The following is a 115,343-nucleotide window of genomic DNA, read 5'->3' on the forward strand; positions in this document are numbered from 1 at the left end:
CCGCCGTCGCGTACCCCTCGGCCGACGGGTGGTAGTTGTCCGGGCCGAACAGTTCGCGCGGGTTCGCCTCGAACTCCGGCCCCAGCAGGTCGCCCAGCGACACCGTGCGCCCGCCCTGCTCCACCGAACCGATCGTCTGGGCGGCGGCCAGTTGGCGGCTCGCCCGCCGGGCCAGCCAGCGCAACGGCTGGTAGACCGGCTCGATCGTGCCGAGATCGGGGCACGTGCCGACAACGACCTCCGCGCCAGTCGTGCGCAGCCTGCGCACGGCGGTGGTCAGGCACCGCACCGAATGGGTGGCGGGCATCCGGTGCGTCACATCGTTCGCCCCGATCATGATCACGCAGACGTCGGGCGTACGGGACGTGTCGGCCAGCAGCACCGACACCTGCCGCTCCAGATCGTCCGACCGGGCCCCCGGCTGCGCGACATTCCGCAGATCCACCGGACGCTCGGAGACCGCCGCGAGACCCGAGGCGAGCAGCGCCCCGGGGGTCTGGCCGGCCCTGCGCACGCCCTGACCGGCCGCGGTGGAGTCGCCGAGCAGGCCGAGCAGCAAAGGCTCCGCCGGACCGGTGAAGGCCACCCCGTACCGCCCGTCGGCACTCGGCGGGACGGGCGCGACACCGCCACCCACCTGCCGCTTCGCCAGCTGGACCTCCGCCAGCACCACGCCCACCGCCGCCGCACCGAGCAGTCCGATACTGCCGCCGCCGTAGGCGGCCCCTGCCGCGATCCGCCGTGCCACCCTTGCTCTTGACACAGTCCGGTCCACCTCCTCGTCGCCGTACCGCCGTACATAGAGCTAACTGCCCCGTAACGACCGTCGCCCAATCGCTTCGCCCAATCTCATCCCCGTACGCATACGCTGGCCGCACCATCTCGGAGACCCCGGAGTAACACGGTGCAATTTCACGATTCGATGATCAGTCTCGTTGGCAATACCCCGCTGGTGAGGCTGCGCAGTGTGACGGCCGGCATCGAGGCGACGGTGCTGGCCAAGGTCGAGTACTTCAACCCCGGCGGTTCGGTCAAGGACCGCATCGCCCTCCGCATGATCGAGGCGGCCGAGGAGAGCGGCGCGCTGCAGCCCGGCGGCACGATTGTCGAGCCGACGAGCGGCAACACGGGCGTCGGCCTGGCGATCGTCGCGCAGCAGAAGGGCTACAAGTGCATCTTCGTCTGCCCGGACAAGGTGTCCACGGACAAGATCAATGTGCTGCGCGCGTACGGTGCCGAGGTCGTCGTCTGCCCGACGGCCGTCGACCCCGAGCACCCGGACTCGTACTACAACGTGTCCGACCGGCTGGTCCGTGAGACGCCGGGCGCCTGGAAGCCCGACCAGTACTCGAACCCGAACAACCCGCGCTCGCACTACGAGACCACCGGTCCCGAACTGTGGGAGCAGACGGACGGGAAGATCACCCACTTCGTGGCGGGCGTGGGCACCGGTGGCACGATCACCGGCACCGGCCGCTATCTGAAGGAGGTCAGCGGCGGCTCGGTCAAGATCGTCGGCGCGGACCCGGAGGGCTCGGTCTACTCCGGCGGCTCCGGACGCCCCTATCTGGTCGAGGGCGTCGGCGAGGACTTCTGGCCGAGCGCGTACGACAGCACGGTCACGGACGAGATCGTCGCGGTGTCCGACAAGGACTCCTTCCAGATGACCCGCCGGCTCGCCAAGGAGGAGGGCCTGCTCGTCGGCGGTTCCTGCGGCATGGCGGTCGTGGCGGCCCTGGAGGTCGCGCAGCGCCTCGGCCCGGACGACGTGGTCGTCGTACTCCTGCCGGACAGCGGCCGCGGCTACCTGAGCAAGATCTTCAACGACGAGTGGATGGCCGACTACGGCTTCCTGGAGGACACCGGCCCGTCGGCGCGTGTCGGGGACGTACTCGCCCACAAGGAAGGCGCGATCCCGACGCTCGTCCACATGCACCCGGAGGAGACCGTCGGCGAGGCGATCGACGTCCTGCGCGAGTACGGAGTCTCACAGATGCCGATCGTGAAGCCGGGCGCCGGGCACCCGGACGTGATGGCCGCAGAGGTCATCGGTTCGGTGGTGGAGCGGGAGCTGCTGAACGCGCTGTTCGCGCAGCGCGCCTCGCTCACCGACCCGCTGGAGAAGCACATGTCGCCGCCGCTGCCGCAGGTCGGCTCGGGCGAACCGGTCGAGGACCTGATGTCGGTGCTCAGCGGTGCGGACGCCGCGGACGCGGCGATCGTCCTGGTGGAGGGCAAGCCGAAGGGTGTCGTGAGCAGGCAGGACCTGCTGTCGTTCCTGGCGAAGGACGCCGGTCCGAAGCAGTAGAACGGGAATCGGGGCTTCGTGAAAACGGTACGAGCACGACACGTACCCGCAGCACCGGCTTAACACGGCTCCGGCAGATTAGTGGGTGTCGGCAGGGAAACCCGCCGACACCCGAGACGGCGACACGGACTACGGAGCGGCTCCCGGACCTCCACTGTCGCCAGGACGCGATCAGCCGGCCCTGACCCGGACCCGCGTCCCTCGCGGGGACCGCCGTCGTCCCGCCCCCTGGGAAACCGGGGGTGCGGCGGTCCCTGCGACATACCTCCAGGCGCGTCCATCAGCGGCCGAGGGCCGCTCATCCGGCGGGCGCGGCCGCCCAGCTCGCCAGGAGCGCGATCCGCTCAGCAGTCGCGGTGTCCGGCTCCGGCGTATAGACGACCAGTGACTGGTCGGGGTCACCGGGCAGCGCCAGCGTCTCGTACGGAAGCGTCAGTTCGCCTGCCACGGGATGCTGGATGCGCTTGACCCCGTACGTCTTCGCCTTGACCTGATGGTCCGCCCACAGCCGCCGGAAGTCCTCACTCCGCAACGACAGCTCGCCGACCAGCGTGGCGAGCTGTCTGTCCGTCGGGTGCAGCCCGGCATCCAGCCGCAGATGCGAGACCGTCTCCGCCGCCACTGCCGCCCACTCCGGGTACAGCTCGCGCGCCGCCGGTTCCAGGAACACCTGGCGCGGCATGTTGCGCGCGGCGGCGGGCATCCGGGAGAAACCGACGACGGCGTCGCCCAGGGTGTTCCAGGCCAGCACGTCCATGCGGCGGCCCAGGATGAACGCGGGGGCCCGGTCGATGGTGTCCAGCAACAGCCGCAGGCCGGGCCGTACCCGCTGCGCGGCAGCCGGCCGCTCGCCGCGTGCCTTCGTGCTCGGCCGGGCCACGGTGTGCAGATACGCCAGCTCCGTCTCGTCCAGCCGCAGAACCCGGGCGACCGCGTCGAGCACCGCGTCCGAGACGCTCGGTCCGCGCCCCTGTTCCAGCCGGATGTAGTAGTCGACGCTCACCCCCGCGAGCTGTGCGACCTCCTCGCGGCGCAGCCCCGGGACCCGGCGTCGGCCGTATGCCTGCAGGCCTACGTCCTCGGGCTGAATCCGTGCGCGTCGCGAGCGGAGAAAGTCTCCGAGATCCCCATCCATGCGTTCGATCCTAGGAGACGGGCCGGAGCGGAGCCTGGTACTGCCGGACCCAGGAAAGACGCATCCCTGGGTAACGGGTGCCGGGCGGCGAAGAGTGGAGCCTGCCACCGGGGGGAAGCCCGGCGGACACCACGGAGCGCAAGGAGCACGCCATGTCGTACGAGACCCTCGCCGGCCGCACCGCTGTCGTCACCGGAGCCGCCAGCGGTATGGGCGCCGCCATCGCCCTCCTGCTCGCCGCCCGGGGAGCCAGGGTGGCGTTGCTGGCCCGGCGGGCGGACCGGTTGGAAGAAGTGGCCGCCAAGGTCACCGCGGAGGGCGGCGAAGCCCTCGTCGTGGCGGCGGACGTCACCGACCAGACATCCGTCGACGCGGCCGCCGAGCGTGTCCACAACGCCTACGGCGAGGTCGACCTGGTGGTCAACGCGGCCGGAGTGATGCTGCCGAACCCGGTGGACGAGGGCCGCACGGACGAGTGGCAGCGGATGCTCGACACCAATGTGGCGGGCGCGCTGCGGATCATCCGTGCCTTCACCCCCGACCTGGTGGCGGCCGCCGCCGAGGGCCGCACCGCCGACCTGGTGAACATCTCGTCGATCGGCGCGCACATCGCGTTCCCCAACTACGCCGTGTACGGGGCGACGAAGGCGGCACTCAGCTACCTGTCGGCATCCCTGCGCACGGAGCTCGGCCCGCGCGACGTCCGCGTCACGAACATCGAGCCGGGCCTCACCGACACGGAGCTGGGGAGCCACATCGACAACGCGGAGCTGTCCGGCCAGCTGGACGGCATGTTCGACGCGCTGGGCTCCCTGTCCGGGGACGACATCGCCGACCTGGTCGCCTACACCACCAGTCGCCCGCGCCACGTCAACCTGCGCCAGCTGATCGTGCTCCCCACACGCCAGGCGTGACCGGCGGCCGCTCAGTCCTCCCAGTCGGACTTCGCGCGTTCCTCCGAGCGCCGGAACAGCGGCCGACTGCGGACCACCTGGGCGACATTCACCCCGACGATCCCGAGCCAGGCCACGACGAGCCCCTCGATACCGGCGTTCGCGACCCCGATCGCGGACAGCGGGATGGCCAGGACCAGCGAGACGATCCCGAACCCGAACCGTTCACCGAAGTTCGCCAGCGGCTCCTGGGGCGCCCGGGCCCCTCGGGCGATCGTGATCTGCTGCTCGGCGAGATGACGCCGGACGCGACGGTCGAGCGTCTCGTCGAGACGCCGGTCGACCTTCTCCAGGAACGAGTCGATGAGCGCTGACTCGTACTCGGGCCCCAGCTCGCTGCGGGCCTGCAGGGTGGCATTGAGCTCTTTCTCGAGCTCGGAGTCACGGGCTTCCATGGCCCAACGGTACGGAGCGAAGGAGTCCGGCGCAGTGGGGCTAGCCCCCCCCCTGTCGGGGGTCGGGGCGTACCGGGGAAGGCCCTCGGTGGCGATGGTCCGCTCGCCGATGGTGACGTCCTCGCTCCTGACGCCGTGGGCGACCGCGCCGGGGCCCACCGGGTCGTGGATGGCCGCGACCCGGTGGGGACCGGGTTCAGCCGGCCGGAACCCGGTCCGGCGAGGTGATCGTGGCCGTCGGGATGTGTGCTGTGTCGCGCCGGGCGAGCAGCCAGTACAGCAGGGCCGGTACGAGCAGGCCGATCACCCAGGAGATGTCCGCGCCGCCCAGCGGCTCCACCAGCGGGCCGGTGTAGAAGGTCGTCGCCAGGAAGGGGAGCTGGGCGACGATGCCCACCGCGTACACCGACAGTGCGTCCCAGCGCCAGGCGCCGTAGCGGCCGTTGGGGTCGGACAGGGCCGGGATGTCGTACCGCTCGCGCGAAATCAGGTAGTAGTCGACGAGGTTGATCGCCGACCACGGGGTGAAGAAGGTCAGCAGGAACAGCAGGAAGTCCTTGAACGAGGTGAGGAAGGTGTCCTTGCCCAGCAGGGCGACCGCCGTGCCCGCGATCATGATGACGGCGATGTACGCCGAGCGGCCGCGCTGCGAGAGCGCCCGCTGCCCGCGGAAGCCGCTGATGCCGGTCACCATCGACATGAACCCGCCGTAGGTGTTCAGCACGTTGATGGTCAGCTTGCCGAGCGCGATCACGAAGTAGAGCAGTGAGGCGATCAGTCCGGTGCCGCCCAGCGAGACCACGTAGCTGACCTGGTCGTCGAGGAACGCCTCGCCCGCGGACGCCGCGACCAGCACGCCGAAGGCCATGGACCACTGGGAGCCGAGCGTCGTGCCGGCCAGCGTCCACCAGAAGGTGGCGCGGGCGCTCGTGTGGCGCGGCAGGTAGCGCGAGTAGTCCGCGACGTAGGGCCCGAACGCCAGTTGCCAGGACGCCGCGATCGACACCGCGAGCAGGAACATCGGCAGGTCGAAGGCGCGGTCGGCAAGGGCGGCGCCGAGATCGATCCGGTCCAGCAGCCGGATACCGAGATAGACGAAGGCCAGTGCACAGACCACGCTGGCGACCCGGCCGAGGACGTGCACGACCCGGTAGCCGATCGCCGCCATCAGCGCGGTGACCACGGCGAAGACGAGGATGCCGGGGGTCTGCCCGAGGTGGGTGAGCTCGCCGACCGCCTGGCCGGCCAGCACGCTGCCGCTGGCGAAGAAGCCGACGTACATCACGACGACGAGGAGCAGCGGCACGACCGCGCCCCGCACCCCGAACTGTGCCCGGCTGGAGATCATCTGGGGCAGGCCCAGCCGGGGGCCCTGCGCCGAGTGCAGCGACATCACCGCTCCGCCGAGCACATTGCCCGCCAGCAGGCCGATCAGGGACCAGAAGGCGCCGCCGCCGAAGATGACCGCGAGCGCGCCGCTGACCACTGCGGTGATCTGGAGGTTCGCGCCGAGCCAGAGGGTGAACTGGGAGAACGCTTTGCCGTGCCGTTCGTCGTCCGGTACGACGTCGATCGAGCGGCGCTCCACGAGAGAGTCGGCCATGGGGGTGCTCCTTTTCGCTTACTTCTGTATCAGGCCGTGCGCCGCGGCCCAGTCGTGCGCCACGTCCTCCGGGTCCTTCTTGTCCTTGTCCACCAGGCGGTTCAGCTCCGTGAGGTCCTTCGTCGTGAGCGTGGCGCCCAGACGGGCCAGTGCCTTGCGGACCGTGGAGTCCGCCGCGCGGTCCGCGATCAGGGGGACCACGTGCTGGCCGGGGATCAGGTTCTTGGGGTCGGTGAGGACCACCCAGCCCTCGGCGGCGATGTCCGTGTCGGTGGTGAAGAGGTTGGCGACGTCGACGTCGCCCTTCTTCAGGGCCCCCTTGACCAGCGGTCCGGAGGAGTCGAGCGACTTGAACTCCTTGAACTCGACTCCGTACACGTCCTTCAGGCCGACCGCCCCGACCGTCCGCTTCTTCACCTCGGGGGCCGCGCCGATGACGAGCTTTCCGTTCTGCTTCGCCAGGTCGGCGAGGGAGGACAGGCCGTATTTCCTGGCGGTCCTCGGGGTGACCACGAAGGCGTCCGAGTCCTCGGCCATGCCGTACGGCAGAATCTGGAGGCCCTTGGGGAGGGCGATGGCCAGGGCGTTCTGCATCTCGCCCTCCTCGGTCGCCTTCGCCTTCGGGTCGAGGTAGTGCAGGAGGGCGCCCTGGTACTCGGGGAGGAGATCGATGTCCCCGCCCTCGAGGGCGGGGATGAGGATCTCGCGGGTACCCAGGTTGGCGCGGACCTTTGTCTTGACTCCGGCGGCCTGCAGGGCTTCGGCGTACAGGTAGCCGAGCACCTGGTTCTCGGTGAAGTTGGCCGTGCCGATGGTGATGCCGCCGGCGCTGGAGCCGGCGCCGCTGCTGCTGCCTCCGCCCTGGCCGTCGAGCGAGGTGATGCCGCTGCTGCAGGCCGCGAGTGCGGGTACGGCGGCCGCGGCGAGGAGGCCGCCCAGCAGGGAGCGGCGGGTGGTGCTGTGGGGCTGGTGGGTCATGAGTGGTCTCCTCAGGCGGTGCGGTGGCGGAAGAGGATGCGCTGCAGTCCGGACAGGGCCAGGTCCAGGGCGACGGCCACGACCGCCACCAGGACCGCGCCGCCCAGTACCTGGACGAGGTCGCGCTGGGCCAGGCCGTCGAAGACGTACCGGCCGAGGCCGCCGAAGCTGACGTACGCGGCGACCGTGGCGGTGGCGACGACCTGGATCAGGGCGAGGCGCAGGCCCGTCATGATCAGAGGGAGGGCGAGGGGGAGTTCCACCTGCCACAGGATCTGGTGGCCACGCATGCCCTGGCCGCGGGCGGCGTCCTTCACCTCCGGGTCGACAGCGGTCATCCCGGCGTAGGTGTTGGTGACGATCGACGGGACGGCGAGGGCGACCAGCGCCACGTACACCGGGGTCATCGACAGGCCGCTGGCCAGGAAGACCAGCACCACCAGGCCGACCGTGGGGAGCGCCCGGCCGAACGACGAGAGGTTGATGGCGAGGAACGCGCCGCGCCCCGTGTGGCCGATGAGCAGGCCGATCGGGAGCGCGATCACCGTCGCGATCAAGGTGGCGAGGAGCGAGTACTGGAGGTGCTCGGCAAGGCGGTGTGCGATGCCGTCCGGGCCCTGCCACTGTTCGGCGTCGGTCAGCCAGGTGCCGAGGTTCGCGAAGAGTTCGTACATCGGTCAGGCCCTCTGCTTCCGCTTCCAGGGGGTGAGCACGTATTGCACGGCCACCAGCGCCGCGTCCGCGACCAGCGCGAGCAGCAGGGTCAGGGCGATGCCGACGACCACCGGGGTCGGGAAGTTGCGCTGGAACCCGTCGGTGAAGAGCTGGCCGAGGCCGCCGTCGCCGATGTATGTGGCCACGCTGACCAGCGAGATCGACATGACCGTGGCGATCCGTACGCCCGCCATGATCACGGGGAGGGCGAGGGGGAGTTCGACGGTGAGCAGGATGCGCAAGGGGCGGGTGCCCATCGCTTTGGCGGCCTCCCTGGTGCGCGCCGGGACCGAGTCCAGGCCCTCGACCGTGTTGCGGAGGAGTACGACCAGTGTGTAGACGGTCAGGCCGATCACCGTGGTGGTGCGGGTGAGGCCCGACACCGGCAGGAGAAGGACGAAGACCGCGATGGACGGGATCGTGAAGAGGATGTTCGACAAGCCCAGGAGGAAGCCGCGCAGGGGCCGTACCCGGTGGGCCAGGACGGCCAGCGGGAGCGAGATCAGCAGGCCGAGGAGCACGGCGGTCAGGGCGGCCTGGAGGTGGGAGACGGTGAGGGTGACGAGGTCGCTCGCGTGGTCGGATATCCACGACCAGTCGATGGTCATGCGCTGCCCTTTCCGGCCGGAGCCGTCATGGGCCGAGGGGCCGCGACCGCTGTGGTGTGGGCGTCCCCCGCCCGTGCGTGGACGGCCTCGCGCGCGGTGACCCCGGTCAGTACGCCCGTGTCGTCGACCCGGGCTATCAGGCCGGCCGGGGAGGCGACCGACTCGTTCAGCGCGGAGAGCAGCGAGTCGGTGTCGCGCAGCGGCCGTACGGGGAGGAGCGGGGCGTCGCCCGCCGGGCCCGACGGAGCGGCTGCCGGGTCCAGCCAGCCGAGGGGTTCGCCCTTGGCGGAGACGACCAGCTGCCAGTCGGCGCGCCCGGCGGGGGCGGGTTCGTCGGCCCGTACCGTCGTCGCCGGCTGTCGGGGGAGATCCGCGAGAGTGCTCAACGAGAGCAGCTTCAGGCCGCGTTCGGCGCCGAGGAAGTCGGCGACGAAGTCGTCGGCCGGGCGCGCGAGGAGTTCGGCGGGCGGTGCGCACTGCACGAGATGACCGCCGGTACGGAAGACGGCGATCCGGTCGCCGAGCCGCACCGCCTCGTCGATGTCATGGGTGACGAAGACGATGGTCTTGTTCAGCTCCTGCTGGAGGCGGAGCAGCTCGTCCTGGAGCTGGGTCCGGACGACGGGGTCGACCGCGCCGAACGGCTCGTCCATCAGCAGCACCGGCGGATCGGCGGCGAGCGCACGCGCGACACCGACGCGCTGCTGCTGGCCGCCGGAGAGCTGGTGCGGGTAGCGCTTGGCGGCGTCTGCCGGAAGTCCGACCGTCTCCAGCAGCTCGGCCGCGCGGGCCCGGGCGCGCTTGCGTCCGTGGCCCAGCAGCAGCGGGACCGTGGCGATGTTGTCGAGGATCGTGCGGTGCGGAAAGAGCCCGGCCTGCTGGATGACGTATCCGATGCCCCGGCGGAGCTCGGCGGCGTCCGCTTCGAGGATGTTCCGGCCGCCGAGCGTGATCGTGCCGGAGCTCGGATCGACCATACGGTTGATCATGCGGAGAGTGGTGGTCTTGCCGCAGCCGGACGAACCGACCAGGACGGTGATGCCGCCCTCCGGCATGGTGAGGCTGAGCTCATGAACTGCTGTCGTGCCGTTCGGGAAACGCTTGTTCACTGCGTCGAATTTGATCATCGGTCGTCCCTTGCCCCGGCTGCATATAGTCATGCAGAGTTCTCGTTGACTGAATAGGTTGTCAATGCCTCGGGGTAAAACACTGGTTACAGAAGCCCGAGCGGCGAGATGCAGTGTCTGAATGAGGAGGGTTCGCGCATGATGTCGTCCCACATGATGGACTCCTCGCCCTTCGGTGGGTGGGCCGCGGACCAAGCCGTCTCCGTCGTCGAGCTCGACGGCCAGACCCTTCCCGTCGCCGACGTCGTCCGGATCGCCCGTGGTACCGCCCGGCCCGTGCCCGGCGTCGAGGCGATGAAGCGTGTCGACCGGTCCTGGTCCGCAGCCCGGGAGCTCGCCGCGACCGGGCGAGTGTACGGGCGCTCCACCGGGGTCGGCGCCAATCGCAACGAGGGTGTCCCCACCGAGGCCGCCGCCGATCACGGGCTGCGCCTGCTGCGCAGCCACGCCGGGGCCATCGGTGACCCGCTGCCCGCCCGCGAGGTCCGTGCCATGCTCGCCGTGCGCGCCAATCAGCTGCTTGCGGGCGGCGCCGGACTGCGGCCCGGCGTCGTCGTCGGTCTCTGTGAGGCGCTGGAGGCCGGCGCGCACCCGGTGGTCAACGAGTTCGGTTCGGTCGGTACCGGGGACATCGCCGCCCTCGCCCAGGTCGGCCTCGCGCTCGCCGGGGAGCACCCCTGGCAGGGGCCCGGCGCCGCGCCCGGGCCCCAGTCACTCGACAACAACGACGCCCTTGCCCTGATCAGCAGCAATGCCCTCACCCTCGGCCAGGCCGCTCTCGGGCTCGACGAGCTGCGCCGGCTCGTCACCGCCACCGAAGCGGTCGCCGCGCTCTCGCTGCTCGCGGTCGACGGTTCGTACGAGGCGTACGCCGAACCGGTCCACGCCGCCCGTCCGCACCCCGGCTCGTACCAGGTCGCGGCGCGGATGCGGCAGTTGCTCGGCGCGCCCGACCGTCCGGGGCCGCCGCTCGGCCGGATCCAGGACCCGTACGGCTTCCGCTGTCTGCCGCAGATCCACGGCCCGGCGCAGGACGCCGCCGACGCACTCGAGCGTGTCCTCGCCGTCGAGATCAACGCCGCTGCCGAGAACCCGCTGATCTGCCCGGACGCCGGTCTCAACGACAGCCCCGCCGCCTACCACCACGGCGGCTTCTACATGGCCCAACTCGCCCTGGCTCTAGACCACTTCAGGCTTGCGGTCACCCAGGTCGCCCGGCTCTCCACCTCCCGGCTCTCGGCTCTCAACGAGCCGTCCTTCACCCGGCTGCGGCCGTTCCTCGCGGACGGCGAGCCCGCCGCCTCGGGCGTGATGATTCTGGAGTACGCGGCCGGGGCCGCCCTCGGAGATCTGCGGGCGTTCTCCGCGCCCGCCTCGCTCGGGCATGCCGTGCTCTCCCGCGGCGTCGAGGAGCAGGCCAGCTTCGCCTCGCTGGCCGCCCGTCAGACACTGCGTGCCTGCAACGCCTACCGGCAGGTCGTCGCCTGCGAACTCGTTTCCGCCGTACGGGCGTTGCGCCTGCGTGACCTGCGGCCCGATCCTGATCTGCCGGTCGGGCGGGCGTTCGCGCTGGCAGATTCGTTGCTCGACGCCGAGCTCGCGGACCGGCCGCTCACCGATGATGTGAAGGCGGCGGCAGGGGAACTGCTCGACCGCTGCACGGATCTGTGGAACACCGGACTCACCGGAACGAGCCGGGACACCGGACTCGCCAGTACAAGGGGGACAGCATGAGCAGCCCGGCCGCGCGGTTGCAGCAGCTCTTCGAGGGGCACCGGCTCACGCCCACCCAGCGGCGGATCGCGCACTCCATGGTCCGGCGGGCCGCCGATGTGCCGTTCCTGTCCAGCGTGGAACTGGCCGAGCTGGCCGGGGTCAGCCAGCCGTCCGTCACCCGCTTCGCCGTCGCGCTCGGCTTCGACGGGTATCCGGCGCTGCGCAAGCACCTGCGGGAGGTCGCGCCCGGATCCGGTGAGGCGGCGGGCGCCGTCGACGACACGTACAACGAATACCAGCAGGCCGTCCACGCCGAGATCGAGAACCTGCAGCACCTCGCCGAGCTGCTCGCCGACCCCACTCCCGTCGAGCGGGCGGGACGGCTGCTCGCCGCGTCACGGCCGCTGCCCGTGCTCGGGCTGCGCGCCGCCTCCTCGCAAGCGCGTGGCTTCGGCTACTTCGCGGCCAAGGTCCACCCGGATGTGCGGGTGCTCGACGAGGGCGGCAGCATGCTGCGCGACCGCATCGACGCCGCGCGGCGGGCGGGAGCGAGCGCGCTGGTCTGCTTCGCGCTGCCGCGCCACCCGAAGGAGGTCGTGGACGCGCTCGCGTACGCCCAGGAACAGGGGCTGACCGTGGTGTCGGTGGCCGATTCGGCGTTCGCCCCGGTGGCCAAACACAGCGATCTGCTGATTCCGGCGGCCGTCGGCACCGGGCTCGCCTTCGACACGGCGTGTGCGCCGATGCTGCTGGGGCGGGTGCTGCTGGAGGCGATGTGCGACGACCTGCCCGACGCGCAGGCGCGGCTGGAGGAGTTCGACGCACGGGCGGCGGCGCGCGGTCTGTTCGCCGAGTGAGCGCGGGGCCGGGGCCACTGCCGGGGAGGGGAGTGGTCCTGCCGGGCGGGGACGGCACGGCGGACGCCCGGTACTGACGGACGCTCGGCCGGGAACCCAGGAATCACTGCGGATTTTCAGAAAATGCTCAGACACGACCACTAATCTGCGCCCACGGAAACAGCACCGATGGCTGTCGAGAGGGGTACGGACGTGGGGCGCGGAGCGCAGTCGCTGGCAAGGGTGGCCGTGATCGTACGGGCCGGAGCCGTACCGCTGTGGTGGCCGGGGCTGCTAGCCGCCGCTGTCGGCGCGCTCGTTCCGGGGCTCACCGGCCGGCGGATCGGACTGCTCGCGGGAGCCGCGCTGTTCCTGGTCACCGCAGTGGTGGTGGCGCTCGCCCGCGGAGGCAGGTACGCGGAACTGGCCCGGGCCGCCACCCGTGCCGGGCGGACCGACTTCCTCCAGGACCGGGCCGTGACCGTACGCAACTGGCGTCGCGGGCACCGGTGGTGGCTGCTGGGCGGGTTCCTCGTGGCGATCGCCAGTGGGTTCCTGCTGCCCGGCGCCGGTGGGCTGGTGCTCGCGGGTGCCGGGGCCGGGCTCTGGCTCAAGGCGGTGCGGATCGGACAGCGGGAGCGCAGGGACGACGTCCTGTACTGGGTGCGGACCGACTGGGTGGAGAAGGGGCGGCCGACGGGCAAGCGGGTCGCGGCGTACCGGACGACCGGGCCGGTGGCGGGCGACGCCGCGCCCGGTGGGGCGCGGCGTCGCTGAGGGAGTGCTGCGGAGGTCAGACCTCCAGTTCGGCCTCGATCCGCTTCAGCTGGTGGCGGGCCATCGCCAGGTTGGCGCGGGCGGCGTCCAGCACCAGGTAGAGGAAGAGACCGTTGGTGCCGCGCGCCTTGAGCAGCCGGATCAGGTGGTACTGGGCGCCGAGGGTGATCAGGATGTCCTCGATCTCGTCCTTGATGCCGAGGTGTTCCATCGTGCGGAGTTTGGCACGTACGACATCGGTGTTGCCCGCGGCCGCGACATCCAGGTTGAAGTCCTTGCCGCCGCCGAGGGTGCCCAGCGCCATGCCGCTGGTGTAGTCGACGAGTGCGACACCGAGGGTGCCCTCGATGGAGGTCATTGCTTCCTTGAGTGACGCTTCGGTGTTGGCCATGAGTGCTCGTTTCCTTTCCTTGCCGGCCGAGGTGACCGGCTCCGTCATCTGGCGTTGCTGGTGCGGATGTGACTGGTATTACGTGCGGTGCGGGAGGGGACCGCTGGGGGGCGGGGTGCGTGGGCGCGGGGCGTGCGACGCGGGCGCGGGCTGTGCGGTGCGTTGCAGTGCGGCGTCGACCAGTTCGCCGATCCGGGTGCTCGCCCGGCGGCCTTCCAGGTGGAGCCGGCCGACGTTGATCCGGTCCTCGGCCAGGAGCGTGAGGACGGCGGAGGAGCCCGCCGCGTACGTGGCGATGTAGCCGGTCTCGCCTCGTACGAGCAGTTCGCGGAAGCCGCCCCGGCCGGTTGCCTCCGCCATCCGGAGCGCGACGCCGAGCGAGGCCGCGGTGAGTGCGGCGACGCCCTCCGCCTCCACTCCCGGGGTGTCCTGGGCCAGGACCAGTCCGTCGGTGCTGGCCGCCAGCGCGCCCGCGAGGAGCGGAACCCGGGCGCGCAGCCGCTGGAGTTCGGCCAGGACGTCCTGGACTTCGGCCTCGGGAACCATCAGTTGTCTCCTCCCGGCACGCTGTCTGAGCGCGCGTATCACAGGGCCTCCAATGCGTCTCTGAGCCGGCGCAGCAGGGCGACGTCGGGGTCGGCCGTGACCTCGGGAAGCGTGATCCGGCCGGGCGCGGAGGCGGACGGGGCCGCCGTCTGCCTGACCGCTTCGACCAGTCCGGCGGCCGTGAGCCGCCGCAGGTCGACGAGGATGTGGAACGCCGAGCGGCCCAGGTGCTGTGCGATGTCGGATGCCGTACGCACTCCGTCCACCAGGTCGAGTACGCGTCGCCGACGCGACGGGACGGGGGCGTCGACGGGATGGGCCGCCCGGACGAGCGGGGCGGTGTCGGTCATCGCGTCGGGCCAGATCCGGTCGAGCAGTTCCCGGCGCCGGAGCGTCTCGCGCTGCACGGCATCGACGGGGACGGGGTGCACGGGACCGATCCAGTGCGAGACCCCGTAACGGAACCGGGCCGGGGTCCGGGTGGGGGCGAGGGCGAAGAAGGCGGCGTCGTACAACGCCCCTAAGTGGCAGAGCTCCAGTGCGCCGCCGGGTATCCGTCCGCTGTCCACCAGGTAGCGGCCGACCCGCTGCCCGGCGCCCGCCTGGGCGACCGCGTCCCACCAGCCGTCGCGGTGCAGGGTGCCGCTCGCGGTGAGCAGGATGTCGATGCCGGGTGTCGCGGGACTCTCGGCGTGCACCACCTGGCCGTCGGCGAGGTAGAGCGTGCCGCGGTCGCGCATCAGCGCGCCGGTGGCGCGCTCGGAGGCGAGGCGCTGGAGCATGGGGGAGAGGGCGGAGGCTGCTCTCACGGGGGAGGTTCTCTCGGGTGAGGTTCGCTCGGAGGCAGTGGTGTCCGAGGAGGTTCTGTCGGGGGGTGTTCTCTCGGGCGCGGTGGTTCTCATGCCAGGACCAACCGCTCCGCCATCTCGCTCAGCCGTATCCGGGCGAGCGCCAGGTTGCCGTCGGAACGGTCGAGCCACAGATGCAGGAAGACGCTGCTGTCGAAGGCCGTCTCGACGAATCGGAGGATGTGGTAGCCGGCGCGGGTGGTGACGATGACGTCCTCCACCGGAGGCGCCGCGCCCGTCCCCGTAACGGCGTTCTCGCCCGGGCCCGGTGAGGGTTCCGGGATGGAGAGGGCGAACGCGGGCTGCTCCGCCGCCATGCGTGCCACCTCGGCCGTCTCGGCGGCGGTCGCCTCGTGATCGCCGTTGGGCGATTCGCCGATGGTGCCCAGGGCGAGACCGCTCGTCCAGTCGACCACCGCGGCGCCGCGGGCACCCGGCAGCCTCATGACTTCGAGCAGGCACTCGTCGATTCCGGGCACGCGGACTCCCTCCCCCGACCGGACACGCGTCTGTGACTCTGAGGCTACGCAACGTGCTCGCCCGGGGTGGGAGTTCTGGCATTTTCCATTGGTACATGCGAAAGACGGTCGGAAACGGTCGCACCCGTTGACGCCCCTGTCACGTTCTGTCCGTCTTCGGTGCCGCTCTCCGGCTTCCGGACAGGTCTTTCGGGCGCGGCCTGTTGACTACAAGTATTCAGAGCGACAGGATGTGAATAGAAGCATCACAGACGCGAGGAGGCATTGCCATGTCAGGACCCCGCCCCGTACGGGCACCGCGCGGTACGGAACTGAGCGCCCTGGGATGGCAGCAGGAAGCCGCCCTCCGCATGCTGCAGAACAACCTCGACCCCGAGGTCGCCGAGCACCCCGACAAGCTCGTCGTCTACGGCGGCACGGGCAAGGCGGCCCGCGACTGGCGCTCGTTCGACGCGATGGTGCGCACGCTGCAGACGCTCAAGCAGGACGAGACGATGCTCGTCCAGTCCGGGCGGCCGGTCGGCGTCATGCAGACCCACGAGTGGGCGCCGCGCGTCCTGATCGCCAACTCCAACCTGGTCGGCGACTGGGCGAACTGGGAGGAGTTCCGCCGCCTGGAGGCGCTCGGGCTCACCATGTACGGCCAGATGACCGCCGGGTCGTGGATCTACATCGGCACGCAGGGCATCCTGCAGGGCACGTACGAGACGTTCGCCGCCGTCGCCGCGAAGAAGTTCAACGGGACGCTTGCCGGGACGATCACCCTGACCGCCGGACTCGGCGGCATGGGCGGCGCCCAGCCGCTCGCGGTCACCATGAACGACGGCGTCGCGATCTGTATCGACTGCGACCCGCGCGCCATCGAGCGCCGCATCGAGCACCGCTACCTGGATGTGCGCGCCGACTCCCTCGAGCACGCGCTCCAGCTCGCCGTCGAGGCGCGCGACGCGCGCAAGCCGCTCTCCATCGGGCTGCTCGGCAACGCGGCGGAGCTGCTGCCCCGGATGCTCGCCGAGGGCGCCCCGATCGACATCGTCACCGACCAGACCAGCGCGCACGACCCGCTCGCGTACCTCCCGATCGGCGTCGACTTCGACGACATGGCCTCGTACGCCGCAGAGAAGCCCGCCGACTTCACGCAGCGGGCCCGCGAGGCGATGGCCAAGCACGTCGAGGCGATGGTCGGCTTCATGGACGCCGGGGCCGAGGTCTTCGACTACGGCAACTCGATCCGCGGCGAGGCCCAGCTGGCGGGCTACGACCGGGCATTCGACTTCCCCGGGTTCGTCCCCGCGTACATCCGGCCGCTGTTCTGCGAGGGCAAGGGCCCGTTCCGCTGGGCCGCGCTGTCCGGCGAGGCGTCGGACATCCACAAGACCGACAAGGCGATGCTCGAACTCTTCCCCGAGAACGAGTCGCTGCACCGGTGGATCAAGATGGCCGGCGAACGCGTCCACTTCCAGGGGCTGCCCGCCCGGATCTGCTGGCTCGGCTACGGCGAGCGCGACCGTGCCGGCGAGCGGTTCAACGACATGGTGGCCAGCGGTGAGCTGGCCGCGCCACTGGCGATCGGCCGCGACCACCTGGACTGCGGGTCGGTGGCGTCCCCGTACCGCGAGACCGAGGCGATGCTCGACGGGTCCGACGCGATTGCGGACTGGCCGCTGCTGAACGCCATGGTCAACGTGGCGTCCGGCGCCTCCTGGGTCTCCATCCACCACGGTGGCGGCGTCGGGATGGGGCGCTCCATCCACGCGGGGCAGGTGACCGTGGCCGACGGCACGAAGCTGGCGGGCGAGAAGATCCGCCGGGTGCTGACGAACGACCCGGGCATGGGCGTCATCCGGCACGTCGATGCCGGGTACGACATCGCGGAGTCCGTTGCCGCGGACAAGGGCGTGCGGGTACCGATGACCGAGGGCGGGCAGTGACGGTGCCCGGCGCGGCCGGCTCGGTGGGGGGTTCGCTGTCGGGCGCGGGTTCACCTGCGCCCACCCTCCGCCGTGGCTCTGAAGGCGGGGGAGACACCTCCCCCGCCCCGCGGAACGAAGGCCCGCAAGTCTCCTTCCAGAGCATGTGGAAGGAGCTCGCTCCCATCGGGCGGCATCCCGGGAGCGGCGGCTACCGCCGCTACGCCTGGACCGCCGCCGACGGTGACTGCCGTGCCTGGTTCCGGGCGCAGGCCGAAGCCCGTGGGCTCGTGTACGAGGTCGACCGGAACGGGAACCAGTGGGCCTGGCTCGGGGATCCGCTCGGTGACGACGCCGTCGTCACCGGGTCGCACCTCGACTCCGTGCCCGACGGCGGCGCCTTCGACGGGCCGCTCGGTGTGGTCTCCTCCTTCGCCGCGTTCGATGAACTCCGCCGCAGGGGAGCGGAGTTCACCCGTCCGTTCGCCATCACCAACTTCGGTGACGAGGAAGGGGCCCGGTTCGGGCTCGCGTGTGTCGGGTCCCGGCTCGCAGCCGGGCAGCTGACCGTCGAGAAGGCGCATCAGCTTCGCGACGGCGACGGCATCACACTGCCGCAGGCCATGGAGGCCGCCGGCTACGACCCCGAGGCCATCGGCCCGGACCCCGAACGGCTGGCTCGTATCGGTGCGTTCGTCGAGCTCCACGTCGAACAGGGGCGCTCCCTCGACCTCACCGGCGACCCGGTCGGTATCGCCTCCGCCATCTGGCCGCACGGCCGCTGGCGGTTCGACTTCCGGGGCGAGGCCAACCACGCGGGCACCACCCGGCTCGTGGACCGGCGCGACCCGATGCTCACCTACGCCGAGACCGTGCTGGCCGCCCGTCGCGAGGCGCAGCTCACCGGCGCCCTCGCCACTTTCGGCAAGATCGCCGTGGAGCCGAACGGGGTCAACGCCATCCCCTCCCTCGTCCGGGGCTGGCTCGACTCGCGAGCCGCCGACCAGGACACCCTCGACGCCGTCGTCACCGGCATCGAGCGGGCCGCCCGGGAACACGCCGAGCGCGCGGGCATCGATCTCGATGTCGTACGGGAGTCCTTCACGCCCGTCGTGGAGTTCCAGCACGCCCTGCGCGACGAACTCGGCAAGATCCTGACGGGCAGGGGCGCGGACGACGCGGGCCGCGCCGTACCCGTCCTCGGCACCGGCGCCGGGCACGATGCGGGTATTTTGTCCGCTTCGGTCCCTACCGCCATGCTGTTCGTACGGAACCCCACCGGGATTTCGCACTCGCCGGCCGAACACGCCGCCGAGGACGACTGCGTGGCCGGGGTGATCGCACTCGCCGATGTACTGGAAGGTCTCGCGTGCAGCTGACAACGACACCGACGGGAAAGCACGACACCGCGACGTTCTGGCTGTCCCACGCCTGGCTCGGCACCCATGTCGAGCCGGGCGTCACCCTGGACGTCGCCGACGGGCGGATCGCCGGGGTCCGTACCGGCGTCGACGCCCCGCCGCCGGGCGCCACCGTGCTGCGGGGGCTCACTCTTCCCGGTCTCGCCAACGCCCACTCGCACGCCTTCCACCGCGCCCTGCGCTCCACCGTCCAGGTCGGCTCCGGCACCTTCTGGACCTGGCGCGAGCTCATGTACCAGGTGTCGTCCCGGCTCACCCCCGAGACGTATTACGACCTCGCCCGCGCCGTGTACGCCGAGATGGCGCTGGCCGGCATCACCGCCGTCGGTGAGTTCCACTATCTGCACCACGCGCCGGGCGGAGTCCCGTACAACAACCCGAACGCGATGGGCGAGGCCCTGATCGCCGCCGCCGACGCGGCCGGTATCCGGATCACACTGCTGGACACCGCCTACCTCGCCGCCGGGTTCGGGCAGCGGGCCGGCCAGTACCAGCAGCCCAACCAGCACCAGCTGCGGTTCTCCGACACCACAGCCGAGGCCTGGGCCGAACGTGCTTCCCTCCTCAAGGACACCGACCACGCCCTGATCGGCGCGGCCGTCCACTCCGTGCGCGCCGTGCCCGCCGGGCAGCTCGCCACCGTGGCCGCATGGGCCGAGGGACGGCAGGCCCCCCTCCATGTCCACCTCTCCGAACAGGTTGCGGAGAACGAGGCCTGCCAGGCCGCCCACGGCTGTTCCCCCACCCGGCTCCTCGCCGACCACGGGGTCCTCGGCCCGCGGACCACCGGCATCCACAACACCCACCCCAGCGGCGAGGACATCACGCTGCTCGGCTCCTCGGCCACCGGCACCTGCATGTGCCCCACCACCGAACGCGACCTGGCCGACGGCATCGGCCCCGCCGTAGCGCTCCAGCGCGCGGGCTCGCCGCTCTCCCTGGGCAGCGACAGCCACGCCGTGATCGACCTCTTCGAAGAGGCCCGCGCGATGGAGCTCAACGAGCGCCTGCGCACCCAGGCCCGCGGCCACTGGACCGCGGCCGCATTGCTGCGCGCCGCCACCGCCGACGGACACGCCGCACTCGGCCGTCCCGACGCGGGCACCCTCGAACCGGGCTCCCTCGCCGACTTCACCACCGTTGCCCTGGACTCCGTCAGAACAGCGGGACCGGCGCCCCGACTGGCAGCCGAAGCAGCCGTATTCGCCGCCTCCGCCGCCGATGTGCGGCATACGGTCGTGGCAGGCCGGCACATCGTCCGCGACGGGCAGCACGCACTCGTCGAGGACGTACCCGCAGCACTCGCCTCGGCCATCGCCGTCCTGCACGGCTGACGCCGGACCCTCGCAAGGAGAGCAGCCCACCGATGACGACGACCGCCATCACCAACATCGCCAGTCTGGTCACCAACGACCCCTCCCTCGGTGACGATTCCCCCCTGGGCCTGATCCTGGACGCGGCCGTCGTCATCGAGGGCGACCGCGTCGTCTGGACCGGTGAGTCGAGCAAAGCACCCGCCACTGACAACGCCGTCGACGCGGGCGGCCGCGCGGTGATCCCGGGGTTCGTCGACTCCCACTCGCATCTCCTCTTCGCGGGCGACCGCACCCAGGAGTTCAACGCCCGGATGTCCGGCCGCCCTTACACCGCGGGCGGCATCAGGACCACCGTCGCCGCCACCCGCGCCGCCACCGACGACGAGCTCTCGGCCAACGTCGTGCGCTATCTGACGGAGGCACTCCGCCAGGGCACCACCACGTTCGAGACCAAGTCCGGCTACGGGCTCACCGTCGAGGACGAGGCCCGCGCCCTGCGTATCGCAGCCCGCCACACCGACGAGGTCACCTACCTCGGCGCCCACGTCGTGTCCCCCGACTACGCCGACGATCCTGCCGGGTACGTCGACCTGGTGACCGGACCGATGCTCGACGCCTGTGCCCCGTACGCCCGTTGGGTCGACGTCTTCTGCGAGAAGGGCGCGTTCGACGGCGACCAGGCCCGTGCGATCCTCACCGCCGGCATGGCCAAGGGCCTCCACCCCCGCGTCCACGCCAACCAGCTCAGCTATGGCCCCGGTGTCCAGCTCGCCGTCGAGCTCGACGCCGCGTCCGCCGACCACTGCACCCACCTGACCGACGCGGATGTCGACGCCCTCGCCCAGGGCAACACCGTTGCCACGCTCCTCCCCGGCGCCGAGTTCTCCACCCGCGCCGACTGGCCCGACGCCCGCCGCATCCTGGACGCGGGCGCCACCGTCGCGCTCTCCACGGACTGCAACCCGGGCTCGTCGTTCACCTCCTCCATGCCGTTCTGCATTGCCCTCGCCGTACGCGACATGGGCATGACTCCGGACGAGGCCCTCTGGTCCGCCACCGCGGGCGGCGCCGCGGCCCTGCGCCGCACGGACATCGGCCGCATCGCCCCCGGCGCCCGCGCCGACCTGGTCCTCCTCGACGCCCCCAGTCATGTCCACCTCGCCTACCGGCCGGGTGTCCCGCTGGTCCAGGCGGTCTGGCAGCGCGGCGAACGCACGCTCTGACCGCGTCGGCCACGCGCCGACACCACGTCAGTCATGCGGAAGGACCTGCCCGTTGACGGGTCAGGTCCTTCCGCATGATGAGGTCGCGCAACGGCGCGGAACGTGCCGGGGAATCACTCCTCCAGCGTCAGGCCCCTCCTGAGCTTGACCAGCGTCCGGGAGAGCAGCCGCGAGACATGCATCTGGGAGATGCCGAGCTCCTCACCGATCTCCGACTGCGTCATATTGGCGACGAAGCGGAGCGAGAGGATCTTCCGGTCACGGCCGGGCAGCGAGGCGATCAGCGGCTTCAGGGACTCGACGTACTCAACGCCTGCGAGTCCGTGGTCCTCGTAGCCGATCCGGTCGGCCAGCGCACCCTCGGTGTCGTCCTCCATGGGCTTGGCGTCGAGTGAGCTCGCGGTGTACGCGTTGCTCGCGGCCATGCCCTCGACGACCTCGTCGTCGCTGAGTCCGAGGCGGTCGGCGAGTTCGCCGACGGTGGGCGCCCGGTCCAGGCGCTGGGCGAGCTCGTCGCCCGCCTTGGCCAGGTCGATCCGCAACTCCTGCAGTCGTCTCGGGACGCGCACGGACCAACTGGTGTCGCGGAAGAAACGCTTGATCTCGCCGATGATGGTGGGCATTGCGAAGGTGGGGAACTCGACGCCCCGGCTGAGCTCGAACCGGTCGATCGCCTTGATCAGGCCGATGGTGCCGACCTGGACGATGTCCTCCATCGGTTCGCTGCGGGAGCGGAACCGGGAGGCGGCGAACTTGACCAGGGCCAGGTTGAGTTCGACGAGCGTGTTGCGTACGTACGCATGCTCGTGGGTGCCCTCTTCGAGGGATTCGAGCCGCGCGAAGAGCGTCTTCGAAAGCGCTCTGGCGTCCAGCGGACCCACTTCGGAGTACGGCGGGATCTCGGGAAGGTCTTCGAGACCGTCGCCGATGCTGCTGGTCGTGCTGGTGTTGCGGGTACTGCTGGTGTTGCTGCTGCGCGGGCCGGGTACGGCAACCGTTGCAGGGGAGTCTGATTCGGTCAGTCCCTGAGGACATGCTGACGTTGCGTTGTGGGTACGCGTTCCGTCGAGCCGGGGCGACATGGTCTCCTCCATCGTTCTCGGCATATGGCTGCCGATGCCCTTACGTGTTCCTGCGGTGAAGCGGCGCCTCCAAAGCCGGTCGTGTTTTCGGTGTCCTCCTACCCTTACCCGGTCCGGACGGCGAGTTACAACTGCCAATTGATGCTAAATGTCCGGTTTGTTGGGTTCCTCGGCTACCGCGTGGCGTACGGAACGCGTACTGTTTTACGAAAGCCAGCGACAGCTGCACACGCAACCGCATGCACAGTGGCAGTCGGTGACGCGTGAGCGGTGACGCAGGCAGTGACGTTGGCAATGACGAACGGCGAAGAGGGACGGGCATGGACCGCCAGACGGTCGGCAGTGCGAACCGGGGTCGACTTCAGGTCGAGGTCCGGACCGAGGGGCGCAGCGAGGTCGTGACGCCGGTGGGTGAGCTGGATCACCACACCGTCGACCTGCTCCGCGAACCTTTGGAGAGCGCGGTCGAGCAAGGGCGTGTGCGCCTGGTGGTCGACTGTTCGCGACTCGAATTCTGTGACTCCACCGGGCTCAACGTGCTGCTCGGTGCCCGCCTCAAGGCGGAGGCGGCCGGGGGAGGGGTCCATTTGGCCGGAATGCTGCCGGTGGTGGCGAGGGTCTTCGAGATCACTGGGGCCGAGGCGGTCTTCACCGTCCACGACTCCCTCGAAGAGGCTCTGGACACCTGATCGTGACGCGGTTCATGGCGTCGGGCGCCGGGAGTGTTGCCCGGGTCACGCGATCCGCGTAGGCGAAGTGGGTGTTGTCACGATTCGGCCGGGCAGGAGAGACCCCGCGAGCCCGGGGCGTCCTGCACACTCTGTAGCTGGTCGGTACCTGTACAGAACCTGTGCCGGTTTCCGAATCTGTATCTGTATCTGTTCGATGGCGACATGGTGAATCGGTGAGGTGAAGCGCTGATGAGCACCACCCGGCAGCATCAGCCGGGCGACCTCGGCCGCGAGCCGGAGGGCGCGGGCGACGGCGCCGGCACACCCTCCGCCGAGCCGGTCGAGCTACAGTGGCGCACGCTGCCGTTGCGGCAGGCCAGCGGCATCGTGCCGGCAGCCCGCGATTTCGCCCGCCAGGCCCTCCGCGACTGGGGCTGGCTCCCCGCGTCGAGCGCCGACCGCCGCGCGGCTGCCGAAGACGTCCTGCTGGTCGTCTCCGAGCTGGTCACCAACGCCTGCCTGCACGCGGAGGGGCCCGAGGAGCTGCGCATCGGCTGCACCTCGAAGGTGCTGCGGGTGGAGGTTCTCGACGGCGGAGCGGGACAGCCCGCACCCCGCACCCCGCACCGTGCCGGCCGGCCCGGCGGGCACGGCATGTTCATCGTCCAGCGGCTCTGTCTGGACTGGGGGGTTCTGCGGGTGCCGGGTGAACCCGGCAAGACCGTCTGGGCGGAGCTGGCCGCCCCTGCGTAGTCACGGGCCCGCCCCCGACTCCGTACCCCTGACTTTGCATCCCCGAAGAGCGCGCCGGATCGGCGCGCTCTTTGTCTTCCCTCCATAAGGCCTCAGGCGTACCTTGAGCGCCCAATCTGATGTGTCGTCAGTAACTTGCGTCGATGTGATGCGGCGTGCGGCGACCACCGGCATGAGGGGAACTCGAGGTGTCGTACCCGAAGCGAACAGCTCTCGCCCTGGCGTCCGCGCTGGCCGGCTCGGTGGTGCTGCTGGCCGCGCCCGCCGCACACGCCACGGTCGTGGACGTCGACTACCAGTGCAAGACCCCGATCGGGGACAAGAGTGCCGTATCGCCCATCGACATCAAGGGCGTGAAGAGCGGCAACGGCTACACGCTCACGATGTCCTTCCAGAAGGGCGTTTCGTCCAGCCCCGTCGAACTGGGCAAGGGCGCCATGAAGCCCAGCGCGGTGATCCGGCTGGGCGGCGCCGAATCGGGCCAGGTGCAGGTCTCGGGACCGGCGAACGCCGCGGCGATTCCGGCCAACACCCCCATCAAGATCAGTGACTTGACGGGTACGTACACCCCGAAGAAGAGCGGCAAGGTCAGTTTCACCGCCGGGGTGCTCACCATCAAGGCTCTCGGTACGACCACGACCTGCACCCCGGGCAACAGCCTCAAGCCGTCGCTGGAGCTCGATGTGACGGCGGCGGGCGGCGCGCAGAACACGTCGGACAACGGCGGTCAGCTGCCGAAGACCGGTCCGCTGGACTCCGCGATGGCGTTCGGGACGCTCGGCGGCACGGTGCTGCTGACCGGTGCGGCCGGAGTGCTGTGGCTGACCCGGCGCGGGCAGCGGGCCATCGGCTGAGCCACGAACCGCGCCACCGCAACACCCCATGGCCGCTACAGCCACAGTCCCCGTCCGCGCACCGTACGCACATGCCAGCTCGGTACGCACCAGCTCTGTACGCACCAGGGAGCCCCGCCCATGCCGCCGTTGACCGGTCACGCCGCCCGAGCCGTTCTCGCCGTCCTGCTGTGCGCCTTCGCCGTGACCCCGGCGACGGCCGCCGACCGGGCGGACAGTGCCACGGACTGGACGGCTCGGCCCGCCACGAGCGGCCTCGGGACCCGGACCGGCGACGACGGCGGCAGACCGTACTTCTACCTGGAGGGCGTGCCCGGCACCGTGCTGCAGGACCGGCTCGCCGTCACCAACCCGGGCCGCACCCCGGTCACCGTGCGGCTGCGCGGGGCCGACGCGTACAACGCCGAGGACGGTGAATTCGCGGTACGCGGCTCGAAGGGCTCCACCGGGACCGGCGCCTGGCTGCGGCTCGCCGCGGACCGGGTGACAGTGCCCGCCCGTACCCGTGCCGAAGTGCCGTTCTCCGTCACCGTGCCGACGAGTGCGCCGCCGGGCGACCACCCCGGCGCGATCGTCGCCGAGAGCGGCGGCCGTTCGGTCGGGGTACGCGTCCATCTGCGGGTGGGCGGGCCGACCCTGGCCGCGCTGACCGTCGAGGACGTCACCGTGTCCGGCCGGACCATTCACTACACCCTCGTCAACCGTGGCAATGCGGCCCTCGCCCTGCGCCTTGCCGTCGGTGCGGACGGGGTGTTCGGCACGCTGCTGCGGCGTGAGGCCCGGACCCTGCCGGTGGAACTGCTGCCCGGACAGCGGGTGAAGCTCACCGAACCGTGGCGGGACGCCCCCGCCCTCGACTCCGTCACCGTCCGGCTGCGGGTCACTGCCGCGGGCGGCGCGCACAGCGAGGCGACGGGCTCGGTGGTCCTCGTCCCCTGGGCGCCGGTGACCGTCGGCGTACTGCTGTTCCTGACCGCGGCCGCGGCGGCCGCGTGCGCGTACCGGCTGCGGCGCAGACAGCGGCGGCCGCCGGACGGCGCCGGCCCGGTATCTCGACCCACGTCGGACGAAAGGCACTTGGTGAAGGCGGGAGCGGACAGGTGAGACGACAGACCGGACACAGGGGTCGACGGACCGGACCGGCATCCCCCCGGCGCGGCAGCCACCGATGGGCCACCGCGCTGCTCGTGGCCCTGGTGCCCGCCCTGCTGCTCCTGCCCGCACCAGGTGCCCGCGCGGCGGACGGACAGCCCGCGGTCACTCTCTCGAAGCAGCAGGCCGGCAAGGGCGGTGAGATCACCGTCAGAGGCAGCGGCTGGCGGCCCGACACCTTGCTGATGATGCTGATCTGCGGGCAGTCCGCGCCCGGCAGGGGCGTCATCGGTGGCACCAACTCCTGCTCCAACGCCGACGGACGCGCCGTCACCACCGATGCCAAGGGCGCCTTCAGCAAGAAGGTGCCCGTCGCCGAGCCGCCCGAGCCGTGCCCGTGCGTGGTACATGTCGCGACGGTCACCGGGGAACAGGCCACCGCCGATGCCGTGTTCGTCGTCGCGGGCCACCCGGTCGCCCCGTTGCCGAAGCAGACCGACGGCGGGAAGCTCGCCGTGCTCGCCACGACCCGGCTGGAGGGCGACAGCGGGATCCTCACCTGGTTCGGTGCCCCGCCCGCACGGAGGTTCGTCCTCACCGTCGGCAACCTCGGCACGGCACCCGTCAAGGACCCGGTCTTCCAGGTCGGTACGGCGCACGGCGTCTTCGCCCCGCAGTGGGAGGAACAGCAGTGGCGCGGCACCATCGCGCCCGGCCGCAAGGCGCAGATCAAACTCCCGGTCGAACTGACGGCGGGCGCGCACGGCGACTACCAGATCTCCCTGCGGTACGGGACGAAGGTGCTGGCCGAACAGCCGTGGGGGGTGGGCCGACCGTGGGGTGTCACCCTCTTCTGGATCCTGCTCTGCGTCGTCGTACCGGCCGCCGTGTTCCGGATCGGCATGGCGATCGTCGACAAGGTCCGGCCCCGTGCCCCGCATGGCTCGGTCCGGGCCGGACGTCGCCGCCACCCACAGCTCACCGACGTGACCGCGAAGCTCCCGAAGCTGCGCCGGGCACCGGGCACCACCCCTGTGAACCCCGCGACAGAGGACCGGGCAGGGCGCACCGGGTCCGCTGCGGGCGCGGCGACCACGACCGCGCTGCCGTGGTTCACACCGGAATCCGCACCGTCAGAGAACAGACCCACGACGAAGGGACATTCGTGAGCACCCAACGGAGGATGAGCGCGGCCGGAGTCGCGCTGATGCTCGGCGGCGCGGGGATCCTGCTGGCCGCGAGCCCGGCCCAGGCCGCCGACGTCTCGTACAAGACGGAGTGCATTCCGCCGTCCATCTCCGGGCTGCCGCCCGTGCAGGGCACCACCAAGGTGCAGCTGACCGCGCCCGCCGAGGCGAAGGTCGGGGACACCGTCGAGGTGGTGTGGAAGACGGTCGCGGCCGCTTCCAACAACCCCGACGTCCTCGACCTGGAGAAGGACACGGTCAAGCCGACCGGCACGATCAAGGTGGGCGGCGCGGCCGTCGGCGACCTGCCGATGGAGGGGCCCCGGCAGAACCCGCCGATCCCCAAGAACAGCCCCATGGTGCTGCCCGACATGAAGGGCACGCTGAAGCTGGAGAAGGCCGGTGAGATCACGCTGACGCCGGACGCGTACAACATCAACGTCTCCAAGCCGATCTCCACCGACACCAAGTGCTCCCCGAAGGAGACCGTGCAGCCGGGCGCGACGATCAAGGTCACAGCGGGCGGCGGTACGACAGCCGGCGGCACGACCACCGGCACGACGGCGGGTGGCACGATCACCGGTACGACAGTGGGTGGCACGATCTCCGGCACGACTACTGGCACGACCACTGGCACCACCACCGGTTCCACGACCGCGGGCGGCACCACGGCCGACGGCGGGACCACGGCGGGCACGACGGCCGGCGGTACGGACACCGGAGGCACGGACTCCGGCGGCACCACCGCCGGGTCGAGCGGTGGCGGCGGCGGTCAGACCGACTTCGAGGGCAAGGAGGTGTCCGTCGCGTACGCCTGCAAGACGCCGATCGGTGACAAGAACGCCACCTCTCCGGTGAAGATCAACGCGAAGAAGAACGGCGGCAGCTTCGACCTCACGGTGAAGTTCAGCAAGTCGGTCATGGACAGTCCCGCCGACATCCCGGCCGATTCGGTGAAGCCCTCCATGGAGGTCAAGCTCGGCGGGGCCGACAAGGGCACGGTCCATGTCGAGGGCCCCACCAACAAGGAGCCCATCAAGTCCGGCGATCCGATCGAGATCCCCGATCTCACGGGTACGTACAAGCCGGGCGCAAGCGGCAAGTCCACCCTCAGCCCGGGCGTACTGACCGTGATGGCGCTCGGCACGACGACGACCTGCACCCCGCCCGCCGATGTCGCGGTCTCCCTGGAGCTGGACACCTCGTCCCAGCCCGGTGGGGCCGCCGGCGGCTCGGACACGGGCGGCGCCACGAGCGGCGGCGGTACGGACTCCGGCGGCGGACTGGCCGCCACCGGCGCCGAGGACAACGGCACCCTGCGCGCGCTCGGCCTGGTCGCCGGTACGGCGATCCTGCTGGGCGGCGCCGTGTTCACGTTCACCCCCTGGCGCCGGCTGCGCGGCACCCGGTGAGCTGAACTCCGTACCAGGGCAATGCGAAGGGCCGTCGCACCGGTCAACCGGTGCGACGGCCCTTCGTACGAGCGGTCAGCGCATCAACGCATCAGCGATCGGTGCGTCAGTGCACGTCGCCCATGAGCTTCTTGACCTTGCCGCGGTACATGAAGATCGCGGCACCCGCAGCCACCGCGAGGGCGGCTTGCAGAGCGACAATGCTGGTGCCGTTGAGGTCGACACCCGCGATGGAGAGCAGACCCGTGGTGCAGTCACCGGCGGTGACAGCCAGGAACCAGACACCCATCATCTGGCTGGCGTACTTGGCCGGAGCCATCTTCGTGGTGACGGACAGACCCACCGGGGACAGCGTCAGCTCGGCGATCGTCTGGACGAAGTAGATCGCGACCAGCCACATCGCGGCGGCCTTGTGTCCGTCCGTGGCGATCACCAGCGGTGCCAGGAAGAGGAAGAACGACGCACCGACCAGCACCAGACCGGAGCTGAACTTCACGATGGTGCTCGGCTCCTTGCCACGGCGGTTCAGCGCCAGCCAGAAGGCGGCGAAGACCGGGGCCAGCGCCATGATCAGGACCGGGTTGACCGACTGGTACCAGGAGACCGGGAACTCCCAGCCGAAGACGGTGTTGTCGGCCGAGGAGTCGGCGAAGATCGCGAGCGTCGAACCACCCTGGTCGTAGATCATCCAGAAGATGGCGGCGGCGACGAAGAACCAGATGTAGCCGGACATCTTCGACTGCTCGGCGGCGCTGAGCTCCTTGTCGCGCTTGATGCGCGCCAGGACCACGATGGGAATGATCAGACCCGCGACGGTGATCGGGACGAGGATCCAGTTGAGCGTGTAGACGCCGGTGACGACCGTGATGATGTAGAAGACCGCGGCGACGGCCATCCAGATCATGCCCTTGCGCAGCGTGCTCGTGCGCTCGGCGGCGGACAGCGGCTTCGGGACGACGAGGCTGCGCTCGTTCAGGTGGCGGGTGCCCAGCAGGAACTGGACGAGACCCAGCGCCATGCCGGCCGCGGCGAGCGCGAAGCCCAGGTGCCAGTTCACGCTCTCACCGACGGTGCCGATGACCAGCGGCGCGGCGAAGGCACCGACGTTGATGCCCATGTAGAAGATGGTGAAGCCACCGTCACGGCGCGGGTCGTCCGGGCCGTCGTAGAGCTGGCCGACCATCGTCGAGATGTTGGACTTCAGCAGACCGGAGCCTATGGCCACCAGGCCGAGACCCACGAAGAACGTGCCCTGCGTCGGCAGCGCCAGCGCCAGGTGGCCGATCATGATGACCACACCGGCGACGGCGACGGTCTTGCGGGGACCCCAGACGCGGTCACCGAACCAGCCACCGGGCATCGCGAGCAGGTACACCAGCGACACGTAGACCGAGTAGATCGCCGTGGCCGTGGCCGGGTTCATGTGAAGCCCGTTGGGGGCGATCAGGTAGAGGGGGAGCAGGGCCCTCATGCCGTAGTAGCTGAAGCGCTCCCACATCTCGGTCATGAAGAGAGTGGCCAGGCCGCGGGGGTGGCCGAAGAAGGTCTTCTCGGAGCCAGACGTGCTGGCTGAGTCCTTCGTCAGGCTGGACGCCATGGTCGATCCTTGCTTGCTCGGGACGCGACGCCTTGTGAGCGTTGAGCGCCCGGTGGGGGGAGGCCGGCACCGACGAGGCTGCGCCCACCCCTCACGCCTGAGAGGGGATTCGCTCCGGACCCCGTACCTGGGTACGGAGTCGATGTCGGAGTCGGGGACGGACCGCATCGGGATCCACGCCCGGAGTACTTCTGCGCTCCGGGCCCGGCCACAGGTCATTCACTGAACCAAAGGCTGGCGAATACCAGCCCGCATACAAAAGAGACCTTCGGCGCTTAAAGCTGCCCAAAGGTCCTTGAGTAGTGCAACAGGCGTCGAGCCACCATACGACACGACAGTGCAGGATATGGAAGGACTTGAGAGATGGATCACAGGGATGAATGCAACCAGGCTCGCACATTCGAAGGTGTGCCTCGGTTCAGGCCGTGAACCCGCAGGCCTTGTCGATCACCTCACGACAGCCGCCCCATGCGGACTACCATCACCCCATGACCCGTGTACTGCTCGCCGAGGACGACGCATCCATCTCGGAGCCGCTGGCTCGCGCCCTGCGTCGGGAGGGTTACGAGGTCGAAGTCCGCGAAGACGGTCCGACCGCTCTCGACGCCGGCCTCCAGGGCGGCATCGACCTGGTCGTGCTCGACCTGGGCCTGCCCGGGATGGACGGCCTCGAAGTAGCCCGAAGGCTCCGCGCAGACGGCCACACCGTGCCGATTTTGGTGCTCACCGCTCGTGCCGACGAGGTGGACACCGTCGTCGGCCTGGACGCCGGGGCCGACGACTACGTCACCAAGCCGTTCCGCCTGGCCGAGCTCCTCGCCCGGGTCCGGGCGCTGCTCCGGCGCGGCGCCACGGAGCCCTCGCCGCAGCCCGCCACGCACGGCGTGCGGATCGACGTCGAGTCGCACCGGGCCTGGATGGGCGACGAGGAACTCCAGCTCACCGCGAAGGAGTTCGACCTGCTGCGGGTCCTGGTCCGGGACGCGGGCCGGGTCGTCACCCGCGACCAGTTGATGCGCGAGGTCTGGGACACCACCTGGTGGTCGTCGACGAAGACCCTCGACATGCACATCTCCTGGCTCCGCAAGAAGCTCGGCGACGATGCCGCCAACCCCCGTTACATCGCGACCGTCCGGGGCGTCGGCTTCCGCTTCGAGAAGAGCTGACGTACAGAAACAGTCATGCGCCGCCGACTGATCAACTCCACCCTCGCCGTTGTGCTCGTGGTGATCGCCGTCTTCGGCGTCTCCCTCGTCATCGTCGAGACCCGCACCATCAGCAACAGCGCCCAGGAGAGCGTCGACTCCGAGGCGCTGCGGCTGATCAGCGTCGTCGAGAGCCGACTTCTCGGGGCCGAGCGGATCAACCCCTCGGTGCTGGCCGAACAGGTCGACGAGAACCGGTACGCGCTCGTCAGGATCCCCGGCCGTGCCCCCCTCGAGGTGGGCACGCGCCCCACCGGCAGAGTGATCAGCAGTACGGCGTCGGGGGAGCAGGGCGAGAGGGTCACCGTCGAGGAGTCCAGCTCGGCCGTCACCCGCGAGGTCGGACGCACCTTGATGATCATCGGCGCGGTGGCGCTCCTCGCGATCGTCTCCGCGGTGCTCCTCGCGGTACGCCAGGCCAACAAACTGGCCTCGCCGCTCACCGACCTCGCCGAGACGGCGGAACGCCTGGGCTCCGGCGACCCGCGACCGCGCCACAAGCGGTACGGGGTGCCGGAGCTGGACCGGGTCGCCGACGTCCTCGACTCCTCCGCCGAGCGGATCGCGCGGATGCTGACCGCGGAACGCCGGCTCGCCGCCGACGCCTCCCACCAGCTCCGCACCCCGCTGACCGCGCTCTCCATGCGGATCGAGGAGATCTCCGTCACCGACGACCCGGACACGGTGAAGGAAGAGGCGAACATCGCCCTCACCCAGGTCGAGCGCCTCACCAACGTGGTGGAACGGCTGCTGACCAACGCCCGCGACCCGCGTACCGGCTCCGCGGTCGTCTTCGACCTCGACGAGGTCGTCAAGCAGCAGATCGAGGAGTGGCGCCCGGCCTACCGCGGCGAGGGGCGCGCCATCGTCCGCTCCGGCAAGCAGGGCCTGCGGGCCGTCGGCACCCCGGGTGCGGTCGCCCAGGTGCTGGCCGCACTGATCGAGAACTCACTGATGCACGGTGGCGGCACGGTGGCGCTGCGCACCCGGGTCACCGGCAACCAGGCGGTCATCGAGGTGACGGACGAGGGCCCCGGGGTCCCGCCCGACCTGGGCGCCCGGATCTTCGAGCGGACGATCAGCGGCCGCAACTCCACGGGGATCGGCCTGGCGGTGGCCCGCGACCTGGCCGAGGCGGACGGCGGCCGCCTGGAACTGCTCCAGCAGCAGCCGGCGGTCTTCGCCCTGTTCCTGAGCCGGGTGCCCCTCCCCCGCCAGGAACCGGAGCGCCCGGTGCGCTGATTCGAGCGAGGTCCGGCCTGCACACACGCAGGACGGCATCAGCCGAAATCGAGCCCGTCGAGGGGGTCCCCCATGCCCTTGAGGCTCTGGGAGAGGCTGAGGACGATACGGCCACCGGGGCGACCCCGGTGCTTCAACGCCGTACCGCTTCCGCCGGGGCCGCCGGAGTCCGCCCCTGCGCCACCACGCCTACACCGTCTTTGGCAGGCAGCGCCTTGAACACCCAGCTCCGGTAGGACCAGAAGCGGAACAGCGTCGCGATCCCGATTCCCAGGATCTTGAACACGTTGCTCTGGACCGGGCTGTTCCAGCCGAATCCGTACGTCGCCGCGTACAGCACACCGTTCTCGATCACCGCGCCCACCGCGCTGAACAGCAGGAACAGCATCAGCTCCCGGGTGCGGCCGGTCTTGTCACGGTCCCGGTACGTCCAGTAGCGGAAGCCCACGTAGTTGAAGAGGATGGCGATGAACGTCGCCAGCAGACTGGCCCGCACCACCTGAAGGTCCGTGGTGTGCCGCAGCAGGTTGAAGACCGCGATATTGACCAGCAGACCCAGCGCGCCGACGGCGCCGAACTTGGCGACCTCCCGGGCCAGCCGATCCAGCCGGGTTCGCAGTGCGCCCCGTTCGCTCATGGTGATCGCTCAGCCCCGTCCGTGGATTCGGTCAACCCGGTCATGCTAACCAGCACCCCTGTGGGATGCCTGTGGGCCGAAGCAGAACCCGGCGACGTGGAACGTCACAGGACCGCCCGCCGGGGCATCGTCCAGTGGTTCCCGGGACGCCGGATACCCTGGAGGAGTGACGTTCCCGGTAGTCGGTATGGTCGGCGGCGGTCAGCTCGCCCGTATGACCCACGAGGCGGGTATCCCCCTCGGCATCAGATTCAAGCTCCTCAGTGACACCCCTCAGGACTCGGCGGCCCAGGTGGTGAGCGAGGTCGTCGTCGGCGACTATCGCGACCTGGACACGCTGCGTGCCTTCGCGCACGGCTGTGACGTGATCACCTTCGATCACGAGCATGTCCCGACCGAGCACCTGCGGGCCCTGGAGGCAGAGGGCATCCCCGTGCGCCCCGGTCCCGACGCGCTGGTGCACGCTCAGGACAAGGGGGTGATGCGCGCGAAGCTCTCGGAGATCGGCGTGCCCTGTCCCCGCCACCGCATCGTGACGGACCCGGCCGACGCCGCGGCGTTCGCGGCCGAGGTCGGCGGCTTCCCCGTCATCCTGAAGACGGTCCGCGGCGGCTACGACGGCAAGGGTGTCTGGGTGGTCCGCTCCGAGGCGGACGCGGCCGAACCGTTCCGGGCCGGTGTCCCGGTCCTCGCCGAGGAGAAGGTCGACTTCGTACGGGAGCTGGCGGCCAACGTCGTCCGCTCGCCGCACGGCCAGGCCGTCGCCTACCCGGTCGTCGAGTCGATCCAGGTCGACGGGGTCTGCGACACGGTCATCGCCCCGGCCCCCGAGCTGAGCGAGAAGCTCGCCGGCGAGGCCCAGCAGATGGCCCTGCGGATCGCCGCCGAGCTCGGCGTCGTCGGGCACCTCGCCGTCGAACTCTTCGAGACGAGCGACGGCCGCATCCTCGTCAACGAGCTCGCGATGCGCCCGCACAACTCCGGGCACTGGACCCAGGACGGCGCGATCACCTCGCAGTTCGCCAACCACGTGCGGGCCGTCCTCGACCTGCCGCTCGGCGACCCGCGCCCGCGCGCCACCTGGTCGGTCATGTCCAACGTCCTCGGCGGCGACTATCCGGACATGTACCAGGCGTATCTGCACTGCATGGCCCGCGACCCGCAGCTCAAGATCCACATGTACGGCAAGGACGTGAAGCCCGGCCGCAAGGTCGGACACGTCAACACCTACGGCGACGACCTGGCGGACGTGCGGGAGCGCGCCCGGCACGCGGCCGACTACCTGCGAGGAACGATCACCGAATGACTTCCCCCGCCTCCGCCGCGCCCCTCGTCGGCATCGTCATGGGCTCGGACTCCGACTGGCCCATCATGGAAGCAGCGGCCAAGGCCCTCGACGAGTTCGAGATCCCCTACGAGGTCGACGTCGTCTCCGCCCACCGGATGCCGCGCGAAATGATCGCGTACGGGGAGAACGCGGCGGACCGCGGCCTCAAGGCGATCATCGCGGGCGCCGGCGGCGCCGCCCACCTGCCCGGCATGCTCGCCTCTGTCACCCCGCTGCCCGTCATCGGCGTCCCGGTCCCGCTGAAGTACCTGGACGGCATGGACAGCCTGCTCTCCATCGTGCAGATGCCGGCCGGTGTCCCGGTCGCGACCGTCTCGGTCGGCGGCGCACGCAACGCGGGCCTGCTCGCCGCGCGCATCCTCGCCGCCCACGACAGCGAGCTGCTGGCCCGGATGCGGGAGTTCCAGCAGGAGCTGAACGACCAGGCGACGGAGAAGGGCAAGCGGCTGCGCAACAAGGTCGAGGGCAGCGACTCCTTCGGCTTCGGCAAGTAGCGGCAGAGGGGGAGGGCGACCATGGATCACAGCGCCGGCAACATCGCGGGCCACACCGCCGACCGCACCGCTGAGCGGCTCACCCGGGCCGGGGAACTCCTCGCCGAGTACCCCGTCGTCGACGGCCACAACGACCTGCCCTGGGCACTGCGTGAACAGGTCGGCTACGACCTGGACGCCCGGGACATCGCCACCGACCAGTCCGCCCACCTCCACACCGACATCCGACGGCTGCGCGCCGGCGGCGTCGGCGCCCAGTTCTGGTCCGTCTACGTGCGGTCCGACATGGCCGGTGACGCCGCCGTCAGCGCCACCCTCGAACAGATCGACGTGGTCGCCGAGCTGCTGGACCGCCACCCCGCCGACCTGCGGCGTGCCCTGACCGCCGATGACATGGAGGCGGCCCGCACCGAGGGCTGTATCGCCTCCCTGATGGGCGCCGAGGGCGGCCACTCCATCAACAACTCGCTGGGCACCCTGCGCGCCCTGCACACCCTCGGCGTCCGCTACATGACGCTGACCCACAACGACAACATCGCGTGGGCGGACTCGGCGACCGACGAACCGGGCGTCGGCGGACTCTCCCCGTTCGGCCACGAGGTCGTACGGGAGATGAACCGCACCGGCATGCTCGTCGACCTCTCGCACGTGGCGGCCACCACGATGCGCGACGCGCTCGCCACCTCCACCGCGCCGGTGATGTTCTCGCACTCCTCGGCCCGGGCGGTCTGCGACCACCCGCGCAACGTCCCCGACGACGTCCTCGCGCAGCTCCCGGCCAACGGCGGCATCGCCATGGCGACCTTCGTGCCGAAGTTCGTCCTGCCGGCCGCCGTCGCCTGGACCCGGGCCGCGGACGAGAACATGCGGGCCCACGGCCTGCACCATCTCGACACCACCCCGCAGGCGATGAAGATCCACGCCGCGTTCGAGGCGGCCAACCCTCGCCCGATGGCCACAGTGGCGACGATCGCCGACCACCTCGACCACATGCGTGAGGTCGCCGGGATCGACCACATCGGTATCGGCGGCGACTACGACGGCACCGCGTTCCTCCCCACCGGTCTGGAGGACGTCTCGGGCTACCCGAACCTGATCGCGGAACTCCTGGGCCGCGGCTGGTCCGCCACCGACCTCGCCAAGCTCACCTGGCGCAACGCGGTACGGGTGCTGCGCGACGCGGAGGACGTCGCCCGTGACCTGCGTACGCGGCGCGGCCCGTCCCACGCCACGATCGACGAACTCGACGCCCCCAAGGCCTGACGACGGCCCGAGAACGGCCCGAGCGCTCCAGGGGGGCGGCTCGGGCCCTCAACGGCTTGCGGATCGGCCTCTCGGCGGCCGGCCCATGAACCAGCGGCTCAGGCCCGGGGCCGGCCCATCGCCCGGTACGTCCAGCCCGCCTCGCGCCACACCGCACTGTCCAGCGCGTTACGGCCGTCCAGGATGATCCGGTGCGCCGCGGCCTCGCCCAGCGCCACCGCGTCCAGCTCACGGAACTCGTGCCACTCCGTCAGGTGCAGCACCACATCAGCGCCGCGCACGGCGTCCAGCGCAGACTCCGCGTACCCGAGCGTCGGGAAGAGCCGCCGGGCGTTGTCCATGCCCTTCGGGTCGTACACGGTGACCTGGCCGCCCTGGAGGTGGATCTGCCCGGCCACGTTCAGCGCCGGCGAGTCGCGTACGTCGTCCGAGTCCGGCTTGAACGTCGCACCCAGCACGCCCACCCGCTTGCCGAGGAACGAGTCGCCGCCCACGGCCTCCCGGGCCAGCTCCACCATGTGGCCGCGGCGCCGCATATTGATCGAGTCGACCTCGCGGAGGAACGTCAGCGCCTGGTCGGCGCCCAGCTCACCGGCGCGCGCCATGAACGCTCGGATGTCCTTGGGCAGACAGCCGCCGCCGAAGCCGATCCCGGCCCGCAGGAACTTGTTGCCGATCCGCTCGTCGTGGCCGATCGCCTCGGCGAGCTTCTTCACATCGCCGTCGGCTGCCTCGCAGACCTCCGCCATGGCGTTGATGAACGAGATCTTGGTCGCCAGGAACGAATTCGCGGCGGTCTTCACCAGCTCGGCGGTCGGGAAGTCCGTCACCACGAAGGGCGACCCCTCCGCGAGGGGAACCGCGTACACCTCGCGCAGCAGCTTCTCGGCCCGCTCGCTCTCCACACCGACGACGATCCGGTCGGGGTGCAGGGTGTCCTTCACGGCGAAGCCCTCGCGCAGGAACTCCGGGTTCCAGGCCAGCTCCGCGTCTCTGCCCACGGGTGCCAGCTCGGTCAGCCGCGCCGCGAGCCGGGCCGCGGAGCCCACCGGCACGGTCGACTTCCCGATGACCAGGGCGGGCCGGGTCAGCTGCGCCGCCAGCGACTCGAAGGCGCTGTCCACGTAGGACATGTCGCAGGCGTACTCGCCGTGCTTCTGAGGGGTGTTCACGCAGACGAAGTGCACATCGCCGAAGGCACCCACCTCTTCCCACGAGGTGGTGAACCGCAGCCGGCCGGTGGATCCCTCGATGCCCGCGACGTGCTTGCGGAGCAGCTCCTCCAGACCCGGCTCGTACATCGGGACCTTGCCGGCGCTCAGCATCTCGATCTTCTCGGGCACGACATCGAGCCCGAGCACTTCGAAGCCGAGCTCCGCCATGGCCGCGGCGTGGGTGGCGCCGAGGTAGCCGGTGCCGATCACAGTGATCCTGAGGGCCATGAAGTGCTCCTGGGAGATGCGGACGGACGTGCGGTGAACGAGCATAGTCGTGCCCCCTGACGCCCTGTTTTACCGGTCTTGCGGACCCCTGTCGCGTAGCTCACGTACGGCTCGCATAGGTCTTTGCGGGGCATGGCGCCTAAAATTGGGTTACTTAACGGTAGTTAGCATCCCTGGGGAGTGAGAGTCTTGGCGGGTTCCACCGATTTCGACCTGTACCGTCCGGCCGAGGAGCACGACATGCTCCGCGAGACGGTCCGTGCGCTCGCCGAGGCGAAGATCGCCCCGTTCGCGGCGGCGGTCGACGAGGAGGCCCGCTTCCCGCAGGAGGCGCTGGACGCCCTGGTCGCCTCCGACCTGCAGGCCGTGCACGTCCCCGAGGAGTACGGCGGCGCCGGTGCCGACGCCCTCGCCACCGTGATCGTGATCGAGGAGGTGGCCCGCGTCTGCGCCTCCTCCTCCCTCATCCCGGCCGTGAACAAGCTCGGCTCGCTCCCGGTGATCCTCTCCGGCTCCGAGGCACTGAAGAAGAAGTACCTGGGCCCGCTCGCCAAGGGCGACGCGATGTTCTCGTACTGCCTCTCCGAGCCCGACGCGGGCTCCGACGCCGCCGGCATGAAGACCAAGGCCGTCCGCGACGGCGACTTCTGGGTCCTCAACGGCGTGAAGCGCTGGATCACCAACGCGGGCGTCTCCGAGTACTACACGGTGATGGCCGTCACCGACCCGACGAAGCGCTCCAAGGGCATCTCGGCGTTCGTCGTCGAGAAGTCGGACGAGGGTGTCTCCTTCGGTGCCCCGGAGAAGAAGCTCGGCATCAAGGGCTCCCCGACCCGCGAGGTCTACTTCGACAACGTCCGGATCCCCGCCGACCGCATGATCGGCGAGGAGGGCACCGGCTTCGCCACGGCGATGAAGACCCTGGACCACACCCGCATCACGATCGCGGCCCAGGCCCTCGGCATCGCGCAGGGCGCCCTCGACTACGCCAAGGGCTACGTCCAGGAGCGCAAGCAGTTCGGCAAGCCGATCGGCGACTTCCAGGGCGTCCAGTTCATGCTCGCCGACATGGCGATGAAGCTGGAGGCGGCCCGCCAGCTCACCTACTCGGCCGCCGCCAAGTCCGAGCGCCTCGACGGCGACCTGACGTTCTTCGGCGCCGCGGCCAAGTGCTTCGCCTCCGACGTCGCGATGGAGATCACCACGGACGCGGTCCAGCTGCTCGGTGGCTACGGCTACACGCGGGACTACCCGGTGGAGCGGATGATGCGCGACGCCAAGATCACGCAGATTTATGAAGGCACGAATCAGGTTCAGCGGATAGTCATGGCCAGGAACCTGCCGTAACCCCGGCGGGTCTTCACGATTCGGCGTCCGTTCCGAACGGGTTGCGACCATTGACCGGCCCCCGGCTTCCTGCCGGGGGCCGATCGCGTCTCCCCGGCACAGAGGGTTCGTGAACGCTGTGGGAGCGGTGGCTCGCGATGGCGTAACTTCCCTGTCCATGACCGACATCGACAAGCTCACCGGCCTCTTCGAAGCGCTGGGGGCCGACGACGCACCGGGCTGGGCCGACTCGGAGGTCGAGGAGAACCTTCCGCAGCTCGCCCGCTACCGGTTCCTGCGCAAGGTCTGGCAGGACATCGACGCCTGGAGCTCGACGGCGCCCGACTGGGTCGAGGCGTACCGGAAGGAGGGCCTCGCGGGCGACGCCGTCGAGCGGGCGGTGCGGCTCGGGCTGACGCCCGGTGAACTGGGCGAGATAGCCCGCGAGGTGGCGAAGGAGACCGCGTTCGGACTGCTCTACAGCCTGGCCGATCCGACGGACGGCGATCTTCCGCCCGAGGTCGAGGAACAACTGCCCGGCTGGTGCCTGGCGGAGCTGTCCCCGGAGGGGGAGCCCACGGGCCGGATTCTGGATGCGCTGTACGAGGACCTGGACGAGATCGAACCGCAGGGACCTGTGGAGGGTGTGCGGTGACCGCCTTCGATCTTAGTGAGCGGCGGATCTGGGACGGCCGCGCCGAGGCCTACGCGCGCACCTTCGCGGGCCTCTGCGCTCACCCCGTGCCCGCGCTGCTGGACGCGGCCGGGGTCGGTACCGGGACACGGGTGCTCGATGTGGGGTGCGGCAGTGGCAGCGTGACGCTGGCGGCCGTCGGGCGCGGTGCGGTCGTACGGGCGGTGGACGCCGAACCCGGAATGGTCGAGGCAACCCGCCGGGCCGCGCCCGGAGTCGGTGTCCGACTCGGCCGACTGCCCGAACTTCCTTACCGGGACGGCGAGTTCGATGCGGTCGTGGCGAACTTCGTGCTCAACCACGTGGGCCGTCCGGAGGCCGCCATCGAGGAGCTGCGCCGGATCACCCGTCCCGGCGGCCTGGTCGCGGTCACTATTTGGCAGGTGCCCGGCGCCGCCGGGCAGGCACTGGTGGGACGGGCCGCGCAGGCAGCGGGGCTGACCCGCCCGCAGTGGCTGGCCACGGTCGATGCCGAGCACGACTTCCCGCGCACCCGGGAAGGGCTGGGTGCGCTGATGTCCGCGGTCGGCCTCGAAGACGTACGGACCGAGGCCCTTGCCTGGGATCACCACGTAGGCGCGGAGGACTGGTGGGCCGGCCCCGCCTCCGGGGTCGCCGCGATCGGGCAGCTGGTCAACAGCCGGGGGCCGGAGGGAGTGGCCGCGGCCAAGCGGGAGTACGACGTGCTGTGCGCCGAATTCGCCAAGAAGGAAGGCGAGTTGGCTCTGCCGCATGTGGCGCTGCTGGCTCGGGGGAGCGTGTAGCGGCGGCCGGGCCGCGGTCACACGTGCGGTGACGACCGCGGTGTGCGGCAGGGCCCGGTCGGCGAACCGTCCGGGCCCTGCTCCTGTCTGCCGTCAGTTACTGGAGACGGTGACCTTCTCGTCGTCGTTGAGCTGCTGCACCAGCTGCTTGACCTTGGCCTTGTCCCAGACCAGGTTCCCGCCGGTGCTGCCCGAGATCGGCATGTTCATCGACTTGCCGTCACCGCCGGTGACGCCCTTCATCGCGAAGAACATGTTGCCCAGGTCCCACAGCGACATGTCCTTGTCGACGATGAGGGTGTCGAGGCCGGCGCCCATCGTCGGGTACAGCTTGAACGGGTTGAGGATCGTGGACGGCGTCGCGGTCTGGCTCGCCAGCGCCGCAAGGAACTTCTGCTGGTTCTTCGTACGGTCCAGGTCGCTGCCCGCGAAGGCGTACCGGGTCCGCACGAAGGCGAGTGACTGCTCGCCGTTCAGCGTCTGCTTGCCGGCCTGGAAGTCGGCGCCGGAGTTCTTGTCCTTGAATGCCTTGGGGATGTCGAGTTCCACCCCGCCGATCGCGTCCACGATCTTGGCGAAGCCGCCGAAGCCGATCTCGACGTAGTGGTCGATGTGCAATCCGGTGTTGAACTCGACGGTACGGACCAGCAGCTCGGGGCCGTCCTCCGCGTAGGCGGCGTTCAGCTTGGTGAAGCGGCCGCGGCCCGGGTAGAGCTTGCCCGAGTCGGAGCCCTTGTACGAGGGGATCTCCACGTTCGAGTCACGCGGCAGGGAGATCAGTGTCGGGCCGTTCGATCCGTCGTGCAGGATCATCATCGAGTCGGTCCGCTTGCCCTCGGCGGAGCCGGTGTGGAGCCTCTTCTTGTCCTCGGTCGACATGCCCGCGCGGCTGTCGGAACCGACGATCAGATAGTTGGTGCCGTCGCCCTCGCCGGGACGCTCGATCACCTTGGAGAGGTCGACCTCGCGCTTCAGCTTGGAGTCGGCCCAGAAGTACGTGCCGATGGAGACGGCCAGCACCACGACCACGAGGGTCAGTGCGCCTATCTTTATTCGACGGCGCCAGTCCGGCGCGGGCCGGCCCCGGACGTAACCGCCGTCACCGCCGCCGTAACCCCGGCCGCCGCCGTTGCCGCCGCCGTAGACCTGACCGGCGCCGTAACCGTTGTCGTACCCGGCGTTGTCGTCATAGCCGTCGGAGTACCGCGGCGGCTCCGGACGGCGCTGTTGCGGCGGCGCCGGGTACTGCCGCGGTGGCGCCGGGCGCTGCGGCGGCGGTGCGGGGTGCCGCTGGACGTGCGGCATCACACGGGCACCCTCGGGCTGGGCGCTGTCACTGCCCCGTCCGTAGCGGTCGTCGCGGTTGTCGTCGGTCCATCCACCGGGCCTGTCGCTCATGCGGACCAGTGTGCAGGCCGGACCTGTCGGTATTACAGGGGGTGTGAGATATCGGGCCTCGGCTGTTGCCAAGCTGATGCAATGTCCGCGGCGCAGGGCCCCCGCAATAAGGTGGACGGCATGACAGATCAGGCCCCGCGCCCGGAGGGCGATATTCCGGGCAAGCCGACCGCGGCGTCCCGGACCACCCTCAGCCACATCATGACCGGCAGTGACACCAACCTGCTGGGCACTGTGCACGGTGGCGTGATCATGAAACTCGTCGACGACGCGGCGGGCGCCGTGGCCGGCCGGCACTCCGGCGGCCCCGCGGTGACGGCCTCGATGGACGAGATGGTCTTCCTGGAGCCGGTCCGTGTCGGTGACCTTGTTCACGTCCGCGCGCAGGTGAACTGGACCGGCCGCTCCTCGATGGAGGTCGGCGTCCGGGTCATGGCCGAACGGTGGAACGAATCGACCCCCGCCCAGCAGGTCGGCAGCGCGTATCTGGTGTTCGCGGCGGTCGACGGGGACGGCAGGCCGCGCCCCGTACCTCCTGTGATCCCGGAGACGGAGCGCGACAAGCGGCGCTACCAGGAGGCGCAGATCCGGCGTACGCACCGTCTCGCGCGGCGCCGCGCGATCAAGGAACTGCGCGAGAAGCGCATCGCGGACGGCATCGACGTCGACTGACGGCAGGCCCCGGGTCCGGCGGGACGGGCGCCCCGGCGGCCGCCGTCCCCCGCCCCGTACGGCACCGCTCCCTACGGGCACACCACCTGGTCGCCCGTGATCGTGCCGAACTCGCCCCGGTGCCTCGCCTCGGCCTGCACCCGCTCCACCCTGCCGAAGTTCTCGCCCGCGGTCACCTTCATCGTCTTGCCCTGCCCCGTGACCGCCCGCAGCTCGGCCCCCGGCAGCGCTGCCGCCAGCGACTTCGCCGACCGGTCCCACCGCGGGTCGTACTCGACCAGCGTGTGCTTCAGGCTGCGCGGCTCCGCGTTGAGCGGGGCCCGTGTCGTAACGAAGCCGGTGGCGCGCAGTGCGTCGTCGACCTTCCTGCCGAGCCCGTCCTGCACGGTCCCGTTGTAGACCTGGACCCGGATCTCACCCGGTGCGACATCGACCGGCTTCGCCACCGGCGTCTTCGGCCGCTTCGAAGCCAGCGGCTTGTCGTCGCGCAGCGCCTCGAAGAGCCTCTTCGACTTCGCCGGGTCCCATTTGACCGTCGAGCCGATGCCCTTGACCGGGAAGGAGGGATCGCTGATCGGTACGGAGGCGAACTCGGACGACGCCGGGGTGAAGCCGCGCATCGCCTGGCCGAGGTCCAGCAGCTGGTCGGTGCCGAACCCCCGATCCGCCCGGACCGAACCGAGCATCGTCGACGCGACGTCCCGGAACTTCACCGGGTTCATCAGCACACCGCTGCTGGTCGCCCGCTTGATCAGCGACGCGAGGAACCTCTGCTGGCGCTGCATCCGGCCCAGGTCGGCGGCGGCGTCGATATGGCGTGAGCGCACGTACCGGAGCGCCTGCTCGCCGTCCAGCCAATGGGTGCCCGCGGCGAGATCGAGACCGGTGTACGAGTCCTTCATCGGCCGCGCCGTGCAGATCTGCACCCCGCCGAGGGTGTCCACCGTCTTCATGAAGCTGGTGAAGTCGACCTCCAGGTAGTGGTCGACCTTGACACCGGTCATGCGCTCGACCGTCCGTACGGTCAGACTCGGCCCGCCCTCCGCGTAGGCGGCGTTCAGCTTCACCGGATGGGCGGCGTGCTCGACGCCGGTGGCCGGGTCCCGGTGCTCGGGGAGCTCGGTGTAGCTGTCACGCGGCAGCGAGACGATGGTCGCGCGTTCCTTGTCCGCCGACAGGTGCACCAGCATGATCGTGTCGGTGCAGTGGCAGGGCGCACCGCCCAGCCGGTACTTCCGCTTCTCCTCCCGGCTGACCTTGTCGCGACCGTCGGTGCCGACGAGCAGCAGGTTCATACCGTTGCCGGCCCGCGGCCGGTTCTTCATGTCCTTGAACGCGTCGACCCGGTCGATCCCGGTCTCCAGGCTGGTCACGACCGCATGACCGATCCCGCCTGCCCCGAGCACCAGCACGGACAGACTGGTCGCCACCCGCATACCCCAGCGGGGCCGCTCGTCCTGTTTTCTCGACCTGCGCTGCGGGGGAGTGGCGTGGCGGCGCGGCGGACGGGGGGAGCTGTGCGGTGTGGGCACGGGGGGACCTCCGCGGTGCATGGGGGACCGTTCGCACAGTAGGTCCATACGATCACCACTCCGGGAAGCCACCCGGTGGCGCGCGCCCGTGTCCCTCATTCGCGGTAACGTGGCGGCCGAATAACGCCGCCTCCTGGGGTGCGAACCCCCGGCGCCCCCGAGGACCCCCCGAGGACCACATGTCTGCCGCGCAGTACCCCGCCGTCTCCGTGATCATGCCGGTGCTCAATGAGGAACGCCATCTCAGGAACTCCGTCCGGCACATCCTCGAGCAGGAGTACGCCGGTGAGATGGAGGTCGTGATCGCGCTCGGCCCGTCCACGGACCGTACGGACGAGATCGCCGCCGAGCTCGTACGCGAGGACTCCCGGGTGCACACGGTGCCGAACCCGACCGGCCGCACCCCGGCAGCGCTCAACGCCGCGATAAAGGCCTCCTCACACCCCATCGTGGTGCGGGTCGACGGCCACGGCATGCTCTCGCCGAACTACATCGCGACCGCCGTCCGCCTCCTGGAGGAGACCGGCGCGCAGAACGTCGGCGGCATCATGCACGCCGAGGGCGAGAACGCCTGGGAGGACGCCGTCGCCGCGGCCATGACGTCGAGGATCGGCGTCGGCAACGCGGCTTTCCACACCGGCGGCCAGGCGGGCCCGGCCGAGACCGTCTACCTGGGGGTCTTCCGCCGCGAGGCACTGGAGAAGGCGGACGGTTACAACGTGGAGTTCATCCGCGCCCAGGACTGGGAGCTGAACTTCCGGATCCGCGAGGCGGGCGGGCTGATCTGGTTCTCGCCCGAGCTGAAGGTGCAGTACCGGCCGCGTTCCTCGGTGAAGGCCCTCGCCAAGCAGTACAAGGACTACGGCCGCTGGCGCCACGTCGTCGCCCGCTACCACGCCGGCTCGATCAACCTGCGTTACCTGGCCCCGCCGACCGCCGTCTGCGCGATCGCGGTGGGCATCGTCGTCGGTGCGGCCGTTACCCCGTGGGCCTTCGTCATCCCGGCCGGTTACGCCGCGGCCATAGTCGCCGGGTCCCTCCCGGCGGGCAAGGGCCTGCCGCTGAAGGCACGGGCCCAGATCCCGGTGGCGCTGGCCACCATGCACATGTCCTGGGGCTACGGCTTCCTGACCAGCCCGCGCTCGCTGGCGAAGAAGGTCATGGCCGGCCGCCGTCCCGCGGTGCAGGTCTCCGGCCGGGCCTGAGCCGATACACACGTTCACTGGGTGGAGCCCCGAGGTATTTGGTCAGGGCTCCAACCAAGTGTCAGGCCTCAGCCGGCGGCGTCAGGCATCAGTAGGAGGCGGTGCGCGTGCGGGCCTCTCCGGTGACGCCGTCGACGTACGACTGCGTGTACGACGTCAGCGGGTCCTTGTCGTATACCTGCGGCGTGTAGCACTGGGTCTGACCGGGCGAGATCTTGCAGCTGTACTGACGGCCGTCGTTGTTGCGGATGATGTACGCCCGGGCGCACGCGTAGCCTGCTGAGGCGGTGTCGCAGGCGCCCTGCGTGTGGCTGAGCGTCAATCGCGCCCACGCGGTGTGGCAGTTCACGCTGTAGCGCAGCTCGATGGTGCCGAACGTGGACCCGTAGGCATTCTGGACGGTGGCCGAGTGGATCGTCCGACCGTCGGCGGAGCAGCCGGTCGAGGACGGGTCCGTACCGTCGTACGTGTACGCCTGGGCACCGCTGGTACCCGCGATCAGCGCGAGGCCCAGCGAGCCCGCCACGACACCGGCGCGAGCGAAGTTACGCGTACGAAGACGCATGGAGACTCCTGTGCGATAGTCGGGACGATGTGATCACTGCGACCTCGAGCCGATCTGTTGCCGCGTGCATGCCAACTGCCGGAATGGCGTTTTGACGTGTATTCAGGGATGCGGTGGGTTGGAGTCGTGGGTGACCGGCAGGTGCAGCAGTTGAGGACGACGGGCTGTTTCTCTCAGCAGACCGTGGAGGTCGATCCGCCGGTGCTGTTCAGGTAACCCGTGGCGTGCGTGCAGTAGGCCGCGGTGTTGGCGGGGGTTCCCCAGAGCTCGGATCGCGTCGTGTTGGTCAGCTGGGCCGCGCCGTAGTCGTTGCCGGAGTCGGACTCATTGACGATGCGGATGTACAGGTCCCAGTTCGTGTGCGTGTCCCGAAACTGCTGCCACACATAGATGTAGGCGTAGTTGTATCCGCAGCCGTAGTACTGCTTGACCGAGGCGGCGTCTATTCCGCCGACCTGAATCACGCGAGTGCTCCCGATCTGGGACACGCTGCTGCAGCCGGAGGGAGTGCTGGCGGCGGCGGAGGGGGCGTTGACGAGAGAGAGGCCGGCTATCGCGGTGAGGGCGCCAAGAGTTGAGGCGACCTTCTTGCCAAGGTTCATGGGTGGGCTCCAAGTCGGCAGCGAATAAGGCTCGTTGAAGCTACAGGCGGTGATCGCTACCGGCAATTGGCCGTCGAGTGAGGTGAGTCACGCGCTGTGGTCGGGTAAGTCGCCCTCGTACGGCATGAGTTGGGGCACATGAGTGTCCTGTGGCCAGGGATCCCGTGCGTGTACGGGGGCGGGTCTGCGGTGTTGGTGACCCGCTCACTTTCGATGCGCTTGGCGAGCCCGTCCTCGTCCAGCTGTCCCGGATTCCGGCACAGTCCCACGGAGGCGCCCGCGGTCAGCGGGGGCGCGTCCCCGGTCGTCGGGTTACGCCGCCAGGTCTCCCTGCACCGGTGAGAGGGCCATGGCCGGCCGACGCCCGGCCGTCACCGTGTAGGTGTCGACACCGTGAGGGCCCTCCGATGTGCCGGAAGGCCCCCACAGTGCGTTGTGCCCGGTTCGGAGCTACCAGCCGAAGCCCGGCTGGACGTCCATGCAGGCCGTCTCGTCGTCGCCGTTCAGGGCCCGTGCGCTCTTCGGGGTCTTCTCCTCGGCGCTGGGGGCGGGATAGGGCCCGCTCTCGCGCCAGTCGGCCCCCACGGTCAGCGTGATGCCCGAGACGGCGGTCGACTTCTTCACCGCCGTCAGCGGGATGCCGAGCGCCTTGGCGACGGCCTGGGCGTTGCCCTCCACGTCCTCGCTCGGGAAGAGCACCCCGGTCCGCGCCGCCGCGTCCGTGTTCTGAACGTCGACCGTGGCCTGGGTGAAACCCTCCCCGGCCAGCAGCTTCTTGACCGCCGAGGCGCGGCCCTCGACCGGGTACTCGGTGTCGGTACGGGTCCCGTTGCGGATACTGACCGGAATCTCGGCGACGGGGGCCGTGGGCTCCTTGGCGGCCGGAGCCTTGCGCTTGGACGCCTTGCCGTCGAGCGGGATGTCGTCGCGGACCATCTGGAACAGCTGGGCGGCGTCGACGGGCTTGGGGAGCACACGGCTGCTGTTCGCACCCGTTCCGTAGACGTTCGGCATCGTCGTCATCGTGATGCGCTTGGTGGGGACCTTCTTGAGCTCGCCCGCGAGGTCGTACAGCTTTTTGACCGTGTCGATGCCCTTGTCGACGGTCAGCGCGGAGGTCGCCGCCTCGGCGAGGCCGGTCAGCTTGCTGGGGTCGGTGAGCTTGGTCCCCTTGCGCAGCTCACGGACCATCGAGTTCATGTACATGTGCTGGGCGTGCGTACGGCCGAGGTCGGTGCCGTCCCCGAAGCCGTAGCGAGTCCGCAGCCACTGGAGGGCCTGCTCGCCTTTGACCTTGGTGGTGCCCTCCTTCAGCTTCAGCCCGGAGCCCTTGCCGTCCCTCGTGTGGGAGTAGACGTTTCCCTTGACACAGACCGGGACGCCGCCGATCGCGTCGGCCATCGAGACCACGCCGGAGAAGTCGATCATCATGAAATGGTCGATGGTGATGCCGGTGAGCTCGTACCAGGCGGCCACGGTGCACCCGGGGCCGCCACGGCCGAGCGTCTCGTTGGTCATTGCCAGACCCGTGGTGGCCGGGTAGACGTGCCCCGTCTTCGGATCGGTGCAGTTCGGGATCTTCAGCAGCGTGTCGCGCGGCATGCTGATCACCGACATGTTGCTTCGGTCGGCGGAGAGATGGAGCAGCATCTGTACATCGGCGAGGGGCGGCGCCCCGAATGTGTCCTTGGCCCCGCCGAGCTTCTGGTTCTTTTTGGAGTCCCGTGCGTCCGAACCGATGAGCAGGATGTTCAGCGGGGTCTGACCGGCGGCGTTGGCCTTGTGCTCGGTCATCTTCTTGTCGCCGAGCGTCAGGTCCGCCTTCTTCAGGTTCCCGTTGAGGTGCTGGTAGTAGAGGTATCCGGCGCCGGCGCCGCCGAGTATGACCACAGCGAGAACCCACGCGATCCAGCGCAGTATGCGGCGCTTCCCGCGTCGGCCGTGCCGGTGCGACTGCCCGCGGCGGCGCCCGCCGCGGCCCGGGCGGTCCCGGTCCGCGGCGCCGCCGCTGTTCCGCCGGCCGTCCCGTCCGCTGTCGTGCCCGTCGTCGGAGCCGGCGGACGGGCCGTCGTCGTACAGGCCGTCGTCCCAGCCGAGTTGTCCGGCATGCCGGACGCGTGGTCGCGTTCCCTCCCCAGGTGTGCTGCTCCGTCCCACCGGGTCCCCCCTGCTGCTCAGACTCTTGGAATGGCGCAGTGACCCCGTGTCACTTGGCGCACTCTGCCTTGCCGGCGTTTGCCAGCGGTATGTCGTCCGGCACCTTTGCCGGTCCGGTGACGGGCACACCTGCGCCCTTGAAGTCCGCACCCAGGGTCAGGACCATCGCCTGGAGCCCCTCGGCGTCCGTGGTGCCCTTCTTCAGGGCCGAGCCGGGCAGCCCCATCATGGCGGCGAGGGCACGGGCCTGGTCGGCCTGGTTCGGTGCGTACTCGAGCGTCGTCTTGGAGATCTTCTCCGGGGCGTTGGCCTTGTTCGTCGACTTGAGAACGCCTTGCTCGTTCTGCAGCCAGGTGACCGTCTCCTGGGCGGCGCCCGCCCGGTCGCCGCCGTTGAGGACATCGACCCGTACGTCGGCGGCAGCGGCCTTGGTGCCCTTGAGCAGCGCGTCCTGCTTGCTCTTGGCGGCCTTCTTCTGCTTCTTCACCTCGGTCAGCGAGGTGTCGTCGCGCATCATCTGGAACAGCGGGTCGGACTTGGCCTTGTTGAGCACCACCGTCGCGTGGACCTTCTCGGCCGGGTTGTCTATCACCGGGGCCGTCACGAAGGTGATGTTCTTCGTATCGATCTTGCCGAGCTCCTTGGCGAGCGAGGTCAGCTTCTTTATCGAGCCGATGCCTTTGTCGACCGTCAGCGCCTTGGTCGCCGCATCCGCCAGGCTGTACAGCTTCGTCGGACTGGTCAGCGTGTCGTCCGACTTCATCTGCCGGATCATCGAGCCGATGAATTGCTGCTGGACCTTGATCCGGTCCAGGTCGCTCTGATTGCCGAAGCTGTGCCGGGTCCGCACGAACGCCAGCGCGTCCTCGCCCTGGATCCTGCTCTCGCCCTGCGGGAGGTCGAGGTGGGACTTGGAGTCCTTGACCGGATGCGCCAGACAGACCTTGACGCCGCCGACCGCCGTGGTCAGCTCCTTCACCGCGTTGAAGTCGACCATCATGAAGTGGTCGACCTTCAGGCCAGTGATCTCCTTGACCGTCTCCATGGTGCAGCCCGGGTCCCGCCCCTCCTGGCCGAGGCTGACGTTGAAGCGGATGTTCTGCGTCCCCTGGATGACCTTCTCCGAACCGTCCGGCTGCTTGGTGGTGCAGTCCGGGATGTCGGTGATCAGGTCACGCGGGATGCTCAGCGCCGTGGCGTTGGTCCGGTCCTTGGAGACATGGAACAGGATGTTGGTGTCGGCATGGCCGGTGCTGCCCTTGTCGCCGTAGCCCTCGTTGCCCTTGCCGGTGCGCTTGTCCGTGCCGATGATCAATATGTTGAGGGGCGCGTTGGCGGTGATGACGTCCTTGTTTCCGGCGTCGCCGACGTCGACGGTGTTCAGATTGCCATTGAAGTGCTGGTACAGCGCGTACCCGCCCACCGAAAGGCCGACCAGTACGAAGGCCATCACGCCACCCGTCCAGAGCAGCGCCTTCTTGCGGCGGGCCTTCGGCTGCCTGCGCTTGCGCCGGCCCGCGGAGTCGGGACCGGGACCCTCCTGGCCGCGCGGGCCATTGGCACGGCGACCACGCTGCTCGGGCACCGGCCCCCGGCCCTCACCGTTCCGTCCACCGCTTCTGCGCTCGCCGGCACCGTCGCGAACCGCGCTTCTGCGCTCGCCGTCGCCCTCGCGCGCCGTGCCTCTGCGCCCGGAACCACGCGGACCCGGCGCATTCGGCGTGCGGTATGAATCCCCTCCGGATTGGGGCAGTCGCAATTCGTAATCGCCGGTCTGCGGGTTGAGGACCCACTGGTCTGCGGGGTCGATTTCGTCCGCCCGCCCACGGCCTTGCGCATCCACGGTTGTTTGAGTCCTCCGTCGGTGCCACGCGAGGCGCCTTCCCCCCGAGAGGCGCTCGATCTTTCGCTCCAGCAGTGCGCGACCTGATGGTCGGAAGCACCGGATCGCGTCACACTATCCGCCCGGTTCGCTGTGAAGCGACGGGCGTGACACATTCCACGGCCCTTACAACCGGTCATACTGCTCATTACGCTCCGATTGTCGATACCTACTTGGGAATTGCTTTACCGCTCGCACAGGTCGGTGGCCGCATTGCTGCCCGAATAGGTGGGTGTGGGTGTCGGACTGGTGGAGTCCGAGCTGTCCGAATTCCCGCGCTTTTTGCGTTTCAGTTCATCCGCCGGGACCACTGCGACAGGGGTGTCCTCGCGCAGCCGCTTGAAGAGCTTGTTGGCCTCTGGTTGGACAAGTTCGTCCCGGTTCGTGTCGGCGGCATAGGGTTGGCGCGGAACTGTCAGGAATTGCACCTTTTCGGTCGGTACGTTGCGCATGCCGCGCACCAGCTCGTACAGGTCCTTGAGGCTGTCCAGGCCCGGGTCGGTGGTCAGTGACTTGGTGGCCGCGTCCAGCACCGGATAGAGGCGGGTCGGGTTGAGCAGGACGCCGTTGCTCTGCATCTTGTTCACCAGTGCCCCGAGGAATCGCTGCTGGCGTTCCATCCGGTCGGTGTCGCTGCCGTTGCCGATGGACTTGCGGGCCCGTACGTACCCCAGCGCCTCCTCGCCGTCGAGCTTCTGGCGGCCCGCGCGGAGCTTCAGGTGCGCGTCCGAGTCGTCGATCGGCTCCTTGAGGCAGATCTCGACGCCGTGCACCGCGTCGACCATGTCCTTGAAGCCGTTGAAGTCCACGACCATGTGGTGGTCGACGCGAATGCCCGTCATCCGCTCGACCGTGCGGATCGTGCAGGCGGTGCCACCGAATTGGAAGGCCCAGTTGAATTGGGCGAATTGTTTCCTGGTGGGCTTTCCGTCCGCTTGGTGGCAGCTGGGGATTTCCGTCATCAGGTCGCGCGGGATGGACATGGCTGTGGCGCTCTTCCGGTCCGCGGCGAGGTGCAGCAGGATCGTGGTGTCGGAGCGCTGGCTGCTGCCGTAGGAGCGGCCGTACTTACGGTTGTCGCCGGTGCGGCTGTCGGAACCGATGAGCAGGATGTTCTCCGCGTCGTGCACGACGGACACGGGACGTTCTTTTTCGTACACCCGCAGTTCGGCGGCCGCGGACGTGTCGGTCCTGATGTTGCCGTCGAGCTTCCTGTACAGCCACCAGCCGCCGCCCGCGGCGACCAGGACGAAGAGTGACGCGGCGAGCGCCGCCCAACGCAGCCAGCGGTGCCTGCGCTTGGCCGGGACGTCCGAGTCGAGTGGTTCCTCAGGGCGGTCTTCGCCTTCCGGCCCGTCCTGAGACCTGCCGTCGCCCCGAGTCCTGCCCTCGCCCTGAGACTCGTCCCTGCCCTGCGACTCGTCGTTGTGCCCGTCCTGGTCCGCGGCCGAGCGGTCGGGGTCGGCCGGCGTGCCGGCGCTTTCGGTCACGTCTGCGTCCATCCTTCACGTTCGGCGGCGCGCTGGGCCGCCGGTCGCAGGAGTAGACGGCTGAACCTCACGCTTGGTTGTGCCCAGGGATCCGTCTTGATCGGGCCGGGCTCGCGGGGCCCGGCCCGATCAAGACGGAAGACCCCAGGGCCTGAGTGGTCTGTACCGCCGATGATGTACCGGAGTTGATGCGCAGGCCCGAGGGCTCGGCCCGCTGTGGGCCGGACGAGTGGCCGTCAGGGGGCTTGTCACACCGCGGTGTTGGTGACCCGCTCACTCTCGACGCGCTTGGCGAGTCCGTCCTCGTCCAGCTGCCCCAGATGCCGGCACAGGACCACGGAGCCGCCGGCGGCCAGCGGGGCGAAGAGCCCGGCGCTGAGCCCGTCCCAGCTGTCGTACGTGCGCCCCGTCAGCAGCCGCGATCCGGGCGTCAGTCCCAGCTCCACGGCGTCCTCGCGGGCGCGTGCGACCAGTTGCGCAGCCGTCAGCCCGAGTCCGCCGACGGTCAGCGCGGGCGCGTCCGGGTCCACCGGCGCGTACGGCGCGAACCGGTCGCCCTGGCTCGGCACCTCCACCGCGTAGTCCGCGAAACCTTCGGGCGGCTGCGGGAACCGGCCGCCCAGCGGACGCAGGGCCAGAGCGATCCGCTCGCCGCGGCAGGCGCGAGCGGCGTCCAGTGTGTCCGGGCCGGTGACGACGAGGTCGGCGGCGGCGGGGTCCCCCTGCACATCGGCGACGACGCCGACCGAGGAGCAGGCGAGCAGCCAGACCGCGGACTGCCAGTGCGCGGGCAGCAGGAGGGCGAGCCGGTCGCCGGGTTCCGCGGCCAGGTCGCCCTGCAGCAGGTTGGCGGTCTTGGCCACCCAATTGGCGAAGGTGGCCACCGACAGTTCGACCCGTTCTCCGGTGGCGTCGTCGTAGAAAGTGACCATGGGGCGGGCCGGGTCCGCGGCGAGCGCGGAACGCAGCAGGTCGGCAGGGGTGCGGTCGCTGGCGTTCATCCGCGCAAGGGTACGCGGCGGTGCCGGGCGGGGCCGGACGCCGCAGGCATCGGGTACACCGGTTCGGCAGACGGCCCGTCAATTGTCCGGAGATACCCCGGTAGCCGTCGTTGTCGCGTTGTGGTCAATATCGTCCGTATGCGTGCCTTCATTACATCTGCCATTGGTGTCACCTGTTCGGCAGCCCTCGTGCTGCCGAACGCCGCGCCCGCGGGCGCGGCCCCCGACACCTCCGCCACCGCAGCGACCGAGGCCGCCGATCCCGCCGAAGTTCCCGGGTCGACGCAGTCCCTGCCGCTGTCGCCACTGCCCGCCGCGTCCACGCGGGGGACCGACGCCCCCAGCGGGACCGCCGAGGCCAACGCCGTACAAGGTCTGCCTCGACGCGACGTCCACCCCTTCTCACTGGTCGGCGTCGTCTGGGACGACGCCGACGTCGAACTCCACGGCGCCGTCGAGGTCCGCACCCGCGCCGTCGGCTCCGGTCACTGGTCCGACTGGCAGGACCTGGAGACCCACAACGCCGAGCACGCCGCCGACCCCGGGAGCGCCGAGCGCGACTCCGGGACCGTCCGTGGCTCCACCGCCCCGCTCTGGGTCGGCAACTGCGACGGCGTCGAGGTCCGGGTCATCCCGGAGACGCCCGACGCCCATGACCGGGCCACCGCCCGCGTACCGCTGCCCGAAGGCCTGCGGCTCGAACTCGTCGACCCCGGCGAGGACCCGCAGCAGTCGCCGGTGGCCGGCACCGGCGAAGGCGATTTCGAGGCCTCGGGTGCCGAGTTCGCGGGCCTCGCGTCCGGCAGCGGCGGCCGCCTGGCCACATCGCTCCAGGCATCCCTTCAGGGATCCGTCCGGGCTTCCCTCCAGGCGTCCGGCCAAGGCTCCGTCCTGCCCGCACTGAGCAAGGCGCGGACCGAGGCGGAGAGCGAGGCCGAGGCCGGGGTCGCGCCGGGCAGCAAGCCGTATATCGGACCCCGCCCGACCATCATCACCCGCAAGGGCTGGGGAGCCGACGAGAAGCTCCGCGAGAGCGCCTTCGCGTACACGAAGAGCGTCAAGGCCGCTTTCATCCACCACAGCGCCACGGGCAACAAGTACACGTGCTCCCAGTCGCCGTCGGTCCTTCGCGGTATCTACCGCTACCACGTCAAGAGCAGTGGCTGGCGCGACATCGGCTACAACTTCGCCGTCGACAAGTGCGGAAACATCTACGAAGGACGTGCCGGGGGCGTGACGAAGGCGGTCCAGGGGGCGCACACTCTCGGTTTCAACACCGACAGCATGGGCATTGCCGTGCTCGGTACCTTCACCACGTCCGACCCGCCCGCCGCCGCGGTGAACGCCGTCGCGAAGCTCACCGCCTGGAAACTCGGCCTGTTCGGTGCCGACCCGAGCTCCAGGACCACCCTCGTGTCGGGCGGCGGAAACCGGTTCAAGAAGGGAACAAAGGTCAAACTCAACGTCATCTCCGGACATCGGGACGGCTTCGTAACCGAATGTCCAGGAACCCGTCTCTACAAGAAGCTCGGCTCGGCCCGGACCAGCTCCGCCCGCCTGCAAGGCCGCTGACGGCCCGTGCGGCTCCGGCGGGGGCGCCGGACCGCCGGCCGGGCCGCCGACCGGGGAGATCCGACCGGTCTGCTTACACTGGCCAGCCGAAACCAGGCCCGGCCCCAGCAGGAAGCAGAGACAGTGCTGTGACAGAGGCAAAAGAAGCGATTCTCCTGGTCGGTGGCAAAGGCACCCGACTGCGCCCGCTCACGGTGCACACTCCGAAGCCGATGGTTCCGGCGGCCGGCGTCCCGTTCCTGACGCACCAGCTGGCGCGGGCGAGGGCCGCCGGGGTCGAGCACATCGTCCTCGCCACGTCGTACCTGGCAGAGGTCTTCGAGCCGCACTTCGGCGACGGTTCGTCACTCGGCCTCCACATCGAGTACGTCACCGAACGCGAACCGCTCGGGACGGGCGGAGCCATCCGTAATGTGGCGTCCCGTCTGGTCTCCGGATCGGACGAACCCGTCCTCATCTTCAACGGCGACATCCTCACCGGCCTCGACATCCGGGCGCTGGTCACCTCGCACGCCACGTCCGGAGCGGACGTCTCGCTCCACCTCACCCGGGTCGAGGACCCGCGCGCCTTCGGTCTCGTACCGACGGACGACACCGGCAGGGTCACCGCGTTCCTGGAGAAGCCGCAGACGCCCGAAGAGATCGTCACCGACCAGATCAACGCGGGGGCGTACATCTTCCGCCGGTCGGTCATCGACACCATCCCGGCCGACCGCCCGGTCTCCGTGGAGCGCGAGACCTTCCCCGGACTGCTCGCCTCCGGTGCGCATCTCCAGGGCATGGTCGACTCCACGTACTGGCTGGACCTCGGCACCCCGCAGGCGTTCGTGCGCGGCTCCGCCGACCTGGTCCTCGGCCGCGCCCCGTCCCCGGCCGTCCCCGGGCGGTGCGGCGACCGGCTCGTCCTGCCGACGGCGTCCGTCGCAGCCGACGCCAAACTCAGCGGCGGTACGGTCATCGGCGAAGGCGCCCTGATCGGCGCGGGCGCGCGGATCGACGGCTCCGCGGTGCTGGCCGGCGCGGTCGTCGAACCCGGCGCCGTGATCACGGACTCCCTGGTCGGAGCCGGTGCCAGGATAGGCAGCCGTACCGTGCTGGCGGGCGCGGTCGTCGGCGACGGCGCACAGGTCGGCGCCGACAACGAACTGCGCGACGGTGTCCGCATCTGGTGCGGGGCGACTCTGCCCGACGCGTCCGTGCGTTTCTCGTCGGACGAATGACGGGCCCCCGCGGCGCGTACGCTCGATAGGTATCCCCGACGACCGAGGACCTCACCCGTGGCAGGACGATTCGCCCCCCGCAGTGCCCCGAGCAGGTCCGTCCCGCGCCAGGCCGCAGCGGACGAGGCGCCGCAGGCACCGGAGGCACAGCAGGAACCCGGGGCACCGGAGGCACAGCAGGTACCCGAGGCACTGACCCGGGAGTGGACCCCACCCGGCCCGCTCGACCTGCGCCTCGTCCTCGCCCCGCTGCGCCGCGGTCCCGCCGATCCGACGTTCCGTATCGACCGGGACGGCTCGGTCTGGCGGGCCACCCGCACCCCGGCCGGCCCCGGCACGCTCCACCTCACCGACCGGGGCGGCCGGATCGGGGCGACGGCCTGGGGTCCCGGCGCCTCATGGCTCCTGGACCAGCTCCCGACCCTGCTCGGTGCGGAGGACGAACCGGAGGAGTTCCGTCCGCGCCACCGTCTGGTCGCCGTGGCCCAGCACCGCCGTCCCGGACTGCGGCTGCTGCGCACCGGTCTGGTGCTGGAGTCGCTGATCCCGTCGATCCTGGAACAGAAGGTCACCACCGACGAGGCCTACCGCGCCTGGCGCCTTCTGGTCCGGACCTACGGCACCCCGGCCCCCGGCCCTGCGGCCACCCTGTTCACCACGCACGGTCTGCACGTGATGCCGGACCCGCGCACCTGGTCGCTGATCCCGTCCTGGGAATGGCACCGCGCGGGCGTCGACGCCAAACGATCGGCAACGATCCTGCGCGCGGTACGCGTGGCCCGACGGCTGGAGGAAGCGGCCACGATGCCCCTCCCGGAGGCCACCGCCCGGCTCGAACTGATCCCCGGCATCGGCCCCTGGACCTCCGCCGAAACGCTCCAACGAGCCAATGGCGCCGCCGACGCGGTCACGGTGGGCGACCTCCACCTCCCCGGCATCATCGGCCACGCCCTGGCAGGCAACAGGAACGCCGACGACGAGGAAATGCTGAACCTGCTCGCCCCCTACGAGGGCCAACGCCATCGGGCCACCCGCCTGATCCTGCTCTCGGGCCACACCCCACCGCGCCGAGCCCCCCGCATGACACGGGGCGACATCGCACGCCTGTAGGCCCGCGGCCTCAAGCACAGCCGGCAAAATCAAGCCCGCCCGGCGATTGAGGACACAACGCGTCCGAAGGTCGCGAAACCGGGTCCCGGGGCCGCCCCCGGTTTCGGGAAGGGGCGGGTCGGGGAGTAAGCCCACCCCGCGCCCCTCACCGCACCGCGACAAATGCCGCCACATCCCGCTCCCCGCGCTCCCGCGGCATCCCCGCAGCCCGCCCCACGGCGACCGCTCCCAACGGATCCCACTCCGCCGGTAGATCCAGCACCTCACGCACCACATCCCGGCAGAACATCGTCGACGAGACCCACGCCGACCCGAGCTGCTCACCGGCCAGCGCCACCAGGAAGTTCTGGACGCCCGCCCCCGCCGCGACCACGAACATCTCGCGCTCCGCGGCATCCCGCCGCGCGTCCCCGTACGTGTGGGAGCCGTCCATCACCATGCACGGCACGGCCAGATACGGCGCCCGGCGCAGCACGTCGCCCCGCCGCACCCGCTTGGCGATCGACTCCTCGCTCTTGCCGTCACGCCGCAGGTCCGCGATCCACGCATCCCGCATCGCGTCGAGCAGCCGCGTCCGCGACTCCTCGGACTCCAGGAGTACGAACCGCCACGGTGTCGTGTGATGCGGCGCCGGAGCCGTCACCGCCGCGGCCACGGCGCGGCGTACCGCCCCCGGGTCCACCGGCTCGTCCGTGAACTCCCGCACCGTACGTCTCAGGGTCACCGCTTCCCGTACCGCCTCGGACGTCCCGAGCCGGAACATGTCATCGGCCGCGACCCGCACCAGCGCCCGAGCCCCCGGCTCGACGCCACCGGCATCGGCACCGCGCCCGGACACCTCCGCCCCGGCCCCCATGTCCACGGCATGCGAAAGTCCGCGCACCACCGCGACCGGCAGCCCCTCGGCCTTGCCCTTGACCAGATCACCGGCCGAGGCCAGCTCATCGGCGGTGGCGACGACGGTCGCGCTCAGCGGGTTGCCGTACGCGTCCGTCCCGCCCCGCAGATCGTCCAGCACCCGCACCCCGGCCGCCCCGATCGCGACATCGGTCAGTCCGTTGCGCCACGGCCGCCCGAAGGTGTCCGTGACGACGACCCCGACCTCGACGCCGAGCGTGTCCCGCAGTCCGTCCCGGATCGTCCGGGCCGACGCGTCGGGGTCCTCGGGCAGCAGCAGCACCGTCCCGGCAGGGGTGTTCGAGGCATCGACCCCGGCAGCGGCCATGACGAGCCCCTGCCGGTTCTCGACGATCCGCAGCGTGCCGCGGCGCGCCACCACCCGTACCGTCTCGGCGTCGATCGCCGCCTCCCGGTCCGCCGCCTCGACGATCCGGCCCTCCGCCTTGGAGACGATCTTCGAGGTGACGAGGAGGATGTCGCCGTCGACCAGCCCCGGTTCGGTGGCGGCGATCAGCTTCGCGAGGTTGTCCCCGGCCCGCACCTCCGGCATCCCGGGCAGCGCCCACACCCGGTACGAGGGCGCCTCGCCGGCGGCCGCGCCGCCGCTCACGCCCGTACCTCCTCGGCCAGCGTCAGCGCCTGACGCGCCATCTCGGCGGTCACGTCCACATCCGTCATCATCAGCGGCACGGCGCGGCAGCGGATGCCCGCGGCTTCCACGTCCTCGACCGACCCGGCGTCCACCGTGTCGACGAGCCAGCCGTCGAGCAGCCCGGAGCCGTAGTGCTGGGCGACGGCCGCGGCCGTCGACTCGACGCCCACCGCGGCGAGCACCTTGTCCGCCATGCCCCGCACCGGCGCGTCCCCGACGATGGGGGAGAGGCCGACGACCGGCACCCCGGCCTCGGCGATGGCTTCCCGGATCCCGGGCACGGCGAGGATGGTCCCCACCGACACGACAGGGTTGGACGGCGGGAAGAGGATGACGTCGGCCTCGGCGATGGCTTCCAGCACACCGGGCGCCGGCTTGGCCTGCTCCGCGCCGACCGGCACGATCGCACGGGCCTCCACGGAGGCACGCAGCTTCACCCAGTACTCCTGGAAGTGGATCGCCCGGTTCTCGCCGTCCACCTCGATCGCGACATGCGTCTCGACCCGGTCGTCGGACATCGGCAGCAGCCGGACTCCCGGCTTCCAGCGTGCGCAGAGTGCCTCGGTGACGGCGCTGAGCGGATAGCCCGCGCCCAGCATCTGCGTACGGACGATATGTGTCGCGAAGTCACGGTCGCCGAGCCCGAACCACTCGGGTCCCACGCCGTATGCCGCGAGTTCCTCCTTGACCTGGAAGCTCTCGTCGGTACGCCCCCAGCCCTGCTCCTCGTTGATGCCACCGCCGAGCGTGTACATCACGGTGTCGAGGTCGGGGCAGACCTTCAGCCCGAACAGATGGATGTCGTCACCGGTATTGCCGATCACCGTGATGTCCGCGTCGGGCGCGGCCTGCTTGAGGCCACGCAGAAAACGAGCACCACCGATACCACCGGCCAGAACCACAATGCGCATGCACAACAGTCTGTCAGGCGAAGCCTGATCCTTGGTGGGGTGGTGGCGGGCGACGGGTGGGCTGTCAGGCGAAGCCTGATCGTTGGTGGGGTGGTGGTGGGTGACGGGTGGGCTGTCAGGCGAAGCCTGATCGTTGGTGGGGTGGTGGCGGGCGACGGGTGGGCTGTCAGGCGGATACGACGTCGGCGGCCGTCGGGGCGCACTGCGCCGCGTGCATCGGCATCTCGGTCAGACCCGGGTAGTAGATGTGCAGGCTGACGGCCGGTTCGAGGGAGTCGTTGACCACTTCGTGGACGTATCCGGGCGCGAAGACGCGCTGCGCGCCGGAGTCCAGCGACCGGCTGCCGCGCTCCGTGCGCTCGGTCAACTCGCCTTCCAGGACGGTCAGTACGCCTGAGGACAGCCCGTGGTCGTGCATCCCGCTGCCCTGGCCGGGGACCCAGCTGAGCAGCCACACCTCGTAGCCGAGTGGGGGCTCCCCTGCTCGAGCGGAGCCGGGAGCTTGGGGGACGGTGTGGAGCCGGTGGTACCAGCGGATGGTCGCGTCGTACTGGACGAGCGGCGCCCACTGCTCGCGGTCGGCGGCGATGGTGCGGGCGAGCCCGACGAACTCGGCCACCGTGGAGGGGTGCCTGCGCGCGGGCTGGAGGAGGTGCTGAACCTCGAGGATGTCGCCGGCGATCTGAAGGTCGCTGTCGCTGTTCATGGGTGCGGTGGTTCCTCGGCAAGGGAGTGCGGGGCAGAAGTGCGGACGCAGATGCGGGGGTGTCGCGTGGACCGAAGGCCGTGGGGACCGGGCGTGCCGCCGGGCCGGAGAAAGGGCTTGGCGGAGCGAGCGGAACCGGAGATGCCGGGGTCCGGGGGTGGCCGTGACTAGCTGGAGCGCGGGGGCTTCGACAGCGGGGGCGGCATCAACAGCTGAGACAGCTGGAACAGCAACAGCGAGCCTGGACAGCGGTGCGGAACCCACGGACGTGGGTGGTGCGCATCGCTGAGTTTGCTGGCATGGCATCAAGGAGAACCGAGCAAAGCTCTCACTGTCAACCCAATGCCCGATTTGGCGGCAATGTTTCACCTCATCCGGTTACTCCGGCCGGAGAAAGGTTTGTGCAGTCGTTGTAGCGGAGATGTGGCGCAACAACCGCGTCCGTAAACGTCACAGCGGCCTCGTGACCCGACTGTGATCTTGATCGCTTCGGTGATCAAATCGAAACACGACCGTCCTCTTGGACGTCTCACCCTGTGGCGAGCAGGGGCGTGGTGGAGCCTGTGGCATATGTCAGGTTTTTGGTGATTTGCACACTTTCTGCATAGGCTTGGTTCCGCAGAGTGAATACCGGGCCCAATAGCAGATCTCCGCTTGACTGGCCCGGATCCACACACTTGTAATTTCACTCGTGTCGTTCGGCCGATTCGATAACGGCTGCATCACGGGGACGCAAGAGACAGACGAGGGGCGCACATGACCGAGCTGTTCCAGCAACTGCTGGTCGAGGACGCGGACGAGGAACTCGGCTGGCAGGAGCGCGCACTGTGCGCCCAGACCGATCCCGAGTCCTTCTTCCCCGAGAAGGGCGGATCGACCCGCGAGGCAAAGAAGGTATGCCTCGCCTGTGAAGTCCGGTCCGAATGCCTCGAGTACGCCCTTTCAAATGATGAACGTTTCGGTATCTGGGGCGGTCTTTCCGAGCGGGAACGACGACGGCTGAAGAAGGCCGCGGTCTGACCGCGAAGCCGACGAAACCGCTGAGCCCGCGAAGTCGCGATGTCGACGAAGCCGCTAAGCCAGCGAAGCCACGACGTCCACGAAGCCCACAGTGCAACCGGCCGCCGGACCGGATCCGCCGGAGCCTCCCGGCCACCGGAGCGCCACCGACCACGCTCCGGACCACGCTCTCCACACCGCTGCGGCCCCGACCACGATGGCCCGTCGCCTGCACCCTGCCCGCAGGCGGCGGGCCATCGCCATGTCCGCGGACCGGTCGTACGGCCGGTCCGCCGCCGTCCTCGTTCAACCGCTCCGCGCCACCCCGGTTATCCGTACCGTTAGTGTGGGGCTCCGTCCGAGACGCGCCAACGCCCCGACGGAGCGCGCGTGTACACCGATGCAGCCCCCGGGGGGACGCCCCCCGGACCCGGCCGGAGGGCCCGTACCTCGATGTCCGTGCACAGCCAATCGACGGCGCCGTACGCAGCCGCCGCCGCCCCAGAGTTCCCCCGGCATGTCGTCACCGCCGTGCTCGTCTCCCATGACGGCGCACGCTGGCTGCCCGACGTGCTCGCCGGGCTGCTCGGGCAGGAACGCCCCGTACAGCACGTCGTCGCCGCCGACACCGGCAGCGCCGACGACTCCGCGCGGCTGGTCACCGACGCGCTCGGTGCCGAGCACGTCCTGCACCTCGCACGTCGTACGAGCTTCGGCACGGCCGTCGACGAGGCGGTCCGCACGGCCGGTGAACTCACCCCCGACGACCTGCCGTATCTGAGGCGCCCCAGCGGCTGGGACCCGGTCACCAGAAGCTGGCGCGACGACGCGTACGACCTGCCCGATCTGCCGCACGGCGAACCGGTGCAGTGGCTGTGGCTGCTCCACGACGACTGTGCACCCGAGCCCGATGCGCTCGCCGAGCTGCTCCGCGTCGTCGACACCGACCCGCACGCCGCGATCGTCGGCCCCAAGCTCCGCGGCTGGTACGACCGCAAGCAGCTCCTCGAAGTCGGCGTCTCCATCGCCAACAGCGGGCGCCGCTGGACCGGACTCGACCGGCGCGAACAGGACCAGGGTCAGCACGACCAGGTCCGTACCGTGCTGTCCGTTTCCTCCGCCGGCATGTTGATCCGCCGTGACCTCTGGGAGGAGCTCGGCGGGTTCGACCGCAGACTCCCGCTGATGCGTGACGACGTCGACCTCTGCTGGCGCGCGCACGCCGCCGGGCACCGGGTGCTCGTCGCCCCCGATGCCATCCTGCGGCATGCCGAGGCCTCCGCCAGGGAACGCCGGCCCATCGACTGCGCGGGCCGCTTCGTAGCCTCCCCGCACCGCGTCGACAAGGCCGGTGCCGTCTACGCGATGCTCGTCAACGCCCGCGGCAAGATGCTGCCGTGGGTGCTGCTCAGGCTCGTCCTCGGCACCCTGGTGCGTACCCTCGCCTATCTCGTCGGCAAGGTCCCCGGCCAGGCACTCGACGAGGTCGCCGGACTCTTCGGCACCCTGCTGCGACCCGGCAGGATCTTCGCGGCCCGGCGCAGACGCGGCAAGGGAGTGGTGGACGCGGCCGAACTGCGGGGGCTGTTCCCGCCGCCCGGCGCGACCGTCCGCGCCACCTTCGAACAGGTCGCCGGAAACTTCGGCAGCGGGTCCGACGCCGACTCGGGCGGCTCACGGCACGGCGCCGTCGAGTCCGGACCGGGCGGTGACGACGCCGACTTCCTGGAGATCGAGCAGTTCGCACGGCTCAAGCGGATCGGCCGCAAGCCCGGCCCGGTGCTCTTCGCCGTCCTGCTCCTCGTCTCGCTCGTCGCCTGCCGCGGCCTCCTCGGCGGCGGGGCACTGGCGGGCGGCGCGCTGCTGCCCGCGCCTGCGGACGTCTCCGACCTGTGGGGGCGGTACGCGGACGGATGGCATCCGGTCGGCACCGGCGGCACCCAGACCGCACCGCCCTACCTCGCCGTGATCGCCGCCCTGTCCGCGCTGTTCCTCGGCTCGACCGGCTTCGCGCTCACTCTGCTGCTGGTCTGCTCGGTCCCGCTCGCCGGACTCACCGCGTACTTCGTCTCCCGCCCGCTGCTCGAATCGCGGCTGCTGCGGGCCTGGGCGAGCATCGCGTACGCCTTCCTGCCTGCCGCGACCGGCGCCCTCGCGACCGGCCGCCTCGGCACCGCCGTACTGGCGATCCTGCTGCCGCTCATCGCCCGCACCGCCGTCTCCGCGTACGGGATGCGCAGCAACGGGGACACCCGCGGCAGCTGGCGCGCCACCTGGGCGTACACCCTGCTCCTCACCCTTGCGATGGCCTTCACGCCCGTCGTCTGGCCGCTGGCCGTGGTCCTCGGTATCGGTGTCCTCGCGCTGCGCCGTCACGACGTCGCCGCGTACGGACTCCGCTTCCTCGCCACGATCGGCACCCCGCTCCTCGTCCTCGCACCGTGGTCGCTGTCGCTGCTGGGCGACCCCTCGTCGTTCCTGAAGGAAGCGGGCCTGGAGTTCGGTACGGGCTCGGCCTCCGCACTCGATCTGCTCGGGATCAGCCCCGGTGGCCCGAATGCCACGGGTGTCGTGCTGCTGCTCGGCATCGTGCTCGCGGCACTGGCCGCGCTGCTGCGCGGGGAGCGGCAGTTCGCGGTCCGTGCCGCCTGGGCCGTCGCGCTCGTCGCCCTGGTCTTCGCCGGACTCACCAACGGCTCCGGCTGGGCCGGACCCGCCACCCTCGTCTACGGCATCGCGCTGATCGCCGCCGCGCTCGTCGGTGCGGACGGCGCACGGGTGCGCGTCGCGGAGCTGAGCTTCGGCTGGCGCCAGCCCGTCGCCGCGCTGATCGCCGTCGCCGCGGTGCTGGCCCCGGCGCTGGCCGCCGTCGGCTGGATGATCGGCGGCGCCGCGGGTCCGGTGGAGCGCCGGGACCCGGTGCAGGTGCCCGCGTTCGTCGCGGAGGAGAGCAGTACCCGTGACCAGCCGCGCACCTTGGTGCTCGGCGGAAGTTCGCCGGCCTCCGTCTCGTACACCCTGGTCCGCGGCTCCGGCGCGCGGCTGGGCGACGCCGAGCTGGCCGTGTCGGGCGGGGACAACAGCCACCTCGACAAGGTCGTCGCCAACCTGGTAGCGGGCTCCGGCGCCGACCAGGGCAGTCAGCTCAGCGGGTTCGCGATCCGTTACGTACTCGTACGGGACGGCGCACCGCGCGAGATGAGCCGGGTCCTCGACGCCACCCCGGGGCTGAGCCGGCTGAGCCAGCTGGACGGCAGCGCGCTGTGGCGCGTCGACCGCCAGATCGCCCGGATCATGATCGTTCCGTCCGGTGCCGACGGCGAACAGCTGCCCGTCGGTTCCCAGCCCGTCGAGGCACACTCCAAGATCCCGGCGGGCGGCTCCGGCCGGGTGCTGCGGATCGCGGACGCGGCGGACCCCGGCTGGCACGCCACGCTCAATGGCCGGGCGCTGACCGGCAGGACCGTCGACGGCTGGGCGCAGGGCTTCGAGCTCCCCGCCGAGGGCGGCAGGCTGGACCTCACGTACGAGACGCCGCTCACCCACACCGCATGGATCTGGGCCCAGGCCGCGCTCGGCGTGGTCCTGCTGGTCCTGGCCCTGCCGGGCCGCCGCCGGGAGATCGACGACGACCTGCCCGAGGAGTCCGCGACGGTTCCGGCCGAGCCGGTCGCGGGCGAGGGACGCCGGGCCCGCAGGCTGCGCGCGGCCGCGCAGGCGGAGGCGGAGGCCGAGGACGGCGACTACGAGGGCGATGACTACGGCGACGGCGTGGAGCGGCCGGCGGAAGCGGCGGGGGAATACATCTCCGCACAGCAGGCGACCGACCCGTACGCCCAGCAGCCGGAAGCGGACGACGCCTACGGCCACGTGCACCAGGCCCAGGATCCGTACGACCCGCAGGCCGACGGCCGGTACGCGCCGCAGGGCGAGGACGGCCAGTACGCGTCCGTACCGCAGCAGCACCAGTACGGCGAGTGGGACGCGCAGCAGTACCAGGGCGGCGACTACGCGCAGTACCAGGGTGAGCAGCAGCAGCCCGAGGCCGATCCGTACCAGCAGGGCACCGCCCAGGCGTACGACCCGTACGGCTACCCGCAGCAGCAGTATGACCAGGGCGGCCAGTACGACCAGGGTCAGTACAGCCAGTACGAGCAGGGCCAGTACGACCCGCAGGCCCCGTACAGCCGGCAGGCCCCGTACGACCCGCAGCACCCCGACGAGAATCCCGCCCCGGCCCAGAACCCGTGGCCGACCGGTAACGCATCGCGAGGCGAGTCCGAGTGAAGTCGACCAACCTGTCCCTCATCGCGGGCACCGTAGCCCTCGCCGCCGTCACCGGCTTCGCCGCGCTCTCCGCGCCCGGTGACGCGGACGCCACGGGGGCGAAGGCCGCCGCGCGGCTGCCCGTGGAGCGGTCCAGCCTGCTCTGCCCGGCACCCGGCCTCTCGGAACTCGCGGAGACGACGTACACGACCTTCACCCCGGCGTCCGGGGCCGGCGGCGAGGCGGGCACCGCGGAACTGAAGCCGTCGGTGCCCACCACGGCGGATGCGGACGACGGGACCACCGCCAAGAAGGACACGAAGAAGAAGGCCGCGGGCTCCGACAAGCCGGTCGTCTCCCTCAAGGAGCCCGGCAAGCCGGCCACCGCCGACGCGTCCGGCTCCGACGCCCCCGCCCTGGTCGGCACCGCCACCGGCAAGCTGGCCCCCGGCTGGACCACCCAGCAGACCACCACGGTCAGCACGGGCGCCTCCCGCGGCCTGCTCGGGGTCAGCTGCACCGGACCCGACACGGACTTCTGGTTCCCGGCCGCCAGTACCGCGAAGTCCAGCGAGGACTACGTCCATCTCACCAACCCGGACGACACCGCCGCCGTCGCCGACATCGAGCTGTACGGGCCGGACGGCTCGCTCAAGTCCGATGTGGGCGAGGGCATCACGGTCCCTGCCAGATCCAGCGTTCCGGTCCTGATCTCCACCCTGACCAGCGAGGTCGCCGACGATGTGACGATCCACGTCACCACCCGTACCGGACGCGTCGGAGCCGTCGTCAGGGCGGCGGACGGCGCGGGCAGCGACTGGCTCACCGCCTCCGTCGACCCGACGGGCACTCTGGTCCTCCCCGGCATCCCGGCGGACGCCACCTCCGTACGGCTGGTGGCCTTCGCGCCGGGCGAGGAGGATGCCGACCTGAAGCTGAAACTGCTGGGCAAGAGCGGCGCGATCTCGCCCGCCGGGCACGAGGATCTCCACGTCAAGTCCAGCATGACCGCGGGCGTCGACCTGAAGGACATCACCAGGGGTGAAGCGGGTTCCCTGCTGCTGACCCCGGCACAGAGCGGACAGGCCACCCCGGTGGTGGCCGCGCTGCGTGTGGTCCGCGGCACCGGTGACAAGCAGGAGGTCGCGTACATCCCGGCGACCGGACCGGTGGGCGCGCAGGCCACGGTGGCCGGAAACCGGGCGAAGGGGTCGGTCCTCTCCCTCACCGCGCCGGGCGCCACCGGCACGGTGAAGGTCACGGCCTCCGCCGGCAGCGGAGGCGGCGAACGGACCGTCAAGACGTACACGGTGAAGGGCGGTACGACGCTCGCTGTCACCCCGCAGGTGCCGGCCGGGCTCAAGGGAAGCTACGCGCTGACCGTCGAGACGGAGTCGGGCGGCCCGGTGCACGCCGCCCGCACGCTCACTCTCCCGGAGGACGGCATCCCGATGTTCACGGTGCAGACGCTTCCGGACGACGGCGGAACGGTCGAGGTGCCGGCGGCAGAGCAGGACCTCTCGGTCCTGGACGACTGAGCAATGGGTACGGGGCGGCGCCGAACACAGCGTCGCCCCGTACCGCACTCACACCCCCAGGGAGTGCCCCGGCGGATCCATGGCCGGGGCCGCGCCTGATCCGTCGGGCACCCGCTGGTCCTGCCCGTACTGCCCGTACTGCTGGTCCTGCCCGTACCGCTAGTCCTGCCCGTACCGCGGATCCACCGACTCCGGCGACAGCCCGAGCAGCTCCGCGACCTGCTCCACCACGACCTCGTGCACCAGCAGCGCACGCTCGTCGCGGCTCTTGGTCCGGATCTCGACGGGGCGCCGGTAGACGACGATCTGCGCGGGCCGGTCCTTCGCCGCGGACACCGCACGCCCCAGCGGCACGGTCTCCTCGTGCGTCCCCGGTACATCGAGGACCATGAAGTCGACATCGGCCAGCTGCGGCCAGCGCCGCTCCAGCCGCTCCACCGAATCCTGCACGAGATCACGGAAGGTCTCCGCCCTGCTGACCGAGAGCGGCACCTGGGGCGGAGCCACGGGGCCGCGCATGCCGCGGCCGTGGCGGTCGCGACGGCGCGGACGCGGTTCGGATCGCGGCTCGGACGGGTGGGGCGGCGGTACAGGACTGTCCATCACCGACGCAGCGTAACTCTCGGCGGGGCAGTGGGATCGCCGCTCACCGGCAGGGCAGCGGCATGTCCACTGTTGAACATTCCGGCCATCGTTGAGCCCGTTTCAGGCCCTGTCCGTGATCGCTGATCTCTTACCTAATGACAGCTTTTGTATCGAGTGATAACCGGAATCGTTGCCGTTGCGACCTGCGGTTCTCTCTTCCGGTGCAGGTCAGGGTAGTTGCCCGAAAGGCGGTTGTGCCGGAGGTCACAGTGCGACACGGTGGGGTGACCTGAGGGAGAGTCGTCGCAGCCCGCTCAAGAGTGCGGTACCGTCCAACATCGTGAGCCCTGTACGTCGCTGTTCGCGCACCGCGTGCGGCCGCCCTGCCGTCGCGACACTGACGTACGTCTATGCCGACTCGACTGCGGTCCTCGGCCCGCTCGCCACCTATGCCGAGCCCCACTGCTACGACCTCTGTGCCGAGCACGGTGAGCGGCTGACCGCGCCGCGCGGCTGGGAAGTGGTGCGGCTCTCCGACCCCTCCGCGCCCACCCGCCCCAGCGGTGACGACCTCGAAGCGCTCGCCAACGCCGTACGGGAAGCCGCGCGTCCGCACGAACGCGCCGCCGAGGCCAGAGGCGGCGGCCCGCGCGCGGCGGACCCGATGGAGGTCGCCCGCCGCGGCCACCTTCGGGTGCTGCGCTCGCCGGATTCCTGACCGCGGCGTGCTGCTCGGCGTCCTCCGCCCATGATTTCCCGTTACAACTTTTCGCGTACGGAGCATTGACCAGAACTTGTCGTGGACACGACTATTTCCTCATCCGTGAGAAATCGTTTTCCGCATCACGGAATCCGGGGAGGTCTGTGTGTTTGTCCAGCAACTCGAGCCCGTAGCCGATTCGCTCGCCCTGTCCGCTCTGGTCGCGACGCTTCCCCTGGTCACCGTGCTGGTGCTGCTCGGGGCGGTCCGGATGCGGGCACACCGCGCCGGACTCATCGGCCTCGTCGTCGCGGTCGCCGTCAGCTCGCTCGCGTACGGCATGCCTCTCGGGCAGACCTTCTCCGCAGGCGCCCAGGGCGTGCTTTTCGGCCTCTTCCCCATCATGTGGATCGTCGTCAACGCCCTCTGGGTGTACCGGATGACCGTGCGCACCCAGCACTTCGACATCCTCCGCCGCTCCTTCGGCCGGCTCTCGGACGACCCTCGCATCCAGGCGCTGGTCATCGCCTTCTGCTTCGGCGCGCTCCTCGAAGCCCTCGCCGGATTCGGTGCGCCCGTCGCGATCTCCTCCGTGATGTTGGTGGCGCTCGGCTTCGACCCGGTGAAGGCGGCCGTCGTCTCGCTCGTGGCCAACACCGCACCGGTCGCATTCGGCGCCATGGGCACCCCGGTGGTGACGCTCGCCCAGATCACCGGGCTGCCACTGGACGACGTGGCCTCCGTCGTGGGTCGCCAGACCCCGCTGCTGGCCCTCCTCGTACCCCTGATCCTGGTCTTCCTGGTGGATGGAAGGCGCGGGCTGCGCGAGACCTGGCTGCCCGCACTCGTCTGCGGAATCGCCTTCGCCGGTGCCCAGTTCGCCGCCTCCAACTACGTCTCCGCCCAACTCACGGACATCGCTGCCGCGCTCGTGGGCGCGGCAGCGCTGATGGCCGTCCCCGGGGCACGCAGGCCGGCCGAGGAACCGGTGCGTGCAGCAGTCCTGACAGGCGTACGGAGCGCGGACCTCGATCACGAGGACCCGCACCGCGAAGTGCTGCGCGCCTACGTCCCGTACGCCCTCATCGTCGCCGTCTTCTCCGTCGCCCAGATCCCGCCGGTGAAGGAGCTGCTGGCCGAGGCGACCCGGGTCTTCGACTGGCCCTTTCTCGACGTCGCGAACCCGGCGGGCAAGCCGGTCGGCGCCAACCTCTTCACGCTCCCGGTCATCGCCACGGGCGGCACCCTCGTCCTGCTGGCCGGCCTGGTCGCCGCCGTCGCACTCGGTGTACGACCCCGGGACGCGGCGCGCGAGTGGGCGGGCACGGTGTACGAACTGCGGTACGCGATCCTCACCGTGACCTCCGTACTGGCACTCGCGTACGTCATGAACCTCTCCGGGCAGGCTGCCACGATCGGCCAGTTCGTGGCCGCGGCGGGCGCCGGGCTGGCCTTTCTCTCGCCGGTGCTCGGCTGGTTCGGCGTCGCGGTCTCCGGCTCCGACACCTCCGCGAACGCACTCTTCGGCGCACTCCAGGTCTCGGCGGCACGCGAATCGGGTCTCTCGCCGGAGCTGCTCGCCGCGGCGAACAGCTCCGGCGGGGTGCTCGGCAAGATGATCTCCCCGCAGAACCTGACGATCGCGTGTGCGGCGGTCGGTCTGGCCGGGCGCGAGGGGGACCTGCTGCGCAAGGTGCTGCCGTGGAGCCTGGGACTGCTGCTGGTGATGTGTCTGATCGTGCTGGCGCAGAGCACGACGGTGCTGGGCTGGATGCTGCCTTGAGCACAAGACCGGACCCGCCCGCCGATTGACGACCGAGCAGTGACCGGCCGCCCCCGGTCACCGTGGACCCAGCCGGGCAACCGCGCACAGCCGCGCCGCTGCGCCACTGCTCAGCCACAAGACCCCACGGCCTGCCCGGACGGCCGCCGGGTAGTTTGGGCGGTCCGCAGAAACCTCAGGAGGACCGGCCCGTGGCTGCTGATCTGTCGCAGATCGTCAAGGCGTACGACGTGCGCGGAGTCGTGCCCGACCAGTGGGACGAATCGCTGGCCGAGCAGTTCGGTGCGGCGTTCGTCGAGGTGACGGACGCCGAAGCGATCGTGATCGGCCACGACATGCGGCCTTCGTCGCCCGGCCTCTCCGCGGCTTTCGCACGCGGCGCGGCGGCGCGCGGTGCGGACGTCACCCTCATCGGTCTCTGCTCGACCGACCAGTTGTACTTCGCCTCCGGCAGCCTCGGCCTGCCCGGTGCGATGTTCACGGCCTCGCACAACCCGGCGCAGTACAACGGCATCAAGCTGTGCCGGGCCGGCGCCGCGCCGGTCGGCCAGGACACCGGGCTCTCCGAGATCCGCGCCCTGATCGAGAAGTGGGCCGAGCAGGGCGTACCGCAGCCGGTCGCCACCCCCGGCACCGTCACCGAGCGCGACACCCTCACCGGCTACGCGGTTCACCTGCGGTCCCTGGTCGACCTGACGGCCATCCGACCGCTGAAGGTCGTGGTCGATGCGGGCAACGGCATGGGCGGCCACACCGTCCCCACCGTCCTAGAAGGGCTCCCGCTCGACGTCGTCCCCATGTACTTCGAGCTCGACGGCACGTTCCCCAACCACGAGGCCAACCCCCTCGACCCGAAGAACCTCGTCGACCTCCAGGCCCGAGTCCTGGCCGAGGGCGCCGACCTGGGCCTCGCCTTCGACGGCGACGCGGACCGCTGCTTCGTCGTCGACGAACGCGGCGCGGGCGTCTCCCCGTCCGCCATCACCGCCCTGGTCGCGGCCCGCGAACTCACCCGCAACGGCGGCAAGGGCACCGTCATCCACAACCTGATCACGTCCTGGTCGGTCCCCGAGGTCGTCCGCGAACACGGCGGCACCCCGGTCCGTACCCGCGTCGGCCACTCCTTCATCAAGGCGGAGATGGCCGCACACGGCGCGATCTTCGGCGGCGAACACTCCGCGCACTACTACTTCCGCGACTTCTGGAACGCCGATACGGGCATGCTCGCCGCCCTCCACGTCCTGGCCGCCCTCGGCGGCCAGCCGGGCGCGCTGTCGGGACTGGTCGCACAGTACGACCGCTACACCGGCTCCGGCGAGATCAACTCCACGGTCGAGGACCAGCCGGGCCGCACAGCGGCGGTGCGCGCCGCTTTCGAGACCCGCGACCACATCACGCTCGACGAACTGGACGGCCTGACGGTCACGGCACCGGCCTGGTGGTTCAACCTCCGCGCCTCCAACACGGAACCGCTGCTGCGCCTGAACGTGGAGGCACGCGACGAAGAGACGATGGCGGCGGTACGCGACGAAGTCCTGACCATGGTCCGAAGCCAGGCGGCATCGAACGACTCCGATGTGTGAGGCCACCTGAGAGAGCGCCCGACGGGCCCCTCGCGGCGCGCCGGGCACCCCCGGGCACCCGGCGTTCGAGGGCATCCTTCCAGCCCGTCCGGCGCTCGAGGACCGGGGTTCCGGGGCCGAGCCCCGGTTCCGGGAAGGGGCGGGTGGGGGAACAGCCCGCCGCAGGCGCCCCCACCCGCACCCGCAGGGCGACCGCCCCACCTCCGGTCGAGCCGCGCCCCCGCCACCCCGGCGGTAGGCTGACGTCGCCCGATCCGCGCGAACCCGAACCCCCTGTTCGAATGCTTGAAGGGACTCACCCCATGCCGCTCGAAGCCGGCCTCCTGGAGATCCTCGCCTGCCCGGCCTGTCACTCCCCGCTCGACGACCGGTCGGCAGCCGACAGCCCCGAGCTGGTCTGCACCGGCACGGACTGCGGCTTGGCCTACCCGGTACGGGACGGCATCCCCGTACTCCTGGTCGACGAGGCCCGCCGCCCCGCGTAGCGCGAGGCACGGGAGCGCCGCCGCCCACCGGGCCGGGCGCCCCCACCCCCGTACAACCGCAGCCCCGCAGCCCGCACGGTGATCAGCACGTGATCGGAGGCCCGTCCCCATGCTCGACGAGTCGTTGCTCGACGCCCCGGAAGCCCTGGCCCGAGCCGACCGCCGCGGTCTGCTCCGCGGCGCCGCCGAGGCCGGGGCGCGCGTCCGTACCGCCGCCCGGCACGCGGCGGAGGCCGGGATCACCGAGCTGGCCCCGGAGGGCCGCCCACGGGCGGTCCTGGTCGCAGGCTCCGGCACCGCCGCATCCGGCGTCGCCGATCTGATCGGCGCGCTGGCGGGAGCCTCCGCACCCGTCACCCGTATCCACCCCACAGGCGTCGCACCTGCCGCGGGCGCCATGCGCTGGACGCTCCCCGGCTGGGCCGGCTCCGTCGACCTGCTGCTGATCGTCACGGCAGACGGCTCCGAACCGGGCCTCGCCCTGCTCGCCGAACAGGCCTACCGGCGCGGCTGCACGGTCGTCGCCGTCGCCCCCCGGCAGTCCCCACTGCGTGAAGCGGTCGACGGGGCGCACGGCCTCGTCGTACCGATGGCGTCCGCCCCGCACGGCGAGTACGACGCCGAGACGTCGGCCGCCGGACCAGGCACGCTCTGGGCCCTGTTCACGCCACTCCTCGCACTGCTCGACCGGGTCGGCCTGATCACCGCACCCGCCGAGACGCTCCAGAGCGTCGCCGACCGCCTGGACCGCACCGCGGAACGCTGCGGCCCGGCCATCGCCACGTACAGCAACCCGGCCAAGACGCTCGCCGCCGAGCTCGCCGGCAGCCTGCCGCTCGTGTGGACGGAAGGCGATGCCGCGGGGCCGGTCGGGCGCCGGTTCGCCGCTGTCCTCGCCGAGCTGTCGGGCCGCCCGGCCCTCGCCGCCGAACTCCCCGAGGCCCTCCCCGCCCATGGGGCGCTGCTGGCGGGCACCTTCGCCGCCGGCGCCGACCCCGACGACTTCTTCCGCGACCGGGTCGACGAGGCGGAGGCCCTGCACGCCCGGGTCGTCCTGCTCCGGGACCGGCCCGCCGGCGGTCTGAGCGCCGCCCCCGCCGCCCGCGAACTTGCCCTCGGCCACGACACGGCGGTCAGTGAACTCGAACCGGACGAGGGCAGCGAACTCGAAGCCCTCGCCGAGCTCCTCGCGGTCACCGACTTCGCCGCCGTCTACCTGGCACTGGCCTCGGCAGCCCACGCCTGACCGCACCGCACACCCGTACCGGGCAAAACCACCGCACCGAGCACAGCCCCACTGCATCGCACGACCACCGCACGACCACCGCACCGCACGATCCGCGCATCTCACGAGGACGAACTCTCCATGGACCGGCTCTCCAACACCGTGCGCCCTTACGCCTGGGGCTCCACCACCGCCATTCCCGAGCTGCTCGGCGTCGCCCCCACCGGCGAGCCCCAAGCCGAAATGTGGATGGGCGCCCACCCCGGAGCCCCTTCCCGCCTCACCCGCATAACCGGCGCCTCGGAAACCCCCACCGAGCAGCCCCTCACCGACGTCATCGCCGCCGACCCGGAGCGCGAGCTGGGCGCGGCCGCCGTCGGGAAGTTCGGCCCCCGCCTCCCCTTCCTCCTCAAGCTGCTCGCCGCAGGCGCCCCTCTCTCCCTCCAGGTCCACCCCGACCTCGAGCAGGCCAAGAAGGGGTACGAGGACGAGGAGCGCCGGTCCGTCCCGATCGACGCGCCCCACCGCACGTACAAGGACGCCAACCACAAGCCCGAACTGATCTGCGCGCTCACCCCCTTCGAAGGCCTCTGCGGCTTCCGCAGGCCCACCGAGGCGGCGCAGGCGATGGCGGCACTCGGCGTCGACTCCCTCAAGCCGTACGTCGATCTCCTCGGCGCCCACCCCGAAGAGGCGGCCCTGCGCGAGGTGCTCACGGCGATCCTCACCGCGGACCCCGTCGAGATGGCCGAGACGGTGACCGCCGCGGCCGCCGCCGCCGAACGCCTCGGCGGCGCCCACGCCCCGTACGCCCGCATCGCACACCACTTCCCCGGCGACCCGGGCGTCATCGCGGCGATGCTGCTGAACTACGTACAACTCCAGCCCGGTGAGGCCTTGTTCCTCGGCGCCGGCGTCCCGCACGCCTACCTCGGCGGCCTCGGCGTCGAGATCATGGCCAACTCGGACAACGTGCTGCGCTGCGGACTGACGCCCAAGCACATCGACGTCCCCGAACTGCTGCGCATCGTCCGCTTCGAGGCGACCGACCCCGGCATCCTGCGCCCTGAGGCGTCCCCTTCCGGCGAGGAGCTGTACGAGACCCCGGTCGACGAGTTCCGGCTGTCGCGCTACGACCTCTCGCCCGGCGCCGCCCCCGTCGACCTGACCAGGCCCACCCCGCAGATCCTGCTCTGCACCGCGGGCGCACCCCGCGTCGGCACCCTTGATCTCGTCCCCGGCTCCTCGGTCTTCGTACCGTCGGGCGAAACGGTCGAAGCGTCCGGTACCGGGACTCTGTTCCGTGCCACAGTGGTGGCCTGACGTACCGTCCGCATCAGCGGCTGCAACAATGTCCGGCCGTACCGCGGCGCCAGGGCCGCAGCACCGAAGAAGGGACACCAGGCACCCATGAGTGCGTCAGGCGGAACCAAGGCGATCGTGGCGGCACTCGCCGCCAACCTCGCGATCGCAGTGGCCAAATTCGTGGCGTTCCTGTTCAGTGGCTCGTCATCGATGCTCGCGGAGAGCGTCCACTCGGTCGCCGACTCGGGCAACCAGGGGCTGCTGCTGCTCGGCGGCAAGAAGTCCCAGCGCGAAGCCACCCCCCAGCACCCCTTCGGCTACGGCCGCGAGCGGTACATCTACGCCTTCCTCGTCTCCATCGTCCTGTTCTCGGTCGGTGGCATGTTCGCGGTCTACGAGGGCTACGAGAAGATCCTGCACCCGCACGAGCTCGAGGCCTGGTACTGGCCGGTCGGCGTGCTGGTCTTCGCGATCATCGCCGAGGGCTTCTCCTTCCGGACCGCCATCAAGGAGTCCAACGAGAGCCGCGGCGAGCTCACCTGGACCCAGTTCGTCCGCCGGGCCAAGGCCCCCGAGCTCCCGGTCGTCCTCCTGGAGGACCTCGGCGCGCTGGTCGGTCTGGTGCTCGCCCTGTTCGGTGTGGGCCTGACCCTGGCGACCGGCAACGGCGTCTGGGACGGCATCGGCACGCTCTGCATCGGCATCCTGCTGATCGGCATCGCGATCGTCCTCGCCGCAGAGACGAAGTCCCTGCTGCTCGGTGAGGCCGCCGGCACCGACCAGGTCGAAAAGATCAAGGCCGCGGTCGTCGACGGCGAAACCGTCACCCGCATCATCCACATGCGTACGCTCCACCTCGGCCCGGAAGAGCTGCTGGTCGCCGCCAAGATCGCGGTCCAGCACGACGACACCGCCACCGAGGTCGCCAACGCCATCAATGCTGCCGAGTCCCGCATCCGCGAAGCCGTCCCGATCGCCCGGGTCATCTACCTGGAACCGGACATCTTCAACGAGGCGGCCGCCGCCACGGGCACCAACCCGGCCACGGCTCCGGGCGCTCCCGATGTCCCTGACGCCGCCCCGACACAACCCGACCACTGATCCACCCGTACCTCGCCCCGGCCCCCTCCGGATCACTTCCGGCCCCGGGCGGGCTGGGAGCGGTCGGCCCGATCGGTGTAGATTCGATGGCAGTGTCAGACGTCGCTGCTGATGGCGGTCGGCCGCTCCGCGCATGCGGACCGGGCGAGGGAGAGAGGGCCTCCGACGGACTGCGCTGCGAGCGCCCGGGCATTTCTGTGTCCGCCGCCGCAGAGCCAGCCGTACCCACCCTCGACACCCACTACGAGGAGCAGCCCGTTATGACGACGGTCGCCAATCGACAGGACTTCAAGGTCGCCGACCTCTCCCTCGCGGAGTTCGGCCGCAAGGAGATCACGCTCGCCGAGCACGAGATGCCCGGCCTGATGTCGATCCGCAAGGAGTACGCCGCGGCGCAGCCGCTCGCCGGCGCCCGCATCACCGGCTCGCTGCACATGACCGTGCAGACCGCCGTGCTCATCGAGACCCTGGTCGCCCTCGGCGCCGAGGTCCGCTGGGCCTCCTGCAACATCTTCTCCACCCAGGACCACGCCGCCGCGGCCATCGCCGTGGGTCCGAACGGCACCCCGGACGCCCCCGCCGGCGTCCCGGTCTTCGCCTGGAAGGGCGAGACGCTCGAAGAGTACTGGTGGTGCACGGAGCGGGCCCTGACCTGGCCCAACACCCCCACCGGCGGCCCGAACATGATCCTCGACGACGGTGGTGACGCCACCCTCCTCGTCCACAAGGGCGTCGAGTTCGAGAAGGCCGGTGCGGCCCCGGACCCGTCGACCGCGGACAGCGAGGAGTACGGCCACATCCTCACCCTGCTGAACCGCACCCTCGGCGAGTCCCCGCAGAAGTGGACGCAGCTGGCGTCCGAGATCCGCGGCGTCACCGAAGAGACCACGACCGGTGTGCACCGTCTGTACGAGATGCACCGCGACGGCACCCTGCTGTTCCCGGCGATCAACGTCAATGACGCCGTCACCAAGTCCAAGTTCGACAACAAGTACGGCTGCCGCCACTCCCTGATCGACGGCATCAACCGCGCCACCGACGTCCTCATCGGCGGCAAGACCGCCGTCGTCTGCGGTTACGGCGACGTGGGCAAGGGCTGCGCGGAGTCCCTGCGCGGCCAGGGCGCCCGCGTCATCATCACCGAGATCGACCCGATCTGCGCTCTGCAGGCGGCGATGGACGGCTACCAGGTCGCCACGCTCGACGACGTCGTCGCCCAGGCCGACATCTTCGTCACCACGACGGGCAACAAGGACATCATCATGGCCGCCGACATGGCCAAGATGAAGCACCAGGCGATCGTCGGGAATATCGGCCACTTCGACAACGAGATCGACATGGCCGGCCTCGCCAAGATCGAGGGCATCGTCAAGGACGAGGTCAAGCCGCAGGTCCACACCTGGACGTTCCCCGACGGCAAGGTCATCATCGTGCTGTCCGAGGGCCGCCTGCTGAACCTGGGCAACGCCACCGGCCACCCCTCGTTCGTGATGTCCAACTCGTTCGCGGACCAGACCCTGGCCCAGATCGAGCTGTTCACCAAGCCCGAGGAGTACCCGACCGACGTCTACGTGCTGCCCAAGCACCTCGACGAGAAGGTCGCCCGCCTCCACCTTGCCGCGCTCGGCGTGAAGCTCACGACGCTCCGCCCCGAGCAGGCCGCGTACATCGGCGTCGAGGTCGAAGGCCCGTACAAGCCCGACCACTACCGCTACTGATCCGGCAGCGGTCCCGCCCGTCATCGACCGCACAGCTCACCGCCGGCCGGTGACCGGTCGCTGACGGCCGGAACAGCCGCAACCTCAGCAGCAGATACGAGCGCAGGCCCCCGCACCCCCGTGTCGGGGGCCTGCGCCGTACCGCACCCGCACAGCCCGAGGAACCCGAAGGACCCCATGCCACGCGGCCGTTATTCGCTCCACGATCCCCACGACCACACCCCCCTCGGCGAAGAACACTTCCACTGCGCCCCCGGCCCCTCCGGCTGGCGCTACGTCTCCCAGACCATCGCCCCCTCCGGCGACCACCTCGGCTCCGTCGATCTGGCCCTCGACGAACTCGGCCGCCCCATCCGCCTCGAACTGCACGCCTCGAGCTGGCAGATCCGCGGCGCCGCCCTCGAAGGCGTCACCTGGGTCCGCACCGACCCGACCGGCACTCATGCCACCGAAGGCAATGTCCGCGCCCACGGCTTCACCGGCACATCCCCCGCATTTCTCATCGCGACCTCACGCCTGCTGCGCCTCACCCCCGGTTCCCCCGCGACCCGCATCCGTCTCGTCGCCTTCACGGACCCGGTCCTCGCCCCCCGTACCGTCGACCAGTCCTGGGCCCTGGTGAACAGTGAAGCGCACGCCACTGACAACGGCCCTCTGATGGTGGACGAATACCAGGTCAACGCCCTGGACACGGGCGAACAGCACACCGTCCACATCGCCGGCGACGTAGTCCTCTCGGCCCCCGGCATCGAGCTCGAAGACCTGGAAACCCCGCCCTCCCCCCGCTAGGCAGGCGGCGCGAACCCCGTACCCGGCTTCCGGACCCCCGGCTCCTCCGCCCCAGAAACCCCGGGTTCAACAGGAGCCGCAGGGACAGCAGGCACTACGTGGGCAACAGCGGCTCCAGGGGCGACCGAGCTGACCGAGCTGACCGCCCCTGCAGGCCCCACCACTCCCACCGGCGCCGAACCGACGCCCATGCCCCCCTGCCCGAGGGAATCGGCCTGCGCAGCGGCGAACACCCGCCGGGCATCCCGCGCCTGCCGCTCGTTCACCACGCCGGCCAGATACGCCGCGGCCGGCACCCCCGGCGGCACCGGAACGCCCGTACGCTCCGCCAGCTCACCGGCCAGCCGCTCCGCCATCGACAGCCCCACCTCAGCGTCGAGCTGCTGCATCCGCGTCAGGTACTGCCGTATCGCCAGCCACAGCTCGTCCGGCACCGCTGACAGATCCAGCCCGGCGAATCGCCCGACCAGCCACGGCGGCGGAGGCGGCACACTGATCCCGCGCCCGGCCGACACCCGCTCCCGCACGACGAGCGTCCCCGCGAAGACGTCCCCGAGCCGTCGCCCCCGCGCCGACACCAGCGACGCGATGCAGGCGAAGACCCCGAGCGTCATCAGAATCTCGACGACCCCCATCGCCCCGCGCACCAGCGCGTGCCGGAACCGGATCGGCCCTCCGTCGTCCCGCACCACCCGGAGGCCACAAGCGAGCTTCCCCAGCGAACGCCCATGGCTGAGCGTCTCGACCGCGATCGGCCCGCCCACGAGCACCAGCAGAAAGGTCGCGACGGCAATGGCCGCACTCGCCGCCTCGTCCAACGTCACCGTCGCAATGGTCAACCCGATCGACACCAGGATGAACACGATCCAGACCACGACAAGATCTATCGCCAGAGCCAACGCGCGGCTCGGCAGTCTCGCCGGCCGCAGTCCCAGTACGACCGCATCCCCGGTCACAAGCTCACTCATCGCCGCCCACCCTTCGCCGACCTTCCCTGCCCCTCGGGACCTCAGTCTGTCAAGCTGACCCGCAGCGCGCCGCAGTAGTACGGACCCGTACGCACCCATGCCTGGAGCAGCAGCCGACCATGGATCTCGACGTATTCGTGACCGCCCACCGAACCGAGTGGGACCGCCTGGACCATCTCCTGCACCGCGGGCGCCGACTCACCGGCACGGAGGCCGACGAGCTCGTCACCCTCTACCAGCGGACGGCCACGCATCTCTCACTGATCCAGTCCAGCGCCCCGGACCCGATGCTCACCGCACGCCTCACCCAGCTCGTGGCCCGCGCCCGATCCACGGTGACGGGAACCCGCCGGGCCTCCTGGCGCGACGCCACCCGTTTTCTGACAGCCGGCTTCCCGGCCGCGGTCTACCGCTCGAGGCACTGGTGGATACCCACGGCCGTGCTCTCGACTCTCCTGGCCGCACTCATGGGCTGGTGGATCGGCACCCACCCGGAAGTCCAGTCGGCCATCGGCGCCCCGGACGATCTACGTCGACTGACCAACCCCGGTGGGGAGTACGAGACGTATTACTCCAGCCACCCGGCAGCCTCGTTCGCAGCTCAGGTCTGGACGAACAACGCCCAGGCCGCCGCGATGTGCCTGGTGCTGGGGGCGTTCCTGTGCCTCCCGGTCATCTGGATCCTCTTCGTCAACGTCCTCAATCTCGCGGTCGGCATCGGACTGATGTCGTCGGCCGGCCGCCTGGACACCTTCCTCGGCCTGGTCCTCCCGCACGGCCTGCTCGAACTGACCGCAGTATTCGTCGCAGCCGGTACGGGCCTCCGCCTGGGATGGACGGTCATCGACCCCGGCCCGCAGACCCGGCGATCCGCGCTCGCGCAACAGGGCCGGGCCGCGATCGGTATGGCCATAGGCCTGGCCCTGGTTCTGTTCGTCTCCGGCGTCATCGAAGGTTTCGTCACCCCCTCGGGCCTCCCGACCTGGGCCCGTATCGCCATCGGTATAGCGGCCGAGCTGGCCTTCCTCGTGTACGTCTACGTACTGGGCGGCCGAGCGGCCCGAGCCGGCGAAGCGGGAGACGTCGACGCCACCGAGCGGAGCGCTGAGCTCCCCGCCGCCGCCTGATGTGCGTACGACCCCGCTGACCTGCTAGTCTGCTCGTCGCCCCAAGAGACCGTTGACATGGTGGACAGGGGGAGGTAGATTTTAACGGTTGAGTCGGACTGGACAAGTCAAGGCTCAACGGATAGTCTCCATCTCGCTCATCTGGAAATTGAATTCCTGAAGAGCCGTCGATTCCCTTATCTGGGCCACGAAGCCGATTAGCTCGGCCGAAACGCCTCTGATAAAGTCGAATTAGCCGAAAGGCAAAGGCCACTCCAACGGCCAATCGGAATCAAATTCGGACCGGAAACGGAACGAAAATGAGTCTGGTAAGGTTGGAACCGCCGGAAAGGGAAACGCGAAAGCGAAAACCTGGAAAGCGGAACCCGCTTCGACCGGGAATCGGACACGAAAGAGTCTGATAGAGTCGGAAACGCAAGACCGAAGGGAAAGCCCGGAGGAAAGCCCGAGAGGGTGAGTACGAAGGAAGCGTCCGTTCCTTGAGAACTCAACAGCGTGCCAAAAGTCAACGCCAGATATGTTGATACCCCGGCCTGTTTCGGCAGGTTGGTGGTTCCTTTGAAAGTCCTGCCGGGCCCTTGTGGTTCCGGTAGGCAATTACACAGCGAGGACGCTGTGGACGGTCGGTCTTATTCCGGCTGATCGTCCCGCTCTCGTGATGTGTCTCCCGATTACGGGAAAACATTCACGGAGAGTTTGATCCTGGCTCAGGACGAACGCTGGCGGCGTGCTTAACACATGCAAGTCGAACGATGAAGCCTTTCGGGGTGGATTAGTGGCGAACGGGTGAGTAACACGTGGGCAATCTGCCCTTCACTCTGGGACAAGCCCTGGAAACGGGGTCTAATACCGGATAATACTCTGTCCCGCATGGGACGGGGTTGAAAGCTCCGGCGGTGAAGGATGAGCCCGCGGCCTATCAGCTTGTTGGTGGGGTGATGGCCTACCAAGGCGACGACGGGTAGCCGGCCTGAGAGGGCGACCGGCCACACTGGGACTGAGACACGGCCCAGACTCCTACGGGAGGCAGCAGTGGGGAATATTGCACAATGGGCGAAAGCCTGATGCAGCGACGCCGCGTGAGGGATGACGGCCTTCGGGTTGTAAACCTCTTTCAGCAGGGAAGAAGCGAGAGTGACGGTACCTGCAGAAGAAGCGCCGGCTAACTACGTGCCAGCAGCCGCGGTAATACGTAGGGCGCAAGCGTTGTCCGGAATTATTGGGCGTAAAGAGCTCGTAGGCGGCTTGTTGCGTCGGTTGTGAAAGCCCGGGGCTTAACCCCGGGTCTGCAGTCGATACGGGCAGGCTAGAGTGTGGTAGGGGAGATCGGAATTCCTGGTGTAGCGGTGAAATGCGCAGATATCAGGAGGAACACCGGTGGCGAAGGCGGATCTCTGGGCCATTACTGACGCTGAGGAGCGAAAGCGTGGGGAGCGAACAGGATTAGATACCCTGGTAGTCCACGCCGTAAACGTTGGGAACTAGGTGTTGGCGACATTCCACGTCGTCGGTGCCGCAGCTAACGCATTAAGTTCCCCGCCTGGGGAGTACGGCCGCAAGGCTAAAACTCAAAGGAATTGACGGGGGCCCGCACAAGCAGCGGAGCATGTGGCTTAATTCGACGCAACGCGAAGAACCTTACCAAGGCTTGACATATACCGGAAAGCATCAGAGATGGTGCCCCCCTTGTGGTCGGTATACAGGTGGTGCATGGCTGTCGTCAGCTCGTGTCGTGAGATGTTGGGTTAAGTCCCGCAACGAGCGCAACCCTTGTTCTGTGTTGCCAGCATGCCCTTCGGGGTGATGGGGACTCACAGGAGACTGCCGGGGTCAACTCGGAGGAAGGTGGGGACGACGTCAAGTCATCATGCCCCTTATGTCTTGGGCTGCACACGTGCTACAATGGCCGGTACAATGAGCTGCGATGCCGCGAGGCGGAGCGAATCTCAAAAAGCCGGTCTCAGTTCGGATTGGGGTCTGCAACTCGACCCCATGAAGTCGGAGTTGCTAGTAATCGCAGATCAGCATTGCTGCGGTGAATACGTTCCCGGGCCTTGTACACACCGCCCGTCACGTCACGAAAGTCGGTAACACCCGAAGCCGGTGGCCCAACCCCTTGTGGGAGGGAGCTGTCGAAGGTGGGACTGGCGATTGGGACGAAGTCGTAACAAGGTAGCCGTACCGGAAGGTGCGGCTGGATCACCTCCTTTCTAAGGAGCACTTCTTACCAAGCTTGCTTGGTCAGAGGCCACTACGTCGGCAAATGTTCGACGGTGGTTAGCTCATGGGTGGAACGTTGACTATTCGGCACGACAGGTTGTTTTTCACTAGTACTGCTTCGGCGTGGAACGTGAGAGGTGGTCGGTCGTGTCGGGCACGTTGTTGGGTGTCTGAGGGTATGGCCGCAAGGTTGCCTTCAGTTGCCGGCCCCAGTGAACTCGCCCTTAGGGGTGGGGTGATGGGTGGCTGGTCGTTGTTTGAGAACTGCACAGTGGACGCGAGCATCTGTGGCCAAGTTTTTAAGGGCGCACGGTGGATGCCTTGGCACCAGGAACCGATGAAGGACGTGGGAGGCCACGATAGGCCCCGGGGAGCTGTCAACCGAGCTTTGATCCGGGGGTGTCCGAATGGGGAAACCCGGCAGTCGTCATGGGCTGTCACCCGCTGCTGAACACATAGGCAGTGTGGAGGGAACGAGGGGAAGTGAAACATCTCAGTACCCTCAGGAAGAGAAAACAACCGTGATTCCGGGAGTAGTGGCGAGCGAAACTGGATGAGGCCAAACCGTATGCGTGTGATACCCGGCAGGGGTTGCGCATGCGGGGTTGTGGGATCTCTTTTTCACAGTCTGCCGGCTGTGAGGCGAGTCAGAAACCGTTGATGTAGGCGAAGGACATGCGAAAGGTCCGGCGTAGAGGGTAAGACCCCCGTAGCTGAAACATTAACGGCTCGTTTAAGAGACACCCAAGTAGCACGGGGCCCGAGAAATCCCGTGTGAATCTGGCGGGACCACCCGCTAAGCCTAAATATTCCCTGGTGACCGATAGCGGATAGTACCGTGAGGGAATGGTGAAAAGTACCGCGGGAGCGGAGTGAAATAGTACCTGAAACCGTGTGCCTACAAGCCGTGGGAGCGTCGCATGCAAGCTTGCTTGCATGTCGTGACTGCGTGCCTTTTGAAGAATGAGCCTGCGAGTTTGCGGTGTGTTGCGAGGTTAACCCGTGTGGGGAAGCCGTAGCGAAAGCGAGTCCGAATAGGGCGTTTTAGTAGCGCGCTCAAGACCCGAAGCGGAGTGATCTAGCCATGGGCAGGTTGAAGCGGAGGTAAGACTTCGTGGAGGACCGAACCCACCAGGGTTGAAAACCTGGGGGATGACCTGTGGTTAGGGGTGAAAGGCCAATCAAACTCCGTGATAGCTGGTTCTCCCCGAAATGCATTTAGGTGCAGCGTCGTGTGTTTCTTGCCGGAGGTAGAGCACTGGATAGGCGATGGGCCCTACCGGGTTACTGACCTTAGCCAAACTCCGAATGCCGGTAAGTGAGAGCACGGCAGTGAGACTGTGGGGGATAAGCTCCATGGTCGAGAGGGAAACAGCCCAGAGCATCGACTAAGGCCCCTAAGCGTACGCTAAGTGGGAAAGGATGTGGAGTCGCAGAGACAACCAGGAGGTTGGCTTAGAAGCAGCCACCCTTGAAAGAGTGCGTAATAGCTCACTGGTCAAGTGATTCCGCGCCGACAATGTAGCGGGGCTCAAGCGTACCGCCGAAGTCGTGTCATTCCAGCATATAGGGCCAACGCCTGCTGGGATGGGTAGGGGAGCGTCGTGTGCCGGGTGAAGCAGCCGCGGAAGCGAGTTGTGGACGGTTCACGAGTGAGAATGCAGGCATGAGTAGCGATACACACGTGAGAAACGTGTGCGCCGATTGACTAAGGGTTCCTGGGTCAAGCTGATCTGCCCAGGGTAAGTCGGGACCTAAGGCGAGGCCGACAGGCGTAGTCGATGGACAACCGGTTGATATTCCGGTACCCGCTTTGAAACGCCCAGTACTGAATCAGGCGATGCTAAGTCCGTGAAGCCGGCCCGATCTCTTCGGAGTTGAGGGTAGTGGTGGAGCCGACGAACCAGACTTGTAGTAGGTAAGCGATGGGGTGACGCAGGAAGGTAGTCCAGCCCGGGCGGTGGTAGTCCCGGGGTAAGGGTGTAGGGCGTGTGATAGGCAAATCCGTCACACATTAAGTCTGAGACCTGATGCCGAGCCGATTGTGGTGAAGTGGATGATCCTATGCTGTCGAGAAAAGCCTCTAGCGAGTTTCATGGCGGCCCGTACCCTAAACCGACTCAGGTGGTCAGGTAGAGAATACCGAGGCGTTCGGGTGAACTATGGTTAAGGAACTCGGCAAAATGCCCCCGTAACTTCGGGAGAAGGGGGCCATCACTGGTGATTGGATTTACTCCATGAGCTGGGGGTGGCCGCAGAGACCAGCGAGAAGCGACTGTTTACTAAAAACACAGGTCCGTGCGAAGCCGTAAGGCGATGTATACGGACTGACGCCTGCCCGGTGCTGGAACGTTAAGGGGACCGGTTAGCTGACTTTCGGGTCGGCGAAGCTGAGAACTTAAGCGCCAGTAAACGGCGGTGGTAACTATAACCATCCTAAGGTAGCGAAATTCCTTGTCGGGTAAGTTCCGACCTGCACGAATGGCGTAACGACTTCTCGACTGTCTCAACCATAGGCCCGGTGAAATTGCACTACGAGTAAAGATGCTCGTTTCGCGCAGCAGGACGGAAAGACCCCGGGACCTTTACTACAGTTTGATATTGGTGTTCGGTTCGGCTTGTGTAGGATAGGTGGGAGACTTTGAAGCAGCCACGCCAGTGGTTGTGGAGTCGCCGTTGAAATACCACTCTGGTCGTGCTGGATGTCTAACCTGGGTCCGTGATCCGGATCAGGGACAGTGTCTGATGGGTAGTTTAACTGGGGCGGTTGCCTCCTAAAGAGTAACGGAGGCGCCCAAAGGTTCCCTCAGCCTGGTTGGCAATCAGGTGTTGAGTGTAAGTGCACAAGGGAGCTTGACTGTGAGACCGACGGGTCGAGCAGGGACGAAAGTCGGGACTAGTGATCCGGCAGTGGCTTGTGGAAGCGCTGTCGCTCAACGGATAAAAGGTACCCCGGGGATAACAGGCTGATCTTCCCCAAGAGTCCATATCGACGGGATGGTTTGGCACCTCGATGTCGGCTCGTCGCATCCTGGGGCTGGAGTCGGTCCCAAGGGTTGGGCTGTTCGCCCATTAAAGCGGTACGCGAGCTGGGTTTAGAACGTCGTGAGACAGTTCGGTCCCTATCCGCTGCGCGCGTAGGAATATTGAGAAGGGCTGTCCCTAGTACGAGAGGACCGGGACGGACGAACCTCTGGTGTGCCAGTTGTCCTGCCAAGGGCATGGCTGGTTGGCTACGTTCGGAAAGGATAACCGCTGAAAGCATCTAAGCGGGAAGCCTGCTTCGAGATGAGTATTCCCACCCCCTTTGAGGGGTTAAGGCTCCCAGTAGACGACTGGGTTGATAGGCCAGATGTGGAAGCCCGGCAACGGGTGGAGCTGACTGGTACTAATAGGCCGAGGGCTTGTCCTCAGTTGCTCGCGTCCACTGTGTTAGTTCTGAAATAACGAACGGCCGTGTTGTTGCCCGGTGTTGGTTAATTTCATAGTGTTTCGGTGGTCATTGCGTTAGGGAAACGCCCGGTTACATTCCGAACCCGGAAGCTAAGCCTTTCAGCGCCGATGGTACTGCAGGGGGGACCCTGTGGGAGAGTAGGACGCCGCCGAACAATTATTCCGGGAAAGCCCCGCACCTCTGGTGCGGGGCTTTTCTGCGTTTACGGGCCGGCCGTTTCCCGCTGCGGCGACCATGACTCCTCGGTGTGAGTCCATGGTTGCCGCGTGGGATCAGAGACGGCCTGCCGCCTTGAGGGCGAGATACGTGTCGGCGAGAGCCGGGGCGAGATTGTCCGGAGTGGCATCGACGACCACCACACCATGGCGCTGGAGCTGTTCCGCAGTGCGGCGTCGCTGTGCTTGAGATTGTGTCGCCGCTGCCGCTTCGTAGACCGCATCCACTGTGCCTCGGGCGCCGGCCATCTCCTCGATGTGCGGGTCGGCCACCGCGGCCACCAGCACCGTGTGGCGCTGGGTCAGCCGGGGGAGGACGGGGAGCAGGCCCTCTTCGACAGGGGCCGCGTCCAGACTGGTGAGAAGCACGATCAGAGAGCGACGAGGGGCGCTTGCCAGGGCAGTGGCGCTGAGTCCTCGGGCGTCTGTTTCCACGAGCTCCGGTTCGAGCGTAGCCATCGCCGTGACCATGGCCGACAGAACTTCCCCTCCGGCGCGGCCCTGAACCTGGGCGCGGGTGCGGCGGTCATGGGCCAGCAGGTCGACGCGGTCGCCGGCACGTGTTGCGAGAGCAGTGAGGAGCAGTGCCGCGTCCATTGCCGCGTCGAGCCGGGGCACATCACCGACCCGGCCAGCCGAGGTACGGCCCGTATCGAGAACGATGAGGATGTGGCGGTCCCGCTCAGGGCGCCACATCCGGACAGCGACAGCGGACTGGCGTGCTGTTGCCCGCCAGTCGATGGAGCGGGTGTCATCGCCGGGGACGTAGGCGCGCAGACTGTCGAACTCCGTGCCTTCGCCACGGGTGAGGACACTGGTGCGGCCGTCGAGCTCGCGGAGTCTGGCAAGGCGGGACGGCAGATGCTTGCGACTGGTGAAGGGTGGAAGGACGCGCACCGTCCACGGGACGTGATGATTTCCCTGCCGGGCTGCCAGTCCCAGCGGCCCGTAGGAGCGGACGGTGACTCGCTCCGCCCGGCGGTCGCCGCGACGGGTGGGGCGCAGGAGCGTGGTGACGCGACGGCGTTCGCCGGCCGGGATGTTCAAGGTGTGACGGGACGCAGCCTGCTCCGTGCCGGTGAGCCAGCTGCTGGGGGGCCAGGCGTCGCGGAGGTGCGCGCGCAGCCGACGACGCGAGCGATTGGTTACGGTCAGTTGCACTTCTGCGCCGTCACCGAGTCGAACGGTTGTGTCGCCGGATCGAGTGAACTGGAGCGTTCGCACTGGCGCTGCCAGGGCATAGTCGCACAGAATTGCTAGCGAGAGAGGGGCGTTGACCGCGAGCATGCCTGTCCAGCTCGGGGCCAGGATGCCTACGGGGAGTGACCCCAGAGCGGCGAGCAGCGCGGTTCGTCCGGTGAGGGCCACGGTCACCGCCTCATCGGGGTACGGGTACGTGGGCGAGGACTGCGGTGATGACGGAGTCGGGGGTGACTCCTTCCATCTCCGCCTCGGGCCGCAGCTGGATGCGATGGCGGAGCGTGGGGAGTGCCAGGGCTTTCACGTCATCCGGGATGACGTAGTCACGGCCGGTGAGCCAGGCCCATGCGCGGGCCGTGGAGAGCAGGGCGGTTGCGCCTCGGGGGGATACACCGAGGGAGAGCGAGGGGGATTCACGCGTGGCACGGCAGATATCGACGACATAGCCGGCGATCTCGGGGGAGACCGTGGTCTTGGCGACCGCGTTGCGTGCGGCCTCCAGGTCGGCGGGGCCTGCGACGGGGCGTACACCTGCTGACTTCAGGTCGCGGGGATTGAAGCCATCGGCATGGCGGGTCAGGACGTTGATCTCCTCGTCGCGTGACGGCAGCGGCACCGTCAGTTTGAGGAGGAAGCGGTCCAGTTGGGCCTCGGGAAGCGGATACGTGCCCTCGTACTCGACGGGGTTCTGGGTGGCGGCGACCAGAAAGGGGTCCGGCAGGGGGCGAGGGGTTCCGTCGACGGTGACCTGGCGCTCCTCCATTGCCTCCAGGAGGGAGGACTGCGTTTTGGGGGGCGTGCGGTTGATCTCGTCGGCCAGGAGGAGGTTGGTGAAGACCGGGCCGGGCTGGAAGGAGAACTCGGCGGTGCGGGCGTCGTAGACGAGGGATCCGGTGACGTCGCTCGGCATCAGATCGGGGGTGAACTGGACGCGCTTGGTGTCGAGTTCGAGTGAGGCGGCGAGGGCGCGGACCAGGAGGGTCTTGGCTACGCCGGGGACGCCTTCGAGGAGGACGTGGCCTCGGCAGAGCAGTGCGACGACCAGTCCGGTGACGGCCGGGTCCTGGCCGACCACGGCTTTGGCGATCTCGGAGCGCAGAGCTTCCAGGGATGCGCGGGCTGTGTCGTCGTTCCCGACGGTCTCGGTTGTCCCGGCGGGCACTGGGGGCGGGGCGCTCATGAAGTGCGTACCTCTCTTTCGAGGGTGTCGAGTTGGTCTGCCAGACGGACAAGGGTGGCATCGTCGGCCGGCTCCGGGCCGAAGAGCAGGGTGTCCAGGCCGCCTTCAGCGGTGCTGAGGCGCGCGGAGACGGCGGGAAGGAGCACGGAGGGGGAGTGGGCATCGCGTGGGGAGACGCCGATGAGGGGTGCGATACGGGTGCGGGTGGCGGAGCGCAGTGAAGAGGCGGCCCGGTCGCGGGCGTTCGCCTTGCGGTAGAGGCGAGCTCGGCCCTCCGTGGATTCGGAGGCGCGAATGGCCACGGGCAGCCGTTCGGTGACCAGGGAGCCCAGTCGGCGGGCGCGCCAGATGGCTGCGAGCACGGCGGCGACTGCGAGCTGCAGAGTGCCCCAGAGCCAGCCCGACGGGATGAGGTCGACGAAGCTGCGGTTGTCGCCCGTGCCGTCGTCGACACCGTCGCGGTCCTGAGCGGCGGAGGGATCAGCGAGCGAGGGGAGGTACCAGACCAGATGCGGGCGGGAGCCGAGGAGTTGCAGGGCCAGGGAGGCGTTGCCGTGGCTGGCGAGCCGGTTGTTGTAGAGCAGATCGGGGGCGCCGAGGAGGACGGTGTCACCGGCGCCCTTCTCCTGGACGAGGAGCAGGGTGGGGAGGTTGCCACTTGGATAGCAGCCGATGGTGTCGAGGCCGTCCGCCGTGTAGCGGAAGCCTCCTGTGTCGGCGTCACCCGCCGTGCGGGCTGCGGGCAGGGAGCACTGCGGTGCGCGGGCGGCCACCGGGCCGGAGGAGTTCGCGCGGACGCCGGGGGCCAGTGCGTTGACGGACAGGGGGTCTGCCGCGAGGAGGACGGTGCGGCCGGCCGAGTCGGTGGTCGCGGCGCGGAGTTCGTTCTGCTGATGCGGCGTCAGCAGGTTCGGGGCGGTGACGAGCAGAGTGGTGTCGGGGCCGGTCGCCGCAGTGGTGTCGTCGAGCGTGGTGGTCACGCGGACGGAGACGCCGCGGTCCTTGAGGAGTTCGGCGACGGCCCGGCTGCCGTGCTGGTCGGCGGAGCGGGGGTCGAGTCGGCCGTGCTGGTCGCCGGAGCGTGCGGTGGCCAGCACGATTCCGGCGGCTACGAGAAGGAGGAGGGCGAACAGCAGACCGCGGGTACGGGCCCAGAGCTGGCGGGGAGAGGAGGAGGCCGAGGTGGGGGACGCGGTGGTGGCGGTGGTGACTGCGGTCATTCGGCGGCTCCCCGGACCGCGGTGGTCAGCAGGGGCTTTGCGTTCTCGAGGTCACGGTCGAGGGCCTGCACCGTCAGATACGTCTGCTGGTCGGCGGTCCGGCCGCCGTATGTGACGTCATCGAAGTTACGGGCGGCGGCGCGAAGCGGTATCTCGTGTCCGGGCAGTGAGCGGCCGGCCTCGGCGGCGGCCTCGTCGGCCGTGCGGCCGGGGCGTGGGTCGAGGAGGGCGCGTTCTTCGAGGGAGCGCACGATGGCGCGCATGCGTTCCTGGACGGCCTCGTTCCAGCGCTGGGCGGCAGCGTGGGCCTCGGCGGCCGTGCGGTGTTCGGCCGCGCTGCGGGGGCTGTCGTCGAAGAGCGCGTCCGTGGTGCGGGGGGTGCGCTGCGGGGTGCCCAGCCGCCACCAGAGAGCGACGGCCAGGCCAATGACCACCAGTACGAGGACGATCAGCCCGAGCGGTCCGCCGGGTGCGGCGTTCGAGGCGGTGGCGAAGAGATCGCCGAGCCACCCCCACAGGCGGTCGAGGCCGCGCTGGAGGAGGTTCGGGTCGTTCTCGTGGTACATCGGATGGGACAGCTCGTGCTTCGCCGCCTCACGGGCGGGAACACGCGGAGTGTCCACCGGTACGTCGTTGCTCGCATGGATCAGTAGCCATGCTGTTGTAGTGCCCCCCGCCCCCGACACGGCATCAGCTCCTGGTGTCGTAGCCGGACAGGCCCGCGGCCCTGGCGAGCTCGAGGTCGAGTGCTTCGCGGCGGATGCGCTGGTCCACGTAGAGCAGAGCCATCACACCGGCGGAGAGCGGGTAGGTGATCGTGGAGATGATGACCTCGCCGATGCCGGAGATGATCAGGAACGGCCAGCCGAATCCGGTGGACTCGCCGGTGAGGAAGGTGCTCAGTCCGTCGCCGTCCACGATCATCGCGATGATGCCGAACGGGATGGCGATGACCAGGGTCACGATGAGCGTCAGGAGCCAGGTGAGGAGCAGGATGCCGAACATCCGCCACCAGGCGCCCCGGACCAGCTTCGCGGACCGGCGCATCGAGACGGTGATCGACTGCCGCTCCAGCATCAGCGCCGGCGTGGCGAGGCAGAAGCGGACCATCAGCCAGATGACGACGACACAGGCGGCCATGAAGCCGATGAGGATGAGGCCGACACCTGCGGTGGAGCCCATCAGCGCACCGGGCAGCACGCCCACTGCCATGATTCCGGCGGCCATCAAGGCCAGCAGGAGGGTCAGGCCCAGCAGCTGGAGCAGGCGGGGCCGGGCCTCGGCCCACGCTTCGGAGAGCGTCACGGAGCGGCCCAGTACCGAGCGGCTGATCACCACGGTGAGCATGGATGTGGTGAAGAGCGTCGCGATCAGGGTGATGAGCGTGGACGGGGCGCTGTAGACCAGGGTGGACCGGGCGGAGTCGGCGGCCTGGCGGAGCGCCTCCGCGCCGGTCGCGTTCGGGTCGACCGACGCGGGCTCCGGCAGCAGGTAGCGCTGCACGAGGATGATGGCGATCTGGGCGATCACGGAGACGGTGAGCGTGATTCCGAGGACCGTGCGCCAGTGCGCACGCATCGCGGACACCGCACCGTCGAGGATCTCGCCGACGCCGAGTGGGCGGAGCGGGATGACACCGGGCTTTGCCGCGGGTGGCTGACCCCAGCCGGATCCCTGCGGCCTGCTGCCCCAGCCGGGGACGGGCGGCGGTGCGCCGTGACCGCTGCCGGGGATGCTCGGTGGCGACCACTGGCCTGCGGGCGGCTGCGCGGGAGACCAGTTCCCGGCGTGGCCGTTGCCGTCCGTGGGCGCGGAAGGCTGGGGGACGCCCGCCTCCTGGCTCTCGGAGGGGGCAGATCCGGGCGAGGCCCAGCCCGGAGTGTCGTTCATTCTCGCTCCTTCACGGTCCTGTCCGCTCATCGGGGCGGCAGGTTGGCAGCCATCGTGCCACGCGTTGGTCCGGTACGGGCCGGGTGCTCCGTCTCCTTCGCACCTTCATTTGTGGGCGGCTCACCGGGCAGACTGGGCGGATGGCTGATCAGGACGCGCAATCGCCGGTGGGCATCGAGCCTCCCGCGCTTCCCTCCATCCGCTGGGACGAGCCTCCGGGAGGCCCTGTGCTGGTGCTCCTCGACCAGACGCGGCTGCCCGCCGAGGAGGTCGGGCTGGTGTGTGCGGATGTGCCCGCGCTGGTGCGGGCGATCCAGACGCTGGCTGTGCGCGGGGCGCCGTTGCTGGGCATCGCCGGGGCCTACGGGGTGGCGCTGGCCGCTGTCCGGGGTTACGACGTCGCGGAGGCTGCGGGGCTGCTGGAGGGGGCGCGGCCGACCGCCGTGAACCTCGGATACGGGGTGCGGCGTGCGGCAGGGGCGTACTGGGCGGCCCTGGACAAGGGTGCGGATCGGCAGCGGGCGGCCGCGGTGGCGCTGGAGGAGGCGAAGGCGCTGCACCGGGAGGACGCCGAGGCCAGTCGGCGCATGGCGCAGTACGGGCTCGCGCTGCTCGACGAGCTGCTGCCGGGCGGTGGGCATCAGCTGCTCACGCACTGCAATTCGGGGGCGCTCGTCTCGGGTGGTGAGGGCACGGCCTTCGCGGTGGCGCTCCGCGCGCACCGGGCGGGGCGGCTGCGAAGGCTCTGGGTGGACGAGACGCGTCCGCTGTTGCAGGGGGCTCGGCTGACCGCTTACGAGGCGGCACGCAACGGGATGGCGTACAGCCTGCTCACGGACAACGCGGCGGGTTCGCTGTTCGCCGCGGGGGAGGTCGATGCCGTGCTCATCGGCGCCGACCGCATCGCGGCGGACGGGTCCGTGGCGAACAAAGTCGGGAGTTATCCGCTGGCGGTGCTTGCCAAATACCACCATGTGCCGTTCATTGTGGTGGCGCCGACCACGACCGTGGATCTGGAGACCGCGGACGGGGCGTCGATCATTGTGGAGCAGCGCCCCGGCCGAGAGGTGACGGAGCTCACATCTCCGCAGATCGGTCCGGACGGCGGGGAGGCGGGCGGACTGCTCGTGGCACCGCTGGGAACCCAGGCGTACAACCCCGCATTCGACATCACGCCGCCGGAACTGATCACGGCGATCGTCACGGAGGAGGGCTCAGTTTCCCCGGTCACGGGGGTCGGACTGGCAGAGCTGTGTGCCAGGTCATCGCAGATAACGATTAGCTAATGGGATGATGTCGATTATGAAGGGACGCGTCCTTGTCGTCGACGACGACACCGCACTGGCCGAGATGCTCGGGATTGTGCTGCGTGGTGAAGGGTTCGAGCCGTCGTTCGTAGCGGACGGCGACAAGGCACTTGCCGCATTTCGTGAGGCCAAGCCGGACCTGGTTCTGCTGGATCTCATGCTGCCCGGACGGGACGGCATCGAAGTCTGCAGGCTGATCAGGGCCGAGTCGGGTGTGCCGATCGTCATGCTTACGGCTAAGAGCGACACGGTCGATGTGGTGGTGGGCCTGGAGTCCGGGGCCGACGACTACATCGTCAAGCCGTTCAAACCTAAGGAGTTGGTTGCCCGGATCAGGGCACGTTTGCGTAGGTCCGAGGAGCCGGCACCGGAACAGCTGACCATTGGGGATCTGGTCATCGATGTGGCCGGTCACTCGGTGAAGCGGGAGGGGCAGTCGATCGCACTGACCCCGCTGGAGTTCGACCTGCTGGTCGCGCTCGCCCGTAAGCCGTGGCAGGTCTTCACCCGTGAAGTACTGCTCGAGCAGGTATGGGGGTATCGCCATGCCGCCGACACCCGTCTGGTGAATGTTCATGTCCAGCGGCTGCGTTCCAAGGTCGAGAAGGACCCGGAGCGGCCGGAGATCGTGGTGACCGTCCGAGGTGTCGGTTACAAGGCCGGACCGAGCTGACATGTCCCTGGGTAGCGCTGCTCCGAAGCCCGGGGGGCCGGGAGTCCGTACGGGGCGGGCTGCCGGTTCGGGACGTGGGTCTTCGCCGTTGGGGAGGCTTCTGCAGGGCGGCCGGTTGTTCCACGACCGGGCGCCCGGCGGTCCCGTGCCGCGACTGCTGATGCGCTGGGTGCGGCGTCCGCTGCTGCCCGCCGCGCGGTTGTGGCGGCGCAACCTCCAGTTGCGGGTCGTCGCGGGCACGCTGCTCATGTCGCTCGGGGTGGTGCTGCTGCTCGGCCTGGTCGTGATCGGACAGGTGCGCAACGGTCTGCTCGACGCGAAGGGCAAGGCTGCTCAGACACAGGCCGCCGGTGGTTTCGCGGCGGCCCAGGACAAGGCGAACGCTCCGCTCACCCCCGGTGGGCGGGGAGGCGATGCCGGTGACGGGGCGACCGCCAACAACTCGTGGCGGACCGAGCTCGTCGATCAGCTCGCCAGTGGCGGCAAGAACGCCTTCAACGTCGTGGCGCTCAGCGCCGACGACGGCACCCGTGCGCCGCGCGGCTCGGGCAGCGTGGAAGCGGCCAGCGTCCCGCAGAGCCTGCGGGAGGCCGTGGACAAGGGGCCGGGTGCGTTCCAGACGTACTCGCTGATCAGGTATGCGAACGGGCAGGAGTCGCAGCCGGGTCTCGTCGTGGGCAAGCGCCTGTACGACATCGACCACAACCCGTACCAGCTCTACTACCTCTTCCCGCTGACGCAGGAGGAGAAATCACTGACCCTGGTCAAGGGCACCCTGGCCACTGCGGGACTGTTCGTGGTCGTGCTGCTCGGGGCCATCGCCTGGTTCGTGGTGCGGCAGGTCGTCACACCTGTACGGATGGCGGCGGGAATCGCCGAGCGACTCTCCGCGGGCCGGCTGCAGGAGCGGATGAAGGTCACCGGCGAGGACGACATCGCCCGGCTCGGTGAGGCCTTCAACAAGATGGCGCAGAACCTTCAGCTGAAGATCCAGCAGCTGGAGGAGCTCTCCCGGATGCAGCGGCGCTTCGTATCGGACGTCTCGCACGAGCTGCGGACACCGCTGACGACCGTGCGCATGGCCGCCGACGTGATCCACGAGGCGCGCGTGGACTTCGACCCTGTGACGGCTCGCTCCGCCGAGCTCCTCGGGGACCAGCTCGACCGGTTCGAGTCGCTGCTCTCCGATCTGCTGGAGATCAGCCGGTTCGACGCAGGCGCCGCGGCGCTGGAGGCCGAGCCGATAGACCTGCGGCAGGTCGTACGACGGGTGATCGGCGGTGCCGAGCCGCTCGCCGAGCGCAAGGGCACCCGGATCCGGGTGGTCGGTGACGAACAGCCGGTGATCGCGGAGGCCGACGCACGACGGGTCGAGCGCGTGCTGCGCAACCTGGTCGTCAACGCCGTCGAGCACGGCGAGGGCAAGGATGTCGTGGTGCGGATGGGGGTGGCCGGAGGAGCGGTCGCCATCGCCGTCCGGGACTACGGCGTGGGTCTCAAGCCGGGAGAGGCGACCCGGGTCTTCAACCGCTTCTGGCGCGCCGACCCCGCGCGGGCCCGGACGACGGGCGGTACCGGTCTCGGGCTGTCGATCGCCGTCGAGGACGCCCGGCTGCACGGCGGCTGGCTGCAGGCGTGGGGCGAGCCGGGCGGCGGTTCGCAGTTCCGCCTGACCCTGCCGCGTACGGCGGACGAGCCGCTGCGCGGATCGCCGATACCGCTGGAGCCCGAGGACTCGCGCCGCAACCGGGAGAACCGGGAGCGGGCCACGGACGGCGTCACGACCGGCAGTGAGCACCGGCTGACCTCGGTGCCCGCCCAACAGAGCGGCTCGGACCGGTCGCCGCTGCCCGTGCCGGCGCGTGCCTCCGTGGCTCCCCGCACGGCGCCCGCTTCTGTGCATCCGGCGGCTCTGCCGGGCAGCGGCGCCCGGGTGGTCGCCCGCCCGGCCGACGACCGGCCGGGCGGCGACGTCGAATCTGCTGCGCACCACCCGGAGCGGGAGGACACGACTCGTGGGCACTGACCGTCGTCAGGACGGCCGTGGACGTGCGGTGGGAGTGACCGCGTTGCTGGGGTGCGGCATCGTGCTGCTGTCCGCGTGCGGCTCGATGCCCGTCACCGGGGACGTCAAAGCCGTCGACGCCTCGCAGCCGGGTGACTCCCAGGTCCAGGTGTACGCGGTGGCGCCGCGCGACAACGCCACTCCCATCGAGGTGGTCGACGGCTTCCTGGAGTCCATGACCAGCGATGACCCCGGCTTCCGGACCACCCGCAAGTACCTGACGAAGAAGGCGGCCGGCAGCTGGCGGCCGAGCGCGTTCACCACGGTGCTCTCGAAGGCGCCGAACCGCAGCGACCGCCCGGTCCACGACGGCGACCGCAGCAGCACGGAGCTCAGCTACACGCTGACCGGCGAGAAGGTGGCGACGGTCGACGCACAGAGTGCCTACCAGCCGGTCGCGCCCACGCAGTTCAACCGCACCCTGCATCTGGTGCGGCAGAACGGGCCGGACGGCAAGGAGTGGCGCATCGACCTCGTGCCGGACGGTCTGCTGCTCGGCCAGTCCGACTTCAAGCGCCTCTACCGCTCCGTCAACAAGTACTACTTCGCCACCGGGCGGACGGCAGGACAGTCCACGCTGGTTGCCGACCCGGTCTACGTACGCAACCGGACGGATCCCGTCACGGGGATGGACACCGTGACGCAGACGGTCCGCAGCCTCATCGAGGGGCCGACCAACTGGCTGCGGCCGGTGGTCGACACCCGCTTCCCCACCAGTACGGCGCTGCGCAAGGGCGTCACCGCGCTGGCGCCCGACGACCGCAGCGTCCTGAAGGTCCCGCTGAACAAGAGGGCGGACAACGTCGGGCAGCGCTCCTGCCGCATGATGGCCTCTCAGGTGCTGTACACCGTGCGGGACCTGACGTCCGCCCGGGTCGAGCAGGTGGAGCTGCAGCGGTCCGACAGCTCGCCGCTGTGTGTGCTGGGCGCCGATCAGGCGGAGGAGTTCGCTCCGGACGGTTCGTCGGGCGGCCCCGACAGCCAGTACTTCGTCGATGCCAAGGGGCATGTCCAGTGCATCCCGGGATCCACCAGGGGCAGCGGCGATCCGGAGCCGGTGACCGGCCCGTTCGGTGACGGGCCGGTGCGGATGAGCACGGTCGGCGTGGCTCGTGACGAGCAGCTGGCGGCAGCGGTCTCGCAGAACAACGAGTCCCTGTACGTGTCCTCCATCGTCTCGGAGGGCGAACTGCCCGCGCCCGCGGTGACCAGCAGCGGCAAGAATCTGAACGACCGTCTGTCGGCGCCCAGCTGGGACGGCCGGGGCGATCTCTGGGTGGCCGACCGGGACCCGGAGAACTCCCGGCTGCTGCGGCTGGCCGGTGGCGCCGGCAAGCCGTCGGAGGTCACGGTGCCGAGCCTGGACGGCGCGCGACTGGAGGCGTTGCGGCTGTCGGCGGACGGGGTGCGGATCGCGCTGCTGCTGACCAAGGACGGGCACACCACGCTGAAAATCGGCCGGATCGAGCGTCAGGGACCGGCCTCGAAGCAGGAGGTCTCCGTCGTGGAGCTGCGGCAGGCCGCGCCGCAGCTGGCGGATGTCACCGCGATGTCCTGGTCGGGCCGGAGCCGTCTCGTGGTGGTCGGCAAGGAGCAGGGCGGCGTGCAGCAGGTGCGCTATGTGCAGGCGGACGGTTCGGCACCGGCCTCGGGCGTGCTGCCCGGGGTGAACCAGGTGTCGGCGGTCGCAGCGGCGGACGACGAGCAGTTGCCGCTGATGGCGGACACCGAGGGTGACGGGATAGTGAAGCTGTCGCCGGGTGACAACTGGCAGACGGTGCTCAAGGAAGGTTCGTCGCTGGTCTACCCGGGCTGAGGCCTGTGCAGGCGGGCGGACGGCGGGCCTTGGGCGAGGGGCCTGTGTTTTCCACAGGGGTGGCCGGGTTCGTGGGCCGGGGGCACAGTGGAGATATGCGGGGGTGGTGGCGGGAGATCGCCGGGCTGGTGCTGCCGGTGGCCTGTGGTGGCTGCGGTAGGCCGCGAAGCGAGCTGTGCGAGGACTGCCGGGCGGCGCTGTACGGCGTGGCGCCGCAACGGGTGAGACCCGCGCCGGAGCCCGCCGGGCTGCCGGTGGTGCATGCCGCCGCCGCGTACGAGAACGCGGTACGGGCGGTGCTCCTGGCACACAAGGAGCGTGGCGCACTTCCTCTGTCGCGGGCGCTCGGCAGGGCGCTGGCGGGCGCCGTGCGGGCCGGGACGGGGCAGGTGAGCGGTCCGGGGCCGCTGCTGCTCGTACCCGTGCCGTCGGCGCGGCGGGCCGTTGCGGCGCGCGGGCATGATCCGGCACGCCGGATCGCGCTGGCCGCAGCGAGCGAGCTGAGGCGTGGCGGGATTCCGGCCAGAGTGGTTCCGGTGCTGCGGCAACGGCGCCCGGTGGCCGATCAGTCGGGGCTCGGCGCCCGGCAGCGGCAGGCGAATCTCGCGGGTGCGCTGGAGGTGGTGGCCGGTGGTGAGCGGCTGCTTGCGGCCGAACGGGTAGTAGTCGTGGACGACCTTCTGACGACCGGGGCCTCGCTGGCGGAGGCTGCACGGGCGGTCGAAGCCGCGGGCGGACGAACGGGGCAGGCGGCCGTTGTCGCAGCATCGCCGTCTGCCTTCGCAATAAACCGGAACTGCTAGTCGACTTGCATCGTTGCAGGTAGTGAGTGGGTAAAGGGCCCTGAACGGAGGTACGTGCGAGTAGCGGGTGCCGACATCCGGCCGATCAGGCTATGTTCGGTTGTGAGGAATGGTGAATGCCAGACCTCGACGAGTGCACCACCAGGTTTCGGGCAGGCGACTCACCGGTAGGCCAGACGTTCAAAAAGATCGGTGGGGTGGAGACCTCCCCGACGGGGGAGGAGGAGGTGGAAGTCACCGAGTCCGCGGCTCCGGCGACCACCGGGGCCTGGTGCAAAAGGGAGATGCTCCGCCGCTGAGCGGAGCGATCCGGGAACGGAGTTCTGCGTGGACATCGTCGTCAAGGGCCGCAAGACCGAGGTGCCCGAGCGGTTCCGCAAGCACGTGGCCGAGAAGCTGAAGCTGGACAAGATCCAGAAGTTCGACGGCAAGGTGATCAGCCTCGACGTCGAGGTGTCCAAGGAGCCAAACCCCCGTCAGGCAGACCGCTCCGACCGGGTGGAGATCACGCTCCGCTCGCGTGGGCCGGTAATCCGCGCTGAAGCGGCCGCAGGCGACCCGTACGCAGCGCTGGACCTGGCCACCGGGAAGCTGGAGGCGCGGCTGCGCAAGCAGCATGACAAGCGCTACAGCCGCCGTGGCAACGGCCGGATTCCCGCTGCCGAAGTCGCCGAGACGGTGCCGGGCACGGCGTCCTTCAACAGTGAGGGCGACCTGGCCGGCGACGGCGCCGGGCCGTCAGTACCCATCACCAGGATCGGCTCGCTCGAGGTACAGGGCGAAGGACCGCTGGTGATGCGCGAGAAGACGCACGTCGCGGCACCGATGACGCTCGACCAGGCGCTCTACGAGATGGAGCTGGTCGGGCACGACTTCTATCTGTTCGTCGACTCCGAGACGAAGGAGCCCAGTGTCGTCTATCGGCGGCATGCTTACGACTACGGTGTCATTCATCTGAGGACCGACCCGCTGGCCGCTGACGAGGCGGGCGGCGCGGGCGGTGCGCTCGGCGGCTGACGCCCCGCATCGGTGGTGCCCCTGGGGCGTAATTCGCGCCAGGGGCACCCGCGTGCGACGACAGAACCACCGCTCTGACGTCCAGGCATGAAATCATGGCGCCCCAAGCCAATCGGTGCTCTGTGAACTGCCGTTGGCGGAGAGTTTGTGAACTTCAGGCCATGGCCTTCAGGGGGAGGAACGATGGCGGACACCTTCGGGCCCGTGCGCGATGCAAATGACGGAGGAGACGACGCTGCCGGTGCCGATACCGGCGCGGACACGGACAGTGGTTCCCGCAAGGAGCCGATCCGCGTTCTGGTGGTGGACGACCATGCGCTCTTCCGCAGAGGCCTGGAGATCGTCCTCGCCCAGGAGGAGGACATCCAGGTCGTCGGCGAGGCGGGTGACGGGGCGGAGGCGGTCGACAAGGCGGCCGATCTGCTGCCCGACATCGTGCTGATGGATGTGCGCATGCCCAAGCGGGGCGGCATCGAGGCCTGCACGTCCATCAAGGAGGTGGCCCCCAGCGCGAAGATCATCATGCTGACGATCAGCGACGAGGAGGCCGACCTCTACGACGCGATCAAGGCGGGGGCCACCGGCTATCTCCTCAAGGAGATCTCCACGGACGAGGTGGCCACGGCGATCCGCGCGGTCGCCGACGGGCAGTCCCAGATCAGCCCGTCCATGGCGTCCAAATTGCTCACCGAGTTCAAGTCGATGATCCAGCGGACCGACGAGCGCCGACTGGTGCCGGCGCCGCGGCTGACCGACCGGGAGCTCGAAGTCCTCAAACTGGTTGCCACGGGCATGAACAATCGCGATATCGCGAAGGAGCTGTTCATTTCCGAGAACACCGTGAAGAACCACGTGCGCAACATTCTGGAGAAGCTGCAGCTGCACTCCAGGATGGAAGCAGTGGTCTATGCCATGCGGGAGAAGATCCTCGAGATCAGGTAAAGCAACGGCATGGTCAATTGAGGGCGCGGGCGATTTCCTGGGCGAGCGGCTCGCGCAGCTCCGGTGCGTCGACCCGCTCCAGTCGTACGTCCGTACAGCCGACCCAGGACGCAGCCTCCACCAGGGCCTCGGCCATCGGCGCCACGGCCTTCCTGCCCGCCAGGGACACCTGCCGGGCGACCAGCGTGGTGCCCTCGCGTGCCGGATCGACCCGGCCCTGCAGCTTGCCGCCGGCCAGCAGCGGCATCGCGAAATAGCCGTGGATCCGCTTGGGCTTGGGGACGTACGCCTCCAGGCGGTGCGTGAAGCCGAATATCCGCTCCGTCCGGGCCCGCTCCCAGATCAGTGAGTCGAACGGCGACAGCAGCGTCGTACGGTGTCGTCCGCGGGGCTCCGAGGCCAGCGCCGCCGGGTCGGCCCAGGCCGGCTTCGCCCAGCCCTCCACCGTCACCGGTACCAGACCGGAGTCCGCCACCACCGCGTCGAACTGCTCGCCCTTGAGCCGGTGGTAGTCCGCGATGTCGGCGCGGGTGCCGACCCCCAGGGACTGGCCTGCGAGCGCGACCAGCCGACGCAGGCACTCCCTGTCGTCCAGATCGTCGTGGAGTACGGCATCGGGCAGGGCGCGCTCCGCGAGGTCGTACACCCGCTTCCAGCTGCGCCGTTCGGTGCACACCACCTCGCCGTACATCAGGGCCCGCTCGACGGCGACCTTCGAGGCGGACCAGTCCCACCACTCCCCGCCGTTCTTCGCGCCGCCCAGCTCCGTCGCCGTCTGCGGGCCCTCGGCGCGCAGCTGCTTGATCACCGCGTCGTAGGCCCCGTCCGGCAGGTCGTGGTGCCAGTGCGGGCGCGAGCGGTAGGCGCGGCGACGGAACGCGAAGTGCGGCCACTCCTCGACCGGCAGGATGCACGCCGCATGCGACCAGTACTCGAAGCTGCGGCCGGCCGACCAGTACGCATCCTCGACCGTACGCCGGCCCACGGCGCCGAGGCGTGCGTACGGGATCAGTTCGTGCGAGCGGGCCAGCACCGAGATCGTGTCGAGCTGTACGGCACCGAGGTGCCGCAGCACGCCCGGCACCCCGGCCCGGCGGTCCGGCGCGCCGAGGAAGCCCTGGGCGCGCAGGGCGATTCTGCGGGCCTGGTCGGCGGAGAGTTCGGAGGCGGGAAGCGGCACTGGCGTCATGTCTCGCACCCTAGAGGGCGGCACTGACATCCGTTCACGGTGCGGTGGACAGGCCTGTGGGGAGCCCGGGGACCGGACCGGAGGAGAGGCCGGCCGAGGGGGCGGCGGTGGGGGCCGTGGCCGGGAGATACGGGCGGGCGCCCGGCAGGCCGAGGTCGGAGGGGAGCAGTGCGCCGACCCAGATGTCCCGCCGCACCCCCTTGTTCAGCAGGCCGGACCGCTGATCGCCCTCCATGCGGAAGCCCGCTCGCCGCGCCACGGCCCGCGAGGGTTCGTTGCCCACCTCGGCCCGCCACTCCAGCCGGTCCCCGGCGAGCGAGGTGAAGGTCCAGTGGGCCGCGGCCGCTACCGCCTCGGTCATGTAGCCGAGACCGCGGTGCTCCTTCGCGGTCCAGAACCCCACCTCGTACGTGTCGTGCAGGTTGCGGCGGTTGATGCCGAGCGCACCTGTCATGGCCCCGCCGTCGCGCAGAACCACCGCGAAGTTGTACATCGAGTCGTCCTGCCAGCCGCCGGGGGACAGTTTCCGGGTGAAGAGTTCCGCGTCGGCATGGGTGTACGGGGAAGGGACGACTGTCCAGCGCTGGATGTCCGGGTCCTGACAGGCGGCGTGCACCTCGTCCGCGTCGCCCCCGTGGAAGGGGCGCAGCAGCAGACGCTCGGTCGTGAGAGTGATCGGCTCCATGTACGGATTCTGGTGAGGTGCCGGCGGTGACGCGAACACTTTTCGGGGTTCCCGGCACCTTCGGGGCCCTCTGTCCGTTGACTCGAAGGGGCCCAGTGGGGGCAACGCGGCGGCAGCCCTCCCGGCGCGGCGGGGTCCTCGCTTACGATGGCCGTTGCGGTGGGGCCCACCTGCCGTGCCCGCGCCAGCGTCCATAACACGACCCAGTGCCAGGCCCGACCGGCAAGGAGACCAGCCTCAGTGTCCGTCTTCAACAAGCTCATGCGTGCAGGCGAAGGCAAGATCCTGCGCAAACTGCACCGCATCGCGGACCAGGTCAGCTCCATCGAAGAGGACTTCGTCAACCTCTCCGACGCCGAGCTGCGGGCGCTCACCGACGAGTACAAGGAACGGTACGCGGACGGCGAGAGCCTGGATGACCTGCTTCCCGAGGCATTCGCAACGGTCCGAGAGGCCGCGAAGCGTGTCCTCGGACAGCGCCATTACGACGTCCAGATGATGGGCGGCGCGGCCCTGCACCTCGGCTACGTGGCCGAGATGAAGACCGGTGAGGGCAAGACCCTCGTCGGCACCCTGCCCACGTATCTCAACGCGCTCTCCGGCAAGGGCGTGCACCTGATCACGGTGAATGACTATCTGGCCGAGCGAGACTCCGAAATGATGGGCCGGGTCCACAAGTTCCTGGGCCTGACCGTCGGCTGCATCCTGGCCAACATGACGCCGGCCCAGCGTCGCGAGCAGTACGCCTGCGACATCACGTACGGCACGAACAACGAGTTCGGCTTCGACTACCTCCGCGACAACATGGCGTGGTCCGCGGACGAGCTCGTCCAGCGCGGCCACAACTTCGCCGTGGTCGACGAGGTCGACTCGATCCTCGTCGACGAGGCCCGTACGCCGCTGATCATCTCCGGCCCGGCCGACCAGGCCACCAAGTGGTACGGCGACTTCGCCAAGCTGGTCACGCGTCTGACCAAGGGCGAGGCCGGCAACCCGCTCAAGGGCATCGAGGAGACCGGCGACTACGAGGTCGACGAGAAGAAGCGGACCGTCGCCATCCATGAGCCCGGTGTCGCGAAGGTCGAGGACTGGCTCGGCATCGAGAACCTCTACGAGTCGGTGAACACCCCCCTCGTCGGGTACCTCAACAACGCCATCAAGGCCAAGGAGCTCTTCAAGAAGGACAAGGACTACGTCGTCATCGACGGCGAAGTCATGATCGTCGACGAGCACACCGGCCGTATCCTCGCCGGCCGCCGCTACAACGAGGGCATGCACCAGGCGATCGAGGCGAAGGAAGGGGTGGACATCAAGGACGAGAACCAGACTCTCGCCACGATCACCCTGCAGAACTTCTTCCGCCTCTACGGCAAGCTCTCCGGCATGACCGGTACGGCGATGACCGAGGCCGCCGAGTTCCACCAGATCTACAAGCTGGGCGTCGTGCCGATCCCGACGAACCGGCCGATGGTCCGCCAGGACCAGTCCGACCTGATCTACCGCACCGAGGTCGCGAAGTTCGCCGCGGTCGTCGACGACATCGCCGAGAAGCACGAGAAGGGCCAGCCGATCCTGGTCGGCACCACCTCGGTCGAGAAGTCCGAGTACCTCTCGCAGCAGCTCTCCAAGCGCGGTGTGCAGCACGAGGTCCTCAACGCCAAGCAGCACGACCGTGAGGCGACGATCGTCGCCCAGGCCGGCCGCAAGGGCGCGGTCACGGTCGCGACGAACATGGCCGGCCGCGGCACGGACATCAAGCTCGGCGGCAACCCCGACGACCTCGCCGAGGCGGAGCTGCGCCAGCGCGGTCTCGACCCCGTCGAGCACGTCGAGGAGTGGGCGGCCGCGCTGCCCGCCGCCCTGGCGAGGGCCGAGCAGGCCGTGAAGGCGGAGTTCGAAGAGGTCAAGGAGCTCGGCGGGCTGTACGTGCTCGGTACCGAGCGGCACGAGTCGCGGCGTATCGACAACCAGCTGCGCGGTCGTTCCGGCCGTCAGGGCGACCCGGGCGAGTCCCGCTTCTACCTGTCGCTGGGTGACGACCTGATGCGGCTGTTCAAGGCGCAGATGGTCGAGCGCGTCATGTCGATGGCGAATGTGCCGGACGACGTGCCGATCGAGAACAAGATGGTGACGCGGGCCATCGCGTCCGCGCAGTCTCAGGTCGAGCAGCAGAACTTCGAGACGCGTAAGAACGTCCTGAAGTACGACGAGGTGCTCAACCGGCAGCGTGAGGTCATCTACGGCGAGCGCCGTCGCGTCCTCGAGGGTGAGGACCTGCAGGAGCAGATCCGCCACTTCATGGACGACACCATCGACGACTACATCCGGCAGGAGACCGCCGAGGGCTTCGCCGAGGAGTGGGACCTCGACCGGCTGTGGGGTGCGTTCAAGCAGCTCTACCCGGTGAAGGTCACCGTCGACGAGCTGGAGGACGCGGCCGGGGACCGGGCCGGGATCACCGCCGAGTTCATCGGCGAGTCCATCAAGGACGACATCCACGAGCAGTACGACGAGCGCGAGAAGCAGCTCGGCTCGGACATCATGCGTGAGCTGGAGCGGCGTGTGGTGCTGTCCGTCCTGGACCGCAAGTGGCGTGAGCACCTCTACGAGATGGACTACCTCCAGGAGGGCATCGGCCTGCGGGCCATGGCGCAGAAGGACCCGCTGGTCGAGTACCAGCGCGAGGGCTTCGACATGTTCAACGCCATGATGGAGGGCATCAAGGAGGAGTCCGTCGGCTACCTGTTCAACCTGGAGGTCCAGGTCGAGCAGCAGGTCGAGGAGGTTCCGGTGCAGGATGCGGCCGAGCGGCCGTCGCTGTCCAAGGAGGACGCCGCGGTTCCGGCCGGGGCGCGTCCGGAGATCCGCGCCAAGGGGCTGGACGCTCCGCAGCGTCCCGACCGGCTGCACTTCTCCGCTCCCACGGTGGACGGGGAGGGCGGCATCGTCGAGGGCGACTTCTCCAACGGTGACGGTGGAGCGGTGTCGGAGTCGGACGGGCTGACCCGGGCGGAGCGGCGCAGGGCGCAGAAGAGCGGTGGTGGCGGGCGGCGCCGCAAGAAGTAGTTTGCGGTTGCTGTGGAGCCTGCGGCTCTTCGGCGTGCGCTTGTGTTGCAGGGCGGCTGGGGCCGGGCACCGAGGGGTGTCCGGCCCCAGCCGTGTGTGGGGCGGGGTGGGGGCGCCGGGGCACCCGGTGGACGCTTCGTCCTCGATCGCCGGGTGGGCCCGGGGCGGCGGACGGGTTTCATTTGGTGGGTGGGGTGGGGGTGCCGAGTTCCACTGCGGCGCAGCGCCAGCGGAGGTCCGGGCCCTGTTCCAGGCGGAAGGCCATTGCTCGTACCTGTTCGCCCGCCGCGATGCTCGCGCAGGCCTCCACCACGCCCGGGGCGGGCTGCGCACCGTGGCACTGGCGCACCACCGGGCGGGCGCCGCGGGCCCTCAGCGGGGTGGTCGGGGCCAGTTCGGCGAGCTGGTCGTACGCCTCGCCGATCGTGTGACCCAGCATCCAGTGCACCGGGCGCTGGCCGCTGAGGACCGCCAGGAGACGCTCCGCGAACCAGTGGTGCGGGCGCAGCATCTGCTGAGGTGTCCGGCGCTGCGGCGGTACGGTCTCGGGCCTGCGCCGGTCGTGGCGTCCGGCGGGCCGGGTCCTGTTCACGCTCATCGTTGATCGCCCCCGTGATCCGAGCCCGGCTCATACCGGGCGGTAACTTCTGCTGTGGATCTTCTACGGGGGCGGCGGACGCGACCGCAAGCGCCGAGGGGCTGCGTGGTGCGGTGCGTGAAGTTCACCTATCCGGGTGGCGGACCCGGTGCCGCAAGGCTCTGGGAGGGCGTGGGGAGGGTGACAGGCGGTTGCCGGGTGGACGGGTCGGGGTCCGTACCCGTAACCCCGAAGGGGGACGCGCACTATCCTGAGGGCGTCTCCGACTACGAAAGCGGCCAGCCATGCGCGTGTACGTCCCCCTGACCCTCTCCGGTCTCGCAGCGGCGCACCGGGCGGGCGAAATCGGCCCCGGTCCGCTGACCGCGTACGCGGTGACTCCCGCGCTGCGTGAGTGGTACGTCTCCGACGACATCGAGGAGCTGGAGTACGCGGCACTGAACCGGGCCGCGGCCGCCTCGCTGCGCCTGATCGCAGGGGACCCCGGTGCGGTGCGCAGGCGGGTGGTCGTCGCCGTCGACGTGCCGGACGGACAGGCCGTCGCCGACCCCGACCACAGCCTGGACCCCTCCTCGCTCGGCGAGGTGCGCATCGCTTCCGCGGTGGCGCTGGCGAAGGCGGCCGCGGTGCATGTCGACGCGGACGACGCGGAGAAGGACGTGGCGGCGGCCGCGTCGGTGCTCGGCGCCGCGGACCTCGGCGACGACGACGCGCAGTTCGTCGTGGACGGCGCGGAGGACCATGAGCTGCTCTGGTTCGGGGTGCAGGAGATTCCCAACCTGATCGGCTGACGGGCGCAGGCCGAGCGCGCGGACGAGGGCGCGGACTCGTTGTCGTACCCGGCGGGTATTTTCATTCCATGGGGACGAACGGGAAGCACCGCATGCATCTGGTCTGGGACTGGAACGGCACACTGCTCGACGACAACGCAGCGGTCATCGGTGCGACGAACGCGGCGTTCGCCGAGGTCGGCCTGGAGCCGATCACGCTCGAGCAGTACCGCGAGATGTACTGCATCCCCATCCCGCGCTTCTACGAGCGGCTGATGGGACGGCTGCCCACCGAGGCCGAGTGGGAGCGGATGGACGGGATCTTCCACCGGTACTACATGGAGCAGCGGGTTGTCTGCGGTCTCACCGCGGGTGCCGAGGAGCTGCTCGCCCAGTGGCAGCTGGCCGGCCGTAGTCAGTCGCTGCTGAGCATGTACGTCCACGAGCAGCTGGTTCCGGTGGTGCGGGGATACGGAATCGAGCGGCACTTCACGCGGGTCGACGGCCGCACCGGGCCGTCCGGCGGCAGTAAGGCGCAGCACATGGAGCGGCATCTCGCCGCGATGGGCGGGGTGTCTCCCGATTGCACGGTGGTGATCGGTGACGCGGTGGACGACGCGGTGGCCGCGGAGCATGTCGGTGCGCGCGCGGTGCTCTACACCGGGGGGTCGCACAGCCGGAGCAGCCTGGAGGAGGCGGGGGTGCCGGTGGTGGACAGCTTGGTCGAGGCTGTGGCGCTCGCCGAGCAGATGGCCGGCTGAGGGGGCGGGACCGCCGGGCCGGAGATGACCCGAAAAGGCCCGGAATGATCCGAGACAGGGCTTAGAGCGCCGGGGCCGTGGTGCGCAGGACCTTCAGGAATTCGCGCATCCAGGCCGAGTGGTCCGGCCAGGCGCGGGACGAGATCAGGGTGCCGTCGACCACCGCTTCGTGGTCCTCGAAGCTGGCGCCCGCCGCCTGCATGTCGAGTTCCAGTGCGGGGTACGCCGTGACGCGGCGGCCGCCCAGCTCGCCGATCGCCGCCGTCAGCAGGGGGCCGTGGCAGATCTGGGCCACCGGCTTGTCCGTGTCGAAGAAGGCCTTGAGGATCTTGCGGAGTTCGGCGTCGTTGCGCAGGTACTCGGGGGCGCGTCCGCCGGGGATGACCACGGCGACGTAGTCACCGGCGTCCACCTCGGAGAACGCCAGGTCGGCCGGCCAGGTGTAGCCGGGCTTCTCGGTGTAGGTGTCGAAGCCGGGCTCGAAGTCGTGGATCACGAAGCGGAGCGTCTTGCGGGCGGGGGCCGCGATATGGACGTCGTACCCCTCCTCGCGCAGCCGCTGGTACGGGTAGAGGACCTCCAGGGACTCGGCGGCGTCGCCGGTGACGATCAGGACCTTCGGTGCCATGGTGCGGCTCCCCTCGCGCGGACGTCTCCCATAAGCGTGCATCTGTCCGTCGCGCGCTGTCCAGAGTGTCAAAGTTCGGGACCATCTTTTGTACACATACGGCTCATGACGGTTCCGGGTACGGGCGAGATAGCCTGGACCCCGTGATCAGCGCGATACGCCTCGGGGGCAGCGAAGCCCCCGGCCTGCGCCCGGAGTGCCAACGTGCCCGGGCGATGACTGATCCCTTCAGCCCGGACCCACTGCCAAAAATGGCCAATAAGGTCCCGGGCATCTCTCATAGCGGCATAGCGTCGTCTCAGACCGGAAACCCCGTGTCGTGGCGGTACGTCGCCTTTTTCACCTACGTCACGCAACGGCGCGCGACAGGAGCCAGAGGACATGCAGACCAAGCTGGACGAAGCCAAGGCCGAGCTGCTCGCACGGGCCGCCAAGGTAGCTGACAACGGCCCGGGCGGTGGTGTCGGTGGCCCGGGCGGTACCACCCGAGTGCAGGTTGCAGGCACCCGGGCCGGGGGCACCGAGGCCGGGCAGGACGAGCGTCCCGGCGAGGATGTGCTGCTCTCCTACCTCCAGCGCTACTACCTGCACACTGCTCCGGAGGACATCGCGGGCCGCGACCCGGTCGATGTCTTCGGCGCGGCTTCCTCCCACTACCGGCTCGCGGAGAACCGTCCGCAGGGCACCGCGAACGTCCGGGTGCACACCCCGACCGTCGAGGAGAACGGCTGGATGTCCAGCCACTCCGTCGTCGAGGTCGTGACGGACGACATGCCCTTCCTGGTCGACTCCGTCACCAACGAGCTGTCCCGGCAGGGCCGCGGCATCCATGTCGTGATCCACCCGCAGATCGTCGTCCGCCGTGATGTCACCGGCAAGCTCATCGAGGTCCTCGCCGAGGGCAACGGCCTCTCGGCGGCCCCGCAGGTCCGCAAGGGCGCCGACGGGACCAAGGACACCAGGACCGCGCTGCCGCACGACGCGGTCGTGGAGTCCTGGATCCACGTCGAGATCGACCGCGAGACCGACCGCTCCGACCTCAAGCAGATCTCCGAGAACCTGCTCCGGGTGCTGTCCGACGTACGGGAGACCGTCGAGGACTGGGACAAGATGCGTGACGCCGCGCTGCGCATCGCCGACGACCTGCCCGGCGAGCCGCTCGACGCCCTCGCCGACGAAGAGGTGAACGAGGCGCGGGAGCTCCTGCGCTGGCTCGCCGCCGACCACTTCACCTTCCTGGGCTACCGCGAGTACGAGCTGAGGGAGACCGACGCACTGGCTGCCGTCCCCGGCACCGGCCTCGGCATCCTGCGCTCCGACCCGCACCACAGCGAGGACGAGGCGCACCCGGTCAGCCCGTCCTTCGACCGGCTGCCCGCCGACGCCCGCGCCAAGGCCCGTGAGCGTAAGCTGCTCATCCTGACCAAGGCGAACAGCCGGTCGACCGTGCACCGCCCCAGCTACCTCGACTACGTCGGGGTGAAGAAGTTCGACGCCGACGGCAATGTCATCGGTGAGCGCCGCTTCCTCGGACTGTTCTCGTCCGCCGCCTACACCGAGTCCGTGCGCCGGGTGCCCGTCATCCGCCGCAAGGTCGCCGAGGTGCTGGAGGGCGCGGGCTTCTCGCCCAACAGCCACGACGGCCGCGACCTGCTGCAGATCCTGGAGACGTACCCGCGCGACGAGCTCTTCCAGACGCCCGTCGACCAGCTGCGCTCCATCGTCACCTCCGTGCTCTACCTCCAGGAGCGGCGCCGGCTGCGGCTGTACCTGCGCCAGGACGAGTACGGGCGCTACTACTCCGCGATCGTCTACCTGCCGCGCGACCGCTACACCACCGGTGTGCGGCTCCGGCTGATCGACATCCTGAAGGAGGAGCTCGGCGGCACCAGCGTCGACTTCACCGCCTGGAACACCGAGTCGATCCTGTCCCGGCTGCACTTCGTCGTCCGTGTCGCACCCGGCACCGAGCTGCCCGACCTCACCGACATCGAGGCCGACCGCATCGAGGCCCGTCTCGTCGAGGCCGCCCGCTCCTGGGCCGACGGCTTCCAGGAGGCGCTGAACGCCGAGTGCGGCGAGGAGCGTGCCGCCGAGCTGCTGCGGCAGTACGGTCACTCGTTCCCCGAGGGCTACAAGGCCGACCACTCGCCGCGCTCCGCCGTCGCCGACCTGGTCCACCTCGAAGCGCTCAAGCACGACGGGAAGGATTTCGCGCTCAGCCTGTACGAGCCGGTCGGCGCCGCCCCGGGCGAGCGCCGCTTCAAGATCTACCGGACCGGCGAGCAGGTCTCCCTCTCCGCCGTCCTTCCGGCGCTCCAGCGGCTCGGTGTCGAGGTCGTCGACGAGCGTCCGTACGAGCTGCGCTGCGCCGACCGTAAGAGCGCCTGGATCTACGACTTCGGTCTGCGGATGCCGCAGGTCAACGGCAGTGGCAACTACCTCGCCGACGACGCCCGCGACCGCTTCCAGGACGCGTTCGCCGCGGTGTGGACCGGTGAGGCCGAGAACGACGGCTTCAACTCCCTGGTGCTCGGCGCCGGTCTGAGCTGGCGGCAGGCGATGGTGCTGCGCGCCTACGCGAAGTACATGCGGCAGGCCGGATCGACCTTCAGCCAGGACTACATGGAGGACACCCTCCGTAACAACGTCCACACCACCCGTCTGCTGGTCTCCCTCTTCGAGGCCCGGATGTCGCCCGGCCGTCAGAGCGCCGGCACCGAGCTGACCGACGGTCTCCTCGAAGAGCTCGACGGGGCGCTCGACCAGGTCGCCTCGCTCGACGAGGACCGGATCCTGCGGTCCTTCCTCACCGTCATCAAGGCCACCCTGCGCACCAACTTCTTCCAGCAGGCGAAGAGCGGCAAGCCGCACTCCTACGTCTCGATGAAGTTCGACCCGCAGGCCATCCCGGACCTGCCGGCGCCCCGCCCGGCGTTCGAGATCTGGGTGTACTCGCCGCGCGTGGAGGGCGTCCACCTGCGCTTCGGCAAGGTCGCCCGCGGCGGGCTGCGCTGGTCGGACCGGCGGGAGGACTTCCGTACGGAGATCCTCGGCCTGGTCAAGGCACAGATGGTGAAGAACACGGTCATCGTGCCGGTCGGCGCCAAGGGCGGCTTCGTCGCCAAGCAGCTGCCGGATCCGGCAGCCGACCGCGACGCCTGGCTGGCCGAGGGCATCGCCGCGTACCGGACGTTCATCTCGGCGCTGCTCGACATCACCGACAACCTGGTGGCCGGCGAGGTCGTGCCGCCCGTCGGCGTCGTCCGACACGACGAGGACGACACCTATCTCGTCGTCGCCGCGGACAAGGGCACCGCGAGCTTCTCCGACATCGCCAACGAGGTCGCCGTCTCCTACGGCTTCTGGCTCGGCGACGCGTTCGCCTCCGGTGGCTCCGCCGGATACGACCACAAGGGCATGGGCATCACCGCCCGCGGCGCCTGGGAGTCCGTCAAGCGGCACTTCCGCGAGCTCGGCCACGACACCCAGACCGAGGACTTCACGGTCGTCGGCGTCGGCGACATGTCCGGTGACGTGTTCGGCAACGGCATGCTGCTCTCCGAGCACATCCGGCTCGTCGCAGCCTTCGATCACCGGCACATCTTCCTCGACCCGACCCCGGACGCCGCCACCTCGTACGCCGAGCGGCGCCGTCTCTTCGACCTGCCGCGCAGCTCCTGGGCCGACTACAACAAGGAACTGCTCTCCGCGGGCGGCGGCATCCACCCCCGTACCGCGAAGTCGATCCCGGTCAACGCGCATGTCCGCGAGGCGCTCGGCATCGAGTCGGGTGTCACCAAGATGACGCCTGCCGACCTGATGAAGACCATCCTCAAGGCCCGTGTCGACCTGGTGTGGAACGGCGGCATCGGTACGTACATCAAGTCGTCCACCGAGTCGAACGCGGACGTCGGCGACAAGGCCAACGACGCGATCCGCGTCAACGGCGAGGACCTGCGGGCCAAGGTCGTCGGCGAGGGCGGCAACCTCGGCGCCACCCAGCTCGGCCGGATCGAATTCGCCCGGGGCGGCGGCCGGATCAACACCGACGCGATCGACAACAGCGCCGGTGTGGACACCTCCGACCACGAGGTGAACATCAAGATCCTGCTCAACGGCCTGGTGCGGGACGGCGACATGACCGTCAAGCAGCGCAACAAGCTGCTTGCCGAGATGACCGACGAGATCGGGCGTCTGGTACTGCGCAACAACTACGCCCAGAACACCGCGCTCGCCAATTCCATCGCCCAGTCCGCCTCCCTGCTCCACGCCCAGCAGCGCTTCATGCGCCGTCTCGGCCGCGACGGACACCTCGACCGGGCGCTGGAGTTCCTGCCCACCGACCGGCAGATCCGCGAGCTGCTGAACGGCGGCAAGGGGCTCACCCAGCCCGAGCTCGCCGTGCTGATCGCCTACACGAAGATCACCGCGTCCGACGAGCTGATCAAGACCAGCCTGCCGGACGACCCGTACCTGCAGAAGCTGCTGTACGCCTACTTCCCCGCGCAGCTGCGCGCGCAGTTCCCCGAGGCGGTCGACGGGCACGCGCTGCGCCGCGAGATCATCACCACGGTGCTGGTCAACGACACGGTGAACACCGGTGGTTCGACCTTCCTGCACCGGCTGCGGGAAGAGACCGGCGCGTCGATCGAGGAGATCGTGCGGGCCCAGGCCGCGGCCCGCGAGATTTTCGGCCTCGGCCAGGTGTGGGACGCCGTCGAGGCGCTCGACAACAAGGTCGCCGCCGATGTGCAGACCCGGATCCGGCTGCACTCGCGCCGGCTCGTCGAGCGCGGCTCGCGCTGGCTGCTCGGCAACCGGCCGCAGCCGCTGGAGATCGCCGAGACGATCGGCTTCTTCAAGGACGGTGTCGACCAGGTCTGGGCCGAACTGCCCAAGATGCTGAAGGGCGCCGACCAGGAGTGGTACCAGTCGATCCTGGACGAGCTGACCGAGGCGGGCGTCCCGGACGAGCTGGCGCAGCGCGTCGCAGGATTCTCGTCCGCCTTCCCGGCGCTCGACATCGTGGCGATCGCCGAGCGCATCGGCAAGGACCCCCTTGCCGTTGCCGAGGTCTACTACGACCTCGCCGACCGGCTGGGCGTCACCCAGCTGATGGACCGGATCATCGAACTGCCGCGGAACGACCGCTGGCAGTCCATGGCCCGCGCCTCCATCCGCGAGGACCTGTACGCCGCGCATGCCGCGCTCACCAGGGATGTGCTGAGTGTGGGCAACGGGACGTCGACGCCGGAGGAACGGTTCGCGGCCTGGGAGGACAAGAACGCGGCGATCCTGACGCGTTCGCGCACCACGCTGGAGGAGATCCGGGGGTCGGACTCGTTCGATCTGGCGAACCTGTCGGTGGCCATGCGGACCATGCGGACGTTGCTGCGTACGCACGGGTAGTGGTCTGAAAGGGGGAGCGGCCGCCGGTGCGTCCGGCGGCCGCTCCGTCCTTGATCACCGGACGGGCCGGATGTGGTGCCTGACCGTCCGGCGGTGGGGGTGTCCTCGATCGCCGGACGGTGTTTACCAGGCCGGCGGCGGACTTCACTTCTTGGTGGTGAACTTCTCGTACGCGGCGACGACTTCCTTCGCCGGACCGTCCATCCGCAGTGTCCCCGCCTCCAGCCACAGCGCCCGGTCGCAGGTCTCGGTGATCGACTTGTTGCTGTGGCTGACCAGGAACACCGTGCCCGCCTCCTTGCGCAGCTCGATGATCCGCTCCTTGCTGCGCCGCTGGAACTTGGCGTCGCCCGTGGACAGTGCCTCGTCGATCAGCAGAACGTCATGGCTCTTGGCGGCGGCGATGGAGAACCGGAGCCTGGCCCCCATGCCCGACGAGTACGTACGCATCGGCAGCGTGATGAAGTCGCCCTTCTCGTTGATGCCGGAGAAGTCGACGATCCCCTGGTAGCGCTCGCGGATCTCGTCGCGCGTCATGCCCATCGCCAGCCCGCCGAGGATGACGTTCCGCTCGCCGGTCAGATCGCTCATCAGCGCCGCGTTCACGCCGAGCAGCGACGGCTGACCCTGGGTGTGCACCCGGCCCTTCGACGGCGGGAGCAGACCGGCGATCGCCTTCAGCAGCGTCGACTTCCCCGAGCCGTTGGAACCGATCAGGCCGATCGCCTCGCCCTTGTACGCGGCGAAGCTGACGCCCTTCACGGCATGCACCTCGCGCACGCCGGGGGCCTGCCGCCGGGAAGCGATCCGGCTGAGGGCCGAGGTGGCGCTGCCCTTTCCGGTGCGCGCGCCGTTGACCTTGTAGGTGATGTGGACGTCGTCCACGACGACGGTCGGCACCCGATCGTTGTCGTCAGCCATGTTCTCAGCCACGTCCGTACAGCTCCTCGGCCTTCCAGAAGTACACGAAGCCGCCCACTCCGCACACGAGCGCCCAGCCCGTGGCGACGGCCCACACATGCGGGGGCAGCTGCGCCCCGCTGAAGCTGTCGATGAATGCGAACCGCATCAGGTCGATGAAGACGGCGGCCGGATTGCACTCCAGCGCCACCTTCACGAAGTGCGGAACCCTGTCCCCCTTCAGCTTGTCGCCGATGCTGAACATGACGCCCGACGCGTACATCCAGGTGCGCAGGACGAACGGCGTCAGCTGCGCGATGTCCGGGGTCCGGGCGGCCAGCCGCGCCACGACCATCGAGAGCCCGGTGTTGAACACGGACTGCAGGAGCAGCGCCGGGATCGCCAGCAGCCACGACGGCCGGGGGAACTGCCCGAACCCGATCAGGATCAGGACCAGTGCACCCAGGGAGTACAGCAGCTGCTGGAGCTGCTGCAGCGCCAGTGCGACGGGCAGCGAGGCACGCGGGAAGTGCAGCGCCCGGACGAGGCCGAGGTTCCCACTGATCGCGCGGGTGCCCGCGGTGATCGAGCTGGCGGTGAAGGTCCAGATGAACACGCCCGTGATGAGGAACGGAACGAAGTCCTCGACGTTCTTCTTCGTGTTCAGCAGGATGCCGAAGATGAAGTAGTAGACCGTCGCGTTGAGCAGCGGGGTCATGATCTGCCAGATCTGGCCGAGCTTCGCCTGGCTGTACTGGGCGGTGAGCTTGGCGGTGGCGAACGCCGTGATGAAGTGCCGCCGTCCCCACAGCTGCCGGACGTACGCGCCGAGCGTCGGCCGGGCCCCGCTCACGGTCAGCCCGTGCCGGGCCGCGAGCGCGGCCAGCTCACCCGGCCCGTAGACCGGGAGGAGGGGGGTGGGGGCTGCGTCGGTCACCGCCGGGATGGTCGGCGGGGCTGTTGTCTGGCTCACCACGATCGCTTTCGACGGGAGGACAGGAACCATCGCGAACGCCGGAACGGAACCGTATCGTCGCAACGCCGAGAGTAGGACGTGATCACGTCGCAACGCAACCGTTTCGTCGTTACGGACTATCATTCGGGTCATGACCACCGACCCGGGAACCCGCCGCCGCGTCCCCGCCGGAGCCGCTGTGCTGCGCGAGGACGTCACCGATGCCATCCGCAGCGCCGTCTTCGAGGAGCTGGCGGCGGTCGGCTTCGCCCGGATGTCGATC

General features: G+C 69.4%; 93 protein-coding genes, 3 rRNA genes and 1 pseudogene (2 of these 97 only partly in view). 56 read left to right on the plus strand and 41 right to left on the minus strand.

Annotated elements, in window-relative coordinates; genetic code table 11:
* Positions 1–748, minus strand: the 5' portion of a protein-coding gene (locus OHA03_RS17675) for an SGNH/GDSL hydrolase family protein (RefSeq protein ID WP_267008079.1). The gene continues 374 nt to the left of window position 1, outside the view; only the first 748 of its 1,122 coding nucleotides appear in the window; the start codon lies at positions 746–748; the stop codon falls past the left edge of the window.
* A gap of 156 nt (positions 749–904) precedes the next feature.
* On the opposite strand from OHA03_RS17675, the gene OHA03_RS17680 reads away from it, so the two are divergent.
* Positions 905–2,308: a cystathionine beta-synthase gene (locus OHA03_RS17680; protein WP_267004805.1), complete on the plus strand. Its 1,404-nt coding sequence runs from the start codon at positions 905–907 to the stop codon at positions 2,306–2,308.
* A gap of 298 nt (positions 2,309–2,606) precedes the next feature.
* Here the strand turns inward: OHA03_RS17680 and OHA03_RS17685 are convergent, their stop codons facing one another.
* The gene (locus OHA03_RS17685; protein WP_267004806.1) at positions 2,607–3,443 is read right to left on the minus strand and encodes a helix-turn-helix transcriptional regulator; all 837 of its coding nucleotides are present in this window, start codon (positions 3,441–3,443) and stop codon (positions 2,607–2,609) included.
* Positions 3,444–3,595: 152 nt separating this feature from the next.
* Here OHA03_RS17685 and OHA03_RS17690 point away from each other — a divergent pair, with 152 nt between their 5' ends.
* Positions 3,596–4,357, plus strand: a complete 762-nt coding sequence (locus tag OHA03_RS17690) for an SDR family oxidoreductase (protein WP_267004807.1) — start codon at positions 3,596–3,598, stop codon at positions 4,355–4,357.
* Between the two features lie 11 nt (positions 4,358–4,368).
* On the opposite strand, the gene OHA03_RS17695 is transcribed toward OHA03_RS17690, so the two are convergent.
* The 6 genes from OHA03_RS17695 to OHA03_RS17720 form a co-directional block, all read right to left on the minus strand.
* Positions 4,369–4,791, minus strand: a complete 423-nt coding sequence (locus OHA03_RS17695) for a hypothetical protein (protein WP_267004808.1) — start codon at positions 4,789–4,791, stop codon at positions 4,369–4,371.
* 196 nt (positions 4,792–4,987) lie between these two features.
* Positions 4,988–6,394, minus strand: coding sequence for a cytosine permease (locus OHA03_RS17700; protein ID WP_267004809.1), 1,407 nt, complete (start codon positions 6,392–6,394; stop codon positions 4,988–4,990).
* 18 nt (positions 6,395–6,412) lie between these two features.
* Entirely contained in the window at positions 6,413–7,372 is a 960-nt protein-coding gene (locus tag OHA03_RS17705) for an ABC transporter substrate-binding protein (protein WP_267004810.1), read from the minus strand.
* Positions 7,373–7,383: 11 nt separating this feature from the next.
* On the minus strand, positions 7,384–8,046 hold the full coding sequence (locus tag OHA03_RS17710) for an ABC transporter permease (RefSeq protein ID WP_267004811.1): 663 nt from the start codon (positions 8,044–8,046) through the stop codon (positions 7,384–7,386).
* Positions 8,047–8,049: 3 nt separating this feature from the next.
* A complete protein-coding gene (locus OHA03_RS17715) occupies positions 8,050–8,694 on the minus strand; it encodes an ABC transporter permease (RefSeq protein WP_030926916.1) in 645 nt (214 codons plus the stop codon).
* Positions 8,691–9,821: an ABC transporter ATP-binding protein gene (locus OHA03_RS17720; RefSeq protein ID WP_267004812.1), complete on the minus strand. Its 1,131-nt coding sequence runs from the start codon at positions 9,819–9,821 to the stop codon at positions 8,691–8,693. Before OHA03_RS17720 ends, OHA03_RS17715 begins: the two co-directional genes overlap by 4 nt.
* 156 nt (positions 9,822–9,977) lie before the next feature.
* Between OHA03_RS17720 and OHA03_RS17725 the strand changes: the two genes are divergently transcribed.
* The 3 genes from OHA03_RS17725 to OHA03_RS17735 all read left to right on the plus strand — a co-directional run bounded on the left by OHA03_RS17725 (position 9,978) and on the right by OHA03_RS17735 (position 13,150).
* A complete protein-coding gene (locus tag OHA03_RS17725; RefSeq protein WP_267008080.1) occupies positions 9,978–11,555 on the plus strand; it encodes an aromatic amino acid ammonia-lyase in 1,578 nt (525 codons plus the stop codon).
* Complete coding sequence (locus OHA03_RS17730) at positions 11,552–12,394, plus strand: MurR/RpiR family transcriptional regulator (RefSeq protein WP_267004813.1); 843 nt, start codon at positions 11,552–11,554, stop codon at positions 12,392–12,394. Before OHA03_RS17725 ends, OHA03_RS17730 begins: the two co-directional genes overlap by 4 nt.
* 168 nt (positions 12,395–12,562) lie before the next feature.
* Complete coding sequence (locus tag OHA03_RS17735; protein ID WP_267004814.1) at positions 12,563–13,150, plus strand: hypothetical protein; 588 nt, start codon at positions 12,563–12,565, stop codon at positions 13,148–13,150.
* A 16-nt stretch (positions 13,151–13,166) separates the two neighbouring features.
* On the opposite strand, the gene OHA03_RS17740 is transcribed toward OHA03_RS17735, so the two are convergent.
* The 4 genes from OHA03_RS17740 to OHA03_RS17755 form a co-directional block, all read right to left on the minus strand.
* On the minus strand, positions 13,167–13,541 hold the full coding sequence (locus OHA03_RS17740; RefSeq protein ID WP_030976993.1) for a hypothetical protein: 375 nt from the start codon (positions 13,539–13,541) through the stop codon (positions 13,167–13,169).
* Between the two features lie 78 nt (positions 13,542–13,619).
* Entirely contained in the window at positions 13,620–14,087 is a 468-nt protein-coding gene (locus OHA03_RS17745; protein WP_267004815.1) for a roadblock/LC7 domain-containing protein, read from the minus strand.
* Between the two features lie 38 nt (positions 14,088–14,125).
* Positions 14,126–14,869 (minus strand): helix-turn-helix domain-containing protein, encoded by a 744-nt coding sequence (locus OHA03_RS17750; RefSeq protein WP_267008081.1) that lies wholly within the window; start codon positions 14,867–14,869, stop codon positions 14,126–14,128.
* 116 nt (positions 14,870–14,985) lie between these two features.
* Positions 14,986–15,414, minus strand: coding sequence for a hypothetical protein (locus tag OHA03_RS17755; RefSeq protein WP_267004816.1), 429 nt, complete (start codon positions 15,412–15,414; stop codon positions 14,986–14,988).
* 269 nt (positions 15,415–15,683) lie between these two features.
* On the opposite strand from OHA03_RS17755, the gene hutU reads away from it, so the two are divergent.
* The 4 genes from hutU (at position 15,684) to hutI (ending at position 21,284) form a co-directional block, all read left to right on the plus strand.
* Positions 15,684–17,345, plus strand: coding sequence for a urocanate hydratase (gene hutU, locus OHA03_RS17760; RefSeq protein WP_093776571.1), 1,662 nt, complete (start codon positions 15,684–15,686; stop codon positions 17,343–17,345).
* Between the two features lie 143 nt (positions 17,346–17,488).
* Complete coding sequence (locus OHA03_RS17765; protein ID WP_267004817.1) at positions 17,489–18,703, plus strand: allantoate amidohydrolase; 1,215 nt, start codon at positions 17,489–17,491, stop codon at positions 18,701–18,703.
* Entirely contained in the window at positions 18,694–20,079 is a 1,386-nt protein-coding gene (locus OHA03_RS17770; protein ID WP_267004818.1) for a formimidoylglutamate deiminase, read from the plus strand. The genes OHA03_RS17765 and OHA03_RS17770 overlap by 10 nt, the downstream gene beginning before the upstream one ends.
* A gap of 32 nt (positions 20,080–20,111) precedes the next feature.
* Entirely contained in the window at positions 20,112–21,284 is a 1,173-nt protein-coding gene (hutI, locus tag OHA03_RS17775) for an imidazolonepropionase (protein WP_267004819.1), read from the plus strand.
* A 113-nt stretch (positions 21,285–21,397) separates the two neighbouring features.
* Here the strand turns inward: hutI and OHA03_RS17780 are convergent, their stop codons facing one another.
* Positions 21,398–22,366, minus strand: a complete 969-nt coding sequence (locus OHA03_RS17780; RefSeq protein ID WP_267008082.1) for an RNA polymerase sigma factor SigF — start codon at positions 22,364–22,366, stop codon at positions 21,398–21,400.
* Positions 22,367–22,686: 320 nt separating this feature from the next.
* Between OHA03_RS17780 and OHA03_RS17785 the strand changes: the two genes are divergently transcribed.
* The 6 genes from OHA03_RS17785 to OHA03_RS17810 all read left to right on the plus strand — a co-directional run bounded on the left by OHA03_RS17785 (position 22,687) and on the right by OHA03_RS17810 (position 28,335).
* A complete protein-coding gene (locus OHA03_RS17785) occupies positions 22,687–23,055 on the plus strand; it encodes an STAS domain-containing protein (protein ID WP_267004820.1) in 369 nt (122 codons plus the stop codon).
* Positions 23,056–23,286: 231 nt separating this feature from the next.
* Positions 23,287–23,790: an ATP-binding protein gene (locus OHA03_RS17790; RefSeq protein ID WP_267004821.1), complete on the plus strand. Its 504-nt coding sequence runs from the start codon at positions 23,287–23,289 to the stop codon at positions 23,788–23,790.
* 188 nt (positions 23,791–23,978) lie between these two features.
* Positions 23,979–24,644, plus strand: coding sequence for a peptidase (locus OHA03_RS17795; RefSeq protein ID WP_267004822.1), 666 nt, complete (start codon positions 23,979–23,981; stop codon positions 24,642–24,644).
* Positions 24,645–24,764: 120 nt separating this feature from the next.
* A complete protein-coding gene (locus OHA03_RS17800) occupies positions 24,765–25,748 on the plus strand; it encodes a hypothetical protein (protein WP_267004823.1) in 984 nt (327 codons plus the stop codon).
* A 77-nt stretch (positions 25,749–25,825) separates the two neighbouring features.
* Positions 25,826–26,905, plus strand: a complete 1,080-nt coding sequence (locus OHA03_RS17805) for a hypothetical protein (protein ID WP_267008083.1) — start codon at positions 25,826–25,828, stop codon at positions 26,903–26,905.
* 14 nt (positions 26,906–26,919) lie between these two features.
* On the plus strand, positions 26,920–28,335 hold the full coding sequence (locus tag OHA03_RS17810; RefSeq protein WP_267008084.1) for a hypothetical protein: 1,416 nt from the start codon (positions 26,920–26,922) through the stop codon (positions 28,333–28,335).
* Positions 28,336–28,441: 106 nt separating this feature from the next.
* Here OHA03_RS17810 and OHA03_RS17815 read toward each other — a convergent pair whose 3' ends face one another.
* Complete coding sequence (locus OHA03_RS17815) at positions 28,442–29,932, minus strand: oligopeptide:H+ symporter (RefSeq protein WP_267004824.1); 1,491 nt, start codon at positions 29,930–29,932, stop codon at positions 28,442–28,444.
* Between the two features lie 488 nt (positions 29,933–30,420).
* Between OHA03_RS17815 and OHA03_RS17820 the strand changes: the two genes are divergently transcribed.
* Entirely contained in the window at positions 30,421–31,098 is a 678-nt protein-coding gene (locus OHA03_RS17820) for a response regulator transcription factor (RefSeq protein WP_030926954.1), read from the plus strand.
* A gap of 15 nt (positions 31,099–31,113) precedes the next feature.
* Complete coding sequence (locus tag OHA03_RS17825; RefSeq protein ID WP_267004825.1) at positions 31,114–32,379, plus strand: ATP-binding protein; 1,266 nt, start codon at positions 31,114–31,116, stop codon at positions 32,377–32,379.
* Between the two features lie 133 nt (positions 32,380–32,512).
* On the opposite strand, the gene OHA03_RS17830 is transcribed toward OHA03_RS17825, so the two are convergent.
* Positions 32,513–33,016 (minus strand): GtrA family protein, encoded by a 504-nt coding sequence (locus OHA03_RS17830; protein WP_267004826.1) that lies wholly within the window; start codon positions 33,014–33,016, stop codon positions 32,513–32,515.
* A 166-nt stretch (positions 33,017–33,182) separates the two neighbouring features.
* On the opposite strand from OHA03_RS17830, the gene OHA03_RS17835 reads away from it, so the two are divergent.
* The 3 genes from OHA03_RS17835 to OHA03_RS17845 are packed head-to-tail and all read left to right on the plus strand — an operon-like array spanning position 33,183 to position 36,121.
* Positions 33,183–34,322 (plus strand): 5-(carboxyamino)imidazole ribonucleotide synthase, encoded by a 1,140-nt coding sequence (locus OHA03_RS17835; protein WP_267004827.1) that lies wholly within the window; start codon positions 33,183–33,185, stop codon positions 34,320–34,322.
* Positions 34,319–34,858, plus strand: coding sequence for a 5-(carboxyamino)imidazole ribonucleotide mutase (gene purE / locus OHA03_RS17840; RefSeq protein WP_267004828.1), 540 nt, complete (start codon positions 34,319–34,321; stop codon positions 34,856–34,858). The genes OHA03_RS17835 and purE overlap by 4 nt, the downstream gene beginning before the upstream one ends.
* Before the next feature lie 21 nt (positions 34,859–34,879).
* On the plus strand, positions 34,880–36,121 hold the full coding sequence (locus OHA03_RS17845) for a dipeptidase (RefSeq protein ID WP_267004829.1): 1,242 nt from the start codon (positions 34,880–34,882) through the stop codon (positions 36,119–36,121).
* Positions 36,122–36,219: 98 nt separating this feature from the next.
* Here the strand turns inward: OHA03_RS17845 and OHA03_RS17850 are convergent, their stop codons facing one another.
* Positions 36,220–37,563: a UDP-glucose/GDP-mannose dehydrogenase family protein gene (locus OHA03_RS17850; RefSeq protein WP_267004830.1), complete on the minus strand. Its 1,344-nt coding sequence runs from the start codon at positions 37,561–37,563 to the stop codon at positions 36,220–36,222.
* A 189-nt stretch (positions 37,564–37,752) separates the two neighbouring features.
* Here OHA03_RS17850 and OHA03_RS17855 point away from each other — a divergent pair, with 189 nt between their 5' ends.
* The 3 genes from OHA03_RS17855 (at position 37,753) to OHA03_RS17865 (ending at position 40,347) form a co-directional block, all read left to right on the plus strand.
* Positions 37,753–38,910: an acyl-CoA dehydrogenase gene (locus tag OHA03_RS17855; protein WP_093776593.1), complete on the plus strand. Its 1,158-nt coding sequence runs from the start codon at positions 37,753–37,755 to the stop codon at positions 38,908–38,910.
* A gap of 157 nt (positions 38,911–39,067) precedes the next feature.
* Entirely contained in the window at positions 39,068–39,544 is a 477-nt protein-coding gene (locus tag OHA03_RS17860; RefSeq protein WP_267004831.1) for a hypothetical protein, read from the plus strand.
* On the plus strand, positions 39,541–40,347 hold the full coding sequence (locus OHA03_RS17865; protein WP_267004832.1) for a class I SAM-dependent methyltransferase: 807 nt from the start codon (positions 39,541–39,543) through the stop codon (positions 40,345–40,347). The genes OHA03_RS17860 and OHA03_RS17865 overlap by 4 nt, the downstream gene beginning before the upstream one ends.
* 93 nt (positions 40,348–40,440) lie before the next feature.
* Here the strand turns inward: OHA03_RS17865 and OHA03_RS17870 are convergent, their stop codons facing one another.
* Positions 40,441–41,745: an LCP family protein gene (locus OHA03_RS17870; RefSeq protein WP_267004833.1), complete on the minus strand. Its 1,305-nt coding sequence runs from the start codon at positions 41,743–41,745 to the stop codon at positions 40,441–40,443.
* A gap of 120 nt (positions 41,746–41,865) precedes the next feature.
* Here OHA03_RS17870 and OHA03_RS17875 point away from each other — a divergent pair, with 120 nt between their 5' ends.
* A complete protein-coding gene (locus tag OHA03_RS17875; protein ID WP_267004834.1) occupies positions 41,866–42,417 on the plus strand; it encodes an acyl-CoA thioesterase in 552 nt (183 codons plus the stop codon).
* A 71-nt stretch (positions 42,418–42,488) separates the two neighbouring features.
* Here OHA03_RS17875 and OHA03_RS17880 read toward each other — a convergent pair whose 3' ends face one another.
* On the minus strand, positions 42,489–43,853 hold the full coding sequence (locus OHA03_RS17880) for an LCP family protein (RefSeq protein WP_267008085.1): 1,365 nt from the start codon (positions 43,851–43,853) through the stop codon (positions 42,489–42,491).
* 275 nt (positions 43,854–44,128) lie between these two features.
* On the opposite strand from OHA03_RS17880, the gene OHA03_RS17885 reads away from it, so the two are divergent.
* Positions 44,129–45,154, plus strand: a complete 1,026-nt coding sequence (locus OHA03_RS17885; protein ID WP_267004835.1) for a glycosyltransferase family 2 protein — start codon at positions 44,129–44,131, stop codon at positions 45,152–45,154.
* Between the two features lie 88 nt (positions 45,155–45,242).
* Here OHA03_RS17885 and OHA03_RS17890 read toward each other — a convergent pair whose 3' ends face one another.
* The 7 genes and pseudogenes from OHA03_RS17890 to OHA03_RS17920 form a co-directional block, all read right to left on the minus strand.
* Entirely contained in the window at positions 45,243–45,719 is a 477-nt protein-coding gene (locus OHA03_RS17890; RefSeq protein WP_267004836.1) for a DUF2690 domain-containing protein, read from the minus strand.
* A 173-nt stretch (positions 45,720–45,892) separates the two neighbouring features.
* On the minus strand, positions 45,893–46,321 hold the full coding sequence (locus OHA03_RS17895; protein WP_267004837.1) for a hypothetical protein: 429 nt from the start codon (positions 46,319–46,321) through the stop codon (positions 45,893–45,895).
* A gap of 185 nt (positions 46,322–46,506) precedes the next feature.
* A pseudogene (locus OHA03_RS17900) lies at positions 46,507–46,611 on the minus strand (TIGR03089 family protein); the annotation flags it as partial.
* 160 nt (positions 46,612–46,771) lie between these two features.
* A complete protein-coding gene (locus OHA03_RS17905) occupies positions 46,772–48,478 on the minus strand; it encodes an LCP family protein (RefSeq protein WP_267004838.1) in 1,707 nt (568 codons plus the stop codon).
* Between the two features lie 49 nt (positions 48,479–48,527).
* Positions 48,528–50,321: an LCP family protein gene (locus OHA03_RS17910; protein WP_267004839.1), complete on the minus strand. Its 1,794-nt coding sequence runs from the start codon at positions 50,319–50,321 to the stop codon at positions 48,528–48,530.
* Positions 50,322–50,545: 224 nt separating this feature from the next.
* A complete protein-coding gene (locus tag OHA03_RS17915; protein ID WP_267004840.1) occupies positions 50,546–51,862 on the minus strand; it encodes an LCP family protein in 1,317 nt (438 codons plus the stop codon).
* Positions 51,863–52,098: 236 nt separating this feature from the next.
* Positions 52,099–52,851, minus strand: coding sequence for a TIGR03089 family protein (locus tag OHA03_RS17920; RefSeq protein ID WP_267004841.1), 753 nt, complete (start codon positions 52,849–52,851; stop codon positions 52,099–52,101).
* 138 nt (positions 52,852–52,989) lie between these two features.
* On the opposite strand from OHA03_RS17920, the gene OHA03_RS17925 reads away from it, so the two are divergent.
* The 3 genes from OHA03_RS17925 (at position 52,990) to OHA03_RS17935 (ending at position 56,753) form a co-directional block, all read left to right on the plus strand.
* Positions 52,990–54,423, plus strand: a complete 1,434-nt coding sequence (locus OHA03_RS17925) for a peptidoglycan recognition protein (protein ID WP_267004842.1) — start codon at positions 52,990–52,992, stop codon at positions 54,421–54,423.
* A gap of 128 nt (positions 54,424–54,551) precedes the next feature.
* Positions 54,552–55,643 (plus strand): NDP-sugar synthase, encoded by a 1,092-nt coding sequence (locus tag OHA03_RS17930; protein WP_267004843.1) that lies wholly within the window; start codon positions 54,552–54,554, stop codon positions 55,641–55,643.
* 57 nt (positions 55,644–55,700) lie between these two features.
* Positions 55,701–56,753, plus strand: a complete 1,053-nt coding sequence (locus OHA03_RS17935; protein ID WP_267004844.1) for a DNA-3-methyladenine glycosylase — start codon at positions 55,701–55,703, stop codon at positions 56,751–56,753.
* 145 nt (positions 56,754–56,898) lie between these two features.
* On the opposite strand, the gene OHA03_RS17940 is transcribed toward OHA03_RS17935, so the two are convergent.
* From OHA03_RS17940 to OHA03_RS17950, 3 genes are all read right to left on the minus strand, one after another.
* A complete protein-coding gene (locus OHA03_RS17940; RefSeq protein ID WP_267004845.1) occupies positions 56,899–58,263 on the minus strand; it encodes a coenzyme F420-0:L-glutamate ligase in 1,365 nt (454 codons plus the stop codon).
* Positions 58,260–59,216, minus strand: coding sequence for a 2-phospho-L-lactate transferase (gene cofD, locus OHA03_RS17945; protein WP_267004846.1), 957 nt, complete (start codon positions 59,214–59,216; stop codon positions 58,260–58,262). The genes OHA03_RS17940 and cofD overlap by 4 nt, the downstream gene beginning before the upstream one ends.
* A gap of 166 nt (positions 59,217–59,382) precedes the next feature.
* A complete protein-coding gene (locus OHA03_RS17950; protein ID WP_267004847.1) occupies positions 59,383–59,922 on the minus strand; it encodes a cysteine dioxygenase family protein in 540 nt (179 codons plus the stop codon).
* A 756-nt stretch (positions 59,923–60,678) separates the two neighbouring features.
* Here OHA03_RS17950 and OHA03_RS17955 point away from each other — a divergent pair.
* From OHA03_RS17955 to OHA03_RS17965, 3 genes are all read left to right on the plus strand, one after another.
* The gene (locus OHA03_RS17955; RefSeq protein ID WP_030927001.1) at positions 60,679–60,942 is read left to right on the plus strand and encodes a WhiB family transcriptional regulator; all 264 of its coding nucleotides are present in this window, start codon (positions 60,679–60,681) and stop codon (positions 60,940–60,942) included.
* Positions 60,943–61,374: 432 nt separating this feature from the next.
* The gene (locus OHA03_RS17960; protein ID WP_267004848.1) at positions 61,375–65,208 is read left to right on the plus strand and encodes a glycosyltransferase; all 3,834 of its coding nucleotides are present in this window, start codon (positions 61,375–61,377) and stop codon (positions 65,206–65,208) included.
* Positions 65,205–66,725 carry a DUF5719 family protein gene (locus tag OHA03_RS17965; RefSeq protein WP_267004849.1) on the plus strand — a complete coding sequence of 507 codons (1,521 nt, stop codon included), beginning with the start codon at positions 65,205–65,207 and terminating at the stop codon, positions 66,723–66,725. The genes OHA03_RS17960 and OHA03_RS17965 overlap by 4 nt, the downstream gene beginning before the upstream one ends.
* Positions 66,726–66,884: 159 nt before the next feature.
* Here the strand turns inward: OHA03_RS17965 and OHA03_RS17970 are convergent, their stop codons facing one another.
* The gene (locus OHA03_RS17970; protein WP_267004850.1) at positions 66,885–67,328 is read right to left on the minus strand and encodes a metallopeptidase family protein; all 444 of its coding nucleotides are present in this window, start codon (positions 67,326–67,328) and stop codon (positions 66,885–66,887) included.
* 322 nt (positions 67,329–67,650) lie between these two features.
* Between OHA03_RS17970 and OHA03_RS17975 the strand changes: the two genes are divergently transcribed.
* From OHA03_RS17975 to OHA03_RS18015, 9 genes are all read left to right on the plus strand, one after another.
* Positions 67,651–68,028: a DUF3499 domain-containing protein gene (locus OHA03_RS17975; protein ID WP_030927009.1), complete on the plus strand. Its 378-nt coding sequence runs from the start codon at positions 67,651–67,653 to the stop codon at positions 68,026–68,028.
* A 148-nt stretch (positions 68,029–68,176) separates the two neighbouring features.
* Positions 68,177–69,793 (plus strand): L-lactate permease, encoded by a 1,617-nt coding sequence (locus OHA03_RS17980; RefSeq protein WP_267004851.1) that lies wholly within the window; start codon positions 68,177–68,179, stop codon positions 69,791–69,793.
* A 191-nt stretch (positions 69,794–69,984) separates the two neighbouring features.
* A complete protein-coding gene (locus OHA03_RS17985) occupies positions 69,985–71,376 on the plus strand; it encodes a phosphomannomutase/phosphoglucomutase (RefSeq protein ID WP_267004852.1) in 1,392 nt (463 codons plus the stop codon).
* Positions 71,377–71,678: 302 nt separating this feature from the next.
* A complete protein-coding gene (locus OHA03_RS17990) occupies positions 71,679–71,861 on the plus strand; it encodes a Trm112 family protein (RefSeq protein ID WP_030927015.1) in 183 nt (60 codons plus the stop codon).
* 109 nt (positions 71,862–71,970) lie between these two features.
* Positions 71,971–73,107: an SIS domain-containing protein gene (locus tag OHA03_RS17995; RefSeq protein WP_267004853.1), complete on the plus strand. Its 1,137-nt coding sequence runs from the start codon at positions 71,971–71,973 to the stop codon at positions 73,105–73,107.
* A gap of 120 nt (positions 73,108–73,227) precedes the next feature.
* Positions 73,228–74,409: a mannose-6-phosphate isomerase, class I gene (manA, locus tag OHA03_RS18000; RefSeq protein WP_267004854.1), complete on the plus strand. Its 1,182-nt coding sequence runs from the start codon at positions 73,228–73,230 to the stop codon at positions 74,407–74,409.
* 87 nt (positions 74,410–74,496) lie between these two features.
* Positions 74,497–75,492, plus strand: coding sequence for a cation diffusion facilitator family transporter (locus OHA03_RS18005; RefSeq protein ID WP_267004855.1), 996 nt, complete (start codon positions 74,497–74,499; stop codon positions 75,490–75,492).
* A gap of 260 nt (positions 75,493–75,752) precedes the next feature.
* Positions 75,753–77,210, plus strand: coding sequence for an adenosylhomocysteinase (ahcY, locus tag OHA03_RS18010; RefSeq protein ID WP_267008086.1), 1,458 nt, complete (start codon positions 75,753–75,755; stop codon positions 77,208–77,210).
* A gap of 177 nt (positions 77,211–77,387) precedes the next feature.
* Complete coding sequence (locus OHA03_RS18015) at positions 77,388–77,999, plus strand: hypothetical protein (RefSeq protein ID WP_267004856.1); 612 nt, start codon at positions 77,388–77,390, stop codon at positions 77,997–77,999.
* On the opposite strand, the gene OHA03_RS18020 is transcribed toward OHA03_RS18015, so the two are convergent.
* Entirely contained in the window at positions 77,996–78,967 is a 972-nt protein-coding gene (locus tag OHA03_RS18020) for an RDD family protein (protein ID WP_267004857.1), read from the minus strand. The genes OHA03_RS18015 and OHA03_RS18020 overlap by 4 nt on opposite strands.
* A gap of 119 nt (positions 78,968–79,086) precedes the next feature.
* Between OHA03_RS18020 and OHA03_RS18025 the strand changes: the two genes are divergently transcribed.
* From OHA03_RS18025 to rrf, 4 genes are all read left to right on the plus strand, one after another.
* On the plus strand, positions 79,087–80,094 hold the full coding sequence (locus OHA03_RS18025; RefSeq protein WP_267004858.1) for a stage II sporulation protein M: 1,008 nt from the start codon (positions 79,087–79,089) through the stop codon (positions 80,092–80,094).
* Between the two features lie 684 nt (positions 80,095–80,778).
* A 16S ribosomal RNA gene (locus OHA03_RS18030) occupies positions 80,779–82,304 on the plus strand.
* Between the two features lie 299 nt (positions 82,305–82,603).
* A 23S ribosomal RNA gene (locus OHA03_RS18035) occupies positions 82,604–85,726 on the plus strand.
* Positions 85,727–85,805: 79 nt separating this feature from the next.
* Positions 85,806–85,922: ribosomal RNA gene (gene rrf, locus OHA03_RS18040) — 5S ribosomal RNA — on the plus strand.
* The 16S, 23S and 5S rRNA genes sit together here, the layout of an rRNA operon.
* Positions 85,923–86,040: 118 nt before the next feature.
* Here the strand turns inward: rrf and OHA03_RS18045 are convergent.
* The 5 genes from OHA03_RS18045 to OHA03_RS18065 are packed head-to-tail and all read right to left on the minus strand — an operon-like array spanning position 86,041 to position 91,473.
* Entirely contained in the window at positions 86,041–87,351 is a 1,311-nt protein-coding gene (locus OHA03_RS18045; protein WP_267008087.1) for a DUF58 domain-containing protein, read from the minus strand.
* A 10-nt stretch (positions 87,352–87,361) separates the two neighbouring features.
* Complete coding sequence (locus OHA03_RS18050) at positions 87,362–88,363, minus strand: MoxR family ATPase (RefSeq protein WP_267004859.1); 1,002 nt, start codon at positions 88,361–88,363, stop codon at positions 87,362–87,364.
* On the minus strand, positions 88,360–89,583 hold the full coding sequence (locus OHA03_RS18055; protein WP_267004860.1) for a DUF4350 domain-containing protein: 1,224 nt from the start codon (positions 89,581–89,583) through the stop codon (positions 88,360–88,362). Before OHA03_RS18055 ends, OHA03_RS18050 begins: the two co-directional genes overlap by 4 nt.
* The gene (locus OHA03_RS18060) at positions 89,580–90,269 is read right to left on the minus strand and encodes a DUF4129 domain-containing protein (RefSeq protein ID WP_267004861.1); all 690 of its coding nucleotides are present in this window, start codon (positions 90,267–90,269) and stop codon (positions 89,580–89,582) included. The genes OHA03_RS18055 and OHA03_RS18060 overlap by 4 nt, the downstream gene beginning before the upstream one ends.
* Before the next feature lie 4 nt (positions 90,270–90,273).
* The gene (locus OHA03_RS18065; RefSeq protein WP_267004862.1) at positions 90,274–91,473 is read right to left on the minus strand and encodes a glycerophosphoryl diester phosphodiesterase membrane domain-containing protein; all 1,200 of its coding nucleotides are present in this window, start codon (positions 91,471–91,473) and stop codon (positions 90,274–90,276) included.
* Between the two features lie 140 nt (positions 91,474–91,613).
* On the opposite strand from OHA03_RS18065, the gene mtnA reads away from it, so the two are divergent.
* From mtnA to OHA03_RS18100, 7 genes are all read left to right on the plus strand, one after another.
* Positions 91,614–92,759, plus strand: coding sequence for an S-methyl-5-thioribose-1-phosphate isomerase (gene mtnA, locus OHA03_RS18070; RefSeq protein WP_267004863.1), 1,146 nt, complete (start codon positions 91,614–91,616; stop codon positions 92,757–92,759).
* Positions 92,760–92,763: 4 nt separating this feature from the next.
* Complete coding sequence (gene mtrA / locus OHA03_RS18075) at positions 92,764–93,453, plus strand: two-component system response regulator MtrA (RefSeq protein ID WP_007448372.1); 690 nt, start codon at positions 92,764–92,766, stop codon at positions 93,451–93,453.
* A gap of 1 nt (position 93,454) precedes the next feature.
* Complete coding sequence (gene mtrB, locus OHA03_RS18080) at positions 93,455–95,479, plus strand: MtrAB system histidine kinase MtrB (protein ID WP_267004864.1); 2,025 nt, start codon at positions 93,455–93,457, stop codon at positions 95,477–95,479.
* Positions 95,469–97,334: an LpqB family beta-propeller domain-containing protein gene (locus tag OHA03_RS18085; RefSeq protein WP_267004865.1), complete on the plus strand. Its 1,866-nt coding sequence runs from the start codon at positions 95,469–95,471 to the stop codon at positions 97,332–97,334. Before mtrB ends, OHA03_RS18085 begins: the two co-directional genes overlap by 11 nt.
* Positions 97,335–97,429: 95 nt before the next feature.
* Positions 97,430–98,137 (plus strand): ComF family protein, encoded by a 708-nt coding sequence (locus tag OHA03_RS18090; RefSeq protein WP_267004866.1) that lies wholly within the window; start codon positions 97,430–97,432, stop codon positions 98,135–98,137.
* A 327-nt stretch (positions 98,138–98,464) separates the two neighbouring features.
* The gene (gene raiA, locus OHA03_RS18095) at positions 98,465–99,154 is read left to right on the plus strand and encodes a ribosome-associated translation inhibitor RaiA (RefSeq protein WP_267004867.1); all 690 of its coding nucleotides are present in this window, start codon (positions 98,465–98,467) and stop codon (positions 99,152–99,154) included.
* A gap of 183 nt (positions 99,155–99,337) precedes the next feature.
* On the plus strand, positions 99,338–100,096 hold the full coding sequence (locus OHA03_RS18100; RefSeq protein ID WP_030980228.1) for a response regulator transcription factor: 759 nt from the start codon (positions 99,338–99,340) through the stop codon (positions 100,094–100,096).
* A 13-nt stretch (positions 100,097–100,109) separates the two neighbouring features.
* Here OHA03_RS18100 and OHA03_RS18105 read toward each other — a convergent pair whose 3' ends face one another.
* A complete protein-coding gene (locus OHA03_RS18105; RefSeq protein WP_267004868.1) occupies positions 100,110–101,285 on the minus strand; it encodes a winged helix-turn-helix domain-containing protein in 1,176 nt (391 codons plus the stop codon).
* Positions 101,286–101,319: 34 nt separating this feature from the next.
* Positions 101,320–101,970, minus strand: coding sequence for a GNAT family N-acetyltransferase (locus OHA03_RS18110; RefSeq protein WP_267004869.1), 651 nt, complete (start codon positions 101,968–101,970; stop codon positions 101,320–101,322).
* 240 nt (positions 101,971–102,210) lie between these two features.
* Here OHA03_RS18110 and secA point away from each other — a divergent pair, with 240 nt between their 5' ends.
* The gene (gene secA, locus OHA03_RS18115; protein WP_267004870.1) at positions 102,211–105,036 is read left to right on the plus strand and encodes a preprotein translocase subunit SecA; all 2,826 of its coding nucleotides are present in this window, start codon (positions 102,211–102,213) and stop codon (positions 105,034–105,036) included.
* 178 nt (positions 105,037–105,214) lie between these two features.
* Here the strand turns inward: secA and OHA03_RS18120 are convergent, their stop codons facing one another.
* The gene (locus tag OHA03_RS18120) at positions 105,215–105,634 is read right to left on the minus strand and encodes an Rv3235 family protein (RefSeq protein WP_267004871.1); all 420 of its coding nucleotides are present in this window, start codon (positions 105,632–105,634) and stop codon (positions 105,215–105,217) included.
* 284 nt (positions 105,635–105,918) lie between these two features.
* Here OHA03_RS18120 and OHA03_RS18125 point away from each other — a divergent pair, with 284 nt between their 5' ends.
* Together OHA03_RS18125 and OHA03_RS18130 are read left to right on the plus strand one after the other, a co-directional pair.
* Positions 105,919–106,425 carry a hypothetical protein gene (locus OHA03_RS18125; RefSeq protein WP_030980233.1) on the plus strand — a complete coding sequence of 169 codons (507 nt, stop codon included), beginning with the start codon at positions 105,919–105,921 and terminating at the stop codon, positions 106,423–106,425.
* Positions 106,426–106,493: 68 nt separating this feature from the next.
* Positions 106,494–107,165, plus strand: a complete 672-nt coding sequence (locus tag OHA03_RS18130; RefSeq protein ID WP_267004872.1) for an HAD family hydrolase — start codon at positions 106,494–106,496, stop codon at positions 107,163–107,165.
* Positions 107,166–107,226: 61 nt separating this feature from the next.
* On the opposite strand, the gene OHA03_RS18135 is transcribed toward OHA03_RS18130, so the two are convergent.
* Entirely contained in the window at positions 107,227–107,793 is a 567-nt protein-coding gene (locus OHA03_RS18135; protein WP_267004873.1) for a DJ-1/PfpI family protein, read from the minus strand.
* Between the two features lie 381 nt (positions 107,794–108,174).
* On the opposite strand from OHA03_RS18135, the gene OHA03_RS18140 reads away from it, so the two are divergent.
* Complete coding sequence (locus OHA03_RS18140; RefSeq protein WP_267004874.1) at positions 108,175–113,205, plus strand: NAD-glutamate dehydrogenase; 5,031 nt, start codon at positions 108,175–108,177, stop codon at positions 113,203–113,205.
* 144 nt (positions 113,206–113,349) lie between these two features.
* On the opposite strand, the gene OHA03_RS18145 is transcribed toward OHA03_RS18140, so the two are convergent.
* Both OHA03_RS18145 and OHA03_RS18150 read right to left on the minus strand, forming a co-directional pair.
* Positions 113,350–114,126, minus strand: a complete 777-nt coding sequence (locus OHA03_RS18145) for an ABC transporter ATP-binding protein (RefSeq protein WP_267008088.1) — start codon at positions 114,124–114,126, stop codon at positions 113,350–113,352.
* A 4-nt stretch (positions 114,127–114,130) separates the two neighbouring features.
* Positions 114,131–115,081 carry an ABC transporter permease gene (locus OHA03_RS18150; protein ID WP_267004875.1) on the minus strand — a complete coding sequence of 317 codons (951 nt, stop codon included), beginning with the start codon at positions 115,079–115,081 and terminating at the stop codon, positions 114,131–114,133.
* Between the two features lie 130 nt (positions 115,082–115,211).
* On the opposite strand from OHA03_RS18150, the gene OHA03_RS18155 reads away from it, so the two are divergent.
* On the plus strand, positions 115,212–115,343 hold the 5' end (the start) of the coding sequence (locus tag OHA03_RS18155; RefSeq protein ID WP_030922875.1) for a TetR/AcrR family transcriptional regulator. 477 nt of this gene lie beyond the right edge of the window; the window shows 132 of its 609 coding nt (coding positions 1–132); it begins with the start codon at positions 115,212–115,214; the stop codon falls past the right edge of the window.

Origin of the sequence: Streptomyces sp. NBC_00154 (genome assembly GCF_026342835.1) — a bacterium.
Classification (GTDB): domain Bacteria; phylum Actinomycetota; class Actinomycetes; order Streptomycetales; family Streptomycetaceae; genus Streptomyces.

Bases quoted from the DNA above. Each gene is read 5' to 3' on its own strand.
- OHA03_RS17685 (WP_267004806.1), bottom strand. From the start codon at position 3,443: ATGGATGGGGATCTCGGAGACTTTCTCCGCTCGCGACGCGCACGGATT.
- OHA03_RS17690 (WP_267004807.1), top strand. From the start codon at position 3,596: ATGTCGTACGAGACCCTCGCCGGCCGCACCGCTGTCGTCACCGGAGCC.
- OHA03_RS17695 (WP_267004808.1), bottom strand. From the start codon at position 4,791: ATGGAAGCCCGTGACTCCGAGCTCGAGAAAGAGCTCAATGCCACCCTG.
- OHA03_RS17700 (WP_267004809.1), bottom strand. From the start codon at position 6,394: ATGGCCGACTCTCTCGTGGAGCGCCGCTCGATCGACGTCGTACCGGAC.
- OHA03_RS17705 (WP_267004810.1), bottom strand. From the start codon at position 7,372: ATGACCCACCAGCCCCACAGCACCACCCGCCGCTCCCTGCTGGGCGGC.
- OHA03_RS17710 (WP_267004811.1), bottom strand. From the start codon at position 8,046: ATGTACGAACTCTTCGCGAACCTCGGCACCTGGCTGACCGACGCCGAA.
- OHA03_RS17715 (WP_030926916.1), bottom strand. From the start codon at position 8,694: ATGACCATCGACTGGTCGTGGATATCCGACCACGCGAGCGACCTCGTC.
- OHA03_RS17720 (WP_267004812.1), bottom strand. From the start codon at position 9,821: ATGATCAAATTCGACGCAGTGAACAAGCGTTTCCCGAACGGCACGACA.
- OHA03_RS17725 (WP_267008080.1), top strand. From the start codon at position 9,978: ATGGACTCCTCGCCCTTCGGTGGGTGGGCCGCGGACCAAGCCGTCTCC.
- OHA03_RS17730 (WP_267004813.1), top strand. From the start codon at position 11,552: ATGAGCAGCCCGGCCGCGCGGTTGCAGCAGCTCTTCGAGGGGCACCGG.
- OHA03_RS17735 (WP_267004814.1), top strand. From the start codon at position 12,563: ATGGCTGTCGAGAGGGGTACGGACGTGGGGCGCGGAGCGCAGTCGCTG.
- OHA03_RS17740 (WP_030976993.1), bottom strand. From the start codon at position 13,541: ATGGCCAACACCGAAGCGTCACTCAAGGAAGCAATGACCTCCATCGAG.
- OHA03_RS17745 (WP_267004815.1), bottom strand. From the start codon at position 14,087: ATGGTTCCCGAGGCCGAAGTCCAGGACGTCCTGGCCGAACTCCAGCGG.
- OHA03_RS17750 (WP_267008081.1), bottom strand. From the start codon at position 14,869: ATGCTCCAGCGCCTCGCCTCCGAGCGCGCCACCGGCGCGCTGATGCGC.
- hutU (WP_093776571.1), top strand. From the start codon at position 15,684: ATGTCAGGACCCCGCCCCGTACGGGCACCGCGCGGTACGGAACTGAGC.
- OHA03_RS17765 (WP_267004817.1), top strand. From the start codon at position 17,489: ATGTGGAAGGAGCTCGCTCCCATCGGGCGGCATCCCGGGAGCGGCGGC.
- hutI (WP_267004819.1), top strand. From the start codon at position 20,112: ATGACGACGACCGCCATCACCAACATCGCCAGTCTGGTCACCAACGAC.
- OHA03_RS17780 (WP_267008082.1), bottom strand. From the start codon at position 22,366: ATGTCGCCCCGGCTCGACGGAACGCGTACCCACAACGCAACGTCAGCA.
- OHA03_RS17785 (WP_267004820.1), top strand. From the start codon at position 22,687: ATGGACCGCCAGACGGTCGGCAGTGCGAACCGGGGTCGACTTCAGGTC.
- OHA03_RS17790 (WP_267004821.1), top strand. From the start codon at position 23,287: ATGAGCACCACCCGGCAGCATCAGCCGGGCGACCTCGGCCGCGAGCCG.
- OHA03_RS17800 (WP_267004823.1), top strand. From the start codon at position 24,765: ATGCCGCCGTTGACCGGTCACGCCGCCCGAGCCGTTCTCGCCGTCCTG.
- OHA03_RS17810 (WP_267008084.1), top strand. From the start codon at position 26,920: ATGAGCGCGGCCGGAGTCGCGCTGATGCTCGGCGGCGCGGGGATCCTG.
- OHA03_RS17815 (WP_267004824.1), bottom strand. From the start codon at position 29,932: ATGGCGTCCAGCCTGACGAAGGACTCAGCCAGCACGTCTGGCTCCGAG.
- OHA03_RS17820 (WP_030926954.1), top strand. From the start codon at position 30,421: ATGACCCGTGTACTGCTCGCCGAGGACGACGCATCCATCTCGGAGCCG.
- OHA03_RS17825 (WP_267004825.1), top strand. From the start codon at position 31,114: ATGCGCCGCCGACTGATCAACTCCACCCTCGCCGTTGTGCTCGTGGTG.
- OHA03_RS17830 (WP_267004826.1), bottom strand. From the start codon at position 33,016: ATGAGCGAACGGGGCGCACTGCGAACCCGGCTGGATCGGCTGGCCCGG.
- purE (WP_267004828.1), top strand. From the start codon at position 34,319: ATGACTTCCCCCGCCTCCGCCGCGCCCCTCGTCGGCATCGTCATGGGC.
- OHA03_RS17845 (WP_267004829.1), top strand. From the start codon at position 34,880: ATGGATCACAGCGCCGGCAACATCGCGGGCCACACCGCCGACCGCACC.
- OHA03_RS17850 (WP_267004830.1), bottom strand. From the start codon at position 37,563: ATGGCCCTCAGGATCACTGTGATCGGCACCGGCTACCTCGGCGCCACC.
- OHA03_RS17860 (WP_267004831.1), top strand. From the start codon at position 39,068: ATGACCGACATCGACAAGCTCACCGGCCTCTTCGAAGCGCTGGGGGCC.
- OHA03_RS17870 (WP_267004833.1), bottom strand. From the start codon at position 41,745: ATGAGCGACAGGCCCGGTGGATGGACCGACGACAACCGCGACGACCGC.
- OHA03_RS17875 (WP_267004834.1), top strand. From the start codon at position 41,866: ATGACAGATCAGGCCCCGCGCCCGGAGGGCGATATTCCGGGCAAGCCG.
- OHA03_RS17880 (WP_267008085.1), bottom strand. From the start codon at position 43,853: ATGCGGGTGGCGACCAGTCTGTCCGTGCTGGTGCTCGGGGCAGGCGGG.
- OHA03_RS17885 (WP_267004835.1), top strand. From the start codon at position 44,129: ATGTCTGCCGCGCAGTACCCCGCCGTCTCCGTGATCATGCCGGTGCTC.
- OHA03_RS17890 (WP_267004836.1), bottom strand. From the start codon at position 45,719: ATGCGTCTTCGTACGCGTAACTTCGCTCGCGCCGGTGTCGTGGCGGGC.
- OHA03_RS17895 (WP_267004837.1), bottom strand. From the start codon at position 46,321: ATGAACCTTGGCAAGAAGGTCGCCTCAACTCTTGGCGCCCTCACCGCG.
- OHA03_RS17915 (WP_267004840.1), bottom strand. From the start codon at position 51,862: ATGGACGCAGACGTGACCGAAAGCGCCGGCACGCCGGCCGACCCCGAC.
- OHA03_RS17920 (WP_267004841.1), bottom strand. From the start codon at position 52,851: ATGAACGCCAGCGACCGCACCCCTGCCGACCTGCTGCGTTCCGCGCTC.
- OHA03_RS17925 (WP_267004842.1), top strand. From the start codon at position 52,990: ATGCGTGCCTTCATTACATCTGCCATTGGTGTCACCTGTTCGGCAGCC.
- cofD (WP_267004846.1), bottom strand. From the start codon at position 59,216: ATGCGCATTGTGGTTCTGGCCGGTGGTATCGGTGGTGCTCGTTTTCTG.
- OHA03_RS17950 (WP_267004847.1), bottom strand. From the start codon at position 59,922: ATGAACAGCGACAGCGACCTTCAGATCGCCGGCGACATCCTCGAGGTT.
- OHA03_RS17955 (WP_030927001.1), top strand. From the start codon at position 60,679: ATGACCGAGCTGTTCCAGCAACTGCTGGTCGAGGACGCGGACGAGGAA.
- OHA03_RS17960 (WP_267004848.1), top strand. From the start codon at position 61,375: ATGTCCGTGCACAGCCAATCGACGGCGCCGTACGCAGCCGCCGCCGCC.
- OHA03_RS17970 (WP_267004850.1), bottom strand. From the start codon at position 67,328: ATGGACAGTCCTGTACCGCCGCCCCACCCGTCCGAGCCGCGATCCGAA.
- OHA03_RS17990 (WP_030927015.1), top strand. From the start codon at position 71,679: ATGCCGCTCGAAGCCGGCCTCCTGGAGATCCTCGCCTGCCCGGCCTGT.
- OHA03_RS17995 (WP_267004853.1), top strand. From the start codon at position 71,971: ATGCTCGACGAGTCGTTGCTCGACGCCCCGGAAGCCCTGGCCCGAGCC.
- manA (WP_267004854.1), top strand. From the start codon at position 73,228: ATGGACCGGCTCTCCAACACCGTGCGCCCTTACGCCTGGGGCTCCACC.
- OHA03_RS18005 (WP_267004855.1), top strand. From the start codon at position 74,497: ATGAGTGCGTCAGGCGGAACCAAGGCGATCGTGGCGGCACTCGCCGCC.
- ahcY (WP_267008086.1), top strand. From the start codon at position 75,753: ATGACGACGGTCGCCAATCGACAGGACTTCAAGGTCGCCGACCTCTCC.
- OHA03_RS18015 (WP_267004856.1), top strand. From the start codon at position 77,388: ATGCCACGCGGCCGTTATTCGCTCCACGATCCCCACGACCACACCCCC.
- OHA03_RS18020 (WP_267004857.1), bottom strand. From the start codon at position 78,967: ATGAGTGAGCTTGTGACCGGGGATGCGGTCGTACTGGGACTGCGGCCG.
- OHA03_RS18025 (WP_267004858.1), top strand. From the start codon at position 79,087: ATGGATCTCGACGTATTCGTGACCGCCCACCGAACCGAGTGGGACCGC.
- OHA03_RS18050 (WP_267004859.1), bottom strand. From the start codon at position 88,363: ATGAGCGCCCCGCCCCCAGTGCCCGCCGGGACAACCGAGACCGTCGGG.
- OHA03_RS18055 (WP_267004860.1), bottom strand. From the start codon at position 89,583: ATGACCGCAGTCACCACCGCCACCACCGCGTCCCCCACCTCGGCCTCC.
- OHA03_RS18065 (WP_267004862.1), bottom strand. From the start codon at position 91,473: ATGAACGACACTCCGGGCTGGGCCTCGCCCGGATCTGCCCCCTCCGAG.
- mtnA (WP_267004863.1), top strand. From the start codon at position 91,614: ATGGCTGATCAGGACGCGCAATCGCCGGTGGGCATCGAGCCTCCCGCG.
- mtrA (WP_007448372.1), top strand. From the start codon at position 92,764: ATGATGTCGATTATGAAGGGACGCGTCCTTGTCGTCGACGACGACACC.
- mtrB (WP_267004864.1), top strand. From the start codon at position 93,455: ATGTCCCTGGGTAGCGCTGCTCCGAAGCCCGGGGGGCCGGGAGTCCGT.
- OHA03_RS18090 (WP_267004866.1), top strand. From the start codon at position 97,430: ATGCGGGGGTGGTGGCGGGAGATCGCCGGGCTGGTGCTGCCGGTGGCC.
- OHA03_RS18100 (WP_030980228.1), top strand. From the start codon at position 99,338: ATGGCGGACACCTTCGGGCCCGTGCGCGATGCAAATGACGGAGGAGAC.
- OHA03_RS18105 (WP_267004868.1), bottom strand. From the start codon at position 101,285: ATGACGCCAGTGCCGCTTCCCGCCTCCGAACTCTCCGCCGACCAGGCC.
- OHA03_RS18110 (WP_267004869.1), bottom strand. From the start codon at position 101,970: ATGGAGCCGATCACTCTCACGACCGAGCGTCTGCTGCTGCGCCCCTTC.
- OHA03_RS18120 (WP_267004871.1), bottom strand. From the start codon at position 105,634: ATGAGCGTGAACAGGACCCGGCCCGCCGGACGCCACGACCGGCGCAGG.
- OHA03_RS18125 (WP_030980233.1), top strand. From the start codon at position 105,919: ATGCGCGTGTACGTCCCCCTGACCCTCTCCGGTCTCGCAGCGGCGCAC.
- OHA03_RS18130 (WP_267004872.1), top strand. From the start codon at position 106,494: ATGGGGACGAACGGGAAGCACCGCATGCATCTGGTCTGGGACTGGAAC.
- OHA03_RS18135 (WP_267004873.1), bottom strand. From the start codon at position 107,793: ATGGCACCGAAGGTCCTGATCGTCACCGGCGACGCCGCCGAGTCCCTG.
- OHA03_RS18140 (WP_267004874.1), top strand. From the start codon at position 108,175: ATGCAGACCAAGCTGGACGAAGCCAAGGCCGAGCTGCTCGCACGGGCC.
- OHA03_RS18145 (WP_267008088.1), bottom strand. From the start codon at position 114,126: ATGGCTGACGACAACGATCGGGTGCCGACCGTCGTCGTGGACGACGTC.